Raw genomic sequence first — 113380 nt, forward strand, 5'->3', positions numbered from 1 at the left:
TTGGCGCTTTCGCCTTGGGTCAGCACGTTGGCCCAAAAAAAGTCGTTCCAGACAAAGGTGAAGATCAGCACCGCGAGCGCCGCGATGGCCGGGCGCACGAGGGGCAGAACGACGTACCAGAAGATGCGCCACTCTGCGACGCCTTCGATCCGCGCGGACTCCACCAGATCAAAGGGTAAGGCCTTGATGAAGTTGCGCATGAAGAGCGTGCAGAACCCGGTCTGGAATGCTGCGTGGAACAGAAACTGCCCGGCGATCGTGTCATAGAGGCCTGTCTGCACCGACATGTCGCGCACGGGCACCATGAGGATCTGGAACGGGATGAAGTTGCCTGCCACGAACAGGAAGAACAGCGGCAGCGCGACCCGGAAGCGGTAGATGGCAAGCGCGTATCCGGCGAGGCACGCAAGGGCCACGGAGATGACAACGCTGGGCACGGTAATCAGCACCGAATTGAGCATGTACTGCGCCGCAGCGGACTGGGTGAAGACAGCGGCGTAGTTCTCGATAAGCGCAAACTCCGATGGCCAGCCAAAGACGTTGCCCGAGTTGATGTCCGCCGCCGACCGGATCGACGTGAGGAAAATGGCGAGCAAGGGCAGCAGCCACATGATGAGGGCAATGGGTAGGAACGCCTGGTAAGCCGCTTTGGCCGTGGCGCCGGATTTTTCGATGGGACGTGGAAACATCTCAGCGCCCTCCCTTCTCGTCCTGGTACATGCGCCACAGGAAGTAGCTGATGAAGATGAGCATGATGCCGAACAGCACGGTCGCAATGGATGACCCATAACCATACCGCTCGCCATATTCGGAAATCGCCACCTCGAACATGTAGTGCGACAGCACGTTGGTGGAGCCAAATGGCCCGCCCTGCGTCATGATCGCGATCATGTCGAAGGACCGAAGGGCGCCGATCACGGTGACCACCACGGCAATGAAGGTCGCGGGCTTGAGTTGCGGCACAACCACATACCACAGCATCTTCCAGCCCTTGGCACCGTCGAGGCGCGCAGCCTCGATTTGGTCTGCGGCCACGTTGTTGAGACCTGTGAGATAAAGGATCATGCAATACGCAATCTGGGGCCACAGACCGGCGGCGATGATCCCGTAGGTGGCCCATTGTTCGCTCGACAGGATGTCAGGCACGGGGCGTTCGCAGCGGAAGGTCGTGTTGCCGAGGATGTTGGTGGTTTCCTCGCAGAAGATCGCCTTCCAGACCGTGCCGACCACGCCGAAATCAGGGTTGTAGAACCAGCCGAAGATGAGGCCCACGACCACTTGGGAGATCACGAAGGGGAAGAAGAACATCGACTTGTAGAAGCGCATCCCCGTCACTGTCTGGTTCAGGAACAGCGCGATGAACAGCCCCGCGGGGACGGCCAGCATGTAGAGGACCAGCCACGCGATGTTGTTGCGCAGGGAGGTCCAGAAATTGGGATCGCCCCAGAGCCTTGCGTAGTTTTCGAAGCCGACCCAAACAGCGGTCGAGTTGCCCTCGGCATCATAAAGGCCGTTCCACTGGTAGAGGCTGAGCCAGAGGGATTCGAAGATCGGGATGACAACGTAGATCGCGAAGAAGATCAGCGCCGGGATCAGGAAGATCCACGGGGCGATGGCCAGCTTGTTGCGCCTGAAAAATCCCGGCTCGGTCCGGGTTCGGGTATCTGTGACAACGGCATCTGCCATGGGCGTCCTCCTGGTCTGAGGGCAGGTGTCCCCGCGGGGACAGCCAGAACCTTTTGAAAGCACAGCAGATTTTTTTGGGATTAATCTGTGTTTACAGAAGGTTAATGGCAAAATCGGGGTGTAGGGCAAGGTGCGCAGTGACTGCGCACCCTACGGATTGCGTGCGATGCGCCGGGGTGGCGCATCGCTGATCAAGGCTTAGTAAACCTCGGCTTGGACCTCATCCAGACGCTGCAGGATGTCCATCTTCTTGGACGGATCCAGCATGAACTCCTGGAAGCCTTCCATGCCCGCCTTGGCCATCGCGGCCGGGGCGTCGCGGTCATAGAACTGCGCGAGGCCGGTGGCACCGTTCAGCAGCGCAAAGCCTTCTTGGATGAACTTGTCATCCGAAATGTCCGCCTTGGAGTTGATGGGCAGCTGGCCGATGGTCTTGTTCCACTCGGTCTGCACATCGGGGCGCGCCACGAAGGCCAACCACTTCTTGGCGTCTTCGACATTCTTGGCGTTGGTCGGGATGAAGAAGGCGTCCGCAGGCGCTTCTTCCGCCGGGGGCACGTCCGCGTTGATGGTCGGGAACGGCATGAAGTCGATCTGATCTTCGGTCAGGCCGGCGTTCTTGTAGCCGTCGACGGAGAAGTTGCCCATCACGTACATGGCCGCGTCACCGTTTGCGAAGGGCGCAATTGCGTCCTGCCAGCTCATCGAGGCGTGGTTGTCGACAAAGCCGCACTCGTTGATGAGTGTCTCCCAGTTCTCGAACGTGGCGACGATGCGGGGATCGGTGTACTTGATCTCACCGGCGGTCAGCGCGTTGTGCACGTCATAGCCGTTGGTGCGCAGGTTGATGTAGTCGAACACACCGGCGGCGGTCCAAAGGAACTTGGTGCCGATGGTGAAGGGCGTGACGCCGTTCTCTTTCATCTTGCCGCAGGCAGCCAGCAGCTCGTCCCAGGTCTGGGGCTCTTCCAGTTCCAGCAGGTCAAAGATGTCTTTGCGGTAGTAGATGCCCCACTGGTAGTAGGAGTAAGGCACGCCCCAGATCTTGCCATCACGGCTCATCGTGGCCTTGATCGCGGCCAGATCTTCGTTGAAGCCGTTTTCTTCCCACACGTCATCGACAGGCTGGAACAGGCCCGCATCGACGAAGGGCGCCATGCGGTTGCCGGGGTACCAGCTGGTCACGTCCGGCGCGTCGGCAGTCAGGAAGTTGCGGATCGCGGTCTTGTGCGCTTCGCGGTCATTGATGTTGACGATGACGTTGATGTCGGGGTTTTCAGCTTTGAATTTCTCGACGGCGTCTTCGAAGCCTTTTTTCGGGCCGGGGTTCAGGTCATCGAAGTTGATGACCAGATCGCGCGCGAAGGCCGTGCCAGCGACAGCCGACAGTGCAATGGCCGCCACGGCGGTTTTCAGATTAAGGAACATTGGTTCTCCTCCCGTTGGTTCCATAACGTTCCGCCGCCGAGCCTGAGTTTTCCTGTCGGCGACGAAATTCAGATTTTCTTTGACACCGGCCCCCGCTTTGTGGAAGTTCCACATAGTGACACCGGTTTCCAACTATTGGAACTATGCGGGGACACGGGGCGCAGGTCAACAGGTTTCATGCGCCACTCTGGGAGGAGACAGATGAACACGGCAGCCCCCCGTTCGGGGGAGGGAACCATTGCCAAGGCGTTGGAAGTGCTGGACCTTGTGGCCCAGCTGGAACGTCCTGTGCGGTTTTCCGAACTGCTGGCCCTGTCCCCCCACCCCAAGGCCACACTCTACCGTCTGGTGCAGACGCTGACCGCGCTTGGCATGCTGCGCTATGATTCTGATCGGCAGACCTACGCGCCCGGATTGCGCCTTGTGCGCCTGGCCCATGCGGCGTGGCGGCAAAGCTCTCTGGCCCCGATTGCCCGCCCGTTTATTGACGATCTGAGCGCACAGGTGGGCGAGACGGTGCACTTGGCGCAGATGGATGGCGGTCAGGTTCTGTATGTGGACAAACGCAACGCGGCCGAGCCGCTGGAGATGTTTTCGCAGGCCGGAAAGGTCGGCCCCGGATATTGCACGGGCGTGGGCAAGGCGATGCTGGCCTTTCTGGCGGACGACGCGCTGGACACCGCGCTGTCGCAGCAGGCGTGGTTTGCCCACACGACCCACACCCATACGAGCCGCGAATCTTTGTGTTCCGAACTGGAGGCGATTCGGGCCGAAGGCGTCGCCTATGACCGTGAAGAGCATGAGCCCGGTATCATCTGTGTCGCCGCCCCGATCCTGTCCGATGCGGGCCGGTCCATCGGCGCGCTGAGCGTCACCACATCCACCGCGCGCAAATCGCTGGCCGATCTGGGCCAGCTTGCGCCGCATCTTCAATCCACCGCGCGCGATATCGCCGGTGCCGCTGCCAACTGGCAGTTTCCAAGTCAATAGAGGGAGGACACCATGACCGGTGTGACATTGCAGAAAGCCATCAAGCGCTACGGCGCGACACAGGTCATCCATGGTGTGGACCTGACCATTGATGATGGCGAGTTCTGTGTTTTTGTCGGCCCGTCGGGCTGCGGCAAGTCCACCCTGCTGCGCATGATTGCGGGGCTTGAGGAGACGAGCGACGGACAGATCAGCATTGGCACCCGCGACGTGACCCATATGGACCCGGCCGAGCGCGGCGTGGCGATGGTGTTCCAGACCTATGCTTTGTATCCGCACATGACGGTCGAAGAGAATATGGGCTTTGGCCTGAAGATGAACGGCGTCGACAAGGAGACCATCAAGAAGAAGGTCGATGGCGCGTCGAAAATCCTGAAGCTGGACGAGTATCTCAAGCGCAAGCCTGCCGCCCTGTCGGGTGGTCAGCGCCAGCGGGTGGCCATTGGCCGGTCGATTGTACGGGGGCCGGAGGTGTTCCTGTTTGACGAGCCGCTCTCGAACCTTGATGCCGAGTTGCGCGTGGACATGCGGGTGGAAATTGCCCGGCTGCACAAGGAGCTGGGCACCACGATGATCTACGTGACCCACGATCAGGTCGAAGCGATGACGCTGGCCGACAAGATCGTGGTACTACGCGCGGGGCATATCGAGCAGGTTGGGTCGCCCATGCATCTCTATCAGGACCCGGACAACAAGTTTGTCGCTGGCTTCATCGGCTCGCCTGCGATGAATTTCGTGAAGGGTATCGTGGAAGGGAACGGTGTGCGGGTGCCGGGTCTTGGCGACCGCGTGGTGCCGACATCCGTGGGACTGCCGTCTGGCGGGACCGAGGTGATCGTGGGTGTGCGCCCGCAGGACATGTCGCTGGCCGAGGGCGCGTCGCCCATCACGCTCGATATTCGCGAGCGGTTGGGCGGTGTGGCCTATGACTACCTGACCACCCCGACGGGCGAGCGGGTGATTGTGGAATCGAAGGGCGATTTGGCGATGGAGGAAGGAACGGAAGTCACCGTGTCCTTCGACGACGACCGGGTGATGTTCTTTGATGCGCGGAGCGAGCAGCGGCTGCGCTGAGACCGGTTTTCAGCGAGATTGGCCGTCATCTGGGTATCAGGTGGCGGCTTTTTTGTGGGTTGGGGATGGATTGGGGCAAGGTGCGTTATTTGATGTTTTTGCAGCTATTTCTGTGCACAAATCCGAGCTTTGATGGAAAATTCACAACAGCATCACGCGCATCAATAGGAGGCTCATCGGCGCATGTGCTTAACCTGCGAGGCAGGTTGACCGGCGATCTTCTCAAGCAAAGCTTTTGGAATACCCGACAGAGTGTTGAATCCAATACAAGATTCGGCACATCACTTCTGATCGCGTAGATAGCCCATAATCGCGGGCCGGACGTTCATATCGCCCCTGTGGCGTGCATCGGCGATGACTTTGCGGACTTCGTCCAGATTTGAGCGTCTTAACAACGACTTGACCGGCCCAATGGACGCAGGGCGCATCGATAGGCGGCGCAAGCCGATGGCGGCGAAGCACAAGGCTTCGACCGGGCGGCCTGCGTCTTCTCCACAGAAGGACAGCGCCGTGTCGGTCTGTGCGCAGCGTTCCACGATGCGTTCGATGAACGACAGGAACGACACGTTGAGGGTATCGTAGCGGCGGCGCACGCGTTCGTTTTCGCGGTCGGCAGCAAAGAAGAACTGCTTGAGGTCGTTGCCGCCGATGGAGAGGAACCCGACCTCTTCAAAAAATTTCTGCGGTGCGAAGGCGAGGCTTGGCGTTTCAAGCATCGCGCCCACTTCGACCTTTTCGGGCAGCACATGGCCCAGTCGCGCCTCGCGTTCCATGGCCTTGTCCACTTCGGCGCGGGCGCGCGTGTATTCCTCGTACTGCGCGACGAAGGGGAACATCACCGTCAGGGGCCGCCCGTTCGCGGCCCGGATCAGCGCCTGCAACTGCATCCGCATCACGCCGGGCTTGTCGAGCCCCACACGGATCGCGCGCCAACCCAGCGCTGGGTTCGGCTCGTCATTGGGCTTCATGTAGGGCAGCACCTTGTCCGACCCGATGTCGAGCGTGCGGAAAATTACGGGCTTGCCGCTTGCCGCATCCAGCACGCGGGCATAGAGCGCCGACAACTCCGACCGTTTGGGCATCTGGTTGCGCACCAGGAACTGCAATTCGGTACGGAAGAGGCCCACACCCTCGGCCCCTGACCCCTGAAGCGAGGGCAGATCGGCCATCAGCCCCGCATTCATGTGCAGCGACACGACCGACCCGCAGAGCGTTTCCGCGGGTTTGTCCCGGATTGAGGCGTAGCGTTCGACCGCGGCCGCCTGCATCGCCATCTTGTCACGGAAGGCGGTTACCACAGTATCATCGGGGCGCAGGTGCACGATGCCCTGTTCGCCGTCGACCATCACATGATCGCCGTTCAGCGCCTCGAGCGTTGCGCGGTCGGCATGGACGATCAGCGGAATGGCCAGCGCACGTGCCACGATGGCGGCGTGACTGCCGACGGACCCAGCCTCAAGTATGATCCCCTTGAGGCTGCGGCCATAGTCCAGCAGTTCCGCAGGCCCGATATTGCGGGCCACAAGGATGGGATCTGCGGGCATCTCGGCCCCGGTATCAGATCCCTGCCCCGTCAGAATACGCAGCAGGCGGTTCGACAGGTCGTCGAGGTCCGATAGGCGTTCACGCAGATAGCTGTCGGTCGCCTGCCCCATGCGGGCGCGGGCGAGCGATTGCTCTTTCTCGACGGCGGCTTCGGCGCTCAGACCGTTGGAAATGTCCTCCTGCATCCGCCGCATCCAACCCTTGGAATTGGCAAACATGCGATAGGCTTCAAGGACTTGCGCCTGTTCCTTGTCAGCGGCGAGCGCGAGCATCTTGTCGACGCCCACGCGCAGCTCTTCGACCGCTTCGGTCAGACGCTCCAACTCGCGATGCGGATCATCGGCGATTGGATTGGTAACCACGACGCGCGGTTCGTGCAGCCAGATATGGCCCTCGGCCACACCTTCCTGTGCAACCGTGCCGCGCAGCATGACGGGCTGCGAATGACGCGCGCCCATGGCCGCACCCTCGCCGACAAAGGCACCGAGTTCGGCCATTTCGGCCAGGACCATCGCGACGACTTCGAGAGCATAGACCTCGTCCGCGGAAAACTCGCGCGCCTCTTTCGATTGCACGACCAGCACGCCCAGCGCCTCACCCAACCGCTGCACAGGCACGCCGAGGAAGCTGGAAAACACCTCTTCCCCCGTCTCGGGCATGTAGCGAAAACCTCGCGCATTGGGCGCATCGGCGGTGTTTACGACCTGACGGCGCCGGGCCACACGACCCACCAGACCCTCGCCCAGCCGCATCCGGGTCTGGTGCACCGAATCCGGATTCAACCCTTCGGTGGCGCACAGTTCCAGCGTTTCTTCATCCCGGAACAGGTAGATCGAACAGACCTCGCACCCGATGCTGGTGGCGATCAGATGGGTGATCTTGTCCAGCCGCGCCTGGCCCGGGTCATCCCCCGCCATGGCGTCGCGCAAGCGGCCCAGCAGCTTGCGGCTTTCTGTTTCAAGGCGTTCGGCCATTGCCGCGCTGTCCCCACGTCGATCCTGCGACGACAGCTTAGATCACAGGGGGCCGCAAAGCGAAACGACAAAGCGACATTGCAAACCGCATTACTCCCGCAAAAGTAGTGAATAAGCTGTAATCCGCAGCACCAACCGGATCAATTTGCCAATTGGGCAATCATCCTGTCCACATAGGCGCTACACAGGAAAATAGTGCGCCCGTTGCGCTGCCACCCAGCAGTTCCGTCACATTGTTCCAGTTCCAGCGTGACGCGCGAGTGCCAGTCGATCCGGGTCAGCAGGTCCAGCGCGGTCTCGACCAGATCGCGGTTGGCCATCGCCATCAGCTCAAGTTCCGGGTCGACGCGCAGGCCCACTTCGGTCACACGCGCATCGTGGTCCATCCACAAAGGCTGAAGCGTGCGCCGCCAACTGCGCAGGATTTCGGGGGCGAGGTCGGCGCAGTTGTCCCGCGCATCGTCGTTCATCATGTTGCGCTCTGCGAGGCCGGAGTAGCGGTTCGGATCAAAGCCATAGAGCAGGCAGATCATCCGCCCTGCCCGCTGCGCGTCCGGGCGGTATTCGGAAAACGGGCCGGGGCTTGCGCCATCGGCGCGGTGCTGGGCGGCGCGTGCTTCGATGATCGCCTCGGCCCGGTCAGGCAGGGTCAGGTAGATGTAGGCGGTCGCGAAATCCTCTGCGATGTCCTCTTCGGGTCCGAGGACGGGCAGGTCGAACTCACGCAGGATCGCATGCCCGGCCTCGTGTGCAATAACATGCAAGAGAGCATTGCCCACCCGCTCCGGCAATTGGGTCGCCGCGGCAGGCACCGCCCAGATCACAAGAAGTAAAGCGTAAAGCGTGCGCAACATAGACCCGTCTCCTGACGTCCGCGTTGCGCTCTAGATGGGGGCTTAGGCCGCTTTGTCCAACTCGAACGCGTCGTGCAGGGCCTGAACCGCCAATTCCATGTATTTGCGGTCGATGAGCACGCTGATCTTGATCTCGGACGTCGTGATGACCTTGATGTTGATGCCCTCGGCACTCAGGCACTGGAACATCTTGGCCGCAACGCCCGTGTGGCTGCGCATCCCGATGCCCACGACGCTGATCTTGGCGACATCCGTGTCGGCGATGAGTTCGTGGAAGTTGATGATTCCTTCGCCCTTGGCCGCATCCATCGCCTTTTCCGCGCGCGCGACCTGATCCGTGGGGCAGGAGAATGTCATGTCCGTCCGCCCCTCTTCCGAGATGTTCTGGACGATCATATCGACGTTCACACCCGCATCAGAGAGCGCGGTAAAGATGGTGGCGGCGATGCCGGGGCGGTCGGCGACCGACACCAGCGTCATCTTCGCCTCGTCCCGGGAAAAGGCCACACCGGCCACGACATTGCTTTCCATGATATCCTCCTCGTCGCAGACCAGCGTGCCTGCATTGTCGGATTGTTCTTCGAAACTCGACAGCACACGCAGGCGCACCTTGTAGCGCATGGCCAGCTCGACCGAGCGGGTTTGCAGGACCTTGGCGCCGAGCGAGGCCAGTTCCAGCATCTCCTCGAACGCGATCTTTTCAAGCTTGCGCGCCTTGGGGCTGACCCGCGGGTCGGTGGTGTAGACGCCGTCGACATCCGTGTAGATGTCGCACCGCTCGGCGTCGAAGGCTGCGGCAAAGGCCACGGCGGTGGTGTCTGATCCGCCCCGACCCAGCGTGGTGATACGCCCCTCGGGGCTGAGCCCCTGGAAACCTGCGACCACGGCCACCCGCATGCCTTCGCCAAACTTGGCGTTGATGTTGTCGGTGGGGATCTCTTCGATCCGGGCGCTGGAGTGCGACGAATTCGTCTTCAAAGGCACCTGCCAGCCCTGCCAGGAGCGTGCGGGCACGTCCATTTCCTGCAAGGTCAGCGCCATCAGACCTGCGGTCACGTTCTCGCCCGAAGACACCACAGCATCATATTCGCGCGCATCGAACAGGGGCGAGGTTTCGTTCACCCAGCCCACCAGTTCATTGGTCTTGCCCGACATGGCCGACACGATGACAATCACGTCATAGCCCTTGGCGACCTCCACCCCCACGCGCTTGGCCGCGCGGCGGATGCGGTCCAGCGTGGCCACGGACGTGCCACCGAATTTCATCACGAGAACAGGCATGAAGGGCCCCAATTTTCAGTCCGCCCGGCCTTACCCGCAGGTTCCGGAAGTTGCAAGGACACTGGGTCGCCGAGCCACTGCATTGCCTTCTTCTCTTTGACAAATACGGTCGGGGGAGCTCGAGGGGGCAGACAGCCCCCTCGTCAGAAAAAATAGATCGCGTCGCGCTAAAGGCGCGCCCGCATCGTAGAAATCCAAAGGCGGCCTTTGGATCACGTGCGCATCAATAAGCGTGCGCGCGCCCATCCCATGTCTCGAAACAGCCCGTGGTGTCGTGATCCAGAGCCGCGAAGCGCTGCATCAATCCCTCCACCGCCTCATCCACAGTGATGTCGGCCGCATCCCCGCCCATATCCGTCTGCACCCAGCCTGGGTGGTAGATGCCCACCGCCACCTCCCCCGCCAGATCCGTGGCGAGGTTCCGACCCAGGTTCAGCACCGCGGCCTTCGACGCGCGGTAGATATAGCTGCCGCCGGGCGCGCGGGTGTGGGATGCCATCTGGGACGAGATGATTGCGATGCGTGGCGCGGGCGCGGCGCGCAGGTTGGGCAACAGGGTTTGAATGGTCAGGAATACGCCGGTGACGTTGGCAGCAAAGCTCTGCGCCCAGAGATCGGGGGCATAGCCCGTGTTCAGATCATTATTGCCTTTGTCCAGATAGACCCCGGCATTGCAGACCAGAAGGTCGATGGGGCGGCCCGCGAGTTGAGCAGCCATGGCGCGATGGTCCTGCGGCTGGGTCACGTCAAGCGTCACTTCTGCGCCAGAGGACCGGCCCGTGCCGGTCACGTCGTGGCCCATGCCGCGATAGGCTGCGGCCAGCCCTGCGCCGATGCCACGTGTGGCACCCGTGATCAGAATATGCATGTCGGTCAGTTTGCCTTGCGTGTTGGAACAAAGGGCAGCGGGGCCACGGGCACGCCGTCGTCAATCAGGCGCTTGGCCTCTTCGCGGTTTGCCTCCCCCCAGATCGGGCGGTCGGGCTGCTCGCCCAAGTGCTGCGCCAGTGCCTCGGCGGCGAAGTTGCCGCCGACATAGGTGGCGTTCTTTTCCACTGCCTCGCGCATCTTCGACACGGCAGCCTCAACCTCGGAGGCGGGGTGCGACAAGGCGTTTTTGGTGGGCTTATCGGTGGCCGTGCTCACGCGCGGCGCCATGATCGCTTTGGACACATCCGCGTTCCCGCACACCGCACAGGACACATGGCCCGCAGCCTTCAGACTGTCAAAGGCATCAGCGCTGGCGAACCAGCTTTCAAACCCGTGCCCATCGGCACATTTGAGCGCATACTTAATCATTGCCGCACGACAATAGTGGCTGCGACGCGGACGTCAAAGCCGTAAAGCCTTTGGATCACGCAAGAAACCGTGGGTCAAAATCGCGCAGGATACGGGCCAGTTCGGGGGAATCGACCATCTGGAACGCCTTTTTGCGGCTCACCCACTTACGCTTGCGCTCGGCAGCCTCGGGAAACTCGGCGGCGAGCGACTTTACCTTGAGCGCATAGACCATCGCCACGACCGGCAAACCAGCGTCGGCGCCCATATCCTTGTTGTAAGAAAACATGCCCAACGGGCGCTGATCGGCGCGCCCCAGTACACCCGCTTCTTCCCAGGCCTCCTGTGCAGCGCTGTCGCCCGGTGTCAGGCCATCCATCGGCCAGCCCTTCGGGATGATCCACCGCCGCGTTCTGCGCGACGTGACCAGAAGAATCTGAACCTTGCTGTTTTTAACGCGGTAGCACAGCGCAGCAAATTGAGTGCGCACGTCCGCCTTTTTAGCCCGCCCAATCGAGAGCGGGAGCTGTTTGATCATCGGGGCCGTCACTGCCCTGCCCTCCGTAATTGTGGGTAATATAACCTTGTTTTTAGTTAATGACCAGTTATTGGACCTGTTCTGTGGTCTTTGAGGTCGGCAAATCGCGGCTTTCCGGCACCGCGACCTTTGCATCAGAACTGCGTTTTGACCTTGAGGCACGGTCCTCCTTGCCCAATAGTCCGGGGCGATGAAAACCCCAAACTGGATCAAGGGCTTGGTGCTGGCCTGCGCCACAGCGATGGTCGGCCAAGCCGCGGAGGCCGAGCCTGTGCGCGTCTTTGCCGCCGCATCGCTGCAGGGGCCGCTTGATGCCGTTGCGGCCACCTGGGATGGCGCGGTCGTGATCAGCTATGGCGGCAGCGGCGCGATGGCGCGTCAGATCAGCCAGGGTGCACCCGCTGATGCGGTGATTCTGGCCAATGCAGAGTGGGCGGATTGGCTGGCAGAGCGCGGCATCGGTGCCGCGCCCCCGCACGCCCTGTTGTCGAATGCGCTGGTCGTTGTTGGCCCCATAGGCGCGCCGCCGTTGCCCGAGGTGACGACCGATGATCTGCTGGACCGGCTGGGCGGCGGGCGCCTTGCCATGGGCCAGCACATGTCGGTCCCTGCAGGCATATACGCCCGCGCATGGCTGGACCGCGTGGGCGCATGGGATGCGCTGCGCCCCCAGCTGGCCGAGACCGATAATGTGCGCGCGGCCCTTGCACTGGTCGCACGGGGCGAGGTGCCCCTGGGCATTGTCTATGCCTCGGACGCGGTGGCAAGCGCCGACGTCGCTGTCCTGTTTGAAGTGCCCACGGATGCGCACCCAACCGTTGTGTATCCGGGCCTGGCCCTCAGCCCCGAGGGCACCGCGTTTCTGGATCACGTGGCCGCACGGATCGACACATTTGTTGCCGCAGGGTTCCGCGCGCCATGATGCTGGACGCTGCCGGATGGACCGCCCTGCGCCTGTCGCTGCTGGTCGGTGTGACAGCCACGCTGGTGGCCCTGCCGCTGGCCATCTGGATCGCGTGGCTGCTGGCGCGCCGTGACTTCTGGGGCAAGGGCGTGCTGAACGCGCTGGTCCACCTGCCCCTTGTGTTGCCCCCCGTCGTGACCGGCTATCTGCTTTTGATCTCCTTTGGCCGCAACGGCCCCGCGGGCCGCTTTCTGGAGGAGACCTTCGGCCTCGTCTTTGCCTTTCGCTGGACCGGAGCGGCTCTGGCGGCAGGGGTCATGGGGTTCCCCCTGATGGTCCGCGCCATCCGGCTGGCCATTGAAGCCGTCGACCCTAAGATCGAAGACGCCGCCCGCACCCTTGGCGCCCCCGGCTGGGCCGTCTTCGGCTCGATCACCCTGCCCCTGATCCTGCCGGGCGTGCTGGCGGGCGCGGTCATGGGCTTTGCCAAGGCCATTGGCGAGTTCGGAGCCACGATCACCTTTGTCGCCAACATCCCAGGCGAGACGCAAACCTTGCCCTCGGCCATCTATGCGCTGTTGCAGGTGCCGGGGGGCGAGGATGCGGCGATCCGGCTTGTCATCTGGGCCTGCATCATCGCACTGGGTGCCGTGGCGCTGTCGGAATGGCTGGCGCGGCGCGTGGCGCGCAGGATCGCGGGCGCATGACGCTGTCGGTCGCCCTGCGCAACCGCTTCGGTGATTTCGACCTCGACGTCGCGTTCGAGGCCGGGCCGGGGGTGACGGCCCTGTTTGGTCGGTCGGGGGCGGGCAAGACGACCATCGTGAATGCGGTCGCGGGGTTATTGCGCCCCGATCATGCGCAGATCACCCTTGATGGGGAACGGTTCGACAGCCTGCCTGTCCACCGCCGCCGTGTCGGATACGTGTTTCAGGACGCGCGTCTCTTTCCGCATATGAGCGTGGCCGACAATCTGGATTACGCCAGCCGCTACGGCGCACGCGCCAGTGACCGCCCGCGGATCATCGAGATGCTGGGGATTGGTACCTTGCTTGATCGCCCGCCCGCCACCCTGTCGGGCGGAGAGAAGCAGCGCGTGGCCCTCGGGCGGGCATTGCTGTCGAACCCGCGCCTGCTGCTGATGGATGAACCGCTGGCCGCCCTCGACGCCCCGCGCAAGGCTGAGATCCTGCCCTATCTCGACCGGCTGAAGGCAGAAACGGGTCTTCCGATCCTCTATGTCAGCCACGCCGTGGACGAGGTCGCGCGGCTGGCCGATCACATGGTGCTGTTGGCAGATGGCCGTGTGGCGCGTGCCGGGCCACTGTTTGACGTGATGGCAGACCCCGCCGCCGTACCGCTTCTGGGCGTGCGCGAGGCTGGCGCGGTGCTGCGCGCACGGGTTTTGAGCCATGACGAGGATGGCTTGAGCACGTTGCAGCTTGCCTCGGGCCACGTGCAGCTAATGGGGGTGCAGGCCCCGGTTGGCGCAGAGGTGCGGTTGCGTGTGCTGGCGCAGGACGTGCTTTTGTCGCTGACCGAACCGGAGGGGCTGAGCGCGCAAAACATCCTGCCTGTCATAATCCACACCATTCGGGCCGGTGACGGGCCGGGGGCGGCCATCGCGCTTCAGGCGGGCAGCGACCGGCTGTTGGCACGGGTGACGGCACGTGCCGTGCAGCGGATGGGACTGGTCGAGGGGCAGTCGCTCTTTGCGGTGATCAAGGCCACCTCTGTCGCACAGTCGGCCATCTCGGGTGCAGCTACTTGAGCGCCAGCACCTGTGTGCGCAGCCGCTCGACCATCGCTTCGTGCGGCTGGTCCGCCTCGACCGATAGACGGCGCAGGCCGAAATGCACATGGGCCATGTCGGTGTAATACTTGGTGTAGCTGAAGTTGATGGCGGCCCCGGCAGCAGCCCCCAGCACAGGCACAGTCTGGGCTGCCAGCTTCTGGCCCAAGACCACCGCAAGACGCGGGGCCACGCGCGTGATCATCGCCTGCATCGCGGCACCAGACAGCGCCATGCGGGCGGACAAAAAGGCGATATCAGACCCGTCGTCATGCTCCAGCGGACCGGCGGCGGCAAAGACCTGAATGCAGTCGAAGCGGACGGAGTCGGCGCTCGGATCAAACCCGTGTTCCTCAGCCACCCCCTCAATCACGCGCAGAAGGAGGGTTGTGGTGACCGGCAGCTCGGCCAGCGCCGTGGGCAACCCGCCAAAACCGCCTGCCGCCCCCATGGCCGCACTGACAGTCGCGTTCAGCCACTCCGCCTGATCCGGCACCACGCCGCGTGACCGGCTGGCAGCGCCCAGCGCCTGGGTCAGGGCGGCGCGGGTGGCATCGGTCAGCTGATCCTGCACCGCGACGGGCAAGCGGTTGAGCAGCCCGTCGGCCTGCGTGCCCAGCGTGTTCAGTACCTGGATGCCCAGACCGCCCGCAGCCTTGTAGCGCCTAGCGAGCCGTTCGAGTTCATCCTCGGGGTTGAGCGGGTCGGGGACAACGATGATCTGGTTCATGCCCTCAAGATGGGCGAGGCAAGGGCGCTTATCAACTGAAACGCGTGACATCGCCTGCAATGCCGTCCCACGCGCCGGGCGCAAGATCGCGGCCGAGCACACGGTCGGGGTTCGTGGGGGGCGGCATGACAACGCCGCTCAGCTTTTTGAAACCGAAGCGGCCATAGTACGGTGCATCGCCCACCAGCATCACGCGATCCCAGCCAGAGGTATGCGCCCGATCCAGGGATGTCCCGATCAGCTCGCCGCCCAAGCCCTCGCCCTGCCGCGTCGGGTGCACGGCCACGGGGCCAAGCAGCAAGGCCGCGTGCGCACCGATGCGCACGGGCCAGTAGCGGATCGCGCCTGCCAGAATACCATCAGGGTCGCGCGCCACATGGCTCAACCCCGCCACGGGCGGCACATCATCGCGCAAACGGTAGGATGACAGCGCCTCGCGCCCCGGTGCAAAGCACAGGTCATACAGGGCCTCGACCTCCCACCGATCCTCGGGCGTCTCTGTGCGCAGATGGTACATGGGGCGGTGCGGGGCGGCGTATCATTCGTGAGGGCTGGCCCCCGCCCTAGCATGGGGCTATCCCTTGCGCAAACGCACCACACTTCGGAGCCGCCATGTTCTACCGCCCCGCCGACGGCCACGGCCTGCCGCACAACCCGTTCAATGCCATCGTCACACCGCGGCCCATCGCCTGGGTTGCCACGCGCGGCAGCGATGGAGCGGACAACCTGGCGCCCTACTCCTTCTTCAACGCCACCGCCTACGTCCCGCCGCAGGTCATGTTTGCCTCGACCAGTGCCAAGCCCGACCGCGATGGGACCAAGGACACCGTCGCCAACATCCGCGACACCGGCGTTTTCTGCGTCAACATCGTAGAGCACGCGATGAAGGACGTGATGAACCAGACATCGGGCGACTGGAGCGCGGATACGGATGAGTTTTCCCTCGCCTCGGTCGAGAAGGCGGAATGTTCCGAAATCAACTGTCCCCGCGTCGCTGTGGCGCCCGCATCGCTCGAGTGCCGCATGACCCAGATCCACAAGATCGAGGGCGAGACGAACTATGTCGTCTTTGGGGAGGTCGTGGGCATCCACCTGCGTGACGATTGCATGGTCAACGGCATCTTTGACGTGCTGGCCTTCAACCCGCTCACGCGCATGGGCTACCGCGACTATTCGGTCATCCGCGAGAAATTCAGCCTCAAACGCCCCGGCGAATGACCTTTCCCGACGCAGGCCGCGCCTATCCGGTGACCTTGCCCGACGGGTCAGACCACCAGGGCACCGTTTTTCTGAACCGGGTGATCGATCATCCGGGATGGGAAGTGGGCGACTATACCTACGCGTCCGACTTCTCTCCGGTCGCGGATTGGGCAGCGCATCTGGCCCCGTACCTTTTTGGATACGGCCCTGAAAAGCTGCGGATCGGGCGGTATTGCCAGATCGCACACGGCGTTCGGTTCATCACCTCCGCGGCCAACCACGCGATGGATGCGATGACGACATTTCCCTTTCCAATCTTCGATCCGGCGCAGATATCCAGCTATCAACCCGACCGCCGCGACACCGTGATCGGCAATGACGTGTGGCTGGGCTATGGCGCCATGGTCTGCCCCGGTGCGCATATCGGCAACGGTGTGATCGTCGGTGCAGGCGCAGTCGTGCGGGGCGTTGTTCCGGATTATGCGATTGTCACGGGCAATCCGGCGCAGGTGGTTCGGATGCGGTTTTCCGCCCCCGAGATCGAAACGCTCGCCAATCTGGCGTGGTGGGACTGGCCCGCGGACAGGGTGGCCGCGGCGGTCCCTACGCTGCTGGCGGGTGATGTTTCAGCGCTCACACAGTGCTGACACACGGACCGGCATAGAGACATACCCCGCACCATCCCGACGTGATCCAAAAAGGCAGAACGTTCTGCACCGTTTCGGCGCCATCGGCGCATCACCGTCACGTCGCGGTACACCTGTCGGCGATTTGGCGCGCAATCGGCGCGTGGATACGACACCCCATTCAAGCTGGCAGAGGCCACATGCTAGGATTGCGCGACACAAAAACGGCGCAGGAGATTGGCCATGAACAAAGTATTTGCACTGACCGCAGTCGCGGCATTTTTGGGCCTCGCGGCCTGCGGCGACACCACCGCACAGCGCGCAGTGGTCGGCGGAGCCATCGGTTGTGCCGCTGGCGAAGTGCTGGCCAATGGCCGCTGCGTGGAAGGCGCCGTTGTGGGTGCCGGTGTCGGTGTGATCACCGAGTAATTCTTGCCGCCACACGCGGCTTTGAACATGGAAGGGTGCGCAGTCAGTCTACGCGCCCTTTGACCAACAGCCCATACTCACCCGCATGACGTGCAATTCGCAACCGAACTGCGCTAACGCTTGCTTGTTGCTTGATTTCTTTCTTAGCAGTCTCGAATACTCCCGGCAGTACATACAGGGGAGTATGATCCATGCCGGGCCCAACAATTCGTTTCTCGAACGGTATTTCACCGAATATCTTGATTTTCGACACGATCTTTGACGAGCTTTTCAACACCGTCACGTTGACCAGCGAAGGCGCTACAGAAGCCGTTTTCGAAACCAGCACCGGTGCTACCATCACGCTGCAAGGTTCTGGCTTTGCCTATGTCGGATCCATTGAAGAACGGCAGCTGGTCGGTGGCACACTGAACGCGCTCATTTTCGAGGTCTCTCCGGGTGTGACGGTTGAAATGACAGGCATCGCCTTTGATGTCCCCAGCTTTGCAGCGATCTATCAACAGGACGCCTCCGGTGCCGATCCTGCGGCGCTCGAAAACTTCCTGATGCCGATGGACTGGACCATTCTGGGCAATGATGGCGCCACGGAATTTCGCAACACCGCCGTGTCGTCAGATGGCGTACCGCTGACCTTCAGCGGGGACAATACCGTCGAACTCGACGGCGGATTCGACATCTTTGATGCGGGTGCGGGCAACGATACGGTCAGCGGCGGATTGAAAGGCGATTTGATCTGGGGACGCGCGGGTAACGACGTGCTGAACGGAGATGAAGGCAACGACACCTTGCTAGGCGGGGCTGACAGTGACCTGCTGAACGGCGGCAGTGGCAGCGACAGCCTGAACGGCGGCAACCAGCAGGACACGCTGATCGGTGGCAATGGCAACGACACCCTCGTAGGCGGCAACCAGCGCGACGAATTGCGCGGCAGCAAGGGCGATGACAGCCTGAACGGCGGTGCCGCCAAGGATGTGCTGATCGGCGGCTCGGGTGATGACACGATGACCGGCGGCAGCTCGGCGGATCGGTTTGTGTTCGTCAAAACCGCGGCTGGGCAGGAAGACGTGATCACTGATTTTGATGCCAGCCAGGACCGCATCCGCATCTACGGCGAAAACAATCCGGGCACTGCCACTTTCCAGGATCTAGGTGATGACCTTCTGGTGACCTACGGCACCAACAGCATCCTGATCGAGAACACGGAAGAAGCCGATTTGACCAGCACCAATTTTCTGTTTCTCTGACGCGGGATCAGATCAAAATGCGAAAGGCCGGGCGCAACGCCTGGCCTTTTCAGGTCCGGATCCCGGCGACGTTAATGCCCGCCAAGGATCCCTGTGCGCACGCCATAATCAGTGGCGATCTCGTAATCGGGGTCATCATCACTGTCGACGATCAGGTGGCCCGCCTTGGTCAACAGCTTGTGGCAATCATGGGTGAGGTGGCGCAATTGCACGCGTTTGCCAGCCTCCTCATATTTGCCCGCCACGGCCTCGATCGCCCGCAGCGCCGACTGGTCCACGACGCGGCTGTCGGCAAAGTCGATGATCACTTCGCGCGGATCGGTGTCGGTCTTGAACATCTCGATGAAACCGGTGGCCGAGCCAAAGAACAGCGGCCCCTGCACCTGATAAACGCGTGCGCCTTCAGGCGTTTCATAGGTCTTGGCATGAATGCGGCGCGCGTTGTTCCAGGCGTAAGCCAGCGCCGACACGATCACGCCTACGACCACCGCCACGGCAAGGTCTTCCATCACGGTCACGACCGTCACCAGAACGATGACAAAGGCGTCCGTCAGCGGCACTTTCCGCAGGATCTTGAGGCTGTTCCAGGCGAAGGTGCCGATCACAACCATGAACATCACGCCCACAAGTGCCGCCAGCGGAATCAGCTCGATGACAGATGATCCGACGAGGATGAAGGCCAGCAGGAACAACGCCGCCGCCACACCCGCAATCCGTGTGCGACCGCCCGATTTCACGTTGATCATCGATTGCCCGATCATCGCGCAACCGCCCATCCCGCCGAAAAAGCCTGTGGCCGTGTTGGCGACACCTTGGGCAATGCACTCCTGCGACGCCCCGCCCCGCTGGCCTGTCAGGTCGCCGACCAGGTTGAGGGTCAGCAGGCTCTCGATCAGGCCGATGGCGGCCAGGATCACGGCGTAGGGCAGGATGATCTCAAGCGTTTCCCAGGTCAAAGGCACCATGGGGATGTGGAAAGGAGGCAGACCGCCCTCAATGCTGGCCAAGTCGCCCACGCGCGGCACATCGAGGCCGAAGGCAATCACGATGGCTGCCACAATACCGATACCCGCCAGTGGCGCCGGGATCGCGCGGGTCACCCGGGGCGCAAGCCAGATGATCGCCATCGTCAGCGCCACAAGGCCCAGCATCATGTAAAGCGGCATGCCAGACAGCCACTCACCGCCCGCCATCCCATGGCCCGACGCCTCTGCGCTGCCCGGCACCTTGAATTGCGTGAGCTGCGCCAGAAAGATCACAATGGCCAGACCGTTCACGAAGCCCAGCATCACCGGGTGCGGCACGAGACGGATAAACTTGCCCCACTGCATCACGCCCGCAAAGATCTGAAGCAGCCCCATCAAAACGACGGTCGCAAACAGGTACTCGACCCCGTGCTGCGCCACCAGTGCCACCATGACCACGGCCAAGGCCCCCGTCGCACCCGAAATCATGCCCGGCCGGCCACCGAAAAGCGCGGTGATCAGGCCCACCATGAACGCCGCATAGAGCCCCACCAGCGGGTGCACGCCCGCGACAAAGGCAAAGGCAACAGCCTCGGGCACCAGCGCCAGTGCGACCGTCAGGCCGGACAGCAGATCCGTCTTGATCTGGCCGGGGGTCAGCTTGGTATCACCCGGCGCGATGGAAAAGTCGCCAAAGCGGGTCTTGGTGTTGAGGTTGTCGAGAAAGGCCATGCGTATTCCGTCTGCTCTTGGGGGCGCGATCGGTGGCCTCTAAACCATGCGGGGGTTAAAAACCATTGCACCAAGCGCGGGGCTGTTATGTGCGCTGCACATAGCAGGTTTGCGGCCGATGGCACGGTATTTCTGGGTATGCAAAGGACCGCAGGCCAGCCGTGACACGTACAGGGATGTTTTACGATGAATTTTCGGCATTTGGGCGACGATGCTTAGGTCGCGATTAACTGAAGGACGGCTACACCTCAGCGTGGACGACGAAAAAGGCAGCGCGCTATGAAAAGCACCGCATTCAGCACCAGCAAACGCTCTGCGGACGAGGTTATTAAACGCGCGCTATCCAGCGTCCGCGAGCATCTGGGCATGGAAATCGCCTATCTGTCCGAGATTGAGGGGAATGATTCTGTCTTTCGCGCCGTTGATGCGCCAGGGCTGGAAGATCTGGTCAAACCGGGGGACCGGCGGTCGCTCGATGACGTCTATTGCCGCCATATCGTCGAGGGACGCTTGCCGTCACTTATCGCCAACACCGCCGACATCCCGATGACAGCGTCGATGCCGATCACGACGCAAGTGCCCATCGGAAGCCACGTCAGCGTGCCGATCCGACGCGAAGATGGCAGCGTCTACGGCATGTTCTGCTGCCTGTCGCCGACGCCCAATCCATCGCTGAACAAACGTGATCTCGCGATCATGGAGATGTTTGCCGACCTCTGCGCCGACCAGGTCAATGGCGCCATCACAGAGGCCAAGGCATACGACGCCCAGAGCGCTACGATCCGCAAGATCCTGGACACGCGCGACTTTCGCGTCGTTTATCAACCGATTTACCATCTTGACAGCAACCGGCCTTCGGGGTTTGAGGCGCTGTGCCGCTTCCAGTCCGAGCCCTACCGCACCCCGGACATATGGTTTGCCGAAGCCGAGGCTGTCGGTCTGGGCATCGACCTTGAACTGGCGGTCATCGACGCAGCGCTGGACGGTTTTGCGCAGCTACCGGAGGACGTGTACCTGTCGGTCAACGCCTCCCCGGCCACGGCCACATCTGGCCGCCTGTCCGAAGTGTTTGACGGGCGCCCACTGGGCCGGATCGTTCTGGAAATCACCGAACACAGCGCGATCGAAGACCCCGCCGCCCTGATGGCCGAGCTTGAAGCCTGGCGCAGCCGCGGGCTGATCTTGGCCATTGACGACGCGGGTGCGGGCTATTCCGGCCTGCAACAGATCGTGCAGCTGTCACCCGACATCCTGAAACTCGACATGTCGCTGACATCGGGCATCGACACAGATGCCGCCAAACGCTCACTCGCCGCCGCAATGGTGCATTTCGCCACGGAACAGCGCTCCGTCATCGTCGCCGAAGGGATCGAGACAGAGGCGGAACTGACCACCTTGCGCAAGATCGGTGTGCACCGCGGCCAGGGTTGGTTTCTGGGAAAACCCGCATCGCTTGAAGACGTCTGCGCCGCTCTGCTTCAAGGGCCATCGGCCAAACAGGCCTGAGGCGTCTGAGATCCACATCAGGATGGTTTCGACCGTTGTCACCACCTTGAGCGCGATATGGTGAGACAGCGTTGGATCGCCTTGATACACGTTTGTATCGGCATCAAAGAGTGCATGTGCGCCGAGGCAAAATATGAGCCACCGATCCATGCGATGGCATCACTTCGTTCGCCCTACTTCTCCCACTCCATAATCATAAGGTAAGGCATGCGTGCATAGGCCTGCACCCGCTCCGTAGGCCCACCAGTCGGTTCCGGTTCGTCGAAATGGCGCAGGGTCAGGCCTTGTGACAAAAACGCCTGCATGTAGGTTGCCAGCGGTCGATGCCAGTTCTGGATCCGCAACCCGTCCCATTCAAACCACATGCGTTCTTCGACCAAATAGCGCCCCAACGGCTTCAGCTTCTCTCCTGTGTCGCGGCAATACCGCGGGCCGATGGCCGCACTGGACGTCGAAAAACTGGTCAAGTTCGCCACCAGGACGCGACCACCCGGCGCCAAAACCCGCGCCATTTCCGCCGCCGCGTCTTCCAGGCCATCAATGTCGATTAACGTCAGGTACGACACGACAAGGTCAAACGCTGCATCGTCAAATGGCAGCGCTTCGGCAAAGCCGATGTGATACGCGCCGCCCGGATGCCGCAACCGCGCGCTGTCGATCATCGCCTCAACCGGGTCCACGCCAGTCGTGGCAATCCCCAGATCGCCCAGCATCCGACAAAACCGTCCCTCGCCACAGCCAACGTCCAAGGCGGTCTTGGGCTGCAACGCCGCAACCCGCGCCAGCATCGGCGCATCAAGCACATGGGCGCGCGAAAAGTCTCCGACATCGGCCATCCGGTCGATCCACGCAGGGGCCGACGATTGCCAACCGTTTTCGTCAGGGTCTCGCATCGCGCCTGTCTCCTGTTTCGGGCAACCCGGTCATGGGCATATGCCATGTGTCTCCCGACTGACGCCCGATGGCAACACGGGTTGGAAAACCAACTCAACTGCTGACGATCAAATCAGCATCCGTTGCGCCAAGTCCCATCTCTGCGCGCGGTGGGCGTGCATGGGGGGTGTACGCGTGGTGCACGGCTGGTGTACGGGTGGTGACGGCCTGTTTTGGCTGCAAAATTTTTTTTCCTCCGGCTTCAGAGGCGCCCATGACCCGTACCAAAATCGCCGTGATCGGCGGCTCCGGCATCTACGACATTGACGGGTTGGAGGGTGCGGAATGGACAACTGTCGACACCCCTTGGGGTGCACCGTCAGACGAGATCCTGACGGGTACGCTGGACGGTGTCGACATGGCCTTCCTGCCCCGTCACGGGCGCGGGCACGTGCATTCCCCGACCACCGTTCCCTACCGCGCGAATATCGACGCGCTTAAACGGCTGGGCGTGACGGATGTGATCTCCGTCTCAGCCTGCGGGAGTTTCCGCGAAGAGATGGCGCCGGGCGATTTTGTCATTGTAGATCAATTCATTGACCGTACCTTTGCCCGCGAGAAGTCGTTCTTTGGCACGGGCTGCGTGGCACATGTGTCGGTCGCGCATCCGACCTGCCCGCGCCTCAGCGATGCGTGTGAGACGGCGGCGAGGGATGCCGGGATCAACGTCCACCGTGGCGGTACCTATCTGGCCATGGAAGGTCCGCAGTTTTCCACCCTGGCCGAGTCCAAGATGTACCGTGAAAGCTGGGGCGCGGACGTGATCGGCATGACCAACATGCCCGAAGCCAAACTCGCCCGCGAGGCCGAGCTGTGCTATGCCTCCGTCGCCATGATCACCGACTACGACAGCTGGCACCCCGACCACGGCGAAGTGGACGTAACCCAGATTATTCAGACACTTATGGGCAATGCCGACAAGGGCCGCGCCCTCGTGAAACGTCTGCCCGCCCTGCTGGGGGCTGACCGTGCGCTCTGCCCGCATGGCTGCGACCGCGCGCTGGAATTCGCCATCCTGACCGCCCCCGATGCCCGCGATCCAGCGGTCGTCGCCACGCTCGACGCCGTGGCAGGCCGCGTTCTCTAATCCCCTGATCGGAGCCCCTTATGTCCCTCGACCTCTGGCTGACCTTTGTTGTCGCCTCAACCGCCCTGTTGGTGATCCCCGGCCCAACCCTCATGATGGTGCTCAGCTACGCGATGACCCAAGGTCGCCGCGTCGCCGTCGCCTCCGCCCTCGGGGTGGCAACCGGTGATCTGATCGCCATGACGCTGTCCGTCATCGGGCTGGGCGCGCTGTTTCTGGCCTCAGCTCTGGCCTTCACGATCCTCAAATGGGTGGGCGCGGTGTACCTTGTTTACCTGGGCATCCGTATGATCCTGAGCGCCCGCACACCGCAGCAGACCACCCTGATGGACAAACCGTCAGGCCAGAAGGCAGGCAAGGTGTTTCGCGACCTTGCGACCGTGACGGCGCTGAACCCCAAGTCCAACACTTTCTTCGTGGCGTTCGTACCTCAGTTCATTGATCCGACAGCATCTTTCGCCACACAGGCTGTGATCTTGATTGCCACTTTCGTGGGCATCGCGGGCATCAACGCCCTGCTCTTTGCCCTGGCCGCCAACGCCATGCGGACCCGCATCACGCGCCCCACAGTCCAGATGTGGCTGACACGCGCCGGTGGGGCGACGCTGGTGGGTATGGGCGTTCTCACAGCCACCCTTCGGAGAGCCACATGAAGACCGTTTCCGATTACATCCGCACCATCGTCGACTTCCCCCATGAGGGGATCATGTTCCGCGATGTGACGACGCTATTTGCCGATCCACGCGGGTTCCGCATGGCCGTCGATCAGATGCTGCATCCCTATGCCGGGCTTGAGATTGACAAGGTTGTGGGCCTTGAGGCCCGCGGTTTCATCCTTGGTGGGGCCATTGCGCACCAGCTTTCGGTCGGCTTCGTGCCGATCCGCAAGAAGGGCAAGCTGCCCGGCGCCACGATCAGCGAGGCCTACACCCTAGAATATGGCGAAGCGATTGTCGAAGTGCATGACGATGCGATTAAGGCGGGCGAAAAGATCCTGCTGGTCGATGATCTGCTCGCCACGGGCGGCACCGCAGAGGCCGGGATCAAGCTGGTCGAGCGGCTGGGCGGAGAGATCATGTCCTGCGCTTTTGTGATCGACCTGCCGGACCTCGGTGGACGCGCGCGGCTCGAGGCGATGGGTATGGACGTGCATGCGCTCTGCGCATTTGACGGCGACTAGGCTATCAAAGACGGCACAGCGCGGTCAAAATTGGCGGGATACTGAGAGGCGTACTGCGACCTGCGGCGGGACCAGCTAAACTGACGAAAAGACCCGTAAAGCTGGACGCAGACCATGCCCGATGTTGAAGCACCTCGCAAAATCGCACTCGTCACAGGCGGCGGGTCCGGCATCGGCAAGGCCACGGCCCGACGTTTTGCAGCCGCAGGTGCGCATGTGATCATCACCGGGCGACGCTCCTCCGCTCTGGACGCTGCAATGGCCGAAATCGCGGCGGACGGGTTCAGTGCTCAGGCCATCGTCAACGACGTCACTGATCTGGATGCTGTGGCTGACCTGCATCGACAGATCGTGGCAGAGCATGGTCGCCTTGATTTCGCATTCAATAATGCGGGCTACCGCGAAACACGTGCGCATCTTTGTGATCAAGCATTCGATACCTACGCGCGCGTATTTGACACCAATGTGCTTGGGATGCTCGCCTGTCTGCATCATCAGATCGCGGCGATGCGGGCGCAGGGCGGTGGAGCTATCGTGGTCAATGCGTCTGTCAGCGGGTTGCGCAATCCAAATCCGGGCTTCGGGCTGTATTCGGCATCGAAGGCGGCCGTGATTTCGATGGCGAAGACAGCCGCAATGGAAGAGGCGCAGCACGGCGTGCGGATCAATATCGTGGCTCCGGGCCGTGTGGTGACGGACATGATCATGGAGCCGGGTCTTGATCTGGACGCCGTCGCCGCGACCTTGCCGCTGCGCCGCACGGGCACGCCCGAAGAGGTCGCAGAAGCGGTGCACTGGCTCGCCTCGGACGCGGCGGACTATGTGGTTGGGCATGTGCTCTGCGTCGATGGTGGTTTCATGGCGTCTTGACCGCGCATGGCATAGGCCTGCCGCATCGCAGAGATTGAGGGCCCTATCCGGTGTCGCTGCGGTTGAGGATCTGGGGCAGGTGTGGACGCACCGCGTTCACAACCTCTGCAGCCCAGGCGTCATAGATCGGCGCACCGGGGTGAAAGCCGTCGCGCGCCATGTCTGATGGCCTGAGCGGTTGGTCAAATGGCAGATGCACCGCGCCCTCATGCCCGGCACATAGCGCAGCCAGCTGCGCGTCGAACCGTGCCGCACGTCCGCCAAGAACGCCGCGCAATGGCGTCGGTAGCAACGGAAACAGGCCCAGCGGCGGGACACCGGATGCGACGATAACGCGTGCGCCGTGCCGGATCGTAAGCGACCGCAGGATGGCAGCATAGTTCTTGCGCCATCTCGAGATGTGGACACCGTTCTTTGCGTCATTGACGCCCACCGCGAGCACAGCAATGTCAGCGCGGGCGGGTGGCAACAGCTCAAGCGCTTGCAAGACCTGGCGCGTGGTCCAGCCGGACTTTGCAATGAGCGCCCAGGACACAGAAGCTGTCGGGGCGAGGTGATGTGCGAGCCGACCGGCCAGCGCTGCGTCCTGATCTGGAACGCCGACGCCCGCGGCCGAGGAATCGCCCACAATCAGAACCCTTATCGCATCACCCTGCCCCACCATACCGGTGCGCGGGCCAGCCGCCTCGGGAAGGCGCACGGCCCGCCATGCAACCCAAAGGGCTTGCGGCACAAGAACAGGCAAAAGCGCGACGGTGCGCAGAGCAGACAGCATGGACGGGACCGCCTTACATGTCCGCCGCGCGCAATACAGCGCCGGGGTTCATGATGCCATGCGGGTCGAGTGCTGCTTTGATCGCGCGCATGGCGTCCAACTTGGTCGGGTCGGCGTAGCGCTCCATATCCTCGACCTTCAAGCGACCGACGCCGTGTTCAGCACTGACGGAGCCGCCCATTTCGTGCACGAGGTCGTGCACAACGCGTTTGATCTGCGGTCTGTCCGCCTCGTGATCGGCGCGGGATTTGCCGGGCGCGGGAAAGACGTTGTAGTGCAGGTTGCCGTCGCCCACGTGGCCAAAACAATTGATCCTGAACGCGCCAAGCCGGGCGATGCGCCGGTCCCCTTCTGCGATAAAGTCGGCAAGGGCGCCGAGCGGAACCGAGATGTCGTGCGAACTGATGGACCCGATGCGTCGGTTCGCTTCGGGTATGTTTTCGCGGATCGACCAGAAGTCTGCCGCTTGCTGGGCGTTCTGCGCGACTATGCCGTCCTGTACCAATCCGGCCTCCATTGCCGCGCCGAACAGACCTTCGAGCGCACTGGCAGGATTCTGGTCACCGGTCAGACCCAGTTCCATCAACACGCACCAGTCTGGTGTCGCGCCCCACGGGTTGCGAATCTGCGGCATGGTTTCGTCCAGAAAGGCAAACCCCTGCGCCCCGATCAGCTCAAAAGCGGAGATGCCGTCGCCCACGTGATCGCGTGCAAGGGCCAGCAGCGACAAGGCGGCAGCGGGCGATGTCACATGCAGCAGCGCCGTGCCAGAGGCGTTTGGGCGCGGAAAGAGTTTGAGGGCAGCCGCAGTGATTACGCCAAGCGTTCCCTCTGCCCCGATCAAAAGGTGGCGCAGGTCGTAGCCGGTGTTGTCCTTGCGCAAACGGCTGAGCCCGTGAAAGACCTCGCCGTTGGGCAGCACGGCCTCAATCCCCAGGCACAGATCGCGGGCATTGCCGTAACGCAGAACGCCCGTGCCGCCCGCATTGGTGCTGAGGTTACCACCGATCCGCGCCGACCCTTCCGCCGCCAGCGACAGGGGAAACAACCGATCGACCTGTTCGGCGGCGGCCTGAACATCGGCGAGGATCACGCCCGCGTCGGCAATCAGCACATTTTCTTCAGGGTACACGGCGCGGACGGCTGTCATCTTTTCAAGCGACAGGATCAGGGGGATGGGTCCAGCCTCGGCCACCTGACCGCCGACAAGGCCCGTGCCACCGCCGTACGGGATGACCGGTACCCGCATGTGCGATGCCTGCCGGATCAATGTTGCGACCTCATCTGTGCTGCGCGGCAGCGCCAGAAGGCCTGCCTGCCCTGAATAACGTCCACGTGGTTCTTGCAGATGTCCGGCGTCCGCTGAGGCAAAACGGTCATCTGGCAAGGCGGATCGCAACGCTGCGACCCGGTCTTCTGTCAGCGAATTCAGCATGGTGATCCCTTGTGCGCCCTACCCCGCTACGTGCCAGAAAGCGCTGGCACCGACAACGTGGTTATTCCGCCGAGTCGCGCAGCCATTCCGGCCGCAGCACCATAATTGTCGGACGACTTGGCAAGCGGTCGACCGAAACATCGAGCGACGGGCCGCCGGTTTCGACCACCTGAAACTCGTCGGCCATGCCGGTCAGGAAGGCGTCGAGCGTAAACTCGCCAAACCAGTGCATAGGGATCACGATGGAGGATCGCAGCCGTGACACGATCCGCATCATCGTCGGCAAATCGACCGTCATACCGCCATCCACGGCCGCCATCACCACATCCAGTCTGCCGATGGCCGCGTACTGCTCGGCATTGGGTTCGTGATGCAGGTGACCCAGATGCCCGATACACAGGCCTGCAACCTCGAAAATAAAGATGGAGTTGCCGTTTTCTTCGACACCAGACCATTGCGACCGGATATCGGTCGAGACATTGCGCACCAGCACCTCACCCAAATCAAGCCGGTGGCTTATGCCCGCTCCATGTTCCTCGCCCCAGCCGCGCAGGACATGGGGGATGGTCGGGTCGGGATTGGCCGTCCAATGCGTTTCATGCGCGTGGTTCATGGTCACAACGTCCGGGATCATCGGCGCCGAACCGGTGAAACCAGTGAAGTCTGTCACCACGTTCAGACCGCCCGCAGTGCGGATCAGGAACGAGGCATGGGCGATGAAATGGATGCGTACGGTCTCCGGCGCCACCTCTACGTTATGGCTGGCGCGGTGCACGAACTTTGCCCCGTCGATCTGTTCTGACAAGGCGATGCAGTGGCTGGGTGTGCGGGTGTCCTGCGCAAAGGCATAAAGCGGCAGTGCGACGAGGGCGATGGCAAGAAGCAATGTGCGCATAGACGTAGAGTAGCGCGGCCCAGGATTTTTACAAAAAATCCTGGAAAAAATCTGCGTGAGATTTTTACCCGGCGTCAGTTCGCCCGCGTCTGTCCATGCGAAGGGCGGCATAAAGGACGTGGGTGCGCCAGCGCCCGTCAATCTGCAGATAGCTTTGCGCCACGCCCTCATATTTGAAGCCGCAGGTTTCGAGCAGCCCGCGCGAGGCGACATTTTCCGGCAGGCAAGCGGCTTCGATCCGGCTGAGATCAAGCCGTGTGAACGCGTGGTGGACAACCGCCAGGATCGCCTCGCGCATATAGCCTTGCCGCGCGTGGGCTGCACCGGTCCAATAGCCCAGCGTCCCGGCCTGAGAGGGGCCGCGTCGGATGTTGTCGAGCGTAATCGCACCAAGCAGCGCCTCATCGCCGCGCCGAAACAGAAACAGAGGCATCGCAGTGCCGCTGGCTACAGACCGCTGCGCCCAATAGACCCGGTTGGTGAAGGCTTTGCGCGTCAGGTGATCGCCTGCCCAGCTTGGCTCCCACGGTGTGAGGTGGTCGATGCTGGCGGCACGCAGCGCCGCCCAGCTGCGAAAGTCGGAATGGGTTGGCGGGCGCAGCGTCATACGCTCCGTTTCGATCCGCAATTTCCGCTTGTTCAGAAGCATTAGGCGGCGCGCCGCTCCTGCAAGGCTTGGCGGGTCGGGGCCGCGTCGATGGGACCGTAAAGCGCAACGGCCATCGGGGCGTGCGTCGCCATATGCGCTGCAAAGGCCCGCACATCGTCGACGGTGACGCTGTCGATCAGGGCGACTGTTTCAGTGAGCGCAGGCACCCGGTCCCAGATCTGCACCAGCCGTGCGAGGCGCTCCGCGCGGTTCGACGGGCTTTCGAGCCCCATCAGCAAACCGGCCTTCATCTGGGCACGCGCCCGGTCCACTTCCGCCACTGTCATATCGTCGGCGGCGCGCTTCATCTCGTCCACGGTTATGGCGGCCAGATCGCCAATCTGATCAGCAGAAGTTCCCGCGTAAACGGTGGTCATGCCAGTATCCGCATAGGCCCCTGCTTGGGCAAAGATCGTATAGCACAGGCCGCGGTTCTCCCGCACTTCCTGAAACAGGCGGCTCGACATGCCACCGCCCAGCGCGCTGGCATAGATCTGTGCCGTATAGATCGCATCGTCGCGGTAGCCCGGCGATTCAAAGGCCATCGCGAAATGCGCCTGCTCCAACGCCTTGCTGCGACGCTCCTCACCGCCTGCGAAAGTCGCCAGATCGACCACACCTTTCGCACGCGGCACGAGGTGGCCAAACAACTCTTCTGCCAGCCGCACGATGGCATCGTGATCGACGGCGCCTGCCGCCGACAGGATCATCTGTTCCGGGCCGTAGTGTTGATCGACAAACCGTTTCAGATCCGACTGACCAAAGGATGATACCCGTTCGGACGGGCCCAAGATCGTGCGTCCAAGCGGTTGCTCGGGATAGGCTTGTTCCTGCAACCAGTCAAAGATCACATCGTCCGGTGTGTCCAGCGCCTGACCGATTTCCTGCAGGATCACGCCCCGCTCCACCTCGATCTCGTTCTGGTCAAAGATCGGGTTCAGCAGGATATCCGACAGCACATCCATCGCCAGCGGCACGTCATTTTCTAGAACGCGCGCATAAAAGGCGGTTACCTCACGGCTTGTGTAGGCATTGATGTAGCCGCCCACGTCTTCAATCGCCTCAGCGATCTGCAAGGCGCTGCGCCGTTCGGTTCCCTTGAACGCCATGTGTTCAAGAAAATGCGCGATCCCGTTCTGCTCAGACGCCTCGTGCCGTGCGCCCGCGCCCACCCAGACGCCAATCGAGGCCGAGGCCAGCCCCGGCATGTGTTCGGTGACGATGCGAAAGCCGTTGCTCAGGCGATGCGTTTGCGTGGTCAATTCAGTCTCACTGCCGTTTGGTCACTGCGCGCGGTGCGTCAGGATATGCGCCTTGAGCGCGTCAAGATCGTTCGGCACCCGCGTCAGCCGTTCCGCGCGTTCATACAGGTCTGCCATCCTAGGTGGAAGGGGGGGCGTGATACCCGTTGCCGCCTCGACCGCCGCCGGGAACTTGGCAGGGTGCGCCGTAGCCAGCGTGATCATAGGCGTGCCTGCGACGCGTTCGATGTCGGCAACATGAACGCCAACGGCCGAATGCGGGCAGAGCAGTTCGCCGCTGGCTTTCAACGACACGCTGATCTGCGCGCTCGTTTCTTCTTCGGACACCCGACCCGAGGCATAATGCTCCTGCAGAACCTGCATCGCACCCTGGCTGACATCGAACCCGCCCTGCTTCAACTCGTCCATCAGCTGCGCAACCGCCGCGCCGTCCCGATCGTAGGCGTCAAAGAGCGCGCGCTCGAAATTCGAGCTGACCTGGATGTCCATCGACGGGCTGATCGACGGGATCGTTTCGCCCTTGTGATAGCCGTGCCCGCTCAGACACCGATGCAAGATGTCGTTCTGGTTCGTGGCCACAACCAGCTTGTCGATCTGCAGGCCCATCCGCTTGGCAATGTAGCCCGCAAAGATGTCGCCGAAGTTTCCGGTGGGCACAGTGAAACTGACCTTGCGACGTGGCGCACCAACAGAAACAGCTGCGGAGAAATAGTAAACCACCTGCGCCAGTACACGCGCCCAGTTGATCGAGTTCACGCCGGCAAGGGCAACGCCGTCGCGGAACTCGAAGTCGTTGAACATGTCTTTCAGACGGGCCTGGCAGTCGTCGAAATCCCCTTCGACCGCCAGCGCGTGTACATTGCTTTCCGTGGGCGTCGTCATCTGGCGGCGCTGCACTTCGCTGACGCGGCCATGGGGGTAGAGGATAAACACATCGACGTTGTCGAGGCCGCGGAACGCCTCGATCGCGGCCGAACCAGTGTCGCCGCTTGTGGCGCCGACAATGGTGACGCGTTGATTGCGGCGCTTGAGGGCGGTCTGGAACAGCTGACCAATGAGCTGCATGGCGAAGTCCTTGAAGGCCAGCGTTGGCCCATGGAACAGCTCAAGCAGGAAGTGTCCCTGGTCCAGTTGCACCAGCGGTGCGCGAGCGGCATGGCCAAAACCCGCATAGGCGCGGTCGATGCAGGCGCGGAACTCTTCGTCAGTAAACGTGTCACCGACAAAGGGGCGCATGACGGTATACGCGATCTCTTCGTAGGGCTGTCCCTCCATCCCTGCGATGGTCGCGTCGTCCAGGGTCGGGATCGTTTCGGGCACGTACAGGCCGCCATCCCGGGCCAGTCCCGTCAGCATCGTGTCTTCAAAGGTCAGCGCGGGGGCTTGGCCACGGGTCGAGATGTAGCGCATCTTGTCGTCTTTCTCAGCGCGGGCTGCGGTTGGTGCGCAGCACGAAATAGGCAGTCATGAACACCCAGATCGCCGCCAGCGAAAACCAGGTGATTGCGTATTGCAGGTGATCGTTCGGAATGCCAGCGGTGTCTACGGGCCAGGGCGTCACGCCAAGGTCATTTTCCGGCGTCTGCCGCAGCACGATCAGGACGGGTTGCGTGCCCAGCACATCGGCCATCGCAGGCACGTCGCGGGCAAACCACAAGTTGTTGTCCAGATCCGGTGCAGGTGTGAAACTGTCCGCCTCGTTCGGTGCGTCGAGATTGCCGACAAGTGTCACCTGCGCGTCAGGCGCACCCGGCACCGGCACCTCATCCGGCAGCCAGCCGGTGTCGATCAGGACAGGTCCAAAGCCGTCGGCCTCAAAAGGTCGTATGATCCGGTGCACGGCACCCGTTGTCTTGCGCGATGCGAGCATGCGGATGTGATCGGGGCCGAACGTACCTGTCGCCTCGACCGGCGCATAGCGTTGGAACTGCGGGTTCACGGCCTCGGTCAGTGACGTCGGAGTGGCGTCGATCTGCGCCTCGATCCGGCCCAAAAGGTCCTGTTTCCAGGCAAGGCGTTGCACCTGCCAGACGCCAAGGCTGATCAGGATGCCCGCCCCCATCAGGCCGAAGGTCAGGAGAAAAAGGTAGCGACGCATGCGCGCAAGTGCCCTCTGAACATGTGAAAAGCGCGCGGAAACCGCGCGCTTTGACCTTGGTGCGGTGACCGCGGTTTAGTGGTCGAGACCCGGCATCGTGCCGACGCCCCAGATGTAGACTGCAAAGAACAGGAACAGCCACACCACGTCAACAAAGTGCCAGTACCAGGCTGCTGCCTCAAAGCCGATGTGCTTTTCGGCAGAGAAGTGACCCTTCATCGCACGCAGCAGGCACACGAACAGGAAGATGGTGCCGATGATCACGTGCACACCGTGGAAACCAGTGGCCATGAAGAAGTTCGAGAAGAACTTGTCGCCGCCAAACTCCCAGCCTTGGTACAGCAGGTAGGAGTATTCATAGGCTTGGAAGAAGGTGAAGAGGATGCCCAGAACAACGGCAATGGCCAGACCGTTGACCACGTCCTTGCGCGCGCCGCCATGCACCAGAGCGTGGTGTGCCCAAGTCACTGCACAGCCGGACAGCAGCAAGATCAGCGTATTGATCAGAGGCAAGTGGAACGCATCAACATGGTAGATTTCCGGCTGGATGTACTCGGAGCCGACGTACTCGCTCATCGGGTACATCGCGTGCTTGAAGAACGACCAGAACCATGCCGCGAAGAACATCACTTCGGACATGATGAACAGAATGAACCCATAGCGCAGGCCGATGCGCACAACTGGCGTGTGATCGCCAATGCGACTTTCGGCTACCACGTCAGCCCACCAGCCGAACATGGTGTACAGTACGGCCACAAAGCCGATCAGGAACAGCCACGGGCCGCTCAGCTCAATCGACTGGAACAGGATCGTCATGCCACCTGACATCCAGGCAACGGCGCCAAACAGCATGATGAAGGCGGCCAGTGCCGACAAAAGGGGCCAGGTCGATGGCGCAAGAATGTGGTAGTCGTGATTTTTTGCGTGGGCCATAGTCCGTCCCTTAGTTCAGGTTTGTGTCGTCCGCCTGCTCAAGCGCGGCATAGCCTTCGGGCAGGTCGATTTGGTAAAAAGTGTAGCTCAGCGTGATCGTGTGCACGTATTTCGCATCGCGGTCGGTGACGATCTCAGGATCCACATAGAAGGTGACGGGCATCATCACCCGCTCGCCCGGCTGCAGCACCTGCTCTTCAAAGCAGAAGCAGTCAATCTTGGAAAAGAAACCGCCCGCTTCGTACGGTGCCACGTTGTAGCTGGCAGAGCCTGCGACAGGCTTGTCCGTTGGATTGTAGGCTTCGTAGAACGCCAGGCCTGTTTCCCCGATGCGCAATTCCATCTCGCGCACTTCCGGCGTGAACTGCCACGGCATATGGCGTTCCAGCGAGGCGTCGAAGCGGACCTTGATCGTCTGATCCAGGATGTCTTCGTTTGCGACCTCCGACACGCCGGGCGTGCCACCAAAGCCGGTCACACGGCAAAACCAGTCGTAGAACGGCACCGACGCCCAGGCCAATCCACCCATGACGACGACAAGCCCGACCGTTTGTGCCACTGTTTTCGTTGGACCTTCCAGACGCATCATTGCCCCTCCTCGATCTGGGGCAGTTCAAAATCACCACCCGTGATCTTCACAAAAGTGAGTGCCAGGATCAGCACGACAAATCCTGCCAGCATCAGACCCACACCTACATTGCGCCCCTTGCGGCGCTGGTGGATTTCGTGTTCCGCGCGAATGGTCATGCCCAGATCCCCCAGGATACAGGCAACATCGCCTCAACCAGGATCGCGACGAAATGCAGGAACAGGTACAGAAGCGACAGCTTGAAGAACGCCTTTTCAACGCGGTAGCCGTCAGCCTCCGCCGCCGCCTCATCGCGACGCCAGATGTCAAACGCGCCTTTCAGGAACAGGGCGTTCAACACGATTGCGACGGTCAGATAGACCGGCCCGCCAATCGCCGTAAACGCAGTGCCCACGGCCAGACCGACGAGCAGGACGGTATAGACTAGAATGTGCATCCGCGTGGCTTTGCGCCCATGTGTCACGGTCAGCATCGGGACGCCCGCATCCTCGTAGTCCGACTTCATAAACAACGCCAAGGCCCAGAAATGCGGCGGCGTCCACATAAAGATCAGGGCAAACATCAGCCATGCCTCAACCGACATCGAACCGGTTGCGACGACCCAGCCGATCACCGGCGGGAATGCGCCCGCAGCGCCACCGATCACGATGTTCTGCGGTGTCAGACGCTTCAGCCACATCGAGTAGACGACGGCGTAGAAAAAGATAGTGAATGCCAGAAGGCCAGCCGCCAGCAAGTTGGCACTGAGCGCCAGCATCATCACAGACATGCCGGATAGTGCGACGCCCAGAACTTTGGCTTCGTCCGGCGTGACCTTGCCCGCAGGGATGGGCCGTTTTGCGGTCCGTTTCATCACGGCGTCGATGTCGGCGTCCCACCACATATTCAACGCGCCAGAGGCACCTGCCCCAATCGCGACAAACAGAATGGATGCAAACGCAATGACCGGGTGCACCGAAACGGGTGCTGCCAGCAAACCAACAAGCGCCGTGAAAACCACCAGCGACATGACGCGCGGCTTCAGCAGCGCGAAGTAGTCACCCAACGACGCTTCGTTGTCGTAGCTTTGCGCCTGATAGCTGATATCGGTCATTGCGTTCCCGTTGATCTCAAGACAAAGGCGGCGGGAGCACCCCGCCGCGCAATCGCATTATCAGTTGGTCAGAACCTGGCGCACGTCGACATAGTCACCGCTCTCGCGGTTGGCGTCGAGCCATGCCTCGTAGGCGTCTTCGCTCACAACCTTCACTGCAATTGGCATGTACGCATGCGCGATACCGCACAATTCCGAACACTGACCGAAGTAAATGCCTTCCTTTTCAGGCTGGAACCATAGCTCGGCCAGACGACCAGGCACGGCGTCTTGCTTCACGCCAAAGGCGGGGATGGTCCATGAGTGGATCACATCTGCGCCCGTCACCTGCATCACGATCGTCTTGCCAACCGGCACGACGACGGCTGTGTCTGTCGCCAGCAGGAAATCCTGCTCGGAGTAACCGGCTTCAACGAGCTGCGCCCGCACTTCATCGTTGATGGCATAGTTATAGGGCAATTCGGAATCGAGCGGCGCAGTTGCCGGCGCACCAATCATGTAGCTGTCGAACGAGATATCCTCGTCCACGTACTCATATCCCCAGAACCACTGATAGCCTGTGACCTTGATGGTCACGTCCCCTTCCGGGATCTCCTGCTGGTGGAACAGCGTCGGCAGCGAGAACGCACCGATGAACACCAGGATGACAATCGGAACGACGGTCCACGCAATCTCGACCGGGGTGTTGTGCGTAAAGCTGGCTGGCTCAGGGTTGCGCTTGCGGTTATACCGCACGATGACCCACGCCAGCAGGCCGGTCACAAACAGCGTAATCAGGGTGATGATGACAAGGATCATACCATCGAGCCACTGCAGGCGGCGGGCAATCTCCGTTGCCGCCGGTTGGAAGCCCATGCCCCCATCGACGGGGCGGCCAATCACCTCAAGGCTGTCCTGCGCCCAGGCTGGGGCGGCAGCAAGGGCGCTCAGCACACCCGAAATCGAGAAAAGCTTTTTCATCTGGTCGTCCTGATCTTGATTGATCATCATGTGTGAGGAGAAAGGCCACAGCGCGCACTGCTTCCGCCTCCCGTTGTATTGTCGCGACTAACAATCATATTCTCGCTTCAAGATAAAGACGTAAGGGGCGCGTCAAACGGACGCTTGCCGTGGCGAAATGCCCCACTGCATACCGGAGTATACCAGATGAACGACGCCCCTTTTGCCCCATTGGATCACGACATTGATCGCGGCGTGGCCCTGCAGATTTTGCGCGACGCAACAGCGGGGGCGGACGATGGCGAATTGTTTCTGGAACGCCGCCGGTCCGAGGCGTTGGTCTATGATGACGGGCGGCTGAAGACGGCCAGCTATGACGCAGCACAGGGGTTTGGCCTGCGCGCCGTACGGGGTGAGGTTGCAGGGTATGCGCACTCCACCGAAATCTCTGAGACAGCGTTGCGCCGTGCCTCAGATACTGCGCGTCTGGCTGTGGGTGACGGCGGTGGCACGCTGGCAGATGCACCTCAACCCACCAACACGCAACTTTATACCGACAAGGATCCTATTGCCGGGGCAAGCTTTCCGGTCAAACTCGAAACGCTGAAAGAGATTGACGCCTATCTGCGCGACCTTGATTCGCGGGTGGTGCAGGTGTCTGCCTCTCTTGCAGCATCCATTCAGGAGGTTGAGATCCTGCGTCCCGAGGGCCATTCAGTGCGCGATGTACGCCCTATGACGCGGCTCAACATCTCTGTTATTGTGGAACAGAACGGCCGCCGCGAAAGCGGCAGCGCCGGAGGTGGCGGGCGCGTGGGCCTTGATGGTCTGATTGACCGTGACGACTGGCAGGCCAAGGCGAATGAAGCGCTGCGCGTGGCGGTGGTGAACCTGGATGCGGTCCCTGCCCCGGCTGGCGTGATGGACGTGGTGCTTGGCCCCGGTTGGCCCGGTATTTTGCTGCACGAGGCCATCGGTCATGGGCTTGAGGGGGATTTCAACCGCAAGGGCAGTTCCGCCTTTGCGGGCCTAATGGGCGAGCGGATCGCGGCTCCCGGCGTGACGGTGCTCGATGACGGCACCATACCGGACCGGCGGGGATCCATCACGGTGGATGACGAGGGCACGCCGTCGGCCAAGAATACCCTGATCGAGGACGGGATTCTTGTCGGCTATATGCAGGACCGTCAGAACGCGCGCCTGATGGGAGTGAAGGCCACAGGCAACGGACGGCGTCAAAGCTATGCCCACGCGCCGATGCCGCGGATGACCAACACATACATGCTCGGCGGCGACGCCGCACCAGACGACATCGTTGCTGATTTGAAAGATGGCATTTACGCGGTTGGGTTTGGCGGTGGTCAGGTCGACATCACCAACGGCAAATTCGTGTTCTCTTGTACCGAAGCCTATCAGGTCAAAAACGGTAAAGTGGGGGCACCGGTCAACGGTGCCACCCTGATTGGCGACGGCGCGACCGCGCTCAAGCAGATCCGCGCGATTGGCAATGACATGGCCCTGGATCCCGGCATGGGAAACTGCGGTAAGGCCGGTCAGTGGGTGCCGGTTGGCGTTGGTCAACCGACATTGATGATCGGTGGATTGACAGTTGGCGGGTCCGCGACCTGAGTCGGTTCCAGCGGCTCCTGTGTCACACAACACATTGATTTGGTTGCACCCTCCCTATTTTAGGGGAGTGCGCGATACGTTTTTCGTTCTGCATTTGTTCGCATCGAACTTTTTTTGGCGAATTTTTTCCTGCCAAATCAACCCTTAGGTGAGTAAGCAGCAATCCGGGCCCGTCTGTTCATGCGTTGTTAACCTTGTCGAATCTACAACATTATCAGCAACGGACGGAGCCTCGGATGACTGAAAAGGATACCCATCCTTCTTCCACTCACCCCCCACTCCCACCCACCTCGGAAGACGACCAGTTCACGCGTCTCCGTCTGTTGCGCTCCCGCCGGGTCGGCATTGCAACGTATAAACGACTGCTGATTGAACACGGCACCGCGCAAAACGCGCTGGCCGCGCTACCCGAGGTAGCGCGCGCCGCGGGCGTCGAAAATTACACGCCCTGCCCAGAGGGCGTTGTCCACGCGGAGCTGAATGCCGGTCGCGCGCTCGGCGCTCATCTGGTCGCGCAGGGCGACAGCATGTATCCTGCGGCTCTGAATGAGTTGTCCGATGCACCGCCATTTCTATGGGTGCTTGGCGACGCAGGCCTATTCCAACGTCCCATGATCGCGCTGGTCGGTGCACGCAACGCGTCGTCCCTCGGGACGCGCATGGCCCGCGCGCTGGCCCGTGACCTTGGCGCCGAAGGGTATGTCGTAGTCTCCGGACTGGCCCGCGGTGTCGACGCCGCCGCGCATCTGGCGTCTCTGGATACCGGCACCATCGCGGTACAGGCAGGCGGCGTGGACACCATCTATCCCGCCGAAAACGCCAAGCTCGCCGAGGACATCGCGGCACGCGGCGCACGGACCAGCGAACAACCCATCGGTCTGCAACCCATGGCGCGACACTTTCCGGCCCGCAACCGCATTATCTCAGGCCTCGCGACCGCCACTATCGTTGTCGAGGCCGCCGCAAAATCGGGCAGTCTGATCACCGCGCGGGACGCACTTGATCTGGGTCGAGACGTGCTGGCGGTGCCAGGTCATCCGATGGATGCGCGCGCATCTGGGTGCAATATGCTTATCCGGGACGGCGCGACGCTGGTCCGTGACGCCGCCGATGTTATCGAAGCGCTTGCGCCCATCGCACCCGCGCAGGCGCCGGAATTGCCGCTAGAAGTGCCTGCACAGCCGCCCAAGGACCGTCGAACACTTCAGGAAACAGCGGCGCTGCACCAGCAAATCCTATCCCGCCTTGGCCCCTCACCCTTGGCCGAGGACCAACTGATCCGCGACCTTGGCGCTCCGACCGCGACCGTCGCGCCCGCCCTTGTCGAGCTTGAACTTGATGGCAGTATCGACCGCGCGCCGGGGGGGCTCCTGACCCGCGCGAGTTGACGCCGCTCACAGTGCACTTGTTGACATTCGGCCCTTGCACCCCACATGTTGCGCCGCCATAGAGCAACAAATTTTCCGGTCCGAGGTCACCCAATAAATGCCCGTCGTCGTTGTCGAATCTCCAGCCAAAGCCAAGACGATCAACAAGTATCTCGGCAGCGACTACACCGTTTTGGCCAGCTACGGCCACGTGCGCGATCTGCCGCCAAAGGACGGTTCGGTCGATCCAGAAAACGAATTCGACATGTTGTGGGAGGTCGCCTCCGACAGCAAGAAACACATCAAAGCCATCGCCGATGCGCTCAAGGATGACAACGCCCTTATCCTCGCCACCGACCCCGATCGCGAGGGGGAGGCGATCAGCTGGCACCTGCAAGAAGCGCTGACCAAGCGCAAGTCGATCAGGAAAGACACGGACGTCAAGCGCGTCACCTTCAACGCAATCACCAAAGCGGCCGTGACCGAGGCGATGCAAAACGCCCGTCAGGTCGACATGCCGCTGGTGGAGGCATATCTTGCGCGTCGCGCATTGGATTATCTTGTGGGCTTCAATCTGTCGCCAGTCCTGTGGCGCAAGCTGCCCGGCGCCAAGTCAGCCGGCCGGGTCCAATCGGTCTGCCTGCGCCTGATCACTGAGCGCGAGATGGAAATCGAGGCTTTCCGCGCGCGCGAGTATTGGTCGGTCAAGGCCGTGCTCGCGTCCCCACGGGGACAGGAATACGAAGCACGGCTTGTCAGCCTTGCGGGCAAGAAGCTCGAAAAATACGACCTTGAAAACCAGACAGCCGCCGAAATGGCCCAGCAGGCCATCACCAGCCGCGACCTAAAAATCCAGTCGGTCGAGGCGAAACCGGCCTCCCGCAACCCCTCTGCCCCGTTCATGACGTCGACGCTGCAGCAGGAAGCCAGCCGCAAGTTCGGTATGGGCGCGCGCCAGACGATGAGCGCCGCCCAGCGCCTTTATGAGGCTGGACACATTACCTATATGCGGACCGACGGCATCGACATGGCCCCCGAAGCTGTGCAAAACGCTCGCGACGCGATTAAGGACCGATACGGCGCCGATTACGTCCCGTCGAGCCCGCGCATCTACAAAAATAAGGCCAAGAACGCGCAAGAGGCGCACGAATGCATCCGCCCCACAGACATGGCGAAGGATGCGGCAAGCCTCAAGATCATGGATGATGATCAGCGCAAGCTGTACGACCTGATCTGGAAACGGACGCTGGCCTGCCAGATGGAAGGCGCCCGGCTGGAACGCACCACGGTCGAGATCGGCAGCGACGACGGCCAGGTTGTGCTGCGCGCCACCGGCCAGGTCGTACTCTTCGATGGTTTTCTGCGCGTTTATGAGGAAGGGCGCGATGACGATGTGGTCGACGATGACGATAAGCGCCTGCCGCAACTAAGCGAGGGCGAGAAATCCGACAAGCGTTCCGTCACGCCAGAGCAACACTTCACGCAGCCCCCGCCTCGCTACACCGAGGCAACGCTGGTCAAGCGCATGGAAGAACTGGGCATCGGCCGCCCCTCGACCTATGCCAGCATCGTCACAACGATCCAGGACCGCGGCTACGTCCGCAAGGACCGCAATCGCCTGATCCCCGAAGACAAAGGGCGGCTGGTGATAGCGTTCCTGGAAAACTACTTCCGCAAATACGTGGGTTACAACTTCACCGCCGGCCTCGAAGAAGAACTGGACGATGTCAGCGCGGGCGACCGCGACTACAAAGATGTGCTTGGCCGCTTCTGGCAGGATTTCAGTGCGGCCATCGCAGAAACATCCGAGTTGCGGATCACCGAGGTGCTGGAAAAAATCAACGAGGTGCTTGAGCCGCACCTCTTCCCGCCGCTCGAAGATGGCGGCGACCCGCGCCAGTGCCCCAATTGCGGCGTTGGCCGTCTGTCCATGCGCACGGCCCGCTCGGGCGGTGCGTTCATCGGCTGCTCGAACTACCCCGAATGCCGCTACACCCGCCCCTTCGGTCCGCCAGATCCAGAGGCCGAGGCAAGTGCCATCCCGCCCGAAGGCAAGCTGCTGGGCGAGGATCAGGGGGACGAGATCCGTGTGTTCAAGGGCCGCTTCGGCCCCTACGTCCAGCGTGGCGAGGTCACCGAAGAGAACAAGAAGCCACCGCGTCAGTCGATCCCCAAGGATTGGGTACCGGAGGATCTGGAACTCGACCGCGCCCTCATGCTGCTGTCCCTGCCCCGCGAAATCGGCCCGCATCCCGAAGACGGGGTCATGGTGTGGGCCAATATCGGACGCTATGGCCCCTATCTGAAACACGCCGAAAGCACATCGGACCGGGGTGGCACCAACGCCAACCTTGAAGGGATTGACGAGGTCTGGACTGTCGGCATGAACCGCGCTGTACAATTGCTGGCCGAAAAGGTGGCCAGCCGTGGTGGGCGTGGTGCGGCCGCCAAACCGCTGCATGAACTTGGCGAACACCCGGATGAAGGCGGCCCCGTCAACGTGATGAAGGGCAAGTATGGCCCTTACGTCAAATGGGGCAAGGTCAATGCGACGATCCCCAAGGGAACCGAGCCCGAGGACGTGACCATGGAGATGGCGGTTCAACTGATTGCCGAAAAAGCGCCGAAAAAGAAGACGACGCGCAAGAAGGCACCGGCCAAGAAGACCACCGCAAAGAAAACGACAAAGAAAAGCGCCTGACCCTAGCCTTCGGTTTCCAGTGCTTCGACCCTGCGGGCGACTTTGCCCAATAGGCGTATCAGTTCGTCCTGCTCTGTCACGGTCAGCGCGGACAGAAACACGCTCATATCGTGAATGTCTTGGTCATGGATCGCATCGGCAATGCGCTGCCCTTCGGTCGTCAGGTTCAGCTCATATGCGCGCCTGTCACCGGTGCATTGCTTGCGTTCGATCCAGCCGCGATTGATCAACCGGCCGATCACGCTGCTTGCTGTGGTGGCCGCAATCCCCAGTGAGCCTGCCACAACTGTTGCCCGCACACCCGGTTGCGCCCGCACCATCCCCAGCGTGTGAAAATCCAGAGGGTTGAACTTGATGATGTGCTGATGCTCGGGCGGCGTGCGCTCGCTGATCAGCATCACGCGCATCAAGGTTTTCACGTGGTCGAGAAGGTCATGTTCCTTGGTCATTCCCAAAAATTGCGCAGCCCCCTTGAACATGCAAGGGGAGCTCCCAAATACTACGATAATCGCACCATTTAATGCGATAATCGTAGTATAGGAGTGAACGCAATGAAACGCACCATAATTGCTGCCGCAACTGCAATTGCTTTGGTGATGGGACTGGTCAGCGCTGCCACGGCCACGACCGTCAGCTTCCCGCCCGACATTTCAATGCCGGACAAAGATGGCACCTCTTCAACTTCGAAAGGGGCTGGCACCACCGACAAAAGGTGATAGCGCGACCGCTCCGGATTTGCGCTCGGGTCCCGTGGGCCACCCTCAAGTGGACCAAACGACCCGGGCGCATACACTTTCATGAATTAATGTACCCACCCCGACCGACCGTGGTCAGACACAGCGAAAAATGGTGCCGCCCAAGGTCACTCCGTTGACTTTGAAGGTGCATACATTCACATACTGACGCATACAGTGAATGCTCCGTCACCGGGCCTGTTGGGGAAATAGATGAAGAAGATTTACGGCTCTGCCACCGAAGCGCTGGATGGGCTCTTGTTTGACGGCATGTTCATCGCTGCAGGCGGGTTCGGCCTGTGCGGCATTCCCGAACTGCTGCTCGACGCAATCAAGGATGCAGGCACCAAGGATCTGACCTTTGCCTCGAACAACGCAGGTGTCGATGATTTCGGCATCGGCATTCTGCTGCAAACCCGGCAGGTGAAAAAGATGATCTCGTCCTATGTGGGCGAGAACGCGGAATTTATGCGCCAGTACCTTTCGGGCGAGTTGGAACTAGAGTTCAATCCCCAGGGCACCCTAGCCGAGCGGATGCGGGCCGGTGGCTGCGGCATCCCCGGTTTCTACACCAAGACGGGCGTGGGAACGGTGATTGCCGACGGCAAGGAGCACAAGGATTTCAACGGCGAAACCTACATCATGGAGGAAGGTATTTTTGCCGATCTCTCCATCGTCAAAGCCTGGAAAGCGGATGAGACAGGCAACCTTGTCTTCCGCAAAACCGCCCGCAACTTCAACCCGCCTGCCGCGATGTGCGGCAAGGTCTGCATCGCAGAGGTCGAGGAAATCGTCCCCACCGGCAGCCTTGATCCCGACCACATCCACCTACCGGGCATCTACGTCCACCGCCTGATCCAGGGCGAACACGAAAAGCGCATCGAACAACGGACAACGCGCGCCGCGTAAGGAGCCAGGCCATGCCTGACACCATCGAAGAACTGCTGGAAGACGACAAATCCTTTGAGGGGTTCACCCGGGCACAGGTGTCCATGGTGGTGACCAACCCCCATCTCGAGGACAACCCGATCGTGTACGTCAACCAGGCGTTTACACGGTCTACAGGCTATGCCCGATCTGCATCCATCGGGCGGAACTGCCGGTTCCTGCAGGGCGAGGACACGCGTAAAGCGGACGTGGACAAGCTGCGCGCGGGTATCGAGGCCGAGGAAAGCGTCAGCGTCGACATCCTGAACTACCGCGCCAATGGCGAGCCGTTCCTGAACCGCCTGATTGTAGCACCCGTTCACGATGCGCGCGGCGAAACGCAATATTTCGTCGGGATCCAGAAAGAGCTGCGCGCGAGCGAACTGTCGACCAGCGCCGAAGAGATCAACGCGCAACTGATCGAGATCCAGAACCGCGTCGCGTCGGATCTGTCGATGATCATCGGCATGATCCGCCAGCAATCCGGCAGCACATCGGTGCCCGAAGACTTTGCCGCCCTCTCGCGCAGGATCGAAACGCTGCAACTTCTCTATGAAGAGATGAAGCTGAGCGATCAGCAATCCAATCGCGACAGCATCCAGATGGGCAGCTACCTGTCCCGCCTCGCCGCCGCCATCGCACATATCGAAGGGCGTTCGGGCATCCGCGTGTCCCTTCAGATCGAACCGCTCGAAGTTCCGATTGAGACAGCGACGCGCGTGGGCCTTGTCCTGTCCGAACTTCTGACCAACGCGTTTCAGCACGCCTTTGACCGGATCGACATGGGGCTGGTCGAAGTGCGGATGAGCCGGCTCAGCGCAGGTGGCCTGCGCCTGATCGTGGCCGATGACGGCGTGGGCATTCCCACCGATATGGAGTGGCCGGACAGCAAGACCGTGGGCGGACGCATTGTGTCAGGCCTGATCGAAGGGCTGGAAGGCACGCTGCATCTGGGCCGCGGTGCCGCAGGAAGTTTCATCACCATTGACGTGCCCGCAGGCGCGGCACTCACCGACGAATAAGGACAATCAATGCCCTGGGATCGCAACCAAATGGCGGCGCGTGCCGCTCAGGAATTGGAAGACGGCTGGTATGTGAACCTCGGGATCGGGATCCCGACGCTGGTGTCCAACTACATCCCTGACGGGATCGAGGTGACACTGCAGTCGGAAAACGGAATGCTGGGCATGGGCCCCTTCCCGATCGAAGGCACTGAAGACGCCGACCTGATCAACGCGGGCAAGCAGACCATCACCGAACTGCCCCAGACCGCGTATTTCGACAGCGCCCAAAGCTTTGGCATGATCCGCGGCGGCAAGATCGCGATGGCGATCCTCGGCGCCATGGAAGTGGCCGAAAATGGTGATCTGGCGAACTGGATGATCCCGGGCAAACTGGTCAAAGGCATGGGCGGCGCGATGGACCTCGTGGCTGGTGTGGGCCGCGTCGTGGTGGTCATGGACCACACGAACAAGCATGGCGACAGCAAGGTGCTGAAGGAATGCACGCTGCCGTTGACCGGCAAGGGCGTCGTGGACCGGATTATCACCAACCTCGGCGTGCTTGATGTGGTCGACGGTGGCCTCAAGATCGTTGAGGTCGCCGATGGCGTAACCGAGGACGAATTGCGCGCGGCCACCCAGGCGACACTTGTCTGACTTCACCATCCGCCGCGAAGAAAGCGGCTCCAAAGGCCGCTACGTCCTGTCCCACAATGGGGCGGACGCAGAACTGAGCTATTCCATCCTGTCACCGCAGACGCGCATCGCGGACCACACAGGCGTACCAGATGCCCTGCGCGGGACTGGCGCGGGCCTCGCACTGGTCAAGCGACTGGTCGAGGACGCGCGCGCCGAAGGATGGAAGATCGTGCCGCTCTGTCCCTTCGTCAACGCACATCGGGCCAGGCACCCGGAGTGGGCGGACGCATTCAACATCTGACGCCGCACCGTTTTCCGATGTGGAAAACGGACCGGAATTTTTGTAAAATTCCGAAGGCGTCAGTTCATGGCTGCAAACACGCACCCATCAGTGACAAGCTCTGGCGGAGTGATACAGAGACCCTTGGCCACCTGAAATGTCGCCAGCACCTTTGGCACATAGTCGCGTGTTTCGGAGTAAGGGGGTACGCCATCATGGCTCTGCACCGCCCCCTCGCCTGCATTGTAGCCTGCGAGAACCAGCACAGGATCGCGGTCGAACCTATCCATCAGCCAATCGAGATACTTCACCCCGCCCGTGATGTTGTCTGCGGGTACAAAGCTGTCCTTGACCCCGAACCGTTCAGCCGTCGCTGGCATCAACTGCATCAGGCCCTGGGCACCTGCACGGCTGGTCGCATCGACGCGGCCCGCAGATTCGACCATCATCACCGCCAGCACCAACGCAGGCGACACATCGGTGCCGATGGTCGCCTTCAGAATATCCACACCCTGCGCCTGCGCCAGTGATTGCATCTGTTGCAAGCGCGGCACGGGCACGGGCTGCTTTGCACGTGCCAGAGCGCGCAACGCCTGATCCAGCCGCCCCGGCCCCGCCTGATCCAGCGCCGGAGAGACATCATTCCAGAACCAGTCGAAGCGCGTCGACGGAGCACTTGGGGTGACCTCAGAAGTGTCTGGCGGAACAGCGGCTGGTTCGGCCTCGGGGGCCTCCGGTTCAATCTGTACGGTAATAAAGCGTTTTGCCCCCGGCTCGGGCGGTTTGACCCGCTTGGCCGAGAAATCCTTGAACGGTGGTGGGTCTTGGGCGGCGGCGTCACTAAAAGACAACGAAAGCGCCGTCAGGACGACAACGGACAAACGAACCATGGAACTGCTCTCAATCTGCGCCCGCTCTTTGGGCGGGCATTGGTGTAAATATCGCAGAAATCGACCTTTCAGGCCAGTCTGAGGCTTCAGAAAATGGCAAAGCTGCCACAATTGCTGCCCCAGTTAACGAAAACTACACGAATTGCACTTCACGAAATCGCTTTTCTCACTGTTTTTCAGTCGGTTAAGAATTTTCAGCAAAAAAATCGGAGCCAGACGCGAAATCCTCAATAACCCGCCAAATTCGTGCCCCAATCCCCCGACTATATAGCGCTATACCAAGTCGGACACGGGCCAATGAGAGAGAGCGGCCCTCCAAGGCCGACAAGGTTGAAACGCAAATCTACTGATCCTTTGGAGGGACAAAATCATGATCAAGTTCATCAAAAACTTCCGCAAAGACGAAAACGGCGCCGTGACGGTTGACTGGGTTGTTCTGACCGCAGCCGTGGTTGGCCTGGCGATCGCTGCTTACGGCTCGATCTACTCGGGTGCAAACGACCTGACCGCAGCCACCAACACCTTCCTCGACACACAGACTGTCGGCTCCATCGGTGTTCCTGCTGCCGAATAATAGTCAGGCGTAACCGTCTGATGACAGGGGCCGTGACCATATCCGGACACGGCCCCTTTTTGCACCCAAGGCCCCTCAGTTAAGTTAAAAAGGACCGCCATGACCCGTTTCCTGACCTCTTTTAAATCCAGCGAATGCGGCGCGGTCACGATTGATTGGGTGGTGCTGTGTGCCGCCGTTGTTGGCCTCGCCATTGCGGCGATCTTCGGCATGAACACCGGTACGCTTGCGATTGCCGGAAACGTCGATACGTATCTCGACGCTCAGTTCTTCAACGAATAAGCGCTTCGCGCACCGATTTTAGATGGAAACCGACCTGCTGCACCTCGTGGCAGGTTTTTGCATTTTGCGCAAAGATCCGGCCACGTGCCGCGGACCTTCCACACCGCCTCCCACAAATCGCCACATTCTTCTGACAGTTAGATCGCAAGAGGTTCCGTCCGATCCGGACAGGGATCCAATCAATGAGGTGCTGAAATGCGAATGGTATTTGGATTGGTGCTGCTGGCCGGGATCGCCCTGGCAGGTGGTGCCGTTTACATGGCCAAGAATTACATCGGGCAATATCAGGCAGCGTTGGCCGCAGAACGGGCCCAGCGCGAAAAGATCGTGCCGACCGTCCCGATCTACGTGGCGGAACGTCAGTTGAAATACGGTGAGGCTCTGACCCAAGCGGACGTGCGCAAGGTTGACTGGCCCGAGACGGCCCTACCCGAAGGCGCGTTCACCGCTGAAAACCCCCTCTTCCCCGAGGGCGCGACCGAACAGCGCGTCGTGCTGCGCACCATGGAAAAACACGAGGCGATCCTCGCCGTCAAAGTGACCAAACCGGGCGAAGAGGCCGGGCTGACCTCGCGTCTTGAACGCGGTATGCGCGCTTTTGCGATCCGTGTTGACGTGGCATCCGGTGTGTCCGGCTTCCTGCGTCCGGGTGACCGGGTGGACGTCTATTGGACCGGCCGGGTCGGCAAAGACCTTGGCGGCGCGCGCGGTGAGGTCACAAAACTGATCCAGCCCGCTATCCAACTGATTGCTATCGACCAGAACGCGGCTGGAGATCTTGACGGCGCGACCATCGCGCAGACCGTCACCGTCGCCGTGGCACCGGCGCAGGTGGCTAAGCTGGCGCAGGCGCAATCGACCGGTCGCCTTTCGTTGTCCCTGGTCGGGGCCGAAGATGATACCGTCGCAGGCGCCATCGAAGTGGACCAACGCGCCCTCCTCGGCATCGAAACCAAGGAGGTGAAGGCCGAGATCGAAGAGGAAAAGACCTGTTCAATACGGACCCGTCGAGGGGCCGAGGTTGTGCAGATCCCGATCCCCTGCACAAACTGATCCCTCTTTTTCAAGCACTTATGCCCGGCGTCACCCTTGGTGGCGCCGGTTTCATATGTCCCCCTGTTGCTTGTTATCCACATAAAAGAATCACCTGAAGTCGTTGATTCTTGCAAAAAAATCCAAACTGCCGCATTGTGATGCCAATTGCGGGCACAAAGACCCGGCACCGAGGCGTGATCAAAAAGGCAGGTCACATGAACATTGACGGAATTTTCAAAGCGGCCCTGCTTGGGCTGTGTTTTGCTGCAGGCCCCATCGCGGAAACCGCCATGGCAGAAAACCTGCGGGTGGTACGCAAGTCTACCGAAGCCACGCTGAACGTGCCGATGAACCGTGCGGTCGTGGTGGAAAGCGACACGGCATTCGCCGAGCTGAGCATCGCGAACCCGGCGATTGCAGACATCTCGTCCCTCAGCGACCGTACGATTTACGTGTTGGGCAAGGCCCCTGGCCTGACGACGCTGACGCTGCTGGATGGCAATGGACGCCTGATCACCAACGTGAACGTGCGCGTGTCGGCAGATATCTCGGAATTCAAGGAACGCCTGCGCCAGATCCTTCCCGGCGAAAAGATCGAAGTGCGCACAGCCAATGATGGCATCGTGCTGTCTGGCATCGTCTCCTCCGCGGCGCGCCTGCAGCGCGCACTGGACCTCGCAGAACGCTATGCCGAAGGGCGCGTGAGCAACCTGATGAGTGTCGGCGGCATCCAGCAAGTGATGCTCAAGGTGCGTTTCGCGGAAATGAACCGCTCCGTGTCGAAATCGCTCAGCTCATCGCTGTCGCTGGGCGGTTCGATCCTCTCCGGTGACGTCGGCCTGAGCGGTGGTAACGGCACAACGGTCGGTCAAGGCGCGATCACCAACTCCCTTGCAGGCAATGTACCTGCTTCGAACGCCAACGCCGGTGCGATCCTTTTTGGCTTCAACGCAGGCAACACCCAAGTCGGCCTGCTCCTCGAAGCCCTTGAAACCAAAGGGGTTGTGCGCACCCTGGCCGAGCCGAACCTCGTGGCCCTCTCGGGACAAGAGGCGCGCTTCCTTGCGGGAGGCGAATACCCCGTCCCCGTCGCACAGGAAGACGGCGTAATTACCATCGAATTCAAGCCGTTCGGGATTCAGCTCAACTTTATCCCGCGCGTCGTGGACAAGGACCTGATCAACCTCGAACTTGAGGCGACAGTGTCCGACATCGACCCCACCAACGGCATCACGGTTGACGGGTTCACGGTTGACGCCTTCAGCGTCCGCGAAACAGCCACCACGGTCGAGCTGCGCGACGGCGAAAGCTTTGCCATCGCGGGTCTCCTGCAAGACAACTTCATCGACAACAACAACCAGTTGCCCTGGTTGGGTGACGTGCCGGTCCTTGGCGCCCTCTTCCGCTCCGCCTCGTATCAGCGGGACCAGTCCGAGCTGGTGATCATCATCACCGCACACCTTGTTTCCCCCGTCCGCGGCGACGCCCTGGCGCTGCCCACGGACCGGATCAAACCGCCGAGCGAACGGGATCTGTTCCTCTATGGCCGCACCGCCGCAGGCACGCGCACCCCCAGACAGGGCGCCGCCGGCGAGGTTGCCAAACAGGACTTCTCCGGCTCATATGGCTACGTGTTGGACTAAGGACAGGGTCATGAAACCGATTTTCACCGTTGCAGTGGCAGGCACCCTCGCCCTTGGCGCGTGTGGCCAGTCCAACGACCCGGTCTACACCCAGTTCTACCGCGAAGCGGGCGCATTGGTGGACACCGGCCAATTCGGCAACGCGACGGCCAACAACACACTGCTTTTGACGGGCGAACGCCAATACACCTTTGATCTGGCGCAACGTTTCGCGTCAGAGGTGGGCACAACCGTCAACTTCGCCTTCAATTCCTCGCAACTGGACGCAGGTGCACGCGATGCGCTTCGTGAACAGGCGCGCTGGATCCGGCAATTCCCCGAAATCCGCTTTCGTGTCTATGGGCACACCGACGCTGTGGGCTCTGCCGCCTATAATAAGCGTCTTGGCCTCGCCCGCGCGAATGCAGTTGTGCACTACCTGACCAGCCAGGGCATCAGCCGCTCCCGGCTTGAGGCGGTCGCTTCCTTTGGCGAAACCCAGCCGCTGATCGTCACCCAAGGCCGTGAGCGCCGCAACCGCCGCACCGTGACCGAGGTCAGCGGCTTTGTGAAATCGCATCCCACGGTGTTGGACGGCAAGTACGCACAGATCATTTACCGCGACTATGTCGAGTCCGGCGTCGCCCGCACAGGGCTGACCGGAAACGATGGCAGCCAGTTCAATACCGGCGAATAGCACCCGCAATTTTTAACAAAGGGCCCGCAGACAATCCTGTCTGCGGGCCCTTATCGTTTTGAGATACCCAACAATTGGAGTTTTTTAGCCCAAATCTCGCCTGAATTCGCTGCGACAACCGCCCCAGAGGACACCTATGTCCGGTGAAAACAACCGGGCGAGAGCGCCCGCTCCTACCTGCCGAACAGGCACTATTTTGGGGGCACGCTCTGTGAACAAAGGGAAAGTGGGCAATGAGCAGTGTAATGCCACAACCGGAAACGGCCCCGATCACGGCCTGCACCATCAGCCGCGATGTGCAGAATTTCGACCTGCTGATCGAGGATATGGAGCACGCCCTGGGTGAAGCATGGGGCGATCTCGGCTTTGCCGAGGCGCTGGCCTTTTTCAACCAGCCCGAAGCTGAGGCCATGGAATTCGTGGCCCTCGCCCTTGATGAAGAGGACGAGGACAACCTTGTCCTGCTGGGCGAAATCATCACCCAAGCCAAATCGCGCGGAATCAAGGTCATCCTGATTGCCGAAGACGTAACGCCCGCAGCTCTGCACCAACTGCTGCGGCAAGGCGCGGACGAATTTGTCCCCTACCCTCTTCCCGAGGGTGAGTTGCAGCAAGCCATTGACCGCCTGCAGGCAGCCGCGCAACCGCAGCCCGCAAGCACGGATCGAACCGCAAACCTCAAATCCGGCGTGGACAAGCAGGGCGCGGTCTTTGTCTGCCATGGCGTTGCCGGCGGCACCGGGGCCACCACGCTCGCCGTCAACCTCGCCTGGGAACTCGCACTGCTGTGCGAGGGTGACACTCCATCCGTCTGCCTTCTGGACTTTGACATGCAGTTCGGGACCGCCTCGACCTATCTCGACCTGCCCCGCCGCGAAGCCGTGTTCGAAATGCTGTCGGATACCGAAAGCATGGATGAGGAAATCTTTGGCCAGTCCCTGCTGACCTTCGAGGACAAGCTGCAGGTGCTCACCGCACCGTCCGACATGATACCGCTGGACCTCGTCACCGCCGATGACATAACCCGGATCATCGAAATGGCCCGGTCGCACTTTGACTATGTCGTGATCGACATGCCCTCGACACTGGTGCAGTGGACCGAAACCGTGCTGACCGCCGCGCATCTCTACTTCACGACGCTCGAGATGGACATGCGCTCGGCCCAGAACGCCCTGCGCTTCAAGCGTGCCCTTCAATCCGAAGAACTGCCTATCGAAAAGCTGCGCTATGTGCTGAACCGCGCGCCCAAATTTACCGATCTGGGTGGCAAGGCACGGGTCAAACGCCTTGCAGAAAGCCTCGACATCTCGGTCGAGGTGCAGTTGCCCGACGGCGGCAAACCGATCAGCCAGGGTGCTGATCACGGCGTGCCGCTTGCCAGTTCGGCCACCAAGAACCCGCTGCGCCGCGAAATCGCAAAACTCGCAGCCTCCATTCACGAACTCAGCGAGGACCACGCCAAGGCGGCGTGATCCGACAACCCGGGGGTCTCTCGATGTTTTCCAAATACAAGAAAGCCGCGCCCAAACCGGCCGCCGCCGCACCCGAAGAAAAGGTCGCGGAGCTACCCAAGGCCGACACGTCCAACAAAATCGCGCGCAAGGCCCCACCGGCCAAGCCCGCCACCGTCACGCCCATGGACAAGGAACGCAAACGCAAGGAGCGGATGGGCGAGATCAAGCTCGAACTGCACCGCGCACTGCTGGACAACCTGAACCTCGCAGCCCTTGAACATGCGACCGAACAGGATCTGCGCCAGGAAATCAGCGCCATCTCGACCGAGGTGCTGACGGAAAAGAACATCATCCTCAACCGCGAGGATCGGCAGACCCTGAACCAGGAACTGTTCGACGAAGTCACGGGCCTCGGCCCGCTTGAGACGCTTCTGAAAGACGAGACCGTCAACGATATTCTGGTCAACGGCCCGCAACAGATCTTTGTCGAACGCTCCGGCAAGCTGGAACTGACCGACATCACGTTTAAGGACGAACGCCACCTCCTGCGCATCATCGACAAGATCGTGAGCGCCGTGGGCCGCCGTGTCGATGAATCGAACCCCTATGTGGACGCCCGTTTGCAGGACGGCTCGCGCTTCAACGCGATGGTGCCGCCCATCGCGGTCGATGGCAGCCTCGTTTCCATCCGGAAGTTCAAAAAAGACAAGTTGGGCATCGACGACCTGGTCAATTTCGGCGCCTTCACCGAAGAAATGGCCGCATATCTGCAAGCCGCTGTCGCCACGCGCCTCAACGTGATCGTGTCAGGCGGTACCGGTTCGGGTAAAACAACCACGCTCAATGCGCTGTCCTCCTTCATCGACAACGCCGAACGCATCCTGACGATCGAAGACACCGCGGAACTCCAACTGCAACAGACCCATGTGGGCCGGATGGAAAGCCGCCCGCCCAACGTCGAGGGCAAAGGCGAAGTCAGCCCCCGCGACTGTCTGAAAAACGCCCTGCGGATGCGCCCCGACCGCATCATCGTGGGTGAAACGCGTGGCGAGGAAGTGATCGACATGCTTCAGGCCATGAACACCGGCCACGACGGGTCGATGACCACGATCCACGCCAACTCCGCCCGCGATGGGGTCTCGCGTCTGGAAAACATGATTGCCATGGCCGGGATCGAAATGCCGATCAAGGCGGTACGGTCCCAGATCTCATCGGCTGTGAACCTGATCGTGCAGGCCTCGCGCCTGCAGGACGGTAGCCGCCGCATGACATCCATCACCGAAATCACGGGCATGGAGGGCGACGTGATCTCGATGCAGGAAGTGTTCCGCTTCCAGCGCGTGGGTCTGACACCCGACAACAAGATCATCGGTCATTTCACCGCCACTGGTGTGCGTTCACACTACTCCGAGCGCTTCCGCCTGTGGGGGTACGACCTGCCCGCATCCATCTACGAACCCGTGGCCGCCCAATAAGGACGAGTTTTATGTCCTACCACTTCATTACTTGAGGACTTGAGGAAATGAGCGCAGAACCAATCATCTACGGCCTGATCTTCATCGGTGTCCTTGTCCTGGTCGAGGGCCTGTATCTCGTCGCCTTCGGCAAATCCATCAGCCTCAACAGCCGCGTGAACCGCCGCCTGGAAATGCTGAACAAAGCCGGTGGTCGCCGCGAGGAAGTGCTAGAACAACTCCGCAAGGAGATGCAGCAGCACATGGGCGCCCGGTCCATCCCGCTGTATTCGCTGCTCGCCGAAAAGGCGCAGAAGGCGGCCATCGCCTTCACACCACAACAGCTCATCCTGATCATGGCGGGCCTCTCGGCCGTTGCGTTCGTCGGGCTCAGCGTGGGCACCGAAACCGAAACACCGGTCCGCATTCTGCTGTCGGTCGGCATCGGTATCGGCGCAGTTTACTTCTGGGTCTCGTCCAAGGCGGGCAAACGGCTCAGCATGCTCGAAGAGCAGCTGCCAGACGCTGTTGAACTCATGGTGCGCTCGCTACGCGTGGGTCACCCTTTCAGCTCCGCCATCCAGATCGTGTCCAAGGAAGTCAAAGACCCGCTGGCATCGGAATTCGGACTGATCGCAGACGAAGCCGCCTTTGGCCGCGATGTCGGCGAAAGCCTCAAGGACATGGCCGAACGGCTCGACATGCAGGATTTGCGCTTCCTCTCTGTCGCCGTGACGATCCAGCAGCAATCCGGTGGTAACCTTGCAGAAATCCTGGCCGGTCTGGCCAAGGTGATCCGGGCGCGCTTCCGTCTCTTCCGCCGGGTCAAGGCAATCACGGCCGAGGCGAAGTGGTCGGGCAAGTTCCTGTCGGCCTTCCCCATCGTCGCACTGATCGTGATCAACGTGACCGACCCGAACTACTATGACGACGTGCGCGATCACGCCTACTTCATCCCCGCCTGTATCGCGGTGGGCCTGTTTCTGGGCGCCAACCTGATCGTGATGCGCATCCTGACCAACATCAAAGTGTAAGGAGCCGACCCATGGACGCCCTGCTGCAACCCATAACGGACATCCTTGGCCCGCTTGGACCAATTGTGATTGCCGGTGTGCTCGGCCTGATGATGGTGGTGATCGTCATCATCATGATGCTCAAGCAGCCCGAAGACCCGCTGACCAAGCTGAAAAAGGCACAAAAGGGCGTTGTTACATCCGGCGCTCAAAAAGAACGGCTGCGCCATGGCGCACGCAACGAACAACTTGAACGCTTTTCGAAATTCCTCGAACCCGAGGATGTCGAAGAGATGTCAAAGCGCCAGCTTCTGCTGCGCCAGGCGGGCTATCAATCGCGCGATGCGGTGCGCATGTTCCACGCCGCCCAGTTCATACTGGGCGTTGCCGGTCTGCTCCTCGGCGTCATCTACACGAACTTCGTTGTCGGCACCGACAACATGAGCACACAGAAAATCATCATGTTCACGCTCGGCCCCGGCGGCGTGGGCTACTACCTGCCCCAATACTGGGTGACCAAACGTGTCGGCAAACGGCAAGAGGAAATCACCCAAGGCTTCCCGGACTCGCTCGACATGCTTCTGGTGTGTGTCGAGGCGGGCCAATCGCTGGATCAGGCGATCAACCGTGTGGCCGTCGAACTGCAAGCCTCCTACCCCGCACTGGCGCATGAGTTTTCGGTCGTCAGCTATGAAATGAAGGCGGGCAAGGACAAAGTCACCGTGCTCAACGACATGGGCGAACGGTGTGGTGTGCAGGATGTCTCCAGCTTTGTCACGGTGCTGATCCAGTCGTCCAGTTTCGGTACATCCATCGCCGAAGCGCTGCGGGTCTACGCGGGCGAAATGCGCGATAAACGCGTCATGCGCGCGGAGGAAGCGGCCAACAAGCTGCCCACCAAGATGACGCTGGCCACCATGATGCTGACCGTGCCGCCACTGCTGTTGATCCTGGTGGGTCCTTCCGCACACGGTATCACGCAATTGGGCAATCTGAACACGCTTGGCAACTAGGCCGACGCTCCAACCCGTGCTACACAACCTGCACCACGCGACCGTATGGCCGGCGTGGTGCAGTCAATTGAAACAACGTGGCAACGACCACCATGATGACAGGCATGCGGGCCGTTCTGGCCCTGATCCTCACGCTCGCAGTGTCCGCCTGTGGTGAGCCGCGCATAGACGCCTCCCAGACCGGCCCGTTCGCACCGGGCATCGACCGGCGCGCGCAGGGCGTGGACGGGGTCGAGGTCGGCCACCGCCTGATCGCCGCAGGCGAGTTTGAACTTGCCATCCGCTCCTTCAACCGCGCGGCCCTGGACCGCGGCGGGTTCGACGCCGAAATCCTGTCCGGCCTCGGCACCGCGAACCTTGGCCTCGGCCGTCTCAACCAGGCCGAAAAGCTCCTGCGCCGCGCAACCACCGAATATGACCCCTACCCCGAAGACCTCAACAACCTCGGCGTCGTGCTGATGGAACGGGGCGAGACGTTCGAAGCCATCCAGATCTTCCGCCGCGCCTTCGCCCTCGATGACGGAGAAAGCACACTTATTCGGGATAATTTACGCTTAGCACTCGCAAAATCCGAAAATTCTGATACCGTGCCCATCAATGAGAGCCAGTATAAACTGGTCCGTCGAGGCAGCAGTGACTTTCTGATCCGCACTGCATCTTGATTTGCCCACTCTGGGGTGGGTGTGAGGCTGCGCTTTTCGAGGCGCAAACAAGGGATGCGACCGGGCAACAAAAGCGCGGCGCGAACGAGCAGGAAAAAGGACGCAAACATGCGCCACTCTGTGATTTTGGCCGTCTCATTGGCAGGCATGACGGCCCTTGCTGCATGCGGTGAGAAAAATGCCGACGAAACCGTCGAACGCGCATTCCAGGACGTGAACGTGGTGGACGAAAGCAACCTCAGCGACGTGATGCTGACCGTTGCAGACCCCAACGAGGCGGTCGCTTACTTCAACCGCACGGTCAAGGAAAACCCCGACCGCATCGACGCCCATCGCGGCCTTGCCACCAGCCTCGTGCGCGCCAAACGCTATACCGAAGCCACCTCCGCCTACGCCAAACTGGTCGAGATGAAGGGCGTCACCAATGACGACCGCGTCGACTATGCCGATGCGCTTTTGCGGGCCGGTGACTGGGCCCGCGCCGAAGAAGAGTTGGACAAGGTTCCGCCCACCATCGAAACCTTCAAACGCTACCGGCTCGAGGCGCTGATCGCCGACAGCAACCAGGAATGGAAGAAAGCCGACAGCTTCTATGAGACCGCCGTCGGCCTCACGACCCGCCCCTCGGGCGTGCTGAACAACTGGGGCTATTCCAAGCTGACGCGCGGCGATTTCAAGGATGCCGAACGGCTCTTCACCGACGCGATCCGCCAGGACCCGCAGCTGTTCACGGCCAAGAACAACCTGATCCTCGCGCGCGGCGCCCAAGGCAACTATGCCCTGCCCGTCATCCCCATGGACCAGACGGAACGCGCGCAGCTTCTGCACACGCTGGGCCTCGCAGCGGTCAAAAAGGGTGACCTGCAAACCGGCAAGGGCCTCCTGCGCGACGCCATCGAAACGCATCCCCAGCATTTCGAAGCCGCCGTGCGCTCGCTCCGCGCGCTCGAAAACAACGTCTCGAACGGGTAACCGTCCATGGCACTCTCCGCCTCGGTCGCGCTGTGGTTCCTGCCACTGCTTGTTCCGCTTTGCCTCTACGTGGCGTACACGGACCTGGCAGAGATGCGGATCACCAACCCCACGGTCCTGACCATGGCCGCCATCTTCGCCGTCATGGGCCCCTTCCTTTACCCGTTTGACGCTTATCTCTGGCAACTGGCGCACCTCGGCATCGTGCTGGTGGCAGGTATCGTACTGAACGCCGCCGGGGCGATGGGCGCAGGCGACGCCAAATTCCTCGCCGCCGCCGCCCCCTACGTCGCCCTGGGCGACATCCGCCTGATCATGGCGCTCTTTGCCGCCGTCCTCTTGGCCGCCTACGCGGTCCACACCATCGCCAAGCGGACAGCCCTGCGCAATTTCGCCCCCAACTGGACCAGCTGGAGCCAGGAAGGCCGTAAATTCCCCATGGGCTTTGCCCTCGGCCCCACCCTTGCGATCTACCTCGGCCTCGCCGCCCTGTACGGGTCTTGACCATTTGAGGTCATAATTTGGCCGAACTGCTGCGCTACGTCACACAAAACGAACCGCAGCAGAACACAGGCCCACCCCATGAACATGCAAGTCTCGGACGTGATCGCGCCCCCGGCGCCAAAACGGTTGCAGGACATGCAACTGCCCATCGTCATGATGCGGGACATCCTGCTGAAAACCATGTTCCGCAAGACCCTCGACATGGTCTCGGACTTGTCCGTGGCCATGTGCCTGCCCATCCCCGTGGTGCAGGAACTGATCGACATGTGCCGCGACCAGCGGCTGATGGAGGCGACGGGCACGCTCAACGCCAACAACGGCAATGAAATGGGCTACCAGCTCACCGATGCGGGCAAGGCGCGCGCCCTCGACGCGCTGGCGCAGTCCGAGTATTTCGGCGCCATGCCCGTCCCGCTCGACGTCTACCGCGAGCAGGTCAAACGCCAGTCCATCCGCAACATCATGGTCACACGCCAGCAACTGACGGGCGCCATGGGCCACCTCGTGCTGCCCGACGACCTCTTGGACCAACTTGGCCCTGCCGTCAGCGCGGGCCGCTCGATCCTGATGTACGGCCCGCCCGGCAACGGTAAATCATCCATCTCCAACGGCATCCGCGACGCACTAGGGGACAATGTCTACGTGCCCCGCGCCATCGAATATGCGGGCCAGGTGATCACCGTCTACGACCCCATCGTGCACGTCCTGGCCCCGGAAGAGGCGCAAGACCCCACGGCCCTGCGCCGCGTCACGCCCTATGACAAGCGCTATGTGAAATGCGAACGACCCACGGTGATCACCGGGGGCGAGTTGTCCCTCGACATGCTTGATCTGGTCTACAACCCCACGGCCCGCACCTATCAGGCACCGCTGCAACTCAAATCCACCGGCGGCATCTTCATCGTGGACGACCTTGGCCGCCAAGCCGAACCGCCACAGGCGCTGGTCAACCGCTGGATCGTCCCGCTGGAGGAATCCAAGGACATCCTCGCCCTGCAATCGGGTGAAAAGTTCGAAGTGCCCTTCGACACGCTGGTCGTCTTCTCGACCAACTTCCACCCCAACGAAATCTTCGACCAGGCCGCGCTCCGCCGGATCTTCTTCAAGATCAAGATCGACGGCCCGAACCAGGCCAACTTCCTGAAAATCTTCGCCATGGTCGCCAAGAAAAAAGGGATGGCCTTGAACGAAGAGGCGCTCGTGCACCTCCTCAAGGTCAAATACCCGACCATCGACAACATCTACGCCAACTACCAGCCGAACTTCCTGGTGGATCAGATGGTGTCGATCTGCAATTTTGAGGGGATCCCGCTGCAAATGCGCCCCGACCTGATCGACCGCGCCTGGGCCAACATGTTCGTCAAGGACGAACATATCGTCAAATGATCGGGCTCGCGGGATGCGGACGCATGGGCCTGCCCATGCTTGAGGCGCTGCGCGATGGCGGTGTGGACGCCATGGGTTTTGACGTGGTCGACCCCGGCTTGGGACATATCACGACCAACATCATGGCCTTCGCGCCAAGTCTCGAAACGCTCTTTTCCGTCGTGCGGGACGAAGAGCAGACGAACGCCCTCCTGTTTGACGTCCAGAACCTGATGGGCACCGCGCCCAACCTGCGCCGCATCTTTATCTGCTCGACACTCTCACCCCGCTATGTGCGCGGCCTGCGCGATCGCATTCCCAATCACGTCACACTGATCGACGCGCCCATGTCAGGTGCCGTTGTTGCTGCCGAAAACCGCACGCTCAGCTTCATGCTCGGCGGCAGTGACAACCACATCGCAGAGGCCACGCCGCTACTGGCCCTGATGGGCGAACACTTCCACCACATGGGCAGCTTCGGCGCGGGCATGCAGGCCAAAGTGCTCAACAACCTGCTCGCTGCCTCGCACACCGCCATGACGCGGCTGGTGCTCGACTGGGCGGATGAGGCCGGTCTCGACACCAAACACCTTTTGAACCTGATCGAAACGTCTTCCGGCCAGAACTGGCTCGCCTCTGGATTTGATACGATCGAATTCGCCAAACACGGCTACGCTCCCGACAACTCCATCGGCATTCTCGTCAAGGACGTCGCCGCCGCCCTCGACTCCGCACCGGAGGGCGCAGACACATCTCTGCCAAAACAGGTGCAGACCAACATCCTGCACCTCCGCCCAAGAACCTCTTGAGGCGGTAGGGCGGGCTTCAGCCCGCCGTCTAATAAAGCCCCCCACCGCACGTTGCGTTAACCACCGCCCAACCGCCCGATGGGGTGCACGGGGCGTGTACGGACGGTGCACGCAGGGTGACACCCTGCCATACGCCCTTAAACTCAATAAACATTGAGTAAATCTGCACGCGCCTCACCCGCCCCTTCCCTGTTTAAAAAAATCCCGGGGGTATGGGGGCTGGCCCCCATCCCGCACTTCCCACGCGCGCGCCACCCGCTACATTGCGCTCCATGACGACCCTCCCCGACATCTTCACCCAGTGGTTCGCCTCCAAGGGCTGGTCCATCCACCCTCACCAGCAACAGATGCTGGACCGCGCAGACGACCCCGCCCTCCTTCTCATCGCTCCCACAGGCGGCGGCAAAACGCTCGCCGGGTTCCTGCCCACACTGGCCGATCTGGCAACGTCCGAACACGAGGGAATGCACACGCTCTACATCTCCCCACTCAAGGCCTTAGCCGCTGATATCAAACGAAATCTCCGCACGCCCGTGGAAGAAATGGGGCTCGACATCCGCATCGAGGACCGCACCGGCGACACCTCGCAAACCCGGAAAAAACGCCAACGCGCCGACCCGCCGCACATCCTGCTGACAACGCCCGAAAGCCTCGCCCTGCTGACCAGCTACGAAGATGCCCCACGCATGTTCGCGGGTCTCAAGCGGGTCATCGTTGACGAAATCCACGCGCTGGCAGAGTCAAAACGCGGCGACCAGATGTTCCTCGCCCTCAGCCGCCTGCAAGCCCTCCGCCCCGACCTAAAGCGCGTGGGTCTGTCCGCCACAGTCGAAGACCCACAGGCCATCGCCCACCTCCTCGCGAAACACCCCGACCCCTGCGACATACTACATGCAGACCCCGGTCCACCCCCAGACATCAAGATGTTGGTGACGGACGAGCCTCCCCCTTGGTCCGGTTCGGGCGGCAAATACGCCATCCCGGCAGTGCTGGAAGAGGTGAAGAAGCACAAGACAACCCTCATCTTCCACAACACCCGCGCCCAGGCCGAGCTCTACTTCCACAACATCTGGCTCGCCAATGAGGAGCAGTTGCCCATCGGCATCCACCACGGCAGCCTCGACCGCCAGCAACGCGAAAAGGTCGAACAGGCCATGGTCGACGGCCAACTCAAGGCTATCGTCTGCACCGGCACGCTCGACCTCGGCATCGACTGGGGCGACGTGGACCTGATCATCCAGGTGGGCGCGCCCAAGAACGTCAAACGCCTCGTCCAACGCATCGGCCGCGCCAACCACCGCTACAACGCCCCCTCCAAGGCCCTACTGGTGCCCGCCAACCGCTTCGAGGTGGTCGAATGCGTCGCAGCCCTTGATGCCGTCCACGAGGGCGCGCTCGACGGCGACCCACGCGGCCCCGGCCCCCGCGACGTGCTCTGCCAACACATCCTGATCCGCGCCTGCGCAGGCCCCTTCGAGGCGGGTGACCTCTACCACGAGATAAAGAGCACCGGCGCCTACAGCGCTCTTACCAGAGAAGAATTCGACGCCTGCCTCGATTTCTGCGCCACCGGCGGCTACGCTCTCCGCGCCTATGACCAGTGGAAGCGCCTGCTGCAACGCCCCGACGGTCAATGGCAGTTGCGCGATCCCCGCTCTGCCCAACGCATCCGCATGAACATCGGCACCATCCAGGACACCGACACGGTCAAGGTCCGCTGGAAGGGCCGGGGCGGCAAACCCCTGGGCGAGATCGAGGAAGGCTTCGCCGCCACCCTCACCCAAGGCGACACATTCCTGATCGGCGGCCAGATCGTCCGCTACGACTCCCTGCGTGAAATGACCGTGCAAGTCACCCGCGACTCTGCCAAGAAGCCCAAGATCGCCACCTTCCTCGGCACCAAATTCGCCACGTCCACCCAACTCAGCCACCGCATCATCGAGATGTTCCAGCAGGACACATGGCCCGCCCTGCCCCCACATACGTCAGATTGGCTCACACTCCAGCGCGAGGTCAGCCGCCTGCCCGAACCGGGCCGACTGCTGATCGAAAGCTTCCCGCACGACAACCGCATCCACACCGCCGTCTACGGCTTTGCGGGCCGCAACGCCATGCAAACACTGGGACTCTTACTCACGAAACGAATGGAAGAGACTGGCCTCAACCCCCTCGGCTTCCTCGCCACCGACTACGCGACTCTGATTTGGGGCCTCGACAAAATCACCGACCCACAGCCGCTCTTCGACATCGACGCCCTGCGCAACGGCCTCGACACCTGGCTCGCGGGCAACGCCGTGATGAAACGCACCTTCCGCGCCTCCGCCACCATCGCGGGCCTCATCGAACGCAACCTGCCCTCCAACCGCAAGACGGGGCGACAAGCCACGTTCTCCTCCGACATCCTCTACGACACGCTCGCCAAATACGACCCCGACCACCTGATGATGCACATCACGCGAGAGGAGGCGATGCGCGGCCTCGTCGACTTCGGCCGGATCGAGGAAATGTGCGCCCGCATCGGCACCCGCATTGACCTCATCGAACACAGCCGCGTCACGCCCCTCGCCGCCCCCCTGATGCTCGAGGTGGGCCGGGTCCCCATCAAGGGCCTGGCCGAAGAAAAGCTCCTCGCCGAAGAAGCCGAGCGCTTGATGACCACGGCAGGCCTGCCACCAGAACCAAAGAAGAAAGAATGGCGCGTCCCCTTCTAACTTCTTCTCTTTGAAAATACGGCGGGGAAGGCGCGGCACGCGCCGAGTGCAGCCCCCCCCCCGAAGTCGTAAGGCGCATCTTGATGCGCCCCTTCCAGATGCGTATGAACAAAGTATGAACACGTGTGATCTCACCCTCGCTGGCACAGCACTAAAAGCGCTCGGTTCCGGCGCCCTCTACTGGCCCGAGCAAGCGCTCCTCTGCGTCTCCGATCTACACCTCGGCAAAGCCGAACGCATGGCCCGCCGCAACGGCACACATCTTCCCCCCTACGAGACTCGCGACACACTCACCCGCCTCGCCGCCGACCTCGAGGCAACCAATGCCCGCACCGTCATCTGCCTCGGCGACAGCTTCGACGACCTCACCGCCGCCCGCAGTCTGCCCGAGGACGAACGGCTCTGGATCGCGCGCCTGCAAGCAGGCCGCCGATGGATCTGGATCGAAGGCAACCACGACCCCGGCCCCATCGAGTTTGGCGGCACGCATCTCGCAGACCTGACCCTCGGCCCGCTCACCTTCCGCCACATCGCCGAACCCGGCGCCAGCGGTGAAGTGTCGGGCCATTACCACCCCAAGGCCACGCTGCAGACCCGCGCCCGCGCCATCTCGCGCCCGGCCTTTTTGATCGACAGTGACAAGCTGATCCTGCCCGCTTACGGCACCTATACCGGCGGGCTTCGCACTGATGACATGGTGCTGACCAACCTCATGCGTCCCGACGCCAGCGCCATCCTGACAGGCCCAAAACCAGTGCAAGTGCCCATGCCGCGCGGGGCCGCATGAAGGACCGGATCGCCGCCAGCTTCGCCAAACAAAGCATGATGCAGACCTTTGGCGCTGCGCTGGATCATGTAGCGGACGGCAATGTCACACTCTCCGCCCCAATCCTGCCCGGCAGCCGCCAGCAACAGGGCTTTGCGCACGCCGCCCTTACCTTCCGCCTTGGCGACAGCGCGGCAGGCTACGCGGCGCTCACGACCATCCCAAAAGATCAGGACGTCGTCACGGCAGAGATCAAAATCAACCTCACCGCCCCCGCAATCGGCGACCGCCTGATCGCAAAAGGCCGGGTCATCAAACCCGGCCGCCGCCTCATCGTGGTCACCTCAGAGGTATTTGCGCTCAACAACGGCATAAAAACCCTTGTCGCCATCCTTCAAGGCACCATGGTTCCGGTGCAAGCGTAAGGCGGGTTCTGATCCGCCTCAGGCCGTCAGCCCCTCTGGCTCAGCCAACCCATTGGCGCGGCAACACGCTGTCACGGTGTTGGCCAGCAAACAGGCAATGGTCATCGGCCCAACCCCACCAGGCACAGGCGTGATGGCCCCCGCAACCTCGGCACAGCTGTCATAATGGCAGTCGCCAACAAGCCGCGTTTTACCTTCGCCCTTCTCGGGCGCATCAATCCGGTTGATGCCCACATCGATCACGGTTGCGCCGGGCTTGATCCACTCGCCCGTCACCATCTCGGGCCGCCCCACAGCGGCCACAACCACGTCCGCACCGCGCACGACATCCTGAATGTCCTTGGTCCGCGAATGCGCAATGGTCACGGTGCAGCTGTCGTTCAGCAAAAGCTGCGCCATCGGCTTGCCCACGATGTTCGACCGGCCAATGACGACGGCATTCAGCCCCGAAAGCGACCCGTGATGATCGCGCAGCATCATCAGGCAGCCCAGCGGCGTACAAGGCACCATCGACTTCTGCCCAGTCCCCAGCAAACCAACATTCGAGATATGGAACCCGTCCACATCCTTGGCCGGGTCAATCGAGTTGATGACCAGATCCTCGTTCAAATGCCCGGGCAGCGGCAATTGCACCAGAATACCGTGGATCTCCGGATCCTCGTTCAGCGACTTCACAACGGCCAGCAGGTCTTCTTCGGAGGTGTCCGCATCCAGCTTATGCTCGACGCTCTTCATCCCGACCTCGACCGTCATCTTGCCTTTCGAGCGGACATAGACCTGGCTCGCCGGGTCTTCGCCCACCAGCACAACCGCAAGACCGGGTGTGATGCCATGCGCCTCTTTCAGGCGGGCCACATGGTCGGCCACCTGGCCCCGTACCTTGGCCGCAAAGGCCTTTCCATCAATCACAGTCGCGGTCATGCAGGTCGTCTCTCCTTGGATTATCGGACGAAATTCACCTGATGCGCCCAGGTTTCGCCATCGCTGATCACCAGCGTGTCGAATTCCATCAGTTGCAACAGGTCGAAGAAGGTCGCTACGAATTGCAGCTCTTGCGCGCGGAAAAAGTCGTTGTTGCGCATGTTGGATGTCATCTGCGCCAGCACGGCGCGGGCACGGAATAGCGTGGAAAACACGTCATCGTCGAGGGCGATGACATTCAGATGCTTTGCATCCTCCCCCTTGGCAAAGAACACAAAACGCGGGCTTTCCGGGGCTGCCAGCTGCGCGACGGTCAGGTTGGTCACGAACTCGACGCGCACACCCTTGCTGGACTGCGGCGCTTGCCGGATCACACGTGTGAAATCCTCGGTCGAGGTCACGTCGGGGTAGTAGTACCCCTCGTACCGCTCTTGTGCATGGGCAGCGGTCGTCACGAAAACTAAGGCTGCAACAAAGGCAAGCAATCTGGTCATAGGTTATCCTCCAAATGATGGAGATACGCTGACCGCGCAAGCGGCACCGGGTCAATCGACTTTCGGCCCCGTCATCGCATTGTGACGCGGCCGAGAGGTAGTTTGGCTCAGAACAGCCCTTCGATCTGGCCGTCATCGTTCAGCATGATGCTTTCGGCTGATGGCACGCGCGGCAGGCCCGGCATGGTCATGATCTCACCGCAGACCGCGACGATGAACCCGGCACCAGCACTCAGACGCACCTCACGCACGGGCACCGAATGGCCCGTGGGCGCACCGCGCAGGTTTGGATCGGTCGAGAACGAGTACTGTGTTTTCGCCATGCAGACCGGCAGATGGCCATAGCCCTGCTCTTCCCACAGCTTCAGCTGATCGCGGATCTTCTTATCCATCAGCGCCTCGTCCGCGCGGTAGATGCGCTTGGCGATGGTCTGGATCTTCTCGGCGAGCGGCATGTCATCCGGATAGATAGGAGAGAAGTTGGCCGTGTCAGCATCTGCCAGCTCCGCCACCTTAGTCGCCAGATCGGCAGAACCTTCCGATCCCAGTTCCCAGTGGCGCGACAGGATGGCCTCGGCCCCTTGCTCGGCCACGAAGTCCTTGACCGCTTGGATCTCTGCATCGGTGTCGGTGACAAAATGGTTGATCGCCACGACCACCGGCACGCCAAAGGATTTGAGGTTCTCGATGTGACGGCCCAGGTTCGGGCAGCCCGCCTTCACGGCGTCCACATTCTCAGCGCCCAGATCAGCCTTGGCCACGCCGCCGTTCATCTTCATCGCACGTACGGTGGCCACACAGACAACAACGGAGGGCGCGAGGCCCGCCTTGCGGCATTTGATGTTCATGAATTTCTCAGCACCGAGGTCCGCACCAAAGCCCGCCTCAGTCACGACATAATCCGTCAGCTTCAGCGCCGTGGTCGTGGCGATCACCGAGTTACAGCCGTGCGCGATGTTCGCGAATGGGCCACCGTGAACGAAGGCCGGGTTGTTCTCCAGCGTCTGCACGAGGTTCGGCTGCATCGCGTCCTTCAGCAGCACGGTCATCGCCCCATCCGCCTTGATGTCGCGGACAAAGACAGGGCTGCGGTCGCGCCGATAGGCCACGATCATATCGCCCAGACGCTTCTGCAGGTCCTTGAGGTCTTTGGCCAGACACAGGATCGCCATAACCTCGGACGCGACAGTGATGTCAAACCCGGCTTCCCGCGGGAAACCGTTTGCCACACCGCCCAAAGATGCGGTGATCTGGCGCAACGCACGATCATTCATATCAACCACACGGCGCCACACAACGCGGCGGGTGTCGATCTCAAGCTCATTGCCCCAGTAGATATGGTTGTCGATCATCGCCGAAAGCAACGAGTGGGCCGAGGTGATGGCGTGGAAGTCGCCCGTGAAGTGCAGGTTCATCTCTTCCATCGGCACGACCTGGGCATAGCCGCCACCAGCGGCCCCACCCTTCATGCCGAAGTTCGGGCCAAGCGACGCCTCGCGGATACAGACGCAGGCGTTCTTGCCGATGCGGTTCAGACCGTCACCCAGACCCACGGTCGTGGTGGTCTTGCCCTCGCCCGCAGGGGTGGGGTTGATGGCGGTCACAAGGATCAGCTTGCCGTTCGCGCGGTCCTGCACCGAGTTGATGAAGGATTGGCTCACCTTCGCCTTGTCATGGCCATAGGGCAGCAGGTCGGCACTTTCGATGCCCAGCTTGGCACCGATCTCCTGGATCGGCTTCTTGTTCGCCTCGCGCGCGATTTCGATGTCGGATTTGTAGGCCATGATGCTCTCCGCAGTCCTTGGATTGGGCACGTCTTTCGTGGCCTGCATACAGGCGCATGCCTAGGGGTCATGCGCGCGATTCCGACATTTTGGACGATATCAGCGGCCCAATTGGAACCAAGGGTTTCATTTCGGAAACGATGGGAACGCCCGCGAAACCTATGACGTGCCGCGTCAGCCTGCGCGCGCGGCCTCAAGATGCGACCATACGGGTTGGTCCGGCACATGCAGCGTCAGCACATCGCCCACGGCCAACGGCCCGCCATGCTCGACCCACGCCGTCACCCCGCGCCGTCCCTTCGCCGCAGGCTTATAGCGCGCGCCGAACCCTTCGGCCTCCACCTCGATCTCCTTGCCGGGAAAGATGCAGGGGCGGTTTTCGATATCGATGGCAATGCCCACACCGCTTTCCGACATCAGGCGCGAGGCAGGCGGGACGTGGGTGAAATCGGGAATACCCTCGATCACTAGCGATGCGCCGACCCAGGACGGGTCGATCCGCTCCAAACCCATGGCCTCAGCCGTCAGCGCAAGTTCTTCGGCGCTGACGATACACAATTGACGCGTATTCCTGATCTCGGTGCCCGGTGTGTACTGGCTGCGCACACGGGCGCAGGACGGACGGGTTGGCCCGCCATGATCTTCGCCCGGAAAGCCGTCCAACGTGACCTGGACCGCATCCGCAGGAACCGCCCGCAGGCTCACGGCACGGCTTGGAACATGGCCCAGCCAAGTGATGGTTCCGGTAAAAGACGTGGGCTTCAACGCAGGCATGATCGTGACCTTTTCGAAATTCTGACACCGCGCACTAAAAGGCCCCGCACGCGGCGGGGCCAATGACTTTTTGTGACGCTGATTTCAGCAAATGGAATGTCAGGTCGGTTCCGGTTCCATGCCACCATCGCCGGAAGGGCCGGACTTCTTCTTGGCCTTGGGGATGGCGGTGAGGCTCGGCTTCTTGTCCTCGACCTTGGACCCACCCTCATCATCGTCGGGCGCATGCGGGGGATCGCCGCGCATCACGCGCTCGATCTCTTCGCCGGTCAGGGTCTCGTACTCCAGAAGGCCCTGCGCCAAACGCTCGAACTCTTCCTCGTTTTCCTGGATGATCTTGCGCGCCAGTTCATAACCGTCCTGGATGAACCGCTGCACTTCCTGTTCCACCAACTCCTTGGTGTTGGCCGAGACGGAAAAGCCCATCGTGTTGCCCTGATAGCCCTGGGCCGCTTCGGAATAGTCAATGTTGCCGACCTTGTCCGACATGCCCCATTGCAGGACCATCGCACGGGCCAGGGCCGAGGCTTGCATGATGTCGCCAGCCGGACCATTGGACACCTGATCCTCACCATATTTCAGGATCTCGGCCGCCTTACCGGCCATGGTCATGGCCAAACGCTGGTGGCATTCGTCCTTGAACATGTTCAGCCGGTCCATCTCGGGCAGGCTCATCACCATACCCAGCGCACCACCGCGCGGAATGATCGTCGCCTTGTAGACGGGATCACACTTGGGCAGCAGGTGCCCGACCAGCGCGTGCCCGGCCTCGTGATAGGCGGTCATTTCCTTCTGTTCCGGTGTCATGACCATGCTGCGGCGCTCCGGCCCCATCATGACCTTGTCCTTGGCGCTCTCAAAGTCGACCATGGTGACGAAGCGGCGGCCCACACGTGCGGCCATCAATGCCGCCTCGTTCACGAGGTTCGCCAGATCAGCACCCGAGAAGCCCGGCGTCCCGCGTGCAATGATGCGCAGATCAACATCGGGGCCAAGCGGCGTCTTGCGCGCATGCACGCCCAAAATCTTCTCACGACCCTTGATGTCGGGATTGCCCACGGTCACCTGACGGTCGAAACGGCCCGGACGCAGCAGCGCAGGGTCCAACACGTCCTTACGGTTGGTCGCCGCGATGATGATCACGCCTTCGTTGGCCTCGAACCCGTCCATCTCAACCAGCAGCTGGTTGAGGGTCTGCTCCCGTTCGTCATTGCCGCCGCCATAGCCGGCGCCACGATGGCGACCCACGGCGTCAATCTCGTCGATAAACACGATACAGGGCGCGTTCTTCTTCGCTTGCTCGAACATGTCACGCACACGCGACGCACCCACACCCACGAACATCTCAACAAAGTCAGAACCGGAGATGGTGAAGAACGGCACGCCTGCTTCCCCAGCCACAGCACGGGCCAGCAGCGTCTTACCAGTGCCGGGAGGGCCCACGAGCAGCGCGCCCTTGGGGATCTTGCCGCCCAGACGCGAGAATTTCTGCGGGTTGCGCAGGAACTCAACGATCTCGTCCAACTCGTCCTTGGCCTCGTCAATGCCGGCCACATCATCAAAGGTCACACGCCCATGCTTTTCGGTCAGCATCTTGGCCTTGGACTTGCCAAAGCCCATGGCGCCACCTTTGCCGCCGCCCTGCATCCGGTTCATGAAGTAAACCCAGACACCGATCAGCAGCAGGAAGGGCAGCAGCGAGATGATAAAGGTCTGGAAGCCCGACTGCTGTTGCGGCTCCACCTGCACCGGCACCTCGTTCGCGATCAGCAGGTCGGTCACAGCGGCGTCTTCGGGCTTGATGGTCACGAACTCTTCGGACCCGCGGCGGAAGCGCACCTGTTCACCGTCCAGCGTAGCGGATGTCACAGTGCCATCTTCAACGGCGCTCACAAACTCGGAATAGGTGATCTCGCGGCTTTGCAGCGTGTTGCCCGACCCGCCAAACAGGTTGAACAGCGCGAGGATCAGCAGAAACAGTACAACCCAGAAGGCGATATTACGTGCATTTCCCAAGGAAAATCTCCTGATTTCACCGGCGCACGACCTCCGCGCGCACCGTTTCACCTAAGATAGCTATGCCGCGCACATGTTCAATGAGATAAAAGTGCGGCGAAAAAGGCATCTTTGCCGCCGTCCAGCTCTGCCGTCCACTCATCGTCGAACCCGACGAACGGGGCCGCGACCAGTTCATCGTTGTACCAAACCGCAGGGGACGCAGCGAGCGCCGCGCGCGGCAAACCAATCTCGCGCCACCCGTCGATGCCTGCCAACGCCTCGTATCCCAGCGGGCGCACCTCCAGATCCGGGTCGTCTTCGGGCCCTGTGATCAGCCAGCGGTCATCCCACATGTCGCCCACTTCACAGACCATGTCCTTGACCGCGTTCAACTCGCGGAACACCCAGATCATCCCGTTTTCGACACAGACCTGGCAGCCATCCAGTGTCGCACTCTGACCTGTGCGCACGGCGGCAATGGCGCGCGCCACCGGCTCCTTGCGCGGCGGGTAGGTGTGTTGCGAGGTCCAGCCGAGCGTGTGCACCATCAACCGGCGGGCGATTTCCTGGGGCAGCAGACGGAACTTGGCCAGGTCAATGGCGATGACCCCGTGGATCACCTGCGCCATGTCCTGTGCCGCCAAAAAGGTTTGCCAATCAAGGGCTTCGCGGCTGCGCGCCATGTGATCAGCCACCTCGACCAGCGTCTCGGCCCTGATGCCCAGCGTGCCCAGAATGGTGAGTGCATCACGCACGCGCACCCGTTCGAACTGGCGCGACTGGTTGCTGGGATCCTCGCACCACGCAATCTGCGCCGCGCGCAGGTAGTTGCGCAGCGCCGACCGCTCGATGCCCAGAAACGGGCGCACCCAGGTGATCCCATGGCGGACCCGGCGCGCGGCCATGGCGCTCAACCCGTCGACACCCGCCCCGCGGGCAAGGCGCATCAGAAACGTCTCGGCCTGATCATCAGCCGTGTGGCCCAGCGCGACGATGCCAATCCGGTTGGCATAGGCCCAGTCCGCAATCAGCTCGTACCGGGCATCGCGGGCCGCAGCCTGCAGATTGCCCTGCCCATCCCAGCCGGTCCAATACTCCACATGATGCGCCAGGTTCCACTTTGAACACAGGTTGGTGACCAGCGCGATTTCCTGCTTGGCCTCCTCGCGCAGACCGTGATCGACCGTGATGACATGCAATTCCACGCCGTTGTCGCGACAATAAGGTACAAGCGCCGCAAGCAACGCCACCGAATCTCCGCCGCCAGACACCGCCGCGCCCAATCTGGCAGGCGGCGCAGCCCCAAGCTGTGCCTCAATCGCAGCGATAAGCGGGGCCAGCATGGATCAGGAGCAGCCGATGTTCTGCATCGCACCCTGAGCATCGGCGATCACGGGCGCACCAGGAAAGCGCACACCGACTTCGGCCAGCGTCACGCAGGCCTCTTGCGTCTGACCCAACCGGCCCAGGGCCGCGCCCAGCTTATAGAGGGCCTCGGCGGCCAGCGGGCCCTCGGGCGACAGAGTAAAGGCCGACAGGTAGGCCCGCGCGCCCTCGCGCACATCGCCCAAGCCCTCAAGGGCATCGCCCCGGCGCACCTCGGCCTCTACTGCGAGGGGGCCACCCGGGTAGGTCTGATTAAAGGTCGCAAACTGGTCCGCGGCGGCTCGAAAGTCACCGGATGCGAGCGCCTCCTGCGCCCGCTCGAAATCTGCTGCCTCCTGCGTGGCCAGTTGCGGGGCATTTGGCGCCGGTTGCTGCGGCGCAGGGGTCACGGCGGGCGCCTCGCCTCCGCCCAACACCGGCGTATCGCCCAAGGCGGCAATGTCGCAGCCAGGCTCCAACTCGCACAGACGGAACTGCAAATCGCCCACCCGGTTGGTGCCATCCGTCACGACGGAATTGATCCGGAACTCCAGCTGCTCGGTCTTGTCGGTCAGGCGGCGCAACTCACGTTCGATGACGTCGACACGATCCAGAACCGAGCCGCCACCGGTCACACCACCGCCAACGCCGCCTGTGGTCGACAACTCACGCTTCAGGCGCTGCACATCGGTGTTCAGCACGATCAACTCCTGCCGAATATCGGCAAGGGTCTGATCCTGCGCCACAGCCGGCGCAGCCAGCGCAAGCGCCACCGCAATCCCTACAAAAAACCGTTTCCCCACGGACATGCCCCTTGTCGTCTCGGCCTACCCGGTCAGGCCGCCTGCCAATACCGTAACAGCGCGACGGTTCTTGGCATAGCAGGCTTCTTCGCTGCACACCTCGATGGGACGCTCCTTGCCGTAGCTGACGACCTGCAAGCGGCCCGGTTGCACACCTTGGCTTACCAAATAGGCGCGGGCCGCATCGGCGCGGCGCGCGCCCAGGGCCAGGTTGTACTCACGCGTGCCCTGCTCGTCGGCATGCCCCTCGATCACGGCAGTGAAATCGGCATTCTGCAGCAGCCACACGGCCTGACCATCCAGCGTCGCGCGGCCCTCGGGCGTCAGCGTGGACTGATCCACGGCAAACAGCACCCGGTCACCCACGGCCTGCTGGAAATACGCGGGCGAAGCGGGATCGGACGCACTGCCCGGCACCACGCCGCCAGTGGCACCGTTCGCAAACGGATCATTCCCTGCCCCGGCACCGCCCAGACGCGCCGGATTGGTACAGGCGGCCACTCCCAGCGCCGCGCACAGCATCAACATGGATGTTCTCAGTTTCATGGCCTCTGCCTCTCTGGTTATCGCGCCGCTCTGGCGGCATCTTATGTTCAGACTATCACGTTCCTCGGTCAGAGGAAAACGCAACCCTTCAATTCTGCAATGGCCCCCAGGACGGGTCCGACCCGCCATCGGGCGTGCGCACCGGGCGCAGATTGCGGCCCGTGATGTCCACGGAATAAAGCGTCGAACGCCCCGCAGCCCCTTGAGTTTCACGCGAAAACATGATGACGCGCCCATTTGGTGCCCATGTCGGCCCCTCATCGAGGAACGACGCCGTCAGCAACCGCTCCTCCGAGCCATCGGTGCGCATCACACCAATGTGAAACCGTCCCTTGGACTGCTTGGTAAAGGCAATGAGATCCCCGCGCGGCGACCACACCGGCGTGCCATAGCGCCCCTCGCCAAAGGAAATCCGCCGCGCCTCGCCACCGCCCGAAGGCATGACATAAAGCTGCTGCGTACCCGACCGGTCGCTTTCAAACACGATCTGTGTGCCATCGGGGCTGAAGCTCGGCGCCGTCTCGATGGCCGGGGTCGAGGTCAGGCGCTGCGACTGGCCCGAATTGACGTCCATCGACCAGATATCAGTATTCGCCCCCTGCGTCAGCGAATAGACCACCGTCTGCCCGTTCGGGGCAAAGCGCGGGGCAAAGCTCATCGTCCCAGGCTGGCTTTCCAGCACCCGGCGCTGCACGCTGCCCACATCCAGAACGTAGATACGCGGAAAGCCCGTCTCGTAACTGGTATAGAGCACCCGGTCGCCCGTGGACGAAAAGCGCGGCGCCAGCACAATGGCCTCCGACCCCGTGAGGTACTGAATGTTCGCCCCGTCATAATCCATGATCGCCAACCGCTTGCGGCGGTCATCCTTCGGCCCCGTCTCGCTGACAAAAACGACGCGGCTGTCGAAATAGCCGGTCTCGCCCGTGATCCGGGAATAGACGACATCGGCCATCTTGTGCGCAATCCGCCGCCATGCATCCGTCGTGCCCGCCAGTTGCAGACCGTCCCCCAGTTCCGCACCGGAGAACACGTCATAGAGGCGGAATTTCACGCTGATCTGGTTGCCGTTCACGCTGACCGCGCCCGCCACGAGGGCCTGCGCGTTGATCGCCTTCCAGTCCGCATATTGCACGGGTGCCGCAAAATCACTGACCTGGCTGATAAAGGCCGATGACGGGATCTCCCGGAAGAGGCCCGTGCCCGTCAGGTCCTCGGCCACGACGCGCGCGATACGCTGGCCCCAATCCCCGGCCGCCCCGCCTTCGGGCACAAGGTCGGGAATGGCGACGGGCAAGGGTTCGATCACCCCTTCAGTGATCTCGATCCGCAAGGGGCCACTCTGCGCCGCCGCCCAGGCAGGCGCCAGACACATCGCGATCAGGAAAAGCACTCGAACCATCATTTGATACGCATCCTTTCGGGATTGAACGTCATCTCAATTTCTTGCCACTGCCCGTACTTCTCGGCAGGCAGGTCATATCCGTCGCGCGTGCAGCGAATGATCGCACGCCGCGCCGCTTCAAAGGCTTGCTGGGCCGCAGCTTGGCTCCCGCCAGAACTCGACGCCAGCGTGATCGACGGGACCACCGGCTTGCCGTCCTGGCTCATGTCCACGGTCACGACGACCGTGGTCTGCAAGGCCTCCGACGACAGCGACCCCACGTTCCAGCAATTCGACACCGCCACGCGTAGCGCATCCTTTTCCCCTGCCGACAGCGGCGGGCCCTGCGGCACCGGGCTTTGATCTTCGGCTCCAGCCAGCGCCTGACGCAAGGCATCGTTGACGTCATCGCTGGTGTCTGCCGGTTCCGCCGCAGGCGTAGGCGCCTCTGGCTCAGGGGCAGGCTCCGCCCTCTGCACCGGCGGGCTGGGCCGCCGCGCGGGCGGACGGATGGAGGAGGTCGGCGCACCCGCAGGCTCCTCCGCCTCGGTCACAATCTCAGTCGTTGCCTCTTCGGGCGCCGTCGCCTCTTGCGCTTCTCGTTGGCTCTCGCCCGTGTCGCTTTCGGTTACAGCATCCTGCTGCACATCATCGGGGGCAGCCTCCGGTTCTGGCGGCGCGACAGGGTCTGGCGCCACACGCTCCGCTGCACGCGGCACAGGGCGCTGCGCGAGGTCTGGAACAACCACCGCCTGATCCTGCGGCGCGGGCTGCACAGGCGCATCATCCGCCACCTCCGGCTCCGGCTCGGGCGCTGGCGGTTCCGGCACAACATCGGGCTCGGGCGCAGGGGTCGGCTCCGGCGGCTCCGCCACAACCGCCTCATCCGGCACCGGTGTTTCGACCGGATCGGGCGCCACATCCGGTTGCACAGGCAAAGCGACATCCGTCACAGTATCCGGGATCGGCCCGCTGGGCATCATCGCCTCGAACGCATCGGACGAGATCACGGATACCTCCGTCACCTCAAACGGCAACGGCTCGGACTGGAAGGACCCGCCAAACAGCATCCAGCCGATCAGGCCCGCATGCCCGATGCCCGATATGACCTGTCCGGTGTTCAAGGGGTTACCCCTCCTCGCCGTCCAGCGTCGGCCCGCCAATATCGGTCACAAGGCCGATGTTCGAAAACCCACCGGCGTTGAGGGCCCCCATCACCTGCATCACCTGCTCGTACGGCACCGCACCATCGGCCCGCAAAAAAACCTGATCCCCGTCACGCTCGGCCGCAATGGCGCGCAAACGGCCAATCAGCTCGTCACGGGCCACAGGCGTGGTCTGAATCTGGATCTCGCCCGTCGCAGTAACCGTGATGGTCAACGGCTCTTCCTGATCGGTCGGCAACGCATTGGCCGCCGTCTCAGGCAGGTTCACCGGCACACCCACGGTCAGCAGCGGTGCCGCCACCATGAAGATAATGAGAAGCACCATCATCACATCGACAAAAGGCGTGACGTTGATCTCCGACATCGGCTGCGCCCGACGGCGGCGGCGGCGCGACCCGCTGCGTTCGTTCTGAATGACACCCGCACCCATGGCTCAGCCGTCCAACTGGCGGCTCAGGATGGTGGCGAACTCGTCCGAGAACGCCTCGTACCCCGCCACGATCCGGTCACTGTCCGCCGTCAGCTTGTTGTAGAAGATCACCGCCGGAATAGCGGCCAACAGCCCCAAACCCGTGGCCAAAAGCGCCTCCGCAATACCGGGTGCCACAACGGCCAGGTTCGTATTCTGCTGCTCCGCAATCTCGATAAAGGCGTTCATGATGCCGATGACGGTCCCAAACAGACCAATAAACGGCGCCGACGACCCCACGGTGGCAAGAATGGTCAGCCCGCCCTGCAGCTTCTCCGCCTCCTTGGCGATCGCGACATCCATGCTGCGGTCAATCCGGCTCGTCGCCCCGGCGATCAGCCCGCCATCCTCGCGATGCGACCGCTGCCACTCGATCATGCCAGCGGCAAACACCTTTTCGGACGCGCCATCGGGCTCCGGCCCGATCTGGTCAAACAGCCCATCCAAGGGCTCGCCGGACCAGAACGCCCGGTCAAACCGGTCGGCCTCCGTCCGCGCGCGGCGGTACACCAGGATTTTTTGAATGATAATGGCCCACGCCCAGAACGAGGCGACGATCAGAATGATCATCACCAGTTTCACCGTCAGGGTCGCGCGCATGAAAAGCCCCCACATCGAGAAATCAACCTCGTGCGCCAGGGCGAGCGCTTCTGCTTCCATACTGCCTGCTCTTTTGTTTGGCCGCTTCTTCGGCTCTTGTCTGGCGCAAAGACTAAGGCAAAGGACAGGGGAAAGCTATCACTTCGGCGTCAGAACACCGGTATTATGTGTTCATTGCGCGGATTTCCGCGGGCAAACGCACCGGTTTTCCGGCCGTTGTCATGGTCACGGCGACCACATGGGCCCGGAACAACACCTGCCCGTCCCGCTGCACCTCCTGATCAAAGGTCCAGCGCACCGGGCTTGCGGCCTGGTGAGTGGTGACAACCTCCAACCGATCCGCCATCCGCGCGGGCGAGATGTAATCCGCCTCCACCCGCGTGACGACAAAGACGAGGCCCTCGGCCCGCATCGCCACCTGATCCAGCCCGCACAACTCGACAATCTCCGACCGCGCCCGCTCGATATAGCGCAGGTAGTTGGCGTAATAGACGACACCGGCCATGTCCGTGTCTTCATAATAAACGGTCAGCGGAAAGCGATGCGGGCTCATGGTGTCTCCGGCCTGTGACGCGACCATAGATCACGACGACCCCGACCTGCGCAAGGCGCACCCGCCGCTCAAATCCCCGCGCTGAAATCGGCCACGAGCGACCGCACCACCTCTTTCAGGGCCTCAGCTTCGCTTGCCCCGGCCTCAAGCGCTTGCCCGTAGACCGCGACCTGCCGCTGTGAACTGGTGCCGCGCTCCAATATCCCGCGCACCTGCCGCAACTCGTCGAGACAGCCGAGATGCGCCGCATGGGGCTCCAACAGCCCAATCAGATCCTCGAGGATGTCGGCAAAGGGCACAATCTCGCCCGCGCCAAAATCAATCAGCCCCTTGGTCAGCCCATAGCGCTGCGCCCGCCACCGGTTCTCCTCGATCAGGAACCGATCATACTGCCGCCACCGCTTGTTCTCGCGGCCCAGCGTATAAAGCATCCGCATCAGGCTCTGCGTCACCGCCGCAATCGCCACCGCATCGTCCAGCCGCGGCACCACATCGCAAATCCGCGATTCCAGCGTCGGAAACTGCCGCGACGGACGCAAGTCCCACCAGATCTTGCTGGCATCCTCGATGATACCGGTGTCGATGATGGTGCCAACAGACCGCTGATATTCCGCGTAGCTCGACAACAGCGGCGGCAGCCCCGTGCGCGGCAGGTTGTCAAACACCGCCAAGCGGTAGGAATGCAGCCCCATCTCCACCCCCTCCCAAAAGGGCGAGGATGTCGATAATGCCAGCAGATGCGGCAGGAAGTACGAAAACTGGTTCAAGAGGTCGATCCGCAGGTCTTCGTCCTCGATCCCCACATGCACGTGCATGCCGCAAATCAGCATCCGGCGCGCCACCCCGGCCAGATCCTTTTCCAACGCGCGGTAGCGTTCCTTGTCCGTGAACTCCTGCTCCTGCCACTCAGCAAACGGATGCGTCGACGCCGCCACAGGCTCCAGCCCGTACGCGTTGCAGCACGCCTTCACGGTGCGCCTCATATCCGCCAGATCCGCCCGCGCCTCGGCAATCGTCTTGCACACGCCCGTGCCAACCTCGATCTGGCATTGCAGGAATTCAGGGCTCACCTTATCGCCCAGCTTGTCGGCACAGTCCCGCATCAACTCCTCGGGGGCGGCCACCAGATCAAGGGTCGTGGCATCGACGACCAGGTATTCCTCTTCGATGCCAAGTGTGAACGACGGTTCGCTGCGCGCCATAGCCAAGTCTCCGTAAACGCGGATCGACAGGGACCGGACCCGCCGGTGATCAACACATAAGGTGTCGCTCCGTTCCGCCAATCATCGGCCATCATGAGGATGCAGGTCAAAGGGCAATCTCAGCGACAGCGCACCGGAGCGGACAGACAAAAGAGCCACGGAAAGCACTTCAGGATGGGACGTGACCGCTCAGAATGTTTTGGGTTGGACCTGTCTCTGTTCGCGGCGCGACCGGCTGCGCCGCTGCAGGTTTGATCCCGCAAGAGTGCCAAAAGCCATCAACCGCACCGGATCGTGCGTCAGTCTGCGCCACAATGGTTAATTTCGTCGAAATCCACCGCGCGCTGTCCCAAGCCATTGAAGTCGGGTACAAATCACAGGGCGGTAAAGATCCCCTAAGTGCAATGAACCCCTTGTCCCCGCGGGGACAAATCGCCGTCCCCGCGGGGACACCGGCAATTTGGCGCCGTTCCGGATGAACGCCAAGCCTTTGCAGACCCCTTCGACTTGCCTAAGATTCCGCCCAGCAGTCACAAAAACACAGGCACCCGACATGACCCTCACCCGCAGAACGCTCCTGCTCGGCTTAGGTGCCGTCACCCTCTCCGCCTGCGCCGACGCCGTGCCCACAGGCAGCAGCGCGCCGGCGGGCCTGCCCCCCGACCTGCGCCCTGCCCCGAACGCGGCCTATGACGCCTGGGTCGCCAGCTTCCGCAGCCGCGCGGCATCGCAGGGCATTTCTCAATCCACGCTGAACGCCGCCTTCCGCGACGCCGGCTACCTGCCCGGCGTCGTGCGCCGCGACCGCAACCAGACCGAGTTCACGCGCACGCTCGAAGACTACCTCTCCATCGCCGCCTCGGACGAGCGCATCTCCAAAGGCCGCGCCGCCTTCGACCGCCACCGCTCGACCCTCAACGCAGTCGAGGCACGCTACGGCGTGCCCGCCAACATCGTCACCGCCATTTGGGGTCTGGAAAGTTTCTACGGCGAACGGCGCGGCGACGTGCCTGTCATCTCCGCCACCTCGACCCTCGCCTTTGACGGCCGACGTGGCGCGTTCTTTGAAAAGCAGCTGATCGAGGCACTGCGCATCCTGCAATCGGGCGACGTGACACCTGCCAACATGACCGGCTCATGGGCAGGCGCTATGGGACACACGCAGTTTATCCCGACGTCCTACCAAGCGTTCGCCGTGGATTTCACTGGCGACGGGCGGCGCGACATCTGGTCCGAAGATCCATCTGACAGCCTCGCCTCCACCGCCGCGTACCTCTCGCGCAACGGCTGGCAGTCGGGTCAAAGCTGGGGTCGCGAGGTGACGGACGGCAGCGCCTCGGGCAACATCATCCAGCCCCAACCGGGTGGCCCACGCTTTGCCGTGACGCGCAACTTCCGGGTTATCAAGACCTACAACAACTCCGACAGCTACGCCATCGGCGTCGGCCACCTCGCCGACCGCATCGCAGGCGGAGGCCCCTTGCGAGGGAGCTTCCCACCGGACCGGTTCGGACTGACCAAAGACGATCGCATTGACCTCCAGCGCCGCCTGACTGCGCGCGGGTTCGACACCGAAGGCGCAGACGGCGTGATCGGCAACAACACGCGGGCAGCAATCACCGCCTACCAGACGAGCGAAGGATTGGCGGCAACGGGCGATCCCTCGCCGGAGTTGCTGCGCAGATTAGGCGGCTAGCTGCGAGATCCGTCCCCGCGGGGACAGCCTAACTGGCCGCCTGCACCCGCGCACTCAGGCGCAGCGCGTGGGACGGATCATCGGCGCAGACCGGCATCACCGGATCGTAGGCCGCGCGGATCAAGCCTGCGATGTCGGGGCGCAGCACCGTTGTTTCGCCCGCTACGGCGAGCGGGGAACGGTCGCCGAAAGCCAGGTCGGACCAGAGCAGGATGGATTGCACCGTCTGGCTGAGTGCGAGTGTCTCCGCGGGGACAGCGCTCAGGTGCTTGTCCATGCGCAGGAACACGAAACAGGCCTTGATCGCGCCTGCCTCGTCAAAGCGGAAGATGCGATACTGGTTGGCATCTGCAGCCTGCAGGCGCTGCACGAGCGGCGCGAGGTCGGGAACGAGGCGGTCGAGGCCCGGCACCTCGGGCAACTCCGACCAGTCGGAAAAGAAGAACCACATGAAGTTCGAGCCAAGCTCTGGGTCCGTCTCTGCCATTTCATGGCCTGCCAGTTGGCACACGGCCTCGACCGCGCCTTTGATCACGCCGAGGGTTTCGTCCTGCACGCCGAACACCACCGGGGCCAGCGGGCGGCCCCAGCGGGCGAAGGTGTAATCGCCGCTGTCGCGGGTGAAGAGCGCTTCTATATCTTCCGGTCGCATCGTTAACCTTTGATTAATCGAACAAGTCGCCTGTGGGACGCGGTGCTTCGAGTCCCAGATGCCGCCACGCACGTTGGGCGAGCATCCGGCCGCGCGGCGTACGCTGGATCAGGCCCTGTTGCAGCAGGTAGGGCTCAATCACCTCTTCCAGCGCGTCGCGGCTTTCGCTGAGCGCGGCACTGAGGGTTTCGACGCCGACGGGACCGCCGCCATAATGCTCGGCCATCAGCTTGAGATAGCGTCGGTCGGCACCGTCGAGGCCGAGGTGATCGACGCCAAGACGGGTGAGCGCGGCATCGGCCAGTTCGCGGGTCACGCGACCATCGCCATCGACCACGGCAAAATCCACGACCCGGCGCAAGAGCCGCCCGGCGATGCGCGGGGTGCCGCGGGCGCGGCGGGCGATCTCTCGCGCGCCGCCTTCGTCCGCCGGGGCGCCAAGGGTGCGGGCGTTGCGTTCGACAATCGTGAACAACTCATCTTCGGTATAGAATTGCAGGCGTGTCGGGATGCCGAAACGGTCGCGCAAGGGCGTGGTGAGCAAGCCCATGCGGGTCGTGGCGCCCACCAGTGTGAAGGGTTGCAATTCGATGCGGACGGTGCGGGCGGCGGGGCCTTCACCGATCACGAGGTCCAGTTCGAAGTCTTCCATCGCAGGATAGAGCACTTCCTCGACCGCCGGGTTGAGGCGGTGGATTTCGTCGATGAAGAGAACATCGCGCGCTTCAAGATTGGTGAGGATGGCGGCGAGGTCACCCGCCTTGGCCAGCACGGGACCGGAGGTCATGCGGAAGTTCACGCCCAATTCGCGCGCCATGATCTGGGCGAGCGTTGTCTTGCCCAGGCCGGGGGGGCCGTGGAACAGGGTGTGGTCCATCGCCTCGCCCCGCTGTTTCGCGGACTGGATGAAGACGCGCAGGTTGGCGCGCGCCTCGGCCTGGCCCACGAAATCCTCAAGAAGCTGTGGACGCAGCGCTCGGTCGAACCCACCCGCGTCATCGTCAGGCAAGGGCGCACCGCGCAAGGTCGGATCGGAGGCGTCGGTCATGGTGTCCTCATCGTAAGGCGGAGGTGTCCTCCGCCCCACCCTCTACCCTTTCGGAGCCAGGAGTTTCAACGCGGCGCGGATGAGCGCGGGGGTGTCGGCCTGCGGGTCCTCGCCTGCGGCTTGTGCTACAGCGGCGGCCGCATCGGAGGGGCCGTAGCCAAGGTTGCCGAGGGCCGAGAGTGCATCGGCTTGTGCAGAGGATGGTGGGGTGGCGACGGGCATTGGCTCAATAACGTCGGCTTCGGCTGGGGCGTCACCTGTGGCTTCGGCCACTGTGCCGCCCATTGCCATGACCGAGGGTGCCTTATCCTTGAGGTCGAGCACGACGCGCTGCGCGATCTTGGGACCGATGCCCTTGGCGGCCTTGACCGCGTTCCAGTCCCCGAGCGCAATGGCGCGGCTGACGCCATCGGGGCCGAGCGTGCCCTGGATGGCGAGCGCGGCCTTGGCGCCAACGCCCTGCACAGACATCAGTAGGCGGTGCCATTCCTTTTCCACGAGCGTCTGGAAGCCGAAGAGTTGCATGAGATCCTCGCGCACCACGAGGTCGGTGAAGAGCGCGCAGGCCTGGCCCACGGGTGGGAGCGCAGCAAGCGTGCGGTCGGAGCAATAGACGATGTAACCCACGCCGCGCACGTCGATCAGGACGTGATCGGTGGACTTATAGTCGATGCGGCCCGAGAGTTTCCCGATCATGCGCGCGCCCGTGCGACAGCGGCAGCGAGCCCTTGTCCAGCCCCGTGATGGGCGTGGCAGATGGCGATGGCGAGCGCGTCGGCGGCGTCTGGCCCTGCGATCTGCACGCCGGGCAGTTGCACGCGAACCATGTGCGCGACCTGGCGTTTGTCAGCGTGGCCGACACCGACGACCGTTTTCTTGACAGCGTTCGGAGCGTATTCGCCGACGCTGAGCCCTGCGCGGGCGGGGGCCAGCATCGCGATCCCGCGCGCCTGACCGAGTTTCAGGGTGCCCGCGCCGTCCTTGTTCACGAAGGTCTGTTCGACGGCCGCCGTGTCAGGCGCGTGGTCCGCGATGACGGCGCTGATCTGGTCAAAGAGGCTGAGCAGGCGCAGGGACAGGTCATCGCCCGCTGAGTTGCAGATGCCGTTGGCGACGTGCCGCAGACGCGGACCATCGGCGTCGATGATGCCCCATCCCATGTGGCGCAAGCCGGGGTCGATGCCCAGAATTCGCATGATGTGCCGCCCTCGCCCGTGTGCATTTCGCTTTTTTCTTGGCGTAGCACGAAAGGCGAACATCCGCCAAGGGTTAACAATGGCAGGCCGTTTGCGACATGAGGGTTGTCCGTTTTCGACATTGGTCCACTTGGGTCGTCGATAACAGGCGGTGCAAGCAGCTGAAATTGCGGCATGTGCAAAAACTTTCGCCATTTTTCCATATGGTTACAGCATTAACTTGGCATGCAAAAAACGCATATCACGTATGAGATTTGACAACTTGTGGCGGGTTTTCATCGCGCCTAAATGCGCAGCACAACGCCGAAGAGTTCGGCATAACCATATCGAAAAAGGACTGCTGCAATGGCTGCTTTCGACACCACCCGCCCCGCGTATGGCGCTGCCCCCGTTGCAGGCCAATTCAAAGGCTTTGTTTCCAACCTGATCGCCCAAGTGGTGGCCTGGAACGACGCCCGTGTGACCCGCAACGCCCTGAACGCCCTGACTGACCGTGAGCTTGAAGATATCGGCCTGGTCCGTGGCGACATCGATGACGTGGCAAACCGCCACTAAGACGTCTCTCCTCCCCGAGACTGGACGCGCTGTGCAAACAGCGAAAGCCGCGGACCCGATTGGGGTGCCGCGGCTTTTCTTTGGAGGGTCGTGCGAGTTACTTGATGAAGGGGTCGATGAAGCCTGCGATAAACTGCGTCACGTCGTCGGCCTGCATCAGTGTTGAACCGAGCTGTTCGAGATACGCGCCCTGCTGCAGCTTGGCGACCCGTTCGTTGTAGGTGATGTCGCCCAGCGAGGCGAACATGATGGCCTTGAACACAAAAAAGCCCGCCACGAGGGCCAGCAGTCCGCGCGCGGGTATGTTGGGGCGATAGCGACGGCGGGGTTGGACAACGATCAGTCCGTCACCGCGCAACCGCGTGGTGTATCCGTTGGACATGGCCGCGTGTTTGCGGCCCAAGCCTGTCAGGCGCTTGCGAAAGTGTTGTTGAGTCTCGACCATGCGGCAGCCTCGTGAACTCTGAACCAGCCCCCACCGGATTCAAACGACTAGATGCCTGCGAAATGTGGCAAAATCTGGGCAAATGCGTCAAAAGCCGTTAAAAACCCTGGCGAATTAGGGCGTCTTTTGCAGCGTGAGGGTCGTCCATTCACCAATCTCTTCACGGTGGCTCAGACTGTTTCCGTGCTGGGTATAGTGAGCCACCACGTCGTTCGCCTGTTCGTTGAGGATGCCCGATAGAATCGCGTGCCCGCCGGATGTGAGCCGTTCGGACAGGTCGGGCGCCAGCGCGATCAGGGGCCCCTTGAGGATATTGGCGAAGATCAGATCGAATGGACCGGCGAGATCGGGGTGGTCGAAGCCTGCGGCCTCGGCCAGTTTGACCCGGCTCTCCATGTCGTTCGCGTGCAGGTTGGCACGGGCCACGTCCACGGCTTGGGCGTCGATGTCGCTCGCGATGATGTCGGCGTCCCAGATTGCGGCCGCACCCATGGCCAGCACCGCGGTGCCACAGCCGATGTCGGCCACTTTGTCCGCCGTCACACCGGCATCCGCCAGCCGGTCGAGCGCCTTGAGACAGCCAAGCGTCGTACCGTGGTGGCCGGTGCCGAAGGCCATCGCCGCCTCGATCAGCAGGGGGTGTTTGTCTGCGGGCACTCTGTCTGCGTCGTGGGAGCCGTAGACGAAGAAGCGCCCGGCCTCGACCGGGGCAAGCTCGCGTTTGACATGGGCGACCCAGTCGGTTTCGGGCAGTTCGGAGACGGTGAAGGGTTTTGCGTCCATCGCTGTTGTGAGGAGCAAGAGGGCGGTGTCGTCGGGACGGTCGGTGAAATAGGCACCGACTTCCCAGAGGCCGCTGTCATCTTCGACCTCAAAGACGCCGATACCTGTCGGTTCGGGATCGAGGTTTTCGAGGGCTACGCCAAGCGCTTCAGCCTGCGCCTTGCCGTTGAGCGTGGTGAGGGCGGTCCATGTGGGCATGATCGTCTCCGTTGCCGTTGCGCGGAGCCTTAGCGGCGCGCGCCTACCCGGGCAAGCGATCTATTCCGCCGGTGTTGGCAGTGCGCCAGTGAGCCGGGTTTCATGCCCCGGCACAGGGTGGCGCGGGATCAGGAGGGCGAGGCAAAGTGAGGTGGCGGCCATGCCTGCCGCCAACAAAAAGACTGCGCCGGGCGAGAAGAGCCAGAGGAGGCCCAGGGGCACGGGCAGGCCCACGGCTGCGATGTGGTTGATGGTGAAGGCCACGGCCGCCGTCGGCGCGATGTCGGCGGGGTCGGCGATTTTCTGGAAGTAGGTTTTGAGCGCCAGGGCGAGGCCGAAGAAGATGTGATCGAGCACGTAGAGGACCGCCGCGATCATCAGGCCCCAGCCCATGAAGTAGACACCACCGTAGGCCAGGAAAACACAGACGAGGCCTGCATATTCAAAGATCAAAGCCTTTTGCTCGCCAAAGCGGGCGACGATGCGGCCCAGCAGCGGTGCGACAAGGATGTTGACCATCAGGTTGATGAGGTAGAGCGCGGTCAGCTCGTGGACTTCGAAGCCGAACTTTTCGACCATCATGAAGCCCGCGAACACCATGAAGATCTGCCGCCGCGCGCCCGACATGAATTGGAGCGCATAGTAGAGCCAGTAGCGGCGGCGCAGGACGAAGGTCTTGAGTTGTGGGGTGGGTGCCTCGAACTGCGGGTAGGCGAACATCGCAATGATCGCGATGGCCGCGGTGATACCGCCGCCCACCATGTAGACGGTGTTGTAGGTCAGACCCAGCGGTTCCCAGAGGATCATGATGACGAAATAGACGAGGAAAGTGGCGGTGGAGCCCGCTGCCATGAGCCAGCCCAGCATTTGGGGGGCGCGGTCCTTGGGCAGCCATTGCAGTTGCAGGGATTGGTTGACCGTTTCGTAGTAATGAAAGCCGATGGACGAGATGAAGGTCAGCGCGAGGATGCCGCCCATCTCCGGGAACTGTGCCGTCAGGGCCGTCGCCACGCCCAGCATGACAAGCGACACGAGCCCCAGCACCTGTTCGCGCATCACCATGATGACGAGGATGACACCGACGGCAAGGAAGCCGGGGATTTCGCGGATCGCATGGAGGAGGCCAATGTCGGCCCCGTCGAAATTCGCGGCGTCCACCACGAAGTTGTTGAGCAGGGCCAGCCAGACCGAGAACCCGATGGGCATAGCGAACGCCATAAGGAACAGCAGCGCCGTGGGGCGCTGCCATCGCGGCAAGGTCTGCGCATTCTGGAGTGTCACATATCTGGCCATCGTCTTGGCTTACGGCCTTTGCATCACAAATACGAGAGCGGAAAGCGCACAAGTGGCGGTCCGAAAGCGCACAGGTGCCCGCAAGCGCATGTTCCGGGTTGCGGGTGGCCGTCCATCCGACGCACGGTGACGCCATGCTGTGCACCGATATAAAGACGCAATTCGGGGACCTCACCCTGACAGAAGATCGCGGCGCTATCGTGCGCATGACTTGGGGTGTGTCGGGTCGTGCGGATCGGTCCGACGTGTTGGATACGGCAGTGGACCAGGTGCGCGCCTATGATGCGGGAGAGCTTGAGGTCTTTGACCTGCCGCTTGAGGTGCGCGGGTCGCAGTTCCAGCGCGATGTCTGTGCTGCCATGTCCGAAATCCCGTTTGGGCAGACCATCACTTACGGCGATATTGCCAAGCGCTTGGGCGTGCCTGCGCAGGCGGTAGGTCAGGCCTGTGGCGGCAATCCCATTCCGATCATCATTCCGTGTCACCGCGTCATGGGGGCCAAGGGGTTGACCGGGTTTTCTGGCGAAGGCGGGGTTGAGACCAAGGTTGCGCTTTTGCGCCATGAGGGTGGTTTTCTGATTTGAGCGTGGCGGAAACCGGCGCGGTTTCCGGTTCGTTTTCCGGCGCGGAAAACGGGCGCTGCGGGTGGCCGGACACTGCCTCAGTGTCCGGGCCGTTTTCCGCGTCGGAAAACGGTTCAACGTTGTGGGAAGAGCTGCTGGGCGATACCCGCGAAGAGAAGATAGAGCGACGTGATCACCAGCCCCCAATGCGCCCAGCTTTCAGGGTGGAAATCGACCCATGCCGCCCAGCCTGCAAAGAACGTCCACGCAAGCGCCATGGGCAGGCTGAACCACCGCCAGCGTTCTGTGCGCACGGGGTGGATGAATTTGACGGGCAGGAACATGCCCACCGCGAGGACCGTGACCAGCGCCAGTGAAGCCCAGAACGTCGGCTCCAGCGCGAAGATCACCAGCACCACCATGTTCCAGCAGCCGGGGAAGCCGGAAAAGGAGTTGTCCTTGGTCTTCATCCGCGTGTCGGCGAAATACATCGCACTGGCGAAGGTGATCAGGATGATCGCGACCCAGCCTGTCCAGCCCGCCATGAGGCCCGAGGCGAAGAGCGCGAAGGCCGGTATGAAGACGTAAGTCAGGTAGTCGATGATCAGATCCAGAAGCACGCCGTCGAATTCGGGGGCGTTTGTCTTGACGTCATATTTGCGCGCCAGTGGTCCGTCGATCCCGTCGACGAAGAAGGCCACGACGAGCCAGAGGAACATCAGGTCCCATTCAGCCTCGACCGCGGCCAGCATGGCCAGCATGGCAAAGACCGCACCGGTGGCGGTGAGAAGGTGAACGCCGAGCGCGCGCATTTGCAAAGTCATTCGGGTCTCATGGTCGATTGCGGGACAGGTTTCAAGACGGACGCGACGTGTCAGGCCTTGGGGTGGGCCTTGGCGTAGACCTCCATCAGCCGGACGGTGTCGACGGCGGTGTAGGCCTGGGTCGTGGACAGCGAGGCGTGGCCGAGGAGTTCCTGGATGGCCCGCAGGTCGCCGCCCGCGTTCAGGAGGTGCGTGGCAAAGCTGTGCCGCATGGCGTGGGGCGTGGCACTGGCGGGCAGGCCCAGTTGCATCCGTGCGTTGGCCATCACCTTTTGGATCGCTCGGGGCGCGAGGGGGCCGCCGCGGATGGCGCGAAAGAGCGGGCCGTCGGCGGGCAGGTCGTAGGGGCAGGCGTTCATATAGGTATCGACCGCGTCGCGGGCGGCGTCGATGACCGGGACGATCCGTTCCTTGCCGCCCTTGCCGGTGATCCGAAGCACTTGGGGCAGCGGCGCTTGTCCGGCGGTGAGCGATAGTGCTTCGGAGATGCGCAGGCCACAGCCCCAGAGCAATGTGAGCACGGCGGTGTCGCGCAGGCCGACCCAGGGTTTGTCGGATTGCAGCGGGGTGATGTCGAGGAGTTCGCGGGCCGCACTTTCGTCAAGCGGGCGCGGCAGCTTCTTTGTGAACTTCGGGGCGCGAGTGCTGAGGACCGCCGTAGGTTCGAACCCTTCACGGTTGGCGAGCCACTTGTAGAACGCCTTGACCGCTGACAGCTTGCGCGCCAGCGAGCGGGCACTGACGCCCCCTGCCCGCGTGCGGGCCATCCACGACCGCATATCGCGTGTGTCGATGCGAGCCAGAGCGCCAAGCCCCTGTGTCTGGCCCGAATGTTCGGTCATGAAGGATAGGAACTCGGTGATGTCGCGGCCATAGGCGGTGATCGTGTTGTCCGCTGCCCCCTTGATCGCGCGCTCGTGCGCCAGGAAGTGTTCCAGCGCGTCGCGGGCGGCGGGGGAAATGAGGCTCATCCCAGCCAGCGCCGCATAGCGCGTTCGAAGACACCTGTGAAGAACGACAGCAGGTCAGTGCCCTGTTGCGGGCCGAACATGTGCGGGTCTTCGGCGCCCATGACCAGAAGGCCCGGCAGGCGACCGTCGCCAAAGTCGAGTTTCAGGCACGCCTCGGATCGGATCCATGTCGCGGTGTCGCCGTAAACTTCGGGGTCGGCGTCCTGCAGCTGGCGCAATGTCACTTGCCGCACATTGCCGCCGCGTCCGTCGGTCAGGTAGTCGTCGATAAAGCCGGGTTCGGCCACGCTGAGCACATCGCCGAGCCGCTGCAAGGCGGGGTCTTTGTCGTTCTGGACCGACTCGAGCACCAGCTTGACGGCATCGACGCGCAGGATTTCGGCGACTTCGCCGCCAAGGTCGCGCAGAAACGCCTCGAACTCGGTCGGGTCGAGCATGCGGAGGATGGCGCGGTGGATCTGGTTGGTGCCCGCAAGGTTTTCGTAGGCTGCGGCGATGACGGAGCGGTGCGTGTCCTCCAGCCGATCAAGCCGCGCCTCAAGCCGTTCCATGGCGAGGCCGCGCAGGTCCACGATGTTGCCGCCCATGGCCCGTTCATTGGCGGCGATGAGCGCGTGCATCAGATCCTTGTCGTCGAGAATGACATCGGGTCGCGAGATGATCGCCGCGCGCAGGGCGTCATCAATCTTGGGCTGGCTGCTCATACCGTACCTGTTCTTGATCTTGGGCGGTGTCATAACACAGCCGATTCGTGAAATCTGCACCGAACTTGGAATAATTGTCCGGATGGTGGCGTGTTGTTGCCACGGCGCACGAAAGTGACGCCACGACCGGGGAAGCGGGTCTGCAACTTCCCCGTGATTGGGCTGCCCCGCCCTGACATATCCCGTTCATGAACACCGCACCCGAAGCCACTGCTCACGGACCGGCCCCTCGCATTTTCCCGCTGGGACCGGATGCGCTTCGTGTGATGCTGAGACGGGCCGGAAAGCCCTGAATTACAGGATTTTCTGTCCCGTCTTGGCCCAGTCTTTCAGGAAGGCATCAAGGCCCTTGTCCGTCAGCGGGTGCCCGGCGAGTTTCTTGATCACATCGGGCGGCGAGGTGATGACGTCGGCGCCGATCTTGGCGCAGTCCTGAATGTGGTTCACCGACCGGATCGAAGCGGCGAGGATTTCCGTCTCGAACCCGTAATTGTCGTAGATGGTGCGGATGTCCTCGATCAGTTCCAGACCGTCGATGTGCATGTCATCGAGACGTCCGATAAAGGGCGATATGAAGGATGCACCCGCCTTGGCTGCGAGCAGCGCCTGGTTGGCGGAGAAACAGAGCGTGACGTTGACCATCTTGCCCTCGCCCGACAGCACCTTGCAGGCCTTAAGCCCGTCCCAGGTCAGCGGCAGCTTGACGGTGATGTTCTCGGCAATCTCGGCCAGTTTGCGGCCTTCGGCGATCATGTCGTCGGCTTCGAGCGCGACCACTTCGGCGCTGACGGGGCCGTCGACCAGATCACAGATTTCCTTGGTCACTTCGAGGATGTCGCGCCCGGATTTCAGGATCAGCGACGGGTTTGTGGTGACGCCGTCGACCATGCCAAGGTCATTGAGTTCAGCGATGGCGTCAATCTCGGCTGAGTCTACGAAGAATTTCATGTGCGGCCTCTCTTGATGGCTTGGCGTTTGCTTGAGCAGCGTTTACCTCATGGCGGGTGAAGACTGAACCCCTCATACGTTGGCGCTAACATGATACCCTCGTTTTATGACGAAGGGACGCTGGTGGCGGTGCTGACGACGCAGCCGCTGGACCGGGCGCTGGACTACAAGGCGCCCGAGGGTGGATGTCACTTGGGGGCCTTTGTCGAGGTGCCGCTGGGCCCGCGCAAGGTGCTGGGCGTGGTCTGGGGGCCGGGCAAAGGGGATTATGACTACGCCAAGGTGCGGTCGATGCTGCGGGTGCTGGATGCCGCGCCGATGCGCGACGAGATGCGGGCGTTTTTGGAGAAGGCCGCAGCTTATACGCTGACGCCGATGCCTGCAATGCTGCGGCTGGCCACGCGCGCGCCGGGGCTGGGTGATCCGCCGTCGATGCGGAAGGTGTACCGCCGTGGCCGGGATGAACCTGATCGCATGACCGATGCGCGGCGACGTGTGCTGGATTTTCTAAGTGAATACGGTGAGTTGTCGTTCACGCTTAAGGAACTGGCTGAACTGTCGGGCGTGACATCATCGGTCATCAAGGGATTGGTGAAACAGGGGGCCGTGGCTGAGGAAGACAGCCCGCGCGATTTGCCCTTTCCGCCGATGGACCCGTCGCGTCCGGGTAAAGAGCTGACCGACGATCAGGCGCGTGCGGCGGGGCACATTGCGCAGGCTGTGCGGTCGGGCGCATATGGCACGACCCTGCTGCGCGGTGTGACCGGGTCGGGAAAGACAGAGGTGTATCTGGAAGCGGTGGCGGCTTGCCTGAAGGTCGGGCGGCAAGCGCTTGTTCTGCTGCCTGAAATCGCGCTGACGGCGGAGTTTCTGAAGCGGGTTGAAGAGCGGTTTGGTGCCCGACCTGCCGAGTGGCATTCCGGGGCCACTATGACGGAGCGGCGGCGCATCTGGAAAATGGTCGGCCAAGGTCAGGCGCAGCTTGTGATCGGGGCGCGGTCGGCGCTGTTTCTGCCCTATCAGAGACTCGGCCTGATCGTGGTCGATGAGGAACACGACACGTCCTACAAGCAAGAAGATGGCGTGCTGTACAACGCGCGCGACATGGCGGTGTTGCGCGCATCCATGCTGGGGGCGCAGGTGGTGCTGGCCTCGGCCACCCCGTCGTTGGAGAGCTGGGCCAATGCGGAAAGCGGGAAGTACAAGCGGCTCGACCTGGAGGCGCGGTTTGGTCCTGCCGTGATGCCGACCATGCGCACCATCGACATGCGGGCGGAGAAGCTGCCATCGAACCGCTGGGTGTCGGAGGAGTTGAAGCGCGCGGTCGAGGCGCGGCTGGAGGCGGGCGAGCAGGCGATGCTGTTTTTGAACCGCCGTGGCTATGCTCCGATCACCCTGTGTCGCGCTTGCGGGCATCAGGTGGGCTGTGATCAATGCGATGCGCGCATGGTCGAGCACCGGTTCCTGAAGCGGTTGATGTGCCATCAGTGTGGTGAGACGAAGCCGATGCCGACGGTCTGTCCTGCTTGCGAAGCGGAGGACCGGATGGCCCCCGTCGGCCCCGGTGTGGAACGGTTGGGCGAGGAGGCGGTGGAGCTGTTTCCCGACGCCCGCGTGGCGGTGCTGAGTTCGGATATGTATGGCTCGGCTCGTGCGCTGAAGGCGGAGATCGAGCAGATTGCCGAAGGTGGAGCTGACGTGATCATCGGCACGCAGCTCGTGGCGAAGGGGCACAATTTTCCGAACCTGACCCTCGTTGGCGTCATCGACGCCGACCTCGGGTTGCAGGGATCGGACCTGCGCGCAGCAGAGCGGACATTTCAGTTGATGCGGCAGGTTGCGGGCCGTGCGGGCCGGGCAGAGAAGCCGGGCACGGCGATGTTGCAGACCTACCAGCCGGAGCATCCGGTGATCCGCGCGATTCTGGCGGGGGACGAGGAAGGGTTTTGGCGGGCCGAGGCGGCACAGCGCGAAGCCGCAGGTGTGCCGCCCTATGGCCGGATGGCGGGCATCATCCTGAGCGGGCCGGATGTAGCGCAGGTGTTTGATGCAGCCAACGCGTTAGCGCGGAATGCGGGCGCACTACAGCGGGTGGGCGCGCAGGTCTTTGGCCCGGCCCCTGCCCCGATTGCCCGCATTCGGGGTCGCCATCGCGTGCGGCTGTTGGTGAAGGCGGGCAAGGGTGTGGCGCTGCAGGGCGCCATTGCGCAATGGGTCGGTCAATTGCGGTTGAAGGGCGATCTGCGTCTGGCCGTGGATATTGATCCGCAGAGTTTTTACTGATCTAGCGGCCGGCTTGCGCCGACGACATAGTTTAGGGGGCGCTGCCCCCGGTGCTAAAGCGCCTCCCCGTCGTATTTTCAGTCAGAAGAAACAGGCAGGCCAAGGCGAACTGGGCCACGGGCTGTCAAAGCATTGACCGGGTTGCCCTTTTGCGTGATCGCGATGTTGCCGTCGTCGGCCAGCGTTTGTGCAACACGGCGCACGTCCGGCATCAGCAGACGCCACTCCTGGGTGAGCACGCGCGCCACTTCGGAGGGGCAAATGGTTTTGCCCGCCCTGCGTGCGTGAACTGCGTCTAGGATCGCTAGCCTGATCTGCGCATCATCCGCCATACAGCGCCATGTAAGGCGGAGGTGTCCTCCGCCTACCCCAGCGCATTATTACAGCGCCCGCAGACGCCCGGATGGGCGTGCAGGCCCACGTCGGGCAGCACCTTCCAACAGCGGGTGCATTTTGTGCCTTCTGCCTTTTCGAAGACAACGCCGACGCCTGCGACTTCCGGCATACGGAATGCTTCCGTCGGGGCCGGGTCTGTTGTCACGCTGATCTGCGACGTGATGCAGATGTCGGCAAAGGGCAGCTTTTGCAGGCTGGCCGCAAGGTCCGCGTCTTCGACATGGACCACAGGGGCAGCTTCGAGTGAGGCGCCGATCACCTTGTCGGTGCGCTGGATTTCGAGCGCCGCCGTCACCGCGCGCCGGGCGCTGCGAATGCCCGCCCATTTCGCGGCCAGTGCATCGTCGCGCCACGCCTGCGGTGTCTCCGGGATGTCCGTCAGGTGAACCGAGCTGTCGTCACCGGGGTAACGCTCCAACCAGACTTCCTCCATCGTAAAGACGAGGATCGGGGCGAGCCACGTCGTCAGCCGGTGGTAGAGCAGGTCCAGCACGGTGCGCGCCGACCGCCGTTCCAGCGTGTCGCCATCGCAGTAGAGCGCGTCCTTGCGGATGTCGAAGTAGAAGGCCGAGAGGTCGACAGTCGCGAAGGTGAAGACCGCCGAGAACACGCGCTGGAAGTCGAACTTCTGGTAGCCCTCGCGCACGACCGTATCCAGTTCGGACAGGCGGTGCAGCACCCAGCGTTCGAGTTCCGGCATGTCCGCCGGGTCGGTGCGATCCGCCTCGATAAAGTCCGAAAGAGAGCCCAGCATAAACCGCATCGTGTTGCGCAGCCGGCGGTAGCTGTCGGCGACGCCTTTGAGGATCTCCGGCCCGATCCGCTGATCGGCGGTGTAGTCGGTCTGCGCCACCCAGAGCCGCAGGATGTCGGCGCCATATTGCTTGACGACCTCCTCGGGCACGATCGTGTTCCCGATGGATTTGGACATCTTGAGGCCCTTTTCATCGAGCGTCATGCCGTGGGTGACCACGTTGCGATAGGGCGCGCGGCCCGTGGTGCCGACCGATTGCAGGAGCGAGGAGTGGAACCAGCCGCGGTGCTGGTCGGTGCCCTCCATGTAGACATCGGCCACACCGTCATCCGTGCCATCTTCGCGGTCTCGCAAAACAAAGGCGTGGGTTGAGCCGGAGTCGAACCAGACGTCAAGGATGTCAGTGACTTGTTCGTACTCATCTGGGTTCACGAGGTTACCAAGGAAACGCTCCTTGGCGCCGTCGGCATACCAGGCATCGGCGCCCTCAGCCTCAAATGCCTCGACTATGCGTGCGTTGACCTCCGGGTTGCGCAGCAGGAAGTCTTCGTCCGTCGGCAGCGCCCCCTTCTTCGTAAAGCAGGTGAGCGGCACGCCCCAGGCACGTTGGCGTGACAGAACCCAGTCGGGGCGCGCCTCCATCATCGAATGCAGGCGGTTGCGGCCAGAACGCGGCACCCAGTTCACGTTGTCGATCTCGGTCAGCGCGCGTTCACGGATGGTGGTGCCGTGCGTGTCCTGCCCATCGCCCACAGGCTTGTCGATGGCGGCAAACCATTGCGGCGTGTTGCGGTAAATCACGGGCGCCTTGGACCGCCAAGAGTGAGGGTAGCTGTGCTTGATCTTGCCGCGCGCCAGCAGCCCGCCCACCTCGGCCAGCTTTTCGATGACGGCGGCGTTGGCGTTGCCCTCTTTCCCATTGGGTTTCAGGATCGCCTTGCCGCCAAAGAACGGCAGGTCATCGCGGAAGCGCCCATCAGGGTTCACGTTGTAGGTGATGACCTGTTCGAGCATCCCAAGCTCGCGGTATAGGTCATATTCCTCCATCCCGTGGGACGGGGCGCAGTGGACAAACCCCGTGCCCTCGGTGTCGGTCACGAAATCGGCGGCGCGGAAGTCGCGGATGTCGTCCCATTCGCCGTTGGCGTCTTCGGCACCCTTGAGCGGGTGGGTGAGCGTCATGTTCGAAAGCTGCGCAGGCGTGACGTCCCGCAGACGGCGATACATGGTGTCGTCCAGCCGCGCGCGGCCCAGCACGTCGGCTGCCAGGTTATCCGCCAGGATGTAGCGGTCGCCAATACGCGCCCAGCATTCTTCGGGCCGCCCGGTAACTTCGTATAGGCCATAGGAGATGTCCGGCCCAAACACGACCGCCTTGTTCGACGGCATGGTCCAGGGCGTGGTCGTCCAGATGACCACGTAAGCGCCTTCAAAGTCGGCCGCGGCCTTCTGTCCGGCCTCAAAAATGGCCGTGGCTTCGCCGCCCCCCATCTCTTCACCGGCCAGCGCAAGGTCTGGCACCTGATACTCAGCGACCCGGAACTTCACCCAGATGGTGAAGCTGTCCTTGTCGTGGTACTCGACCTCCGCCTCGGCCAGCGCAGTCTGTTCGACCGGCGACCACATCACGGGCTTCGAGCCCTGATAGAGCGTGCCGTTCATGAGGAATTTCATGAACTCTCCGGCGATCACACGCTCGGCATGGAAATCCATGGTCAGGTAGGGCTGATCCCAGTTGCCGGTGATCCCCAGACGCTTGAACTCCTCGCGCTGGATATCAACCCATCCGGCGGCAAAGTCCCGGCACTCGGCGCGGAACTCGTTGATCGGCACCTGGTCCTTGTCCCGACCCTTCTTGCGGTACTGTTCCTCGATCTTCCACTCGATGGGCAGCCCGTGGCAGTCCCAACCGGGGATGTAGCGCGCGTCGCGGCCCATCATCTGGTGCGAGCGGACGATCATGTCCTTGATCGTCTTGTTCAGGGCGTGACCGATATGCAGGTGACCGTTGGCGTAAGGAGGACCGTCATGGAGGGTAAAAGGCTCCCTTCCCTCCTTCTCCCGCAACCGGTCATAAACCCCGATGCGCGCCCAGCGCTCCAGCCATCCGGGCTCGCGCTTGGGCAGGCCGGCGCGCATGGGAAAGTCGGTCTTGGGCAGATTCAGGGTGTCTTTGTAGTCGGGCGTGTCGGCACACATGGCTCGTGTCCTCGGAAAATCAGTCAGTTGGGGTATAGCGGTTCGGTGCGATGGCTCAAGCACCTATGATCCCGGCGGCTCGTCGATCAGGTCAGAGCGCCGGGGATGTAATTCGCTGAATGAGGCCGGTGTGCATCATGCGCGCCTTATAGGCAGGGGGCGGCACGGTCACAAGTCCCCCTTCCCTGTTTCAAAAAATCCCGGAGCGCGAGGCAGCGCCTCGCACATCGCGACCACCGGACGTGGACGCAAAACATCACGTGCGCGCATCTGCGCGCTCAATCAGGCAGGTGCCGCATCTGCGCCCAGCGGTTGAGCCAAGCAAGCCCGGCCAGCGACAGGCCCAGCACCACCAGCGACAGCACGCGCACCAACCCATCCAAACCCGAGATGTCGATCAGGAACACCTTGGCCACGGCCAGCCCGATCACCGCGAGCCCCGCGCGGCGCAGGCCCGTCGCATTGCGCGCCAGCGACTGGTAGAACAGGACCGCACCCGTCAGCAGGATGGCCACGGTATAGCTGTAAAGCTCGGGCTGCAGGAACCCTTTGCTCAGCTCCATCGCGTCCGGGCCCTGCCAGATGTGCCGAATGGCCGCAAAGGACCAGTAGACCGTCAGGGCCACCGCCACGCCGCCAAAGCCCCAGCGCAACACCGGCTGCCGCATGCGCCATGCCGCAAAGCCCAAGAGAAGCGCGGGCAGCAGATAGGCCGGGATCAGCGTGTTCAGCACCGGCGGACCAGCCACGTCGTCGCCCCAGCTGCTCAGAAGCGGCGAAAACAGCGTGAGACCAAGGGCGAGCGCCCCAAATCCGATCAGGCCGAAGAGCGCAGCGAGGAGGCCGCGCACCCAGACAAACACACCGCCCAGACCCTCGATCCGCAAGAGTTGCACGAGCATAAGCCCCAGCCAGATCACGGCAAAGAGGCCCATAGCCCAATGCGTGTCCGTGTTGCTGCCCGGCAGAAGGTCGTCGAGGAAGCGGATCAACAAGAGCGACACAGTCATCCCGGCCGTCGACCACGCCGCGGTGTCAAGCATGATCCGCGCCGTCATACGCTCCAACCCGCGCAAGAGGACCAGGGCGGCCACGAAAGCACCCAGTGAGCCCGCATAGGCCAACAGCATCTCCCACAGGGGCGCATCAAGCGCCCAGTCAAGCCCCGGATCGCCGACGAGCCGCACACCGACAGCGGCCACGCCAATCGCAATGAACACCTGCATGAGCGGCAGCTTGAACTGTCGGTCAAGCCAGACAGCGACCAGCACCGTCACCGCAAGCGCCACGGTCAGAGCCGCGAGCGACAGGATCAGCACCAGCGCGAAACTGATCGACGCCAGCGCCGACAGCACGAACAAAGACGCCCGCACCCGGTCTGGCGCATCGGCCCGCGCAAAGCGCAGGGCAAGGCCGACCATCATAGCAGCAAGCGCAATGGCATGGAGCGCCCATGGGTAGGCCCCAATCGTGAGCGCCGGTTGCCACGTCCCCTCAAGCACGATGGCCATCACCGGCGCGGTCAGTGCCGCTGCAAGCCCCCAGAGCAGACCAACGCCCGGTCGCAGCGCACGCAGCGCCATCGCGCCACTCAGGAGCAGACCAACGGCCCAAAGAACGCTGACCGCTATAGGATAGTCCGCCTCGGGTGTGACGGCGTAGGCATCGGCAAAGGCCGAGATGACCGGCCCCATCTCGATCCCCTCGCGCGCGACCACGGCAAGAACCGCAAACACCGGCAGCAGCGCGATGTCCTGCAACGCGGGTGCCGTGACCGACCAGTAGATGAGGGCGACAGACAGGGCCACGAGACTGATGAGCGCCATCCAGAACGGCTCGGTTCCTGCAGCAGCGCTCCACTGGATCGACGCCGATGCGGCGGGCCATGCGATGGAGGCCGATGCCGCAGCAACCGCGCCCAGTGCGAGCCAGGTTGGAAAGGCGGGCTTTTCGCCCTTGCCGTCCCGCAGAAAGGCATGGACCAGCACGCCCCCGTGATCGGGGCGAAACGACCGCGCCGGGATCAGGATCGACAAGACGGCCAGCACCGCCACATAGGCCTGAAAACCGAGTGACAGATCGACCTCACCGCCCAGAACCGTCAGCCAGCCCATGACCAGCCCCAGCGCGACGCTCAGCACCGACACCCAAGCCCAGCGCCGGATCGTGTCGATGCCCAGACCCACGGCGGTGATTGCGCCGAAATAGACAAACAGCCAGGCAGTGGGCGGCACCGTGCTGCCCACCAGAAGCGGCGCGGTAAAGGCGCCCAAGACGCCCACGGCGGCCAGGAGTGGGCCGTAAAGCCAGCCAAGCCCGACGCCGAGCAAACCGACGGCAGCCATCCCGGCAAAGGCGACCTCGACCCCGATCAGATCGTACAGCAAGCGCGCTGCCGAGACGCCGCCAAACAGCGACACCAGCCCGGCCCCGGAAAAGACCGACGGGATATAGGCGGTCGCGGTGTCGGCCCCGTCGCCATAGCGCCGCCGGATCACCTCGCCCCCGGCGATCAGTGCGCCGCCAAAGCCCAGCGCGGCCAGCACGCGTGCTGTGGGCGGGAAAAGGTCATTTTCGATACCGTATTGAACAAGGAACAAGCCCGCGAGTGCCAGTGACAGAGCCGAGACAGCGTAGAACCAGTTTGCGACCAGCCATGCCCCAAACCGCATAAGCGGCGTTGGTTCTAGTGGTTCCGAGGGCGGTGGAGGTGGTGGTGGCGCGGCGGCGCTCGTTTCCTCTGCCTGTGCCTCGGCCTTCCGCTGCGCAACCACGCGCGCGGCTGCGGTTTCGGCAAGCGGGGGCAGGGGTGGGCGTTCGTTCGCCTTGCCTCGGTCCCATGGGGTCTCGGGCGTATCGTCTTTCGCGGTCTGGGCGGGTTTGGAGGGAGCGGCAGGTGGCGTTGCGCGCGCCGCGGCCAGTCTCTGTTCAAGCTCGGCGATGCGCGTACGCAGGCCCGAGACGGCCACCAGCAGGTAGATTACCGCGACCGGGATGGCGAGAACCACAAGTCCCGCCAGCATCAGCAAACCTTCCATCTGCGCCCTCCCACACCGGTGGTCGCCAGACTAGATCACCGGCGCGTGAGGAAAAAGGCACGGTTTTCCGGACCTTTGCAGATGGCTGTTCAACGCCCATGGGAAGGCGCGATCAGCTGTCGGCGATATGCGCCCAGACCGCCGACATCACGACCGACCCTTCGCCCACAGCACTGGCCACCCGCTTGACCGAGCCCGCGCGCACGTCGCCCACGGCAAAGATGCCGGGGCGCGACGTCTCGTAGCCGCTGACAGCACCCACGTCCGGCCCGGTTTTCACGAACCCTTTGTCATCGAGTTCGACCAGATTGGACAGCCATTTGGTGTTCGGTGCCGCCCCCACCATGACGAACAGCGCTTTGGTGTTCAGGGTCCAGTCCTGGCCGCCGCGCCGGTCGCGGACGGTGATGGCGTCGAGCCGGTGATCGCCGTGCAACTCCTTGACCTCGGTGCAGATGTGGATGGTGATCCGCGGGTGGCTTTCCAGCCGTTGCAGCAGGTAGTCGGACATGGACGACGCAAGACTTTCACCGCGCACCAGCACGTGCACATGTTTGGCACTGCGCGCGAGGAACATCGCCGCCTGCCCGGCCGAGTTACCACCGCCGATCACGGCCACTTCGGTATCTTTGCAATAGCGTGCCTCGACATCTGTGGCGGCATAGTAGACGCCGCTGCCTTCCAACTCTTCCAACCGTTCGAGCGGCAGACGCCGGTACTGCACGCCCGTGGCAACGATCAGCGCCTTGGCCGACACCCAGTCGTCATTGTCGAGCTTGATGTGGAACAGGTGCTTTTCGCATTGCATGAGTTCCGTCGCGCGCACGGGCACGGCAAAGCGTGTGCCGAACTTCATCGCCTGCACCTCGCCCCGCCCTACGAGGTCGCCGCCGGAGATGCCGGTGGGAAAACCCATGTAGTTCTCGATTCTGGACGAGGTGCCCGCCTGCCCGCCGATGGCAAGGTCTTCGAGCACGACAGCGCAGAGCCCCTCGGCACCGGCGTAGACGCCCGCTGCCACACCGGCGGGCCCGCCACCTACGATGGCCACATCATAGACGTCCTCCTTGCGCAGCGCCATGTCGAGGCCGAGCGTCTGCGCCACGCCGCGCGGCGTGGGCGGGTCGATCACTTGGTGCTTGGCAAAGACCACGGCAGGGTGCGCGCGGTTGATACTGCACTGGCTGGCAAGGTCATTGCCTTCGGCGCTATCGATCTCGACCTCCACAAAGGGAATGCGGTTGCGGGAGGCAAAGCTGGCGATGCGGCGCACGTCGCGGTCAACCTCGCCCCCGATCAGGGTAAGTCCTCCTTCGGACAAATCCAGCATGCGGCGGCGGCGCGCGGCGAAGACGGTGATGATGATGTCGGACATCTCGGGCATGTCGGCCATCAGCTTGAACATGTCATCGCGGGTGACGCACAGCATCTGCGTATCCTGCACGGCCCGCCCGCCCATAAAGGCGCGTCCGCCATTGAGGAACGCCAACTCCCCAAAGAACTGTCCGGGCCCGAGCGTCGCATTGCCATAGCGCTTGCCGGTGGATGAGTTCACCGCCTCCGTCTCTCCGGACAGGAGGTAGTGAAAGGTCTCAATCCGTTCGCCTGCGCGCTGGAAGTATTCGCCTGCCTTGACGTCGACGAGGGTGCCCACGCGGCGCATGGCGGCGACGTGTTCATCCGTCAGCGGGGTCCGCACCATTGTTGTCAGGTCTGGGGCAAAGGTTTCCATGGCTCACTCCTGTCCGTTGGTGCTGCGTTGTGTCTGAAATAGGCCACTGAGTGCCTGTTTCACCAGATTGCGCGCCTTGGGGCGCGTGCCAGGGGCAAAGGCAAGCGGGCGGCAAACTTCCATGGCGGCCACGCCCACGCGAGCGGTGAGCGCGCCGTTGACCAGCCCCTCGCCAAATCGGCGCGACAGCTTGCCGAGGATAGAGCCACCCAACACCGGCTCCAACATGTCGTCGCCTACAGCTACGGCACCCGTGGCGACCAGATGCGCCATCACGGCTCGGGTCAGGCGCCAGCTGCCCACGACGCCCCCGCGTCCGCCGTACACTTCGGCGATGCGTCGGATCATGCGCAGGTTGGCTGTGAGCGCGGCCACCACGTCGGCGAGAGCGAGCGGGACGAGTGCGGTGACCGTTGCAACCTGACGGGCGGCGGCCTCGACCTCGCGCTCGGCAGCCTGATCCAGTGGGGCGACCAGTGTGTCTTCAGCCAGCGCAAGCAGGCCCGTGGCGTCCATCTGGTCGCCGCGCAGTTCGGCAAGGCGCGCGCGACCCCATTCGGTTTCGGGCCGCGCGCGATAGAGCGCGTCGAGCCGGTCAGTCACCGCGCGGGCCGCTGCCAGATCGTTCTGTTCAAGTGCTTGCGCTGCATCATGGCGCAGGCCGTCGAGCCGGGTCAGGCGACGCAGTGCGGACAACTCGCGCAGGGCGATGACCAGAAGAGTCAGCACGAAGGCGGCAAGCAAGCCCGTGAACGCCCAACCAAGCAGCGGCGCACGCTCGATCCACGCCATCACGAAATTCCACGCCGCAGCGCTGAGCACGGCAGTCAGGAGAGCGCCCGCCAGCCCCCAGAAAAGCCGCCCGAGCCGTGATGGTTTGGCCGCCGCCACACGCGCGGCCATCTGCATGGCGTCACCGCGTGGTGCCACAGCGGGGCTTACATCCGGCACTGGCGGGGCCTCGGCCACCTTGGGCGCCGGTTCATCTTCGATCTCGATCAGGACGGGGCCTTGGGCCATCACGCGCCCTCCTTGTGCCAGTCATAGCGGATGTCGGGCAGACCTTCGTCATTGCGGCTGCCATCGGTGCGCTCCGCCTCGGCAAAACCGTGGCGCAGGTAGAAGCGTTGCGCGCCTGTGTTGGCCTGAAAGGTCCAGAGGGTGAGGTGATCAGTTGCCGCCTGCATCCGCGACAGCAGCTGCGCGCCAATCCCCTGCCCCTGCGCCGTGTCCGAGACGTAAAGCGCGTGCACATCCGCGCCGTTGCGGGCGCAGAAGGCCTGCACGGCGCCGCCTTGCTCTGCAACCGTCACCCAACCCTTTTCGATCATGTGCCCGGCGAAGGACAGATCCTCGGCCCGCGTATGAATGCGCGGCATCCAGGGCGTGCCGTCAATGAAAGCGGACAGGATCGCACCCACGGCGCCCGCGTCGGTGGGTTGGGCGGGGCGGAGATGGGTCACAGCTTGTCTCCGAACAGGAACTGCGCCGCTCGGTCCAGCCGGATATGCGGCGGGCCGTCGCCGGGGCGCAAGCTTAGGGCTGCGGGGGCAAAGCGCATCACCTCGTAGTCGCCGTTCAGCCAGTCCTGCGCGCCGTTCGCGGCGGGTGACAGGATGTGGGACGGGTCCTCTGGCAACGCACCGGGATAGAAGGCCGCCTGTTTGCCGGTGTCGAGCAGCGTGCCCCGCACCACGTCGAGCGGCGCGCCGTCGTGCTGCACCGTGTCCTCGGTCGTTGCGCGCAGGGCGGCGATGGCGAGCGCCTGAGTATCGGCCCCGGCAAAGCGGGCGCGGTCGCGCGCCTCTCGGGTCAGCGCCTCCATGATGGCGGTGAGGCGGGCATGCTGTACGTGGTGGACATGGTCTGCCTTGGTCGCGGCAAAGAGGATCTTTTCCACGCGTTTGCCGCGGAAAATCTGGCTGAGGAAGGCATTGCGACCGGGGCGGAAGGCCGACAGGATTTCGGACATGGCGGTGCGCATGTCCTCGACCGCGGCGGGGCCGTTGTGGATGGCGCCAAGGGCGTCGACCAGCACGACCTGCCGGTCGATGCGGGCGAAGTGATCGCGAAAGAAGGGGCGAATGACCTGCGCCTTATAGGCCTCGTACCGGCGCGCCATTTCGCGTCGGAGCGAGCGGCGGGGTGCGTCGCCGGGTGGCAGCGGCGCGAAGGTCAGAACAGGCGAGCCCTCAAGATCGCCGGGCAGCAGGAACCGGCCCGGCGTGCAGTCCGAATAGCCCGCTGCGCGGGCGGCGTGCAGGTAGTCTGTGAAGGCAGCGGCCAGAGTCTTCGCCTGCGGCTCATCCAGTTTTTCGGCACCGTCGATGGAGGACAGCGCATTACGGAAGGTCGCCGCGCTGTCGCGGTGTGCGAGGCGGGACAGTGTCGTGGCGGACCAGTCATCGTAGCTTTGATCCAGCAGCCCCAGATCCAGCAGCCATTCGCCTGGGTAGTCGATGATGTCCAGATGCACGGTGCGTGGCCCTTGCAAACCGGCCAGCAACCCGTTCGGCTTGACCTTGAGCGACACGCGCAGCTCGCTGACCGCGCGGGTGCTATCGGGCCAGTGCGGCGGCTGACCGGTGAGCGCGCCGATATGCGCCTCGTAGTCAAAGCGCGGCACGGTATCATCCGGCTGCGGTTGCAGGTAGGCAGCGGCGATGCGCCCTTCGCTTGCTGCCAGCAGGTGCGGCATGCGGCCCTGATCCAGCAGGTTGGCCACCAGTGACGTGATGAAAACCGTCTTGCCCGACCGGGCGAGGCCTGTGACCCCCAGCCGGATGGTCGTGTCGCCAAAGAGGTCCGCCCCGGTGTCGTAGATGCCCTGGGCCACATCCAGCACCCCATCGGCAATTGTCGTCAGAACCACGTAGTTCCCCTTCATTCCTTGGGGCTTATGTAGGGTGCTCAGCCCGGTCCTACCAGTTCGACGTTGTGCGGGTTGAAACTGCGGGAGCCTCCCCTGACGGTGGCCAAGCCACCTGACGGGCAATGGGCTGGGATTCTCTGAAAACAGGGAAGAACGGACGTTAACCGCGCCGTTGCGATGTTGCGATTTTGCAGCTAGGTCGGCGGCCATGCCGCGTTATGCCCTGAAAGTAGAGTATCATGGAGGTCCGTTTGCCGGGTGGCAGCGGCAGGCGGATCAGCCTTCGGTGCAGGGTGCCATCGAGGCAGCCCTTGCTAAGCTGGAGCCACGCGCTCACACCATTGCCGCCGCCGGGCGCACCGATGCGGGCGTGCATGGGCTGGCGCAGGTGGCCCATTGCGACATGGAAAAGGATTGGGATCCTTTTCGGTTGTCCGAGGCGCTGAACCATCATCTGAAGCCTCAGCCGGTGGCGATTGTGGCCTGTGCGCGCGTGACCGATGACTGGCACGCGCGATTTTCAGCGGTTGAGCGGCGATACCTGTTTCGCATCCTGATGCGCCGAGCCCCTGCCACGCATCTCAAGGGGCTGGTTTGGCGTGTGAACAACGCGCTGGACGTGGAAGCCATGCAGGCAGGCGCAGATCACCTGATCGGACGGCATGACTTTACGACCTTCCGGTCGTCGATCTGCCAGGCGGACAGTCCGCTAAAGACGCTGGACAGGCTGGATGTGACGCGCGTGGAGGGTCCGCACGGACCGGAGGTGCAGTTCGACGTGCGCGCGCGGTCGTTCCTGCACAATCAGGTGCGCAGCTTTGTGGGCACTTTGGAGCGTGTGGGTGCTGGTGCGTGGGCGCCAGGCGATGTCAAAGCGGCATTGGAGGCCTGTGATCGGTCGGCATGTGGTCCGGTCTGTCCGCCGGATGGGCTTTATCTGGCGGGCGTCGGCTATCCTGACGATCCGTTTGCAGCGTCAGTCGAGCTCCATCAAGCCCGCGCCAGCGCCACCTGAGCGCGACGCGGCGCTGTCGGGGACATAGGTCTTGGCTGCAAGCTCAGTCATCAGCGCAGCTAATGACGGCTCTAAATGCAGCCGTTCGGGTCGCCCGCGCGTGCTGGGCTCTGTCAGCGACAGGTTGATGCGCAACTTCGCCCCGGCGACCTCCAAATCGGACTTGCAGGGCAGACCGGCGATCCAGCTGACCAACATCGCGCGCGTGCCTGCATCCTCTTCCTTGGCGAGCACGGGTTTGGACGAGATCGACGCCGCCTCAACGATGGTTTCGACCTTGTGAGCCAGCCCCACGATCCGCTCCGGTTCCGACAGCGCGGCTGTCACTGCACCTTGTGGGCCGTCATCTGCCACGTGCCGCGCCAGCATCGCGCCGAAGGCAAGCGCTTGCGCGGGCGGCACCCCGGCACCGCTGGCCGCCTTGACGCCCAGGTTTTGCACTTCGGTCCATGACATGCTCATCGCTCCATCACCGGAAGCCACCAATCATCCATCTCAGGACGCAGTTCGTGTCCCAGTGGCGCGCCCTGGGCCAGCGTGACGCGGGTCCACAGGTCGGACTTGGGATCAAACTTTGTCGCACCAAAGAAGCTGAGCTTGCATCGCAACATATCAATGGGGCGACAGGTCGCAGCAATCAGGTTGTCGCGAATTTCCGCGTATGGGTAGCGGTTGAGCAGCGCCACGCGGGCGATGGCGTGGGCGTGTTCGGGGTGCGCGGCGGTGAACTCCGACACCGGCTGCGGCCTGGTCGGTAGCGCTGCGTAGAGCGGCGCCACGCGCCGCGCGGTGTCGAGAGGCGTTTCAAGCTCCGCCCCCGGTTCGGCAAAGCGATCGCCCAGGCGCGGTTCGAGCTTGGCCGCGCTGACGTACCAGAAGCGGCGGCAGTGATCGGCTGCATCGTAGTCGCAGTCGAGCGCCCAGGCCCAATCTCGGTCTATCGCGGATCTCACGGCATCCGTGTCGGGAAACGGCGTCACAAGCGGACCAAAGGGATCGCCCATATCGGCTGCCAGATCATCGACATCTTCAGGGCAGGCTTCGATCAGGAGGGCTGCCAGGAGCTCTTGCAGAGCGCCTGTCTGCATTTGCCCTGCCTGCCACAGCGCGGCGAATGATGTGGGGGCGTCGAAATTCGGCAGGAAGGCAAGCCAATCCGCCTCAAGTTTGCGCAGAGTTGCATCGTGGTCGGCGGCGGGCACGTGCCAATCGGCGAGGTGGGCGAGTGCGCGGTGCGCAAGTCCCTGCAGGCGTGTGACCTGCGCATCTGTCATCATCGACCGACCGAGTACGCGGGCGAGGGCCGTTTCGCGGGTGTGCATCCAGTTGTGCAGAAGAACCGGATGGTTCACCAGAAACGGCGCCATCCCAAGACCCGTGGCGTTGCCGATGCCAAGGTGACGGGCGAGCGTCGGGGCAAGCGGTGCGCCGCCCACGAATTGCACAAGATCGAGCGTGAAGTGCCGGATCAGATAGACCGTCAGCATCTCGGCTGCAAAAGGGCCTTCGAGGCCCGGCCTGTCGGCGATCAGGTGCCTGTCGGCTATCCCGAACTTGCCGTTTCCGTAAACGGCCGTGGTGCGCATCAAATAGCCGATGTCGCGGATCATGTCCGGGTCGGGTTGGTGGCCGGCCTTCAGGGCGGCAACCGTCGCCTCCCACATGCGCACCGATTTGTTGGCGCGGCTCAGGACCAGATCGCGCGGACCAAAGCGTCCGGCTTCCTGCTTGGGCGCTTGCGCTGCGATCCGGTCGAGGTCGTCCGGGCCGGGGACCCCGTCAAACAGGACAAAGGCCGCGTCCCATGCGGTTGCGATGACGCGATCGCTACGATGATCGGCGGGCAGGTCGTTGGAGATCGCGACCAGAGAGTAGGTGTTACCGCCAAGTGCGATGGAATAGACGGCGCGACCAAAGCCTTCGGGCGACATGTCCCAGACCGGGCGGGTGATGGTCGCATGCTCTGCGCACAGGCGACGGACGAGGACACGTAGAAAGGACAGGCGCGTCGGCATCATCTGTGCCATGCGCGCAAGGCGCAGCACCGTTTCCGGCGGCCGCAGAGGCACGTGAGGGAGCGCGTGGTCCTTCATACAAAGACATTCCGCGCTCAAATCGAATGACGCAAGTGTTTTCCGACGCGGAAAACAGGTGGAAAACGATACGTTTTCCATTTGTGCAGTGTTGCTGCGGCCCGCCGAAAAGCGCGCCGATTTTCGGCCTACATCTTCTGCTGGGTGTATTTCTTCAACTCCGCCCGCGCGACCTGCCGCCGGTGGACTGCGTCCGGCCCATCGGCAAGCCGCAACGTGCGCTGGTGGGTCCAAGCGGTCGCAAGTGGCGTGTCCTGGCTGATCCCCTGCCCGCCATGCATCTGCACCGCTTCGTCAATCACCTTGAGCGAGACACGGGGTGCCACGACCTTGATCTGGCTGATCCATGGGGCGGCGGCCCGCGCGTCGCCCTGATCCATCATCCACGCGGCCTTGAGGCACAAAAGCCGGGCCATCTCGATCTCCATCCGGCATTCCGCGATGATGTCATAATTGGCGCCCAGCTGGGCGAGCGGCTTGCCAAACGCTTCCTTCGACAACGACCGTTTGCACATCAGTTCAAGCGCAGCTTCGGCCTGCCCGATGGCGCGCATGCAGTGGTGAATGCGGCCCGGCCCTAGGCGGCCTTGCGCAATCTCAAACCCGCGCCCCTCGCCCAGCAGGATGTTCTCGGCGGGCACGCGCACATCGGTGAAGCGGATGTGCATGTGCCCGTGCGGCGCGTCGTCGTGGCCGTAGACCAGCATGGGGCGCAGAATTTCAATGCCTTCCGTCCCCGCGGGGACAACGATCATCGACTGGCGCTTGTGCTTGGGCAGGTCATCGCCGCCCGTCTTGACCATGACGATGTAGACCTTGCAGCGCGGGTCCCCTGCGCCGCTGGCCCAGTACTTTTCGCCGTTGAGCACATAGTGATCGCCGTCGCGCACACAGGACATCGAGATGTTTGTGGCATCAGACGAGGCAACATCGGGTTCCGTCATCAGATAGGCGGAACGAATTTTCCCTTCGAGGAGGTGCGCCAGCCAATCCTCTTTCATCTTGTCAGTGCCGTAGCGTTCGAACACTTCCATGTTGCCAGTGTCGGGGGCGGAACAATTGAAGACCTCTGCCCCAAGCGGGGTTTTCCCCATTTCTTCGGCAAAGTGCGCGTATTCAACCGTGCTGAGGCCGAACCCCTTGTCACTGTCGGTCAGCCAGAAATTCCACAGACCGGCGGCCTTGGCCTTGGCCTTGAGGCCTTCGAGGATCTCGGTCTGGCGGTCGGTGTAGGCCCAGCGGTCGCCCTTTGCGACTTCGGCGGCATATTCGTCTTCGAGCGGCATGATCTCGTCCCGGATCATGGTCGCCACCCGGTCCAGCAAATCGCGGTTTTCGGGGCGTAGCGTGAATGACATGTCCATGGGTGATCTCCTCCTGCTGGTCCGCAGCGTGGCGGATCAACCGGGCCGTGTCCACCGGATGAGGCAAATGACGCTAGGGCACGTGGTCAGGCCGCGCGCAACCCGAGGATGGCGCGCGCCTGCGCAGGACTAGCCACCGGACGGTCATGTCTGGCACAAATATCAACCACCCGCGCGACAAGGGCCGCGTTGGAGGGAGCCAGCCTCTGCTTGTCGAGGCGCACGTTGTCCTCAAGCCCTGTGCGTGCATGCCCGCCGGCGGCCACGGCCCATTCATTCAGGACGATCTGGTTTGCGCCAATGCCCGCCGCACACCAGGGTGCGTCGGGAAAAAGCCGCTCCACGGTCTCAATGTAGAAATCGAACACGCGCCGGTCGACCGGCATCGCGTTCTTCACGCCCATGACAAATTGAACGTAGGGCGTGTCCTTGATCTGGCCCTTCTCATGCATCTCAGCCGCGCGAAAGATGTGGCTCAGATCAAATGCCTCGATCTCGGGTTTGACGTCATGGGTGATCATCTCGGCCGCCAGCCAATCCACCAGGTCCGGCGGGTTTTCATAGACGCGGGTGGGAAAATTGTTCGACCCGACCGATAGCGACGCCATGTCGGGCCGCAGCGGCAACATGCCCCCGCGCATCTTTCCCGCCCCGGACCGTCCGCCCGTGGACATCTGCATGATCATGCCCGGGCAGTGTTTTTCCACACCTTCCTTGAGCAAGGCGAACTTTTCAGGGTCTGAGGTTGTCGACCCGTCGTCGTTGCGCACGTGGGCGTGGCAGATGCTGGCACCTGCCTCGAACGCTGCATGTGTGCTTTCGACCTGTTCGGCCAAGGTGATCGGGACCGCCGGGTTGTCCGATTTCTGCGGGACGGACCCGGTGATGGCAACGCAGATGATGCAAGGGGCGGGCATTGCGGTTTCCTGTGACATGTCTTGGTATACGCACCGTCCAGCATAGCGCCCGCCGCGTCCAGTCACGAACGTCCCAATTGCTGCAATGTCGGGGTTTTCCGTATTTGAAAAGAGAAGAAGAACAGGTCCACCTCGCCATCCGGCCCGACCGCCAGGCGGAACGCAGGCGGGATGGCAAGGCTTCTCCTCTTACGGTCATCGGCTCGGCAGCCTGTACCGTGCCGGTAGTCTGCTCGGAGACCGGTTAACACGTGGTTACGCTCTTCAGGATTTAAGGGCGCATTCACCTTAACGAGTGTTAACCTTAAGGCGGCGGTGTCATCGTCGCGCGCGCCTCTGGCTTCTTCTCTTTTCAAATACGGAAAAGAACGACCGTGATCGCAGTGGCGTCGCCTGCATTTTTGCCCGGTCACCAGCGACAAGCGCCAAGTGCTTGCAAAATGTGCAGAAATTACGCTGTTTCTGGCGCCCGGCGCACCAACAAGTTCCGATTCAGACCCGTTCCGGACAGTCCGGTTGCGATACGGATCAGAATATGCACGCTAAGAGACATGGCATCTGACCAGAAGTATTTTGACGAAATGTTCGGCCATGGCACTGACGCACGTGCCCCCTACGCCGATTACTGCAACTGGTTCCACCACGAAGATACGGCTCGATTATTGGCCAAGTCGGAAGAGGCCGAGGCGCTGTTCCGCCTGATCGGCGTGACCTTCAACGTCTATGGCGATCCGGACGCCACCGAACGGTTGATCCCGTTCGACCTTGTCCCCCGCATCATCGCAGCCCGCGAGTGGGCCAAGGTGGCCAAGGGGATCGAACAGCGCGTGCGCGCGCTCAATGCCTTTCTGCACGACATCTACCACCGGCAGGAGATTGTGCGCGCGGGCCGCCTGCCCGCCGAGATGATCGCCCGCAACGACGCCTTTCTGCCCGAAATGATCGGCGTCTCGCCGCCCGGTGACATCTACACCCATATCGTCGGCACAGACCTGGTGCGCACGGGCGACAACGAATTCTTTGTGCTGGAAGACAATGCGCGGACCCCGTCCGGCGTGAGCTACATGCTCGAAAACCGCGAAACCATGCTGCACATGTTTCCGGAGCTTTTCAGCAAGATCAAAGTGCAGTCGGTCAGCCAATACCCCCGGTCCTTACGCAAGTCTCTTGGCGCCTGCGCCCCCGATGCCTGCAGCGGACGCCCGACCATCGCCGTGCTGACACCGGGCATCCACAATTCAGCATATTACGAGCATGCCTTTCTGGCCGATCAGATGAGCGCGGAACTGGTCGAAGGGCACGACCTGCGCGTCGTCGATGGACGTGTCGCGATGCGCACGACCAAAGGGTACAAGCCCATCGACGTGCTTTACCGCCGCGTGGATGACGAATACCTGGACCCGCTGAACTTCAACCCCGACAGCGTGCTGGGCGTGCCGGGCATCATGGACGTCTACCGCGCGGGCGGGATCACAATTGCCAATGCGCCGGGCACCGGCATCGCGGATGACAAGGCGATCTACAGCTACATGCCGGACATCGTGGAGTTTTACACCGGCGAAAAGGCGATCTTGAAAAACGTGCCGACGCACCGCTGCTCGGAACCCGAAGCGCTGAAATACGTTCTCGACAACCTTGCCGATCTGGTGGTCAAGGAAGTGCACGGATCGGGCGGGTACGGCATGCTGGTGGGTCCGGCTGCGTCCAAGAAAGAGATCGAAAAGTTTCGCGCGAAACTTGAGGCCAGCCCCGGCAACTACATCGCGCAGCCGACGCTTGCGCTGTCGACAGTGCCCATCCTGACCGATGCGGGCCTTGCCCCGCGGCATGTCGACCTACGCCCCTTTGTGCTCGTGTCACCCGACCGGATCGACATCACGCCCGGCGGGCTGACCCGCGTTGCCCTGACCGAAGGGTCACTGGTCGTGAACTCATCGCAGGGCGGCGGGACCAAGGACACTTGGGTGCTGGAGGAGTAACATGATGCTGGGCAAGACTGCCGGCGGGCTCTTCTGGATGTTCCGCTACCTTGAACGGGCCGAAAACACTGCACGGATGATCGACGCAGGTCTGCGCATTTCGTTGACGCGGTCGAGCGCTGCGGACAGCGAGTGGACGTCGATCCTGTCGTCGACCGGCCTCGCCTCCGCTTACGAGGCGGCACACGGCGCGCCCGAAGGCTCGAAAGTCATCGACTTTCTGCTGCGCGACCCGAACAATCCCGGCTCGGTCATGGCGGGGATCGAAGCGGCCCGCATGAACGCCCGCGTGGTGCGCACCGCGCTCACCCGCGAGGTGTGGGAGGCCGTGAACGAATGCTACATGGTGCTCAAGCGCCTGCTGGCACGCCCCATCGAAGACCGCGACCTGCCCCGGGTGCTGCAGGTGATCCGGCAACGCAGCGCGTTTGTCCGGGGCGCGCTGCACGGCACCATGGTGCGCAATGACATCTACAATTTCGCCCGGATCGGCACCTTTTATGAACGCGCCGACAACACTGCCCGGATCATCGACCAGAAATACTATATCCTGCTGCCTTCGGTCCGGCTGGTTGGCAGCCCGTCGGACAATGTGCAATGGGACACGATCCTGCGTGCCACGTCGACCACGCGCGCGTACCAGACCCTGCATGATGGCGATGTGGACCCCCGCGCCATTGCGCGTTTCCTGATCCTCGATGGTCGCCTGCCGCGCAGCCTCGCCTTCTGCTACGGCAAGATCAACGACAACCTCGGCTACCTGGAAAAGGAATACGGAACGCGGCACACCTGCCAGTCCCTTGCCGATGCATTGTGTTCAAAATTTCGGTCGCATGACATGAACGCCATATTCGACTACGGCTTGCACGAATTCATCTCCGATTTCCTGCGCGACAGTGCGACGCTGGGCCGTCAAATCGAAATAGACTACCGGTTCATCGAGTAAGCCATGCGCCTGAAAATCCACCACAAGACTCACTACACCTACGATGCCCCTGTGCCTTACGGCCTGCAGCAGATACGCCTGCGCCCCAAGTCGCGACCGGGACAGGTGGTCGAGGATTGGGACATCAATGTGACCGGCGGTGAGGTCGAAGTGTCGTTCGAGGATGAACACGCCAATGCCGTGGACCTGGTCAGCTTTACCCCCGGCCAGTCCGAGATTGAAATCACATGTACGGGCACCGTCGATATCGAGGACCGGGCGGGCATCGTCGGCCCGCAGGGCGGATATGTCCCCCTATGGCTGTTCCGCCGCAGCACACCGCTGACCAAGGCTGGCGTGCGCGTTCGCGCCCTGATCGACGCCGCACCACAGGACGGCGCGGCCGTCGACCGGCTGCATGCCCTGTCGGCCCTTGTGCTGGAGGCGGTGCCCTATTCCACGGACCAGGCGGCCTCTGACCTGTCTGCAGAAGACGTGATGGAGGCCGGGCACGGCGTGTGCCAGGATCACGCCCATGTCTTTATCACGGCAGCCCGCGCGCTGGGTTTCCCGGCGCGCTACGTTTCGGGCTATCTGATGATGAACGACCGTGTGGATCAGGATGCCAGCCACGCCTGGGCGGAGGCCCATATTGAGAACCTGGGTTGGGTCGGGTTCGATATCTCGAACGGCATCTCGCCCGATGCACGCTACGTGCGCGTTGCGACAGCCCTCGACTACCGCGGCGCGGCCCCTATCTCGGGTTTACGTTATGGTAACGCTGCGGAAGATATGTCTGTGATCTTGCAGGTACAGCAGCAATAGCGCAGATTTGCCGTGAGTCGGGCGGGAACACACAAGATATGACATATTGCGTAGGGATGCGGCTGGACGCCGGGCTGATCTTTATGGCCGATACGCGGACAAACGCAGGTGTCGACAACATCTCGACCGTCAAGAAAATGCATACGTGGGAGGTTCCGGGCGAGCGGGTGATTGTCATCATGACCGCCGGCAACCTCGCCACGACGCAATCGGTAATCTCGCTGCTGGATGAGCGCTCGAAGGCGCCAGAGGAGCGTAAGCCCTCGATCCTTGAAGCGCCGTCGATGTTTCAAGTGGCGCGCGAGGTTGGCCGCACCTTGAAAGAGGTCATCGGTGCCAATGCGACAACCGGCATGGAGGCCGACGGCGCCTTTGGCGCAACGATGATCATCGGCGGTCAGATCAAGGGATCGGAGCCGCGCCTGTTTCTGGTCTATCCCGAGGGGAACTTCATCGAAGCCTCGGAAGACACGCCGTTCTTCCAGATCGGTGAGGCGAAGTACGGCAAGCCCATCATCGTGCGCGCCCATGATCCGGCGATGCGGTTCGAGGATGCGGTGAAGCTTTTGATGGTCAGCTTCGATTCGACCATAAAATCGAACCTGTCCGTTGGCCTGCCGCTGGATTATGTGACCTATACCGGTGACAGCCTGTGTATCACCCACGCCGAACGGATCGAGCCGGACGATCCCTACTACCAGATGGTGTCGAACGGCTGGGGCGAGGCACTAAAGGTCGCTTTTGATCAGCTGCCTGAGTTTTCCTTTGATTGATTTAGCGGCCGCCTTGCGGCGACGATATGAAGTGTTGGGGCATCGCCATTGTCTCTCGCGCCAATGGCATCTCAATGACGATCCCCAAACCCCGTGGTATTTTCAGTCAGAAGAAACAATCAGTGCATCTCAGGCGGGAGGTAGTCTCGGATCGAACTCACCTTGCGGCTGTGGTCCGGGTCGATCTCACGCAGCTCGAGTGACAGCATGAACGGGTGATTGGCCATGTGGTCCATTGTG

113 protein-coding genes (2 of these 113 only partly in view) are annotated in these 113380 nt (G+C 62.4%); 48 read left to right on the forward strand and 65 right to left on the reverse strand.

The window, feature by feature from the left end; translation table 11 throughout:
- From FD715_RS08880 to FD715_RS08890, 3 genes are all read right to left on the reverse strand, one after another.
- Nucleotides 1-689: the 5' portion of a carbohydrate ABC transporter permease gene (locus FD715_RS08880; protein WP_147108345.1), read on the reverse strand. The gene continues 160 nt to the left of window position 1, outside the view; the window shows 689 of its 849 coding nt (coding positions 1-689); it begins with the start codon at nt 687-689; the stop codon falls past the left edge of the window.
- Between the two features lies 1 nt (nt 690).
- Complete coding sequence (locus FD715_RS08885) at nt 691-1686, reverse strand: carbohydrate ABC transporter permease (protein WP_147108348.1); 996 nt, start codon at nt 1684-1686, stop codon at nt 691-693.
- Between the two features lie 198 nt (nt 1687-1884).
- The gene (locus FD715_RS08890; RefSeq protein ID WP_147108351.1) at nt 1885-3114 is read right to left on the reverse strand and encodes an ABC transporter substrate-binding protein; all 1230 of its coding nucleotides are present in this window, start codon (nt 3112-3114) and stop codon (nt 1885-1887) included.
- 201 nt (nt 3115-3315) lie between these two features.
- Here FD715_RS08890 and FD715_RS08895 point away from each other — a divergent pair, with 201 nt between their 5' ends.
- Nucleotides 3316-4104: an IclR family transcriptional regulator gene (locus tag FD715_RS08895; RefSeq protein ID WP_147108354.1), complete on the forward strand. Its 789-nt coding sequence runs from the start codon at nt 3316-3318 to the stop codon at nt 4102-4104.
- A 12-nt stretch (nt 4105-4116) separates the two neighbouring features.
- On the forward strand, nt 4117-5178 hold the full coding sequence (locus tag FD715_RS08900) for an ABC transporter ATP-binding protein (RefSeq protein ID WP_147108357.1): 1062 nt from the start codon (nt 4117-4119) through the stop codon (nt 5176-5178).
- Between the two features lie 281 nt (nt 5179-5459).
- Here FD715_RS08900 and ptsP read toward each other — a convergent pair whose 3' ends face one another.
- The 6 genes from ptsP to FD715_RS08930 all read right to left on the reverse strand — a co-directional run bounded on the left by ptsP (nt 5460) and on the right by FD715_RS08930 (nt 11648).
- Complete coding sequence (gene ptsP, locus FD715_RS08905; RefSeq protein WP_147108360.1) at nt 5460-7697, reverse strand: phosphoenolpyruvate--protein phosphotransferase; 2238 nt, start codon at nt 7695-7697, stop codon at nt 5460-5462.
- Nucleotides 7698-7837: 140 nt separating this feature from the next.
- Nucleotides 7838-8551, reverse strand: a complete 714-nt coding sequence (locus FD715_RS08910) for a DUF4344 domain-containing metallopeptidase (RefSeq protein ID WP_147108363.1) — start codon at nt 8549-8551, stop codon at nt 7838-7840.
- Between the two features lie 42 nt (nt 8552-8593).
- Nucleotides 8594-9832, reverse strand: coding sequence for an aspartate kinase (locus FD715_RS08915; RefSeq protein WP_147108366.1), 1239 nt, complete (start codon nt 9830-9832; stop codon nt 8594-8596).
- A 223-nt stretch (nt 9833-10055) separates the two neighbouring features.
- The gene (locus tag FD715_RS08920) at nt 10056-10700 is read right to left on the reverse strand and encodes an SDR family NAD(P)-dependent oxidoreductase (RefSeq protein WP_147108369.1); all 645 of its coding nucleotides are present in this window, start codon (nt 10698-10700) and stop codon (nt 10056-10058) included.
- A 5-nt stretch (nt 10701-10705) separates the two neighbouring features.
- Nucleotides 10706-11131, reverse strand: a complete 426-nt coding sequence (locus FD715_RS08925; RefSeq protein ID WP_147108372.1) for a DUF1178 family protein — start codon at nt 11129-11131, stop codon at nt 10706-10708.
- A gap of 55 nt (nt 11132-11186) precedes the next feature.
- Nucleotides 11187-11648 carry an NUDIX hydrolase gene (locus FD715_RS08930; protein ID WP_147108375.1) on the reverse strand — a complete coding sequence of 154 codons (462 nt, stop codon included), beginning with the start codon at nt 11646-11648 and terminating at the stop codon, nt 11187-11189.
- A gap of 190 nt (nt 11649-11838) precedes the next feature.
- On the opposite strand from FD715_RS08930, the gene modA reads away from it, so the two are divergent.
- The 3 genes from modA to modC are packed head-to-tail and all read left to right on the forward strand — an operon-like array spanning nt 11839 to nt 14323.
- The gene (modA, locus tag FD715_RS08935; protein WP_223274807.1) at nt 11839-12570 is read left to right on the forward strand and encodes a molybdate ABC transporter substrate-binding protein; all 732 of its coding nucleotides are present in this window, start codon (nt 11839-11841) and stop codon (nt 12568-12570) included.
- Nucleotides 12567-13259 carry a molybdate ABC transporter permease subunit gene (gene modB / locus FD715_RS08940; RefSeq protein ID WP_147108378.1) on the forward strand — a complete coding sequence of 231 codons (693 nt, stop codon included), beginning with the start codon at nt 12567-12569 and terminating at the stop codon, nt 13257-13259. Before modA ends, modB begins: the two co-directional genes overlap by 4 nt.
- Nucleotides 13256-14323 (forward strand): molybdenum ABC transporter ATP-binding protein, encoded by a 1068-nt coding sequence (gene modC / locus FD715_RS08945; RefSeq protein WP_147109294.1) that lies wholly within the window; start codon nt 13256-13258, stop codon nt 14321-14323. Before modB ends, modC begins: the two co-directional genes overlap by 4 nt.
- Here modC and FD715_RS08950 read toward each other — a convergent pair.
- Together FD715_RS08950 and FD715_RS08955 are read right to left on the reverse strand one after the other, a co-directional pair.
- The gene (locus FD715_RS08950; protein WP_147108381.1) at nt 14316-15074 is read right to left on the reverse strand and encodes an EcsC family protein; all 759 of its coding nucleotides are present in this window, start codon (nt 15072-15074) and stop codon (nt 14316-14318) included. The two genes, modC and FD715_RS08950, sit on opposite strands and share 8 nt — an antisense overlap.
- A 31-nt stretch (nt 15075-15105) precedes the next feature.
- A complete protein-coding gene (locus FD715_RS08955; protein WP_147108383.1) occupies nt 15106-15591 on the reverse strand; it encodes a GNAT family N-acetyltransferase in 486 nt (161 codons plus the stop codon).
- 95 nt (nt 15592-15686) lie between these two features.
- On the opposite strand from FD715_RS08955, the gene FD715_RS08960 reads away from it, so the two are divergent.
- The 4 genes from FD715_RS08960 (at nt 15687) to FD715_RS08975 (ending at nt 18573) form a co-directional block, all read left to right on the forward strand.
- On the forward strand, nt 15687-16292 hold the full coding sequence (locus FD715_RS08960) for a flavin reductase family protein (protein WP_147108386.1): 606 nt from the start codon (nt 15687-15689) through the stop codon (nt 16290-16292).
- Nucleotides 16289-16921 carry a CatB-related O-acetyltransferase gene (locus tag FD715_RS08965; RefSeq protein WP_147108389.1) on the forward strand — a complete coding sequence of 211 codons (633 nt, stop codon included), beginning with the start codon at nt 16289-16291 and terminating at the stop codon, nt 16919-16921. Before FD715_RS08960 ends, FD715_RS08965 begins: the two co-directional genes overlap by 4 nt.
- A 222-nt stretch (nt 16922-17143) precedes the next feature.
- Nucleotides 17144-17329 carry a hypothetical protein gene (locus FD715_RS08970; protein ID WP_147108392.1) on the forward strand — a complete coding sequence of 62 codons (186 nt, stop codon included), beginning with the start codon at nt 17144-17146 and terminating at the stop codon, nt 17327-17329.
- A 191-nt stretch (nt 17330-17520) separates the two neighbouring features.
- The gene (locus FD715_RS08975) at nt 17521-18573 is read left to right on the forward strand and encodes a calcium-binding protein (RefSeq protein WP_147108395.1); all 1053 of its coding nucleotides are present in this window, start codon (nt 17521-17523) and stop codon (nt 18571-18573) included.
- A 71-nt stretch (nt 18574-18644) separates the two neighbouring features.
- On the opposite strand, the gene FD715_RS08980 is transcribed toward FD715_RS08975, so the two are convergent.
- Complete coding sequence (locus FD715_RS08980; protein ID WP_147108397.1) at nt 18645-20270, reverse strand: SulP family inorganic anion transporter; 1626 nt, start codon at nt 20268-20270, stop codon at nt 18645-18647.
- Between the two features lie 279 nt (nt 20271-20549).
- Here FD715_RS08980 and FD715_RS08985 point away from each other — a divergent pair, with 279 nt between their 5' ends.
- Complete coding sequence (locus FD715_RS08985) at nt 20550-21776, forward strand: EAL domain-containing protein (protein ID WP_147108401.1); 1227 nt, start codon at nt 20550-20552, stop codon at nt 21774-21776.
- 173 nt (nt 21777-21949) lie between these two features.
- On the opposite strand, the gene FD715_RS08990 is transcribed toward FD715_RS08985, so the two are convergent.
- Nucleotides 21950-22669, reverse strand: a complete 720-nt coding sequence (locus FD715_RS08990) for a class I SAM-dependent methyltransferase (RefSeq protein ID WP_223274809.1) — start codon at nt 22667-22669, stop codon at nt 21950-21952.
- Nucleotides 22670-22923: 254 nt separating this feature from the next.
- Between FD715_RS08990 and FD715_RS08995 the strand changes: the two genes are divergently transcribed.
- The 4 genes from FD715_RS08995 (at nt 22924) to FD715_RS09010 (ending at nt 25846) form a co-directional block, all read left to right on the forward strand.
- Nucleotides 22924-23796 (forward strand): S-methyl-5'-thioadenosine phosphorylase, encoded by an 873-nt coding sequence (locus FD715_RS08995; RefSeq protein WP_147108403.1) that lies wholly within the window; start codon nt 22924-22926, stop codon nt 23794-23796.
- A gap of 20 nt (nt 23797-23816) precedes the next feature.
- Complete coding sequence (locus tag FD715_RS09000; RefSeq protein ID WP_147108406.1) at nt 23817-24449, forward strand: LysE family translocator; 633 nt, start codon at nt 23817-23819, stop codon at nt 24447-24449.
- Nucleotides 24446-24976: an adenine phosphoribosyltransferase gene (locus tag FD715_RS09005; protein WP_147108408.1), complete on the forward strand. Its 531-nt coding sequence runs from the start codon at nt 24446-24448 to the stop codon at nt 24974-24976. Before FD715_RS09000 ends, FD715_RS09005 begins: the two co-directional genes overlap by 4 nt.
- 114 nt (nt 24977-25090) lie before the next feature.
- On the forward strand, nt 25091-25846 hold the full coding sequence (locus tag FD715_RS09010; RefSeq protein WP_147108411.1) for an SDR family NAD(P)-dependent oxidoreductase: 756 nt from the start codon (nt 25091-25093) through the stop codon (nt 25844-25846).
- Nucleotides 25847-25889: 43 nt separating this feature from the next.
- Here FD715_RS09010 and FD715_RS09015 read toward each other — a convergent pair whose 3' ends face one another.
- From FD715_RS09015 to coxB, 12 genes are all read right to left on the reverse strand, one after another.
- Nucleotides 25890-26621 carry an SGNH/GDSL hydrolase family protein gene (locus FD715_RS09015; protein WP_147108415.1) on the reverse strand — a complete coding sequence of 244 codons (732 nt, stop codon included), beginning with the start codon at nt 26619-26621 and terminating at the stop codon, nt 25890-25892.
- Nucleotides 26622-26634: 13 nt separating this feature from the next.
- Nucleotides 26635-28056: an FAD-binding oxidoreductase gene (locus FD715_RS09020; protein ID WP_147108418.1), complete on the reverse strand. Its 1422-nt coding sequence runs from the start codon at nt 28054-28056 to the stop codon at nt 26635-26637.
- Nucleotides 28057-28117: 61 nt separating this feature from the next.
- Complete coding sequence (locus tag FD715_RS09025) at nt 28118-28951, reverse strand: MBL fold metallo-hydrolase (protein WP_147108421.1); 834 nt, start codon at nt 28949-28951, stop codon at nt 28118-28120.
- Between the two features lie 64 nt (nt 28952-29015).
- A complete protein-coding gene (locus FD715_RS09030) occupies nt 29016-29600 on the reverse strand; it encodes a GNAT family N-acetyltransferase (RefSeq protein WP_147108424.1) in 585 nt (194 codons plus the stop codon).
- Nucleotides 29600-30862, reverse strand: a complete 1263-nt coding sequence (locus FD715_RS09035) for a pitrilysin family protein (RefSeq protein WP_147108427.1) — start codon at nt 30860-30862, stop codon at nt 29600-29602. Before FD715_RS09035 ends, FD715_RS09030 begins: the two co-directional genes overlap by 1 nt.
- Nucleotides 30863-30883: 21 nt before the next feature.
- Nucleotides 30884-32272, reverse strand: a complete 1389-nt coding sequence (gene thrC / locus FD715_RS09040; RefSeq protein WP_147108431.1) for a threonine synthase — start codon at nt 32270-32272, stop codon at nt 30884-30886.
- 13 nt (nt 32273-32285) lie between these two features.
- Complete coding sequence (locus tag FD715_RS09045; protein WP_147108435.1) at nt 32286-32960, reverse strand: SURF1 family protein; 675 nt, start codon at nt 32958-32960, stop codon at nt 32286-32288.
- Between the two features lie 75 nt (nt 32961-33035).
- Nucleotides 33036-33893, reverse strand: coding sequence for a cytochrome c oxidase subunit 3 (locus FD715_RS09050; RefSeq protein WP_147108438.1), 858 nt, complete (start codon nt 33891-33893; stop codon nt 33036-33038).
- A gap of 10 nt (nt 33894-33903) precedes the next feature.
- Nucleotides 33904-34479, reverse strand: coding sequence for a cytochrome c oxidase assembly protein (locus tag FD715_RS09055; RefSeq protein WP_147109300.1), 576 nt, complete (start codon nt 34477-34479; stop codon nt 33904-33906).
- Entirely contained in the window at nt 34479-34640 is a 162-nt protein-coding gene (locus tag FD715_RS09060; protein ID WP_147108441.1) for a cytochrome C oxidase assembly protein, read from the reverse strand. The genes FD715_RS09055 and FD715_RS09060 overlap by 1 nt, the downstream gene beginning before the upstream one ends.
- Complete coding sequence (gene cyoE / locus FD715_RS09065) at nt 34637-35575, reverse strand: heme o synthase (protein ID WP_147108444.1); 939 nt, start codon at nt 35573-35575, stop codon at nt 34637-34639. Before cyoE ends, FD715_RS09060 begins: the two co-directional genes overlap by 4 nt.
- Before the next feature lie 60 nt (nt 35576-35635).
- Nucleotides 35636-36535, reverse strand: a complete 900-nt coding sequence (gene coxB / locus FD715_RS09070; protein ID WP_147108446.1) for a cytochrome c oxidase subunit II — start codon at nt 36533-36535, stop codon at nt 35636-35638.
- Nucleotides 36536-36721: 186 nt separating this feature from the next.
- Here coxB and tldD point away from each other — a divergent pair, with 186 nt between their 5' ends.
- From tldD to topA, 3 genes are all read left to right on the forward strand, one after another.
- Complete coding sequence (gene tldD / locus FD715_RS09075) at nt 36722-38143, forward strand: metalloprotease TldD (RefSeq protein ID WP_147108449.1); 1422 nt, start codon at nt 36722-36724, stop codon at nt 38141-38143.
- Nucleotides 38144-38379: 236 nt separating this feature from the next.
- The gene (gene dprA / locus FD715_RS09080; protein WP_147108453.1) at nt 38380-39531 is read left to right on the forward strand and encodes a DNA-processing protein DprA; all 1152 of its coding nucleotides are present in this window, start codon (nt 38380-38382) and stop codon (nt 39529-39531) included.
- Nucleotides 39532-39628: 97 nt separating this feature from the next.
- Nucleotides 39629-42211 (forward strand): type I DNA topoisomerase, encoded by a 2583-nt coding sequence (topA, locus tag FD715_RS09085; protein ID WP_147108456.1) that lies wholly within the window; start codon nt 39629-39631, stop codon nt 42209-42211.
- A 2-nt stretch (nt 42212-42213) separates the two neighbouring features.
- Here the strand turns inward: topA and FD715_RS09090 are convergent, their stop codons facing one another.
- On the reverse strand, nt 42214-42660 hold the full coding sequence (locus FD715_RS09090; protein ID WP_189799447.1) for a MarR family winged helix-turn-helix transcriptional regulator: 447 nt from the start codon (nt 42658-42660) through the stop codon (nt 42214-42216).
- Nucleotides 42661-42762: 102 nt separating this feature from the next.
- Between FD715_RS09090 and FD715_RS22490 the strand changes: the two genes are divergently transcribed.
- From FD715_RS22490 to FD715_RS09110, 5 genes are all read left to right on the forward strand, one after another.
- A complete protein-coding gene (locus FD715_RS22490) occupies nt 42763-42927 on the forward strand; it encodes a hypothetical protein (RefSeq protein ID WP_189799448.1) in 165 nt (54 codons plus the stop codon).
- A 231-nt stretch (nt 42928-43158) separates the two neighbouring features.
- Nucleotides 43159-43854: a CoA transferase subunit A gene (locus FD715_RS09095; RefSeq protein WP_147108460.1), complete on the forward strand. Its 696-nt coding sequence runs from the start codon at nt 43159-43161 to the stop codon at nt 43852-43854.
- An 11-nt stretch (nt 43855-43865) separates the two neighbouring features.
- Nucleotides 43866-44894, forward strand: coding sequence for a PAS domain-containing protein (locus tag FD715_RS09100; RefSeq protein WP_147108463.1), 1029 nt, complete (start codon nt 43866-43868; stop codon nt 44892-44894).
- A 9-nt stretch (nt 44895-44903) separates the two neighbouring features.
- Entirely contained in the window at nt 44904-45530 is a 627-nt protein-coding gene (locus tag FD715_RS09105; protein ID WP_147108466.1) for a 3-oxoacid CoA-transferase subunit B, read from the forward strand.
- Nucleotides 45523-45813, forward strand: a complete 291-nt coding sequence (locus tag FD715_RS09110; RefSeq protein WP_147108469.1) for a GNAT family N-acetyltransferase — start codon at nt 45523-45525, stop codon at nt 45811-45813. The genes FD715_RS09105 and FD715_RS09110 overlap by 8 nt, the downstream gene beginning before the upstream one ends.
- 59 nt (nt 45814-45872) lie before the next feature.
- Here the strand turns inward: FD715_RS09110 and FD715_RS09115 are convergent, their stop codons facing one another.
- Nucleotides 45873-46682 carry a lytic transglycosylase domain-containing protein gene (locus tag FD715_RS09115; RefSeq protein ID WP_147108472.1) on the reverse strand — a complete coding sequence of 270 codons (810 nt, stop codon included), beginning with the start codon at nt 46680-46682 and terminating at the stop codon, nt 45873-45875.
- A 370-nt stretch (nt 46683-47052) separates the two neighbouring features.
- Between FD715_RS09115 and FD715_RS09120 the strand changes: the two genes are divergently transcribed.
- From FD715_RS09120 to FD715_RS09200, 17 genes are all read left to right on the forward strand, one after another.
- Complete coding sequence (locus tag FD715_RS09120; protein WP_147108475.1) at nt 47053-47256, forward strand: Flp family type IVb pilin; 204 nt, start codon at nt 47053-47055, stop codon at nt 47254-47256.
- 99 nt (nt 47257-47355) lie between these two features.
- Nucleotides 47356-47538 (forward strand): hypothetical protein, encoded by a 183-nt coding sequence (locus FD715_RS09125; protein WP_147108478.1) that lies wholly within the window; start codon nt 47356-47358, stop codon nt 47536-47538.
- Between the two features lie 195 nt (nt 47539-47733).
- Nucleotides 47734-48591, forward strand: a complete 858-nt coding sequence (gene cpaB / locus FD715_RS09130) for a Flp pilus assembly protein CpaB (protein ID WP_147108481.1) — start codon at nt 47734-47736, stop codon at nt 48589-48591.
- 197 nt (nt 48592-48788) lie between these two features.
- The gene (locus tag FD715_RS09135; RefSeq protein WP_147108484.1) at nt 48789-50216 is read left to right on the forward strand and encodes a type II and III secretion system protein family protein; all 1428 of its coding nucleotides are present in this window, start codon (nt 48789-48791) and stop codon (nt 50214-50216) included.
- Nucleotides 50217-50226: 10 nt separating this feature from the next.
- A complete protein-coding gene (locus FD715_RS09140; protein ID WP_147108487.1) occupies nt 50227-50892 on the forward strand; it encodes an OmpA family protein in 666 nt (221 codons plus the stop codon).
- Between the two features lie 233 nt (nt 50893-51125).
- Nucleotides 51126-52364, forward strand: coding sequence for an AAA family ATPase (locus FD715_RS09145; protein WP_147108490.1), 1239 nt, complete (start codon nt 51126-51128; stop codon nt 52362-52364).
- A gap of 23 nt (nt 52365-52387) precedes the next feature.
- Nucleotides 52388-53821 carry a CpaF family protein gene (locus FD715_RS09150; RefSeq protein WP_147108493.1) on the forward strand — a complete coding sequence of 478 codons (1434 nt, stop codon included), beginning with the start codon at nt 52388-52390 and terminating at the stop codon, nt 53819-53821.
- Nucleotides 53822-53868: 47 nt separating this feature from the next.
- Nucleotides 53869-54834 carry a type II secretion system F family protein gene (locus FD715_RS09155; protein WP_147108496.1) on the forward strand — a complete coding sequence of 322 codons (966 nt, stop codon included), beginning with the start codon at nt 53869-53871 and terminating at the stop codon, nt 54832-54834.
- Nucleotides 54835-54845: 11 nt separating this feature from the next.
- Nucleotides 54846-55826: a type II secretion system F family protein gene (locus tag FD715_RS09160; protein ID WP_147108499.1), complete on the forward strand. Its 981-nt coding sequence runs from the start codon at nt 54846-54848 to the stop codon at nt 55824-55826.
- 92 nt (nt 55827-55918) lie between these two features.
- A complete protein-coding gene (locus FD715_RS09165) occupies nt 55919-56488 on the forward strand; it encodes a tetratricopeptide repeat protein (protein ID WP_370455380.1) in 570 nt (189 codons plus the stop codon).
- 108 nt (nt 56489-56596) lie between these two features.
- Entirely contained in the window at nt 56597-57460 is an 864-nt protein-coding gene (locus tag FD715_RS09170; protein ID WP_147108502.1) for a lipopolysaccharide assembly protein LapB, read from the forward strand.
- Between the two features lie 6 nt (nt 57461-57466).
- Nucleotides 57467-57964, forward strand: a complete 498-nt coding sequence (locus tag FD715_RS09175; RefSeq protein WP_147108505.1) for a prepilin peptidase — start codon at nt 57467-57469, stop codon at nt 57962-57964.
- 78 nt (nt 57965-58042) lie between these two features.
- Complete coding sequence (locus FD715_RS09180; protein WP_147108508.1) at nt 58043-59350, forward strand: ATPase; 1308 nt, start codon at nt 58043-58045, stop codon at nt 59348-59350.
- Nucleotides 59347-60138 carry an NAD(P)-dependent oxidoreductase gene (locus tag FD715_RS09185; RefSeq protein WP_147108511.1) on the forward strand — a complete coding sequence of 264 codons (792 nt, stop codon included), beginning with the start codon at nt 59347-59349 and terminating at the stop codon, nt 60136-60138. Before FD715_RS09180 ends, FD715_RS09185 begins: the two co-directional genes overlap by 4 nt.
- Nucleotides 60139-60410: 272 nt before the next feature.
- Nucleotides 60411-62849 (forward strand): ligase-associated DNA damage response DEXH box helicase, encoded by a 2439-nt coding sequence (locus FD715_RS09190; RefSeq protein WP_147108514.1) that lies wholly within the window; start codon nt 60411-60413, stop codon nt 62847-62849.
- Nucleotides 62850-62964: 115 nt separating this feature from the next.
- Complete coding sequence (gene pdeM, locus FD715_RS09195; protein WP_147108517.1) at nt 62965-63636, forward strand: ligase-associated DNA damage response endonuclease PdeM; 672 nt, start codon at nt 62965-62967, stop codon at nt 63634-63636.
- On the forward strand, nt 63633-64040 hold the full coding sequence (locus tag FD715_RS09200) for a PaaI family thioesterase (protein WP_147108520.1): 408 nt from the start codon (nt 63633-63635) through the stop codon (nt 64038-64040). Before pdeM ends, FD715_RS09200 begins: the two co-directional genes overlap by 4 nt.
- Before the next feature lie 18 nt (nt 64041-64058).
- Here FD715_RS09200 and folD read toward each other — a convergent pair whose 3' ends face one another.
- The 14 genes from folD to FD715_RS09270 form a co-directional block, all read right to left on the reverse strand.
- Nucleotides 64059-64961 (reverse strand): bifunctional methylenetetrahydrofolate dehydrogenase/methenyltetrahydrofolate cyclohydrolase FolD, encoded by a 903-nt coding sequence (folD, locus tag FD715_RS09205; RefSeq protein ID WP_147108523.1) that lies wholly within the window; start codon nt 64959-64961, stop codon nt 64059-64061.
- A 20-nt stretch (nt 64962-64981) separates the two neighbouring features.
- On the reverse strand, nt 64982-65455 hold the full coding sequence (locus FD715_RS09210) for a hypothetical protein (protein ID WP_147108526.1): 474 nt from the start codon (nt 65453-65455) through the stop codon (nt 64982-64984).
- Nucleotides 65456-65562: 107 nt separating this feature from the next.
- A complete protein-coding gene (locus tag FD715_RS09215; protein WP_147108529.1) occupies nt 65563-67239 on the reverse strand; it encodes a formate--tetrahydrofolate ligase in 1677 nt (558 codons plus the stop codon).
- Between the two features lie 174 nt (nt 67240-67413).
- Nucleotides 67414-68013, reverse strand: a complete 600-nt coding sequence (locus FD715_RS09220) for an MOSC domain-containing protein (protein ID WP_147108532.1) — start codon at nt 68011-68013, stop codon at nt 67414-67416.
- Between the two features lie 99 nt (nt 68014-68112).
- Nucleotides 68113-70029, reverse strand: a complete 1917-nt coding sequence (ftsH, locus tag FD715_RS09225) for an ATP-dependent zinc metalloprotease FtsH (protein WP_147108535.1) — start codon at nt 70027-70029, stop codon at nt 68113-68115.
- A gap of 77 nt (nt 70030-70106) precedes the next feature.
- The gene (gene tilS / locus FD715_RS09230) at nt 70107-71354 is read right to left on the reverse strand and encodes a tRNA lysidine(34) synthetase TilS (RefSeq protein WP_147108538.1); all 1248 of its coding nucleotides are present in this window, start codon (nt 71352-71354) and stop codon (nt 70107-70109) included.
- A gap of 3 nt (nt 71355-71357) precedes the next feature.
- Nucleotides 71358-72185, reverse strand: coding sequence for a tetratricopeptide repeat protein (locus FD715_RS09235; protein WP_147108541.1), 828 nt, complete (start codon nt 72183-72185; stop codon nt 71358-71360).
- A gap of 18 nt (nt 72186-72203) precedes the next feature.
- Nucleotides 72204-72725, reverse strand: coding sequence for a peptidoglycan-associated lipoprotein Pal (gene pal, locus FD715_RS09240; RefSeq protein WP_147108544.1), 522 nt, complete (start codon nt 72723-72725; stop codon nt 72204-72206).
- An 88-nt stretch (nt 72726-72813) separates the two neighbouring features.
- On the reverse strand, nt 72814-74130 hold the full coding sequence (gene tolB / locus FD715_RS09245) for a Tol-Pal system beta propeller repeat protein TolB (RefSeq protein WP_147108547.1): 1317 nt from the start codon (nt 74128-74130) through the stop codon (nt 72814-72816).
- Complete coding sequence (locus FD715_RS09250) at nt 74127-75233, reverse strand: energy transducer TonB (RefSeq protein WP_147108550.1); 1107 nt, start codon at nt 75231-75233, stop codon at nt 74127-74129. The genes tolB and FD715_RS09250 overlap by 4 nt, the downstream gene beginning before the upstream one ends.
- Before the next feature lie 4 nt (nt 75234-75237).
- Complete coding sequence (gene tolR / locus FD715_RS09255; RefSeq protein WP_147108552.1) at nt 75238-75705, reverse strand: protein TolR; 468 nt, start codon at nt 75703-75705, stop codon at nt 75238-75240.
- A gap of 3 nt (nt 75706-75708) precedes the next feature.
- Entirely contained in the window at nt 75709-76404 is a 696-nt protein-coding gene (gene tolQ / locus FD715_RS09260; RefSeq protein WP_147108554.1) for a protein TolQ, read from the reverse strand.
- Nucleotides 76405-76507: 103 nt separating this feature from the next.
- Nucleotides 76508-76897 carry a YbgC/FadM family acyl-CoA thioesterase gene (locus FD715_RS09265; protein ID WP_147108557.1) on the reverse strand — a complete coding sequence of 130 codons (390 nt, stop codon included), beginning with the start codon at nt 76895-76897 and terminating at the stop codon, nt 76508-76510.
- Nucleotides 76898-76965: 68 nt separating this feature from the next.
- Complete coding sequence (locus FD715_RS09270; RefSeq protein ID WP_147108560.1) at nt 76966-78099, reverse strand: carboxylate-amine ligase; 1134 nt, start codon at nt 78097-78099, stop codon at nt 76966-76968.
- A 553-nt stretch (nt 78100-78652) separates the two neighbouring features.
- Here FD715_RS09270 and FD715_RS09275 point away from each other — a divergent pair.
- Nucleotides 78653-79795: a lytic murein transglycosylase gene (locus FD715_RS09275; protein WP_147108563.1), complete on the forward strand. Its 1143-nt coding sequence runs from the start codon at nt 78653-78655 to the stop codon at nt 79793-79795.
- Nucleotides 79796-79823: 28 nt separating this feature from the next.
- Here FD715_RS09275 and FD715_RS09280 read toward each other — a convergent pair whose 3' ends face one another.
- From FD715_RS09280 to ruvC, 4 genes are read right to left on the reverse strand one after another with little or no spacing between them, the layout of a single operon-like run.
- Complete coding sequence (locus FD715_RS09280) at nt 79824-80447, reverse strand: hypothetical protein (RefSeq protein ID WP_147108566.1); 624 nt, start codon at nt 80445-80447, stop codon at nt 79824-79826.
- Nucleotides 80448-80460: 13 nt separating this feature from the next.
- Nucleotides 80461-81495, reverse strand: coding sequence for a Holliday junction branch migration DNA helicase RuvB (gene ruvB / locus FD715_RS09285; RefSeq protein ID WP_147108569.1), 1035 nt, complete (start codon nt 81493-81495; stop codon nt 80461-80463).
- 42 nt (nt 81496-81537) lie between these two features.
- Nucleotides 81538-82191 (reverse strand): Holliday junction branch migration protein RuvA, encoded by a 654-nt coding sequence (gene ruvA, locus FD715_RS09290; RefSeq protein WP_147108572.1) that lies wholly within the window; start codon nt 82189-82191, stop codon nt 81538-81540.
- Entirely contained in the window at nt 82188-82691 is a 504-nt protein-coding gene (gene ruvC, locus FD715_RS09295; RefSeq protein ID WP_189799449.1) for a crossover junction endodeoxyribonuclease RuvC, read from the reverse strand. Before ruvC ends, ruvA begins: the two co-directional genes overlap by 4 nt.
- A 345-nt stretch (nt 82692-83036) precedes the next feature.
- Between ruvC and FD715_RS09300 the strand changes: the two genes are divergently transcribed.
- Complete coding sequence (locus tag FD715_RS09300; protein WP_147108575.1) at nt 83037-83246, forward strand: DUF1127 domain-containing protein; 210 nt, start codon at nt 83037-83039, stop codon at nt 83244-83246.
- Nucleotides 83247-83343: 97 nt separating this feature from the next.
- On the opposite strand, the gene FD715_RS09305 is transcribed toward FD715_RS09300, so the two are convergent.
- From FD715_RS09305 to FD715_RS09315, 3 genes are all read right to left on the reverse strand, one after another.
- The gene (locus FD715_RS09305; RefSeq protein ID WP_147108579.1) at nt 83344-83691 is read right to left on the reverse strand and encodes a hypothetical protein; all 348 of its coding nucleotides are present in this window, start codon (nt 83689-83691) and stop codon (nt 83344-83346) included.
- Nucleotides 83692-83805: 114 nt separating this feature from the next.
- Complete coding sequence (locus FD715_RS09310) at nt 83806-84672, reverse strand: 50S ribosomal protein L11 methyltransferase (protein ID WP_147108582.1); 867 nt, start codon at nt 84670-84672, stop codon at nt 83806-83808.
- Between the two features lie 60 nt (nt 84673-84732).
- Nucleotides 84733-85965 (reverse strand): MFS transporter, encoded by a 1233-nt coding sequence (locus tag FD715_RS09315; protein WP_147108585.1) that lies wholly within the window; start codon nt 85963-85965, stop codon nt 84733-84735.
- A gap of 134 nt (nt 85966-86099) precedes the next feature.
- Between FD715_RS09315 and FD715_RS09320 the strand changes: the two genes are divergently transcribed.
- Entirely contained in the window at nt 86100-86549 is a 450-nt protein-coding gene (locus FD715_RS09320) for a methylated-DNA--[protein]-cysteine S-methyltransferase (protein ID WP_147108588.1), read from the forward strand.
- Nucleotides 86550-86662: 113 nt separating this feature from the next.
- Here the strand turns inward: FD715_RS09320 and FD715_RS09325 are convergent, their stop codons facing one another.
- The 4 genes from FD715_RS09325 to fsa all read right to left on the reverse strand — a co-directional run bounded on the left by FD715_RS09325 (nt 86663) and on the right by fsa (nt 89975).
- Nucleotides 86663-87352, reverse strand: a complete 690-nt coding sequence (locus FD715_RS09325) for a phosphatidylcholine/phosphatidylserine synthase (protein WP_147108592.1) — start codon at nt 87350-87352, stop codon at nt 86663-86665.
- Nucleotides 87353-87402: 50 nt separating this feature from the next.
- Nucleotides 87403-88323, reverse strand: coding sequence for a tyrosine recombinase XerC (locus FD715_RS09330; RefSeq protein ID WP_147108595.1), 921 nt, complete (start codon nt 88321-88323; stop codon nt 87403-87405).
- A complete protein-coding gene (locus FD715_RS09335; protein ID WP_147109308.1) occupies nt 88320-89027 on the reverse strand; it encodes a DUF484 family protein in 708 nt (235 codons plus the stop codon). Before FD715_RS09335 ends, FD715_RS09330 begins: the two co-directional genes overlap by 4 nt.
- 294 nt (nt 89028-89321) lie before the next feature.
- Complete coding sequence (fsa, locus tag FD715_RS09340) at nt 89322-89975, reverse strand: fructose-6-phosphate aldolase (protein WP_147108598.1); 654 nt, start codon at nt 89973-89975, stop codon at nt 89322-89324.
- A gap of 90 nt (nt 89976-90065) precedes the next feature.
- On the opposite strand from fsa, the gene FD715_RS09345 reads away from it, so the two are divergent.
- Nucleotides 90066-92258 (forward strand): primosomal protein N', encoded by a 2193-nt coding sequence (locus FD715_RS09345; RefSeq protein ID WP_147108601.1) that lies wholly within the window; start codon nt 90066-90068, stop codon nt 92256-92258.
- Between the two features lie 77 nt (nt 92259-92335).
- Here FD715_RS09345 and FD715_RS09350 read toward each other — a convergent pair whose 3' ends face one another.
- From FD715_RS09350 to FD715_RS09380, 7 genes are all read right to left on the reverse strand, one after another.
- Nucleotides 92336-92590 carry a DUF3253 domain-containing protein gene (locus FD715_RS09350; protein ID WP_147108604.1) on the reverse strand — a complete coding sequence of 85 codons (255 nt, stop codon included), beginning with the start codon at nt 92588-92590 and terminating at the stop codon, nt 92336-92338.
- 32 nt (nt 92591-92622) lie between these two features.
- A complete protein-coding gene (gene ileS / locus FD715_RS09355; protein WP_147108607.1) occupies nt 92623-95607 on the reverse strand; it encodes an isoleucine--tRNA ligase in 2985 nt (994 codons plus the stop codon).
- 278 nt (nt 95608-95885) lie between these two features.
- Nucleotides 95886-98645 carry a DUF2339 domain-containing protein gene (locus tag FD715_RS09360; RefSeq protein ID WP_147108610.1) on the reverse strand — a complete coding sequence of 920 codons (2760 nt, stop codon included), beginning with the start codon at nt 98643-98645 and terminating at the stop codon, nt 95886-95888.
- Between the two features lie 112 nt (nt 98646-98757).
- Nucleotides 98758-100377 (reverse strand): FAD-dependent oxidoreductase, encoded by a 1620-nt coding sequence (locus tag FD715_RS09365; protein WP_147108613.1) that lies wholly within the window; start codon nt 100375-100377, stop codon nt 98758-98760.
- Nucleotides 100378-100380: 3 nt separating this feature from the next.
- A complete protein-coding gene (locus FD715_RS09370) occupies nt 100381-101397 on the reverse strand; it encodes a YcjF family protein (RefSeq protein ID WP_147108617.1) in 1017 nt (338 codons plus the stop codon).
- A complete protein-coding gene (locus tag FD715_RS09375; RefSeq protein ID WP_147108619.1) occupies nt 101397-101840 on the reverse strand; it encodes a GNAT family N-acetyltransferase in 444 nt (147 codons plus the stop codon). Before FD715_RS09375 ends, FD715_RS09370 begins: the two co-directional genes overlap by 1 nt.
- The gene (locus tag FD715_RS09380; RefSeq protein ID WP_189799463.1) at nt 101837-103249 is read right to left on the reverse strand and encodes a YcjX family protein; all 1413 of its coding nucleotides are present in this window, start codon (nt 103247-103249) and stop codon (nt 101837-101839) included. The genes FD715_RS09375 and FD715_RS09380 overlap by 4 nt, the downstream gene beginning before the upstream one ends.
- A gap of 208 nt (nt 103250-103457) precedes the next feature.
- Here FD715_RS09380 and truA point away from each other — a divergent pair, with 208 nt between their 5' ends.
- Nucleotides 103458-104264 (forward strand): tRNA pseudouridine(38-40) synthase TruA, encoded by an 807-nt coding sequence (gene truA, locus FD715_RS09385; RefSeq protein ID WP_147108626.1) that lies wholly within the window; start codon nt 103458-103460, stop codon nt 104262-104264.
- Here the strand turns inward: truA and FD715_RS09390 are convergent.
- From FD715_RS09390 to FD715_RS09410, 5 genes are all read right to left on the reverse strand, one after another.
- A complete protein-coding gene (locus FD715_RS09390) occupies nt 104226-104720 on the reverse strand; it encodes a hypothetical protein (protein WP_147108628.1) in 495 nt (164 codons plus the stop codon). The genes truA and FD715_RS09390 overlap by 39 nt on opposite strands.
- A gap of 2 nt (nt 104721-104722) precedes the next feature.
- Complete coding sequence (locus tag FD715_RS09395; protein ID WP_147108631.1) at nt 104723-106357, reverse strand: hypothetical protein; 1635 nt, start codon at nt 106355-106357, stop codon at nt 104723-104725.
- A gap of 128 nt (nt 106358-106485) precedes the next feature.
- On the reverse strand, nt 106486-107721 hold the full coding sequence (locus FD715_RS09400) for an acyl-CoA dehydrogenase family protein (protein ID WP_147108634.1): 1236 nt from the start codon (nt 107719-107721) through the stop codon (nt 106486-106488).
- Between the two features lie 86 nt (nt 107722-107807).
- Complete coding sequence (locus FD715_RS09405) at nt 107808-108638, reverse strand: 3-keto-5-aminohexanoate cleavage protein (protein WP_147108637.1); 831 nt, start codon at nt 108636-108638, stop codon at nt 107808-107810.
- Nucleotides 108639-108700: 62 nt separating this feature from the next.
- Nucleotides 108701-109060 (reverse strand): hypothetical protein, encoded by a 360-nt coding sequence (locus tag FD715_RS09410; protein WP_147108640.1) that lies wholly within the window; start codon nt 109058-109060, stop codon nt 108701-108703.
- A gap of 129 nt (nt 109061-109189) precedes the next feature.
- Between FD715_RS09410 and FD715_RS09415 the strand changes: the two genes are divergently transcribed.
- From FD715_RS09415 to FD715_RS09430, 4 genes are read left to right on the forward strand one after another with little or no spacing between them, the layout of a single operon-like run.
- On the forward strand, nt 109190-110617 hold the full coding sequence (locus FD715_RS09415) for a circularly permuted type 2 ATP-grasp protein (protein ID WP_147108643.1): 1428 nt from the start codon (nt 109190-109192) through the stop codon (nt 110615-110617).
- A 1-nt stretch (nt 110618) separates the two neighbouring features.
- Nucleotides 110619-111563, forward strand: a complete 945-nt coding sequence (locus FD715_RS09420; RefSeq protein ID WP_370455375.1) for an alpha-E domain-containing protein — start codon at nt 110619-110621, stop codon at nt 111561-111563.
- 3 nt (nt 111564-111566) lie between these two features.
- Nucleotides 111567-112367, forward strand: coding sequence for a transglutaminase family protein (locus FD715_RS09425; protein WP_147108646.1), 801 nt, complete (start codon nt 111567-111569; stop codon nt 112365-112367).
- A 38-nt stretch (nt 112368-112405) separates the two neighbouring features.
- Nucleotides 112406-113140: a proteasome-type protease gene (locus FD715_RS09430; protein ID WP_147108649.1), complete on the forward strand. Its 735-nt coding sequence runs from the start codon at nt 112406-112408 to the stop codon at nt 113138-113140.
- Between the two features lie 119 nt (nt 113141-113259).
- On the opposite strand, the gene FD715_RS09435 is transcribed toward FD715_RS09430, so the two are convergent.
- Nucleotides 113260-113380, reverse strand: the end of a protein-coding gene (locus FD715_RS09435) for a 5-carboxymethyl-2-hydroxymuconate Delta-isomerase (RefSeq protein WP_147108652.1). 272 nt of this gene lie beyond the right edge of the window; only the last 121 of its 393 coding nucleotides appear in the window; its start codon lies beyond the right edge, outside the window; the stop codon is at nt 113260-113262.

The organism is Tateyamaria sp. syn59, from assembly GCF_007995245.1.
GTDB lineage: Bacteria > Pseudomonadota > Alphaproteobacteria > Rhodobacterales > Rhodobacteraceae > Tateyamaria.

What these genes read in the sequence shown, in the direction of transcription:
- FD715_RS08885 (WP_147108348.1), bottom strand. Translation starts at nt 1,686, where the DNA reads ATGGCAGATGCCGTTGTCACAGATACCCGAACCCGGACCGAGCCGGGA.
- FD715_RS08890 (WP_147108351.1), bottom strand. Translation starts at nt 3,114, where the DNA reads ATGTTCCTTAATCTGAAAACCGCCGTGGCGGCCATTGCACTGTCGGCT.
- FD715_RS08895 (WP_147108354.1), top strand. Translation starts at nt 3,316, where the DNA reads ATGAACACGGCAGCCCCCCGTTCGGGGGAGGGAACCATTGCCAAGGCG.
- FD715_RS08900 (WP_147108357.1), top strand. Translation starts at nt 4,117, where the DNA reads ATGACCGGTGTGACATTGCAGAAAGCCATCAAGCGCTACGGCGCGACA.
- ptsP (WP_147108360.1), bottom strand. Translation starts at nt 7,697, where the DNA reads ATGGCCGAACGCCTTGAAACAGAAAGCCGCAAGCTGCTGGGCCGCTTG.
- FD715_RS08910 (WP_147108363.1), bottom strand. Translation starts at nt 8,551, where the DNA reads ATGTTGCGCACGCTTTACGCTTTACTTCTTGTGATCTGGGCGGTGCCT.
- FD715_RS08915 (WP_147108366.1), bottom strand. Translation starts at nt 9,832, where the DNA reads ATGCCTGTTCTCGTGATGAAATTCGGTGGCACGTCCGTGGCCACGCTG.
- FD715_RS08920 (WP_147108369.1), bottom strand. Translation starts at nt 10,700, where the DNA reads ATGCATATTCTGATCACGGGTGCCACACGTGGCATCGGCGCAGGGCTG.
- FD715_RS08925 (WP_147108372.1), bottom strand. Translation starts at nt 11,131, where the DNA reads ATGATTAAGTATGCGCTCAAATGTGCCGATGGGCACGGGTTTGAAAGC.
- FD715_RS08930 (WP_147108375.1), bottom strand. Translation starts at nt 11,648, where the DNA reads ATGATCAAACAGCTCCCGCTCTCGATTGGGCGGGCTAAAAAGGCGGAC.
- modA (WP_223274807.1), top strand. Translation starts at nt 11,839, where the DNA reads ATGAAAACCCCAAACTGGATCAAGGGCTTGGTGCTGGCCTGCGCCACA.
- modB (WP_147108378.1), top strand. Translation starts at nt 12,567, where the DNA reads ATGATGCTGGACGCTGCCGGATGGACCGCCCTGCGCCTGTCGCTGCTG.
- modC (WP_147109294.1), top strand. Translation starts at nt 13,256, where the DNA reads ATGACGCTGTCGGTCGCCCTGCGCAACCGCTTCGGTGATTTCGACCTC.
- FD715_RS08950 (WP_147108381.1), bottom strand. Translation starts at nt 15,074, where the DNA reads ATGAACCAGATCATCGTTGTCCCCGACCCGCTCAACCCCGAGGATGAA.
- FD715_RS08955 (WP_147108383.1), bottom strand. Translation starts at nt 15,591, where the DNA reads ATGTACCATCTGCGCACAGAGACGCCCGAGGATCGGTGGGAGGTCGAG.
- FD715_RS08960 (WP_147108386.1), top strand. Translation starts at nt 15,687, where the DNA reads ATGTTCTACCGCCCCGCCGACGGCCACGGCCTGCCGCACAACCCGTTC.
- FD715_RS08965 (WP_147108389.1), top strand. Translation starts at nt 16,289, where the DNA reads ATGACCTTTCCCGACGCAGGCCGCGCCTATCCGGTGACCTTGCCCGAC.
- FD715_RS08970 (WP_147108392.1), top strand. Translation starts at nt 17,144, where the DNA reads ATGAACAAAGTATTTGCACTGACCGCAGTCGCGGCATTTTTGGGCCTC.
- FD715_RS08975 (WP_147108395.1), top strand. Translation starts at nt 17,521, where the DNA reads ATGCCGGGCCCAACAATTCGTTTCTCGAACGGTATTTCACCGAATATC.
- FD715_RS08980 (WP_147108397.1), bottom strand. Translation starts at nt 20,270, where the DNA reads ATGGCCTTTCTCGACAACCTCAACACCAAGACCCGCTTTGGCGACTTT.
- FD715_RS08985 (WP_147108401.1), top strand. Translation starts at nt 20,550, where the DNA reads ATGAAAAGCACCGCATTCAGCACCAGCAAACGCTCTGCGGACGAGGTT.
- FD715_RS08990 (WP_223274809.1), bottom strand. Translation starts at nt 22,669, where the DNA reads ATGCGAGACCCTGACGAAAACGGTTGGCAATCGTCGGCCCCTGCGTGG.
- FD715_RS08995 (WP_147108403.1), top strand. Translation starts at nt 22,924, where the DNA reads ATGACCCGTACCAAAATCGCCGTGATCGGCGGCTCCGGCATCTACGAC.
- FD715_RS09000 (WP_147108406.1), top strand. Translation starts at nt 23,817, where the DNA reads ATGTCCCTCGACCTCTGGCTGACCTTTGTTGTCGCCTCAACCGCCCTG.
- FD715_RS09005 (WP_147108408.1), top strand. Translation starts at nt 24,446, where the DNA reads ATGAAGACCGTTTCCGATTACATCCGCACCATCGTCGACTTCCCCCAT.
- FD715_RS09010 (WP_147108411.1), top strand. Translation starts at nt 25,091, where the DNA reads ATGCCCGATGTTGAAGCACCTCGCAAAATCGCACTCGTCACAGGCGGC.
- FD715_RS09015 (WP_147108415.1), bottom strand. Translation starts at nt 26,621, where the DNA reads ATGCTGTCTGCTCTGCGCACCGTCGCGCTTTTGCCTGTTCTTGTGCCG.
- FD715_RS09020 (WP_147108418.1), bottom strand. Translation starts at nt 28,056, where the DNA reads ATGCTGAATTCGCTGACAGAAGACCGGGTCGCAGCGTTGCGATCCGCC.
- FD715_RS09025 (WP_147108421.1), bottom strand. Translation starts at nt 28,951, where the DNA reads ATGCGCACATTGCTTCTTGCCATCGCCCTCGTCGCACTGCCGCTTTAT.
- FD715_RS09030 (WP_147108424.1), bottom strand. Translation starts at nt 29,600, where the DNA reads ATGCTTCTGAACAAGCGGAAATTGCGGATCGAAACGGAGCGTATGACG.
- thrC (WP_147108431.1), bottom strand. Translation starts at nt 32,272, where the DNA reads ATGCGCTACATCTCGACCCGTGGCCAAGCCCCCGCGCTGACCTTTGAA.
- FD715_RS09045 (WP_147108435.1), bottom strand. Translation starts at nt 32,960, where the DNA reads ATGCGTCGCTACCTTTTTCTCCTGACCTTCGGCCTGATGGGGGCGGGC.
- FD715_RS09050 (WP_147108438.1), bottom strand. Translation starts at nt 33,893, where the DNA reads ATGGCCCACGCAAAAAATCACGACTACCACATTCTTGCGCCATCGACC.
- FD715_RS09055 (WP_147109300.1), bottom strand. Translation starts at nt 34,479, where the DNA reads ATGCGTCTGGAAGGTCCAACGAAAACAGTGGCACAAACGGTCGGGCTT.
- FD715_RS09060 (WP_147108441.1), bottom strand. Translation starts at nt 34,640, where the DNA reads ATGACCATTCGCGCGGAACACGAAATCCACCAGCGCCGCAAGGGGCGC.
- cyoE (WP_147108444.1), bottom strand. Translation starts at nt 35,575, where the DNA reads ATGACCGATATCAGCTATCAGGCGCAAAGCTACGACAACGAAGCGTCG.
- coxB (WP_147108446.1), bottom strand. Translation starts at nt 36,535, where the DNA reads ATGAAAAAGCTTTTCTCGATTTCGGGTGTGCTGAGCGCCCTTGCTGCC.
- tldD (WP_147108449.1), top strand. Translation starts at nt 36,722, where the DNA reads ATGAACGACGCCCCTTTTGCCCCATTGGATCACGACATTGATCGCGGC.
- dprA (WP_147108453.1), top strand. Translation starts at nt 38,380, where the DNA reads ATGACTGAAAAGGATACCCATCCTTCTTCCACTCACCCCCCACTCCCA.
- topA (WP_147108456.1), top strand. Translation starts at nt 39,629, where the DNA reads ATGCCCGTCGTCGTTGTCGAATCTCCAGCCAAAGCCAAGACGATCAAC.
- FD715_RS09090 (WP_189799447.1), bottom strand. Translation starts at nt 42,660, where the DNA reads ATGACCAAGGAACATGACCTTCTCGACCACGTGAAAACCTTGATGCGC.
- FD715_RS22490 (WP_189799448.1), top strand. Translation starts at nt 42,763, where the DNA reads ATGAAACGCACCATAATTGCTGCCGCAACTGCAATTGCTTTGGTGATG.
- FD715_RS09095 (WP_147108460.1), top strand. Translation starts at nt 43,159, where the DNA reads ATGAAGAAGATTTACGGCTCTGCCACCGAAGCGCTGGATGGGCTCTTG.
- FD715_RS09100 (WP_147108463.1), top strand. Translation starts at nt 43,866, where the DNA reads ATGCCTGACACCATCGAAGAACTGCTGGAAGACGACAAATCCTTTGAG.
- FD715_RS09105 (WP_147108466.1), top strand. Translation starts at nt 44,904, where the DNA reads ATGCCCTGGGATCGCAACCAAATGGCGGCGCGTGCCGCTCAGGAATTG.
- FD715_RS09115 (WP_147108472.1), bottom strand. Translation starts at nt 46,682, where the DNA reads ATGGTTCGTTTGTCCGTTGTCGTCCTGACGGCGCTTTCGTTGTCTTTT.
- FD715_RS09120 (WP_147108475.1), top strand. Translation starts at nt 47,053, where the DNA reads ATGATCAAGTTCATCAAAAACTTCCGCAAAGACGAAAACGGCGCCGTG.
- FD715_RS09125 (WP_147108478.1), top strand. Translation starts at nt 47,356, where the DNA reads ATGACCCGTTTCCTGACCTCTTTTAAATCCAGCGAATGCGGCGCGGTC.
- cpaB (WP_147108481.1), top strand. Translation starts at nt 47,734, where the DNA reads ATGCGAATGGTATTTGGATTGGTGCTGCTGGCCGGGATCGCCCTGGCA.
- FD715_RS09135 (WP_147108484.1), top strand. Translation starts at nt 48,789, where the DNA reads ATGAACATTGACGGAATTTTCAAAGCGGCCCTGCTTGGGCTGTGTTTT.
- FD715_RS09140 (WP_147108487.1), top strand. Translation starts at nt 50,227, where the DNA reads ATGAAACCGATTTTCACCGTTGCAGTGGCAGGCACCCTCGCCCTTGGC.
- FD715_RS09145 (WP_147108490.1), top strand. Translation starts at nt 51,126, where the DNA reads ATGAGCAGTGTAATGCCACAACCGGAAACGGCCCCGATCACGGCCTGC.
- FD715_RS09150 (WP_147108493.1), top strand. Translation starts at nt 52,388, where the DNA reads ATGTTTTCCAAATACAAGAAAGCCGCGCCCAAACCGGCCGCCGCCGCA.
- FD715_RS09155 (WP_147108496.1), top strand. Translation starts at nt 53,869, where the DNA reads ATGAGCGCAGAACCAATCATCTACGGCCTGATCTTCATCGGTGTCCTT.
- FD715_RS09160 (WP_147108499.1), top strand. Translation starts at nt 54,846, where the DNA reads ATGGACGCCCTGCTGCAACCCATAACGGACATCCTTGGCCCGCTTGGA.
- FD715_RS09165 (WP_370455380.1), top strand. Translation starts at nt 55,919, where the DNA reads ATGATGACAGGCATGCGGGCCGTTCTGGCCCTGATCCTCACGCTCGCA.
- FD715_RS09170 (WP_147108502.1), top strand. Translation starts at nt 56,597, where the DNA reads ATGCGCCACTCTGTGATTTTGGCCGTCTCATTGGCAGGCATGACGGCC.
- FD715_RS09175 (WP_147108505.1), top strand. Translation starts at nt 57,467, where the DNA reads ATGGCACTCTCCGCCTCGGTCGCGCTGTGGTTCCTGCCACTGCTTGTT.
- FD715_RS09180 (WP_147108508.1), top strand. Translation starts at nt 58,043, where the DNA reads ATGAACATGCAAGTCTCGGACGTGATCGCGCCCCCGGCGCCAAAACGG.
- FD715_RS09185 (WP_147108511.1), top strand. Translation starts at nt 59,347, where the DNA reads ATGATCGGGCTCGCGGGATGCGGACGCATGGGCCTGCCCATGCTTGAG.
- FD715_RS09190 (WP_147108514.1), top strand. Translation starts at nt 60,411, where the DNA reads ATGACGACCCTCCCCGACATCTTCACCCAGTGGTTCGCCTCCAAGGGC.
- pdeM (WP_147108517.1), top strand. Translation starts at nt 62,965, where the DNA reads ATGAACACGTGTGATCTCACCCTCGCTGGCACAGCACTAAAAGCGCTC.
- FD715_RS09200 (WP_147108520.1), top strand. Translation starts at nt 63,633, where the DNA reads ATGAAGGACCGGATCGCCGCCAGCTTCGCCAAACAAAGCATGATGCAG.
- folD (WP_147108523.1), bottom strand. Translation starts at nt 64,961, where the DNA reads ATGACCGCGACTGTGATTGATGGAAAGGCCTTTGCGGCCAAGGTACGG.
- FD715_RS09210 (WP_147108526.1), bottom strand. Translation starts at nt 65,455, where the DNA reads ATGACCAGATTGCTTGCCTTTGTTGCAGCCTTAGTTTTCGTGACGACC.
- FD715_RS09215 (WP_147108529.1), bottom strand. Translation starts at nt 67,239, where the DNA reads ATGGCCTACAAATCCGACATCGAAATCGCGCGCGAGGCGAACAAGAAG.
- FD715_RS09220 (WP_147108532.1), bottom strand. Translation starts at nt 68,013, where the DNA reads ATGCCTGCGTTGAAGCCCACGTCTTTTACCGGAACCATCACTTGGCTG.
- tilS (WP_147108538.1), bottom strand. Translation starts at nt 71,354, where the DNA reads ATGCTGGCCCCGCTTATCGCTGCGATTGAGGCACAGCTTGGGGCTGCG.
- FD715_RS09235 (WP_147108541.1), bottom strand. Translation starts at nt 72,185, where the DNA reads ATGTCCGTGGGGAAACGGTTTTTTGTAGGGATTGCGGTGGCGCTTGCG.
- pal (WP_147108544.1), bottom strand. Translation starts at nt 72,725, where the DNA reads ATGAAACTGAGAACATCCATGTTGATGCTGTGCGCGGCGCTGGGAGTG.
- tolB (WP_147108547.1), bottom strand. Translation starts at nt 74,130, where the DNA reads ATGATGGTTCGAGTGCTTTTCCTGATCGCGATGTGTCTGGCGCCTGCC.
- tolR (WP_147108552.1), bottom strand. Translation starts at nt 75,705, where the DNA reads ATGGGTGCGGGTGTCATTCAGAACGAACGCAGCGGGTCGCGCCGCCGC.
- tolQ (WP_147108554.1), bottom strand. Translation starts at nt 76,404, where the DNA reads ATGGAAGCAGAAGCGCTCGCCCTGGCGCACGAGGTTGATTTCTCGATG.
- FD715_RS09265 (WP_147108557.1), bottom strand. Translation starts at nt 76,897, where the DNA reads ATGAGCCCGCATCGCTTTCCGCTGACCGTTTATTATGAAGACACGGAC.
- FD715_RS09270 (WP_147108560.1), bottom strand. Translation starts at nt 78,099, where the DNA reads ATGGCGCGCAGCGAACCGTCGTTCACACTTGGCATCGAAGAGGAATAC.
- FD715_RS09275 (WP_147108563.1), top strand. Translation starts at nt 78,653, where the DNA reads ATGACCCTCACCCGCAGAACGCTCCTGCTCGGCTTAGGTGCCGTCACC.
- FD715_RS09280 (WP_147108566.1), bottom strand. Translation starts at nt 80,447, where the DNA reads ATGCGACCGGAAGATATAGAAGCGCTCTTCACCCGCGACAGCGGCGAT.
- ruvB (WP_147108569.1), bottom strand. Translation starts at nt 81,495, where the DNA reads ATGACCGACGCCTCCGATCCGACCTTGCGCGGTGCGCCCTTGCCTGAC.
- ruvA (WP_147108572.1), bottom strand. Translation starts at nt 82,191, where the DNA reads ATGATCGGGAAACTCTCGGGCCGCATCGACTATAAGTCCACCGATCAC.
- ruvC (WP_189799449.1), bottom strand. Translation starts at nt 82,691, where the DNA reads ATGCGAATTCTGGGCATCGACCCCGGCTTGCGCCACATGGGATGGGGC.
- FD715_RS09300 (WP_147108575.1), top strand. Translation starts at nt 83,037, where the DNA reads ATGGCTGCTTTCGACACCACCCGCCCCGCGTATGGCGCTGCCCCCGTT.
- FD715_RS09305 (WP_147108579.1), bottom strand. Translation starts at nt 83,691, where the DNA reads ATGGTCGAGACTCAACAACACTTTCGCAAGCGCCTGACAGGCTTGGGC.
- FD715_RS09310 (WP_147108582.1), bottom strand. Translation starts at nt 84,672, where the DNA reads ATGCCCACATGGACCGCCCTCACCACGCTCAACGGCAAGGCGCAGGCT.
- FD715_RS09315 (WP_147108585.1), bottom strand. Translation starts at nt 85,965, where the DNA reads ATGGCCAGATATGTGACACTCCAGAATGCGCAGACCTTGCCGCGATGG.
- FD715_RS09320 (WP_147108588.1), top strand. Translation starts at nt 86,100, where the DNA reads ATGCTGTGCACCGATATAAAGACGCAATTCGGGGACCTCACCCTGACA.
- FD715_RS09325 (WP_147108592.1), bottom strand. Translation starts at nt 87,352, where the DNA reads ATGACTTTGCAAATGCGCGCGCTCGGCGTTCACCTTCTCACCGCCACC.
- FD715_RS09330 (WP_147108595.1), bottom strand. Translation starts at nt 88,323, where the DNA reads ATGAGCCTCATTTCCCCCGCCGCCCGCGACGCGCTGGAACACTTCCTG.
- FD715_RS09335 (WP_147109308.1), bottom strand. Translation starts at nt 89,027, where the DNA reads ATGAGCAGCCAGCCCAAGATTGATGACGCCCTGCGCGCGGCGATCATC.
- fsa (WP_147108598.1), bottom strand. Translation starts at nt 89,975, where the DNA reads ATGAAATTCTTCGTAGACTCAGCCGAGATTGACGCCATCGCTGAACTC.
- FD715_RS09345 (WP_147108601.1), top strand. Translation starts at nt 90,066, where the DNA reads ATGATACCCTCGTTTTATGACGAAGGGACGCTGGTGGCGGTGCTGACG.
- FD715_RS09350 (WP_147108604.1), bottom strand. Translation starts at nt 92,590, where the DNA reads ATGGCGGATGATGCGCAGATCAGGCTAGCGATCCTAGACGCAGTTCAC.
- ileS (WP_147108607.1), bottom strand. Translation starts at nt 95,607, where the DNA reads ATGTGTGCCGACACGCCCGACTACAAAGACACCCTGAATCTGCCCAAG.
- FD715_RS09360 (WP_147108610.1), bottom strand. Translation starts at nt 98,645, where the DNA reads ATGGAAGGTTTGCTGATGCTGGCGGGACTTGTGGTTCTCGCCATCCCG.
- FD715_RS09365 (WP_147108613.1), bottom strand. Translation starts at nt 100,377, where the DNA reads ATGGAAACCTTTGCCCCAGACCTGACAACAATGGTGCGGACCCCGCTG.
- FD715_RS09370 (WP_147108617.1), bottom strand. Translation starts at nt 101,397, where the DNA reads ATGGCCCAAGGCCCCGTCCTGATCGAGATCGAAGATGAACCGGCGCCC.
- truA (WP_147108626.1), top strand. Translation starts at nt 103,458, where the DNA reads ATGCCGCGTTATGCCCTGAAAGTAGAGTATCATGGAGGTCCGTTTGCC.
- FD715_RS09390 (WP_147108628.1), bottom strand. Translation starts at nt 104,720, where the DNA reads ATGTCATGGACCGAAGTGCAAAACCTGGGCGTCAAGGCGGCCAGCGGT.
- FD715_RS09395 (WP_147108631.1), bottom strand. Translation starts at nt 106,357, where the DNA reads ATGAAGGACCACGCGCTCCCTCACGTGCCTCTGCGGCCGCCGGAAACG.
- FD715_RS09400 (WP_147108634.1), bottom strand. Translation starts at nt 107,721, where the DNA reads ATGGACATGTCATTCACGCTACGCCCCGAAAACCGCGATTTGCTGGAC.
- FD715_RS09405 (WP_147108637.1), bottom strand. Translation starts at nt 108,638, where the DNA reads ATGCCCGCCCCTTGCATCATCTGCGTTGCCATCACCGGGTCCGTCCCG.
- FD715_RS09415 (WP_147108643.1), top strand. Translation starts at nt 109,190, where the DNA reads ATGGCATCTGACCAGAAGTATTTTGACGAAATGTTCGGCCATGGCACT.
- FD715_RS09420 (WP_370455375.1), top strand. Translation starts at nt 110,619, where the DNA reads ATGATGCTGGGCAAGACTGCCGGCGGGCTCTTCTGGATGTTCCGCTAC.
- FD715_RS09425 (WP_147108646.1), top strand. Translation starts at nt 111,567, where the DNA reads ATGCGCCTGAAAATCCACCACAAGACTCACTACACCTACGATGCCCCT.
- FD715_RS09430 (WP_147108649.1), top strand. Translation starts at nt 112,406, where the DNA reads ATGACATATTGCGTAGGGATGCGGCTGGACGCCGGGCTGATCTTTATG.